Origin of the sequence: Pseudoflavonifractor sp. 524-17, assembly GCF_009935845.1 — a bacterium.
GTDB lineage: Bacteria > Bacillota > Clostridia > Oscillospirales > Oscillospiraceae > Pseudoflavonifractor_A.
Genome location: NZ_QWEK01000012.1, coordinates 56,588 through 165,209 on the forward strand (window position 1 = coordinate 56,588; position 108,622 = coordinate 165,209).

Sequence of the window (108,622 nt, forward strand, 5' to 3'; positions counted from 1 at the left end):
ACCGCCACACAGGGCGAAACCGCCGACTTTCCCTTGCTGTAAAGCCGGCGAAACTCGTGGTTTAATTTCAGTGAGACAGCAGACGTCAACGAAGGCCCCTCTCTTCCTGTCCATTATGCTATGCAGGGGCGGTGGGATGAACTCCCCCGCCCCTATCCAGACGCTGTGCAGTTTTCTCCCGGGAACGCCGCCGGTCTATCCTCAATCAGTGGGACAGACGGGCGCGGCCCTTGGCGCGGCGCCGCGCCAGCACTTTCCTGCCGTTGGCAGTGGCCATGCGCTTACGGAATCCATGCACTTTGGAGCGCTGACGCTTCTTGGGCTGATAGGTACGAACCATTTCCGGTACACCTCCTGTACACTCATTCTGGCAGGTTTTTCACCTGCCCGCCACAACGGCCCGGAGGGCCGCGGTCGTCACATTGAAAAAACGCTGCGCTGCATCCGGCAGACAGCCATGATGTAATGTGTATTATAGACCATACGGAAAAGCCCTGTCAACCTTATTTTTTGTTCTTTTTCTCCCGTCTTTTCCCCTCTTTCGCCCCATTCCTTCCCCACCGGCCGCAAAAACCCGTCCAAGAACCCGCCCAGTCTATTTTTAATTAAGGTATTCAAAGGTTTTCCGTTGCCTTGAGGAGATTTTTTTGGTATAATATACTGTCTGAACGATCATACGGAGGCTTACCGCCTCCTGTATTTTTCCACTGAGTGTAAAGGGGTGGTCCTGCAATGAATTCTCCAGCCGACGTCTGGACGATGATACTCTCCCTCATGGAGGCGGATATGACCGCCACCACCATCAATACCTGGTTTGACGACGCCAAAGCCATCTCTCTGGATGCCAGCCGCTTTGTGCTCTACACCCCCTCCAACTTCAAGCGGGACATCATTCTCTCCCGCTACGTCCCCACCATTCAAAAGGCCCTCCACGAGCTGTTCTCCGCCGACTTCGACGTCACCGTCCTGGGTGAGGGGGAGCTGGAGGAGTTCTCCGCCGCCCAGCCCGCCCCGGAGGAGCCCTCCTTCCTCCCCGGCACCGAGGAGTACACCTTTGAGCGGTTCGTGGTGGGCTCCTCCAACAAATTCGCCCACGCCGCCGCCCTGGCCGTGGCGGAAAAGCCGGGGAAGAACTACAACCCACTGTTCATCTACGGGGAATCCGGCCTGGGCAAGACCCACCTGATCTACGCCATCGCCCACAAAATCCACCAGAACCACCCCAACCTGCGCATTACCTACAGCAAAGGCGACGCCTTCACCAACGAGCTCATCCAGGGCATCCGGGAGGGGCGCAACCAGGAGTTCCGGGAAAAATACCGCTCCACCGACGTGCTGCTGGTGGACGACGTACAGTTCATCGCCGGACGGGAGTCCTCTCAGGAGGAGATGTTCCACACCTTCAACACCCTGTACGAGGACGGCAAGCAGATTGTCTTCACCGCCGACCGCTCCCCCAAGGAGATGCTCCGGCTGGATGACCGGCTGCGCACCCGGTTTGAATGGGGCCTCCCCGTGGACATCCAGCCACCCGACTATGAGACCCGGGTGGCCATCATCAAAAACAAGGCCATCCGCCGGGGCATGAACCTCCCCGAGCCTGTCTTGCAGTATATCGCCGAAAACATCACCTCCAATGTACGCCAGATCGAGGGCACCGTCAACAAAATCCTGGCTTTTCAGGAGCTGATGGGGGAGAGCGTAGACGTCAATACCGTCATCCGCGCCGTCCAGGACATGTACAAGGACAAGACCGATTTCCTCCCCTCTCCCGACGTCATCATTGAAGAGGTCTGCAAGTTCTATAACATCGAAGACTCCGCCCTCCGGGGACAGGGGCGCACCAAGGACACCGCCCTGGCCCGGCAGATCGCCATGTATCAGATCCGCCGCATGACCAACCTGTCCCTGAAGGAAATCGGCAAGGAATTCGAGGGCCGGGACCACACCACAGTCATGCACTCCATCGACCGGGTGGAAAAGCTGATGAAGTCCAACCCGGAAATCGCCGAGATCATCAAGGATCTCAACACCAACATCAACGCCAGATACGACACCTGACGTCCACATCTGCACACCCTTTTGTGTACAAGTGGAAAAGAAATGTGGAAACAATCCGCCCCTTTCCCCACCCGGCAGCCACGCGTAAAAATCGTCCACATCCCCTGTGGACGGGCGTTCCCTACAGCCCCAGGGGAAAGATCCACTTTTGCACATCTTTTTCCCCTACTACTATCACTACGATCTTTTATCCTCTCCTCTCTTTCCGATACCCCCACCTTAAATCAAAACGGAGGCAGCATCATGATCAAGTTCTCATGCGAAAAAGCCCTTCTTCAATCGGCAGTGGCCACCACCTCCAGAGCAGTGTCTCCAAAGAGCTCTATCCCCGCGCTGGAGGGGATCTTAATTGAAGCCAACGACGCCCTGTGTCTCACCGGCTATAATCTGGAAACCGGCATCCGAACCACAGTCCAGGCCGACATTCAGGCCGCCGGCACACTGGTGCTGGGCGCCCGGCTTTTTGGCGAGATCATCCGCAAGCTCCCCGACGATATCATCCACTTCTCCGCGGATCAGTACATGGTCAACATCAAGTGCGGCATGAGTGAATTCAACATCTTGGGCACCGATCCGGAGGAATTCCCCGAACTGCCCACAGTGGAATATCAAAACTCCCTGAAAATTCCCCAAAATACCCTGAAATCCATGATCGCCCAGACCCTCTTTGCCGTCAGCGACAACGAAAGCCGCCCCATCCACACCGGATCCCTCTTCGAAGCAGACAAGGGCGGGCTGACCATCGTCTCGGTGGACGGCTACCGCCTGGCGCTGCGCCACGAGGAGATCGAATCCAAGGAGGGGGCGGAGGAATTCTCCTTCGTGGTCCCCGGCGCCGCCCTGTCCGAGGTGGAAAAGATCTGCGACAATGTGGACGAGTGCGCCTGTGTCACCCAGGGGGCCCGGCATGTGATGTTCAAGGTAGGGCAAACCATGCTGGTCTCCCGCCGGCTGGAGGGAGAATTTCTGGCCTACCGCCAGGCCATCCCCAGAAACAACGCCATCCACGTCCAAGGGGACACCAAGCAGCTGCTGTCCTCCATTGACCGGGTGTCTCTCATCATCAGCGACAAGCTGAAAAGCCCCATCCGCTGTGTATTTGAAGAAAATGTGCTGAAAATCAGCACAAAAACTGCCATCGGAGACGCGGCGGATCAGTGCCCCATTCAGGGAGACGGGGGCGGACTGGAGATTGGCTTCAATAACAAATACCTCATGGACGCCCTGAAGGCCGCCCCCGCCGCCCAGGTGCGGCTGGAGCTGACCACCGGGGTCTCCCCCTGCGTGATCCTCCCGGCGGAGGGGGAGGAAAACTTTCTGTATATGGTACTGCCGGTGCGGCTGAAGGCGGGGGAATAACAGCTTGACCGCCGCGCCGGAAATAAGGAGAACAAACGATGCAGGCTCAGACCATTGAAATCACAACGGAATTTATCAAGCTGGACGCCTTTTTAAAGTTCTGCGGCGCGGTGAGTACCGGAGGAGAGGCAAAAAACCTCATCCAGGACGGCCTGGTGCAGGTAAACGGCGCTGTCTGCCAGATGCGGGGGAAAAAGCTCCGCCCCGGGGACGGGGTAGCGGTGTCCGGCCGGCGTTATCAGATCCAATGAGAGTGGCGGAGCTGGAGCTGGAGGGCTTTCGAAACTATGAGTCCTTTTACGGGGAATTTTCCCCGGGGGTCAACCTGATCTATGGGGACAACGCCCAGGGAAAGACCAATCTGCTGGAGGCGGTGGGCTACCTCTCCGGGGCCCGGTCCCACCGGGCCAGGGGAGACCGGGAGCTCATCGGCTTTCAGCGGCAGGAGGCGGCGATCCGCGCCGCGGTGGAGAGCCGGGGGCGGATGTTCCGCATTGAGGCGGATCTGTCACGGGGAAAGCGCCGCCGGCTGTTTTCTAATCAGGTGCGGCTGAAGACGGCGGGGGAGCTGTCCCAGCTGCTGCGTACGGTGCTGTTCTGTCCGGAGGATTTGTCCCTGATCCGGGCAGGCAGCGGGGAGCGCCGCCGCTTTCTGGACAGCTGCCTGTGTCAGATGCGCCCCCGGTACGCCGCCGCCCTGGCGGAGTACAACCGGATCTATGAGCACAAGACCCGCATTCTGCGGGACTGGGAGCAAAAGCCCGCCCTTCTGGACCTGCTGGAGGATTTTAACGACCGCATGGCCCGGTGCGGCGCCATTTTGATCCACTACCGTGGGAGCTTTGTGCGCCGGCTGGCCCAGTGCGCCGGGGCCATCCACGCCGATTTCTCCGGCGGGGGGGAGGAGATGGCCCTCTCCTACGCTACAGTGAAGACGGTGTCCGACCCCGCCGCGCCGGCCAAGGAGATCTATCCCCAGCTGCTGGAGCACCAGAGAAGCCACCGCCGGGCGGAGCTGGAGGCCCGGATGTGCCTGTCCGGCCCCCACAAGGACGATCTGCTGGTGGAGATCGACGGCCGCGGGGCAAAGCAGTTCGCGTCCCAGGGGCAGACCCGGACGGCGGCCCTCTCCCTCAAGCTGGCGGAGCGGGAGCTCCACCGGGACGACCTGGGGGAGTGGCCGGTCCTGCTGCTGGACGATGTGCTGTCCGAGCTGGACCGCCGGCGGCAGGAGTTTGTGCTGCGCCGGATCACCGGGGGACAGGTGTTTATCACCTGCTGCGACGCCTCCGGCCTGGAAGGGGTGGAGGGCGCCGCGTTTCACATCAAAAACGGCGCCTTTGCCGGATGAGGCGCCGGAGAAGAGGAGAGTATTCATGGCGGCTGTGATCTTCACTGTGATCCCCCTGCTGCTGGGCCTGGCGCTGGAGTACGCCGTGTGCCGCCTGACCATGTCAGAGCGGGGGAAATACTGGCGGCTGGTGCGGCTGATCCGTCTGGTGCCGCCGGCGGCCGGGGCGGGGCTCATCGCCGGAGTGGCCGCGGGCCGGTGGGAGATCTGGCGCAATACAGAGGTCTCTCCCCTGACCCAGGTGCTCTTTGTGCCGGGGGTGCCGGGTTTCTTTTTTCTCCTGGGGCTGCTGCTGGGCTGGCGGCTGTGGAAGCGCCAATGGTCCCCCCGGGTGATCCAGCCGTAGCACACGGGATACAGCTTGCGGGCAGGCGGGGTTCAGACCCGCCCGCCGGAGGGGGAGAGAACATGTATCTGCATCTGGGACAGTCCGTGGTGGTCCCCTTTGGGGATATCATCGGGATTTTTGATCTGGACAACACCACCGCCTCCCACCTGACCCGGGCCTTTCTCACCCGCGGGGAGCAGGAGGGACGGGTGGTCAATGTGTGCGAGGATCTGCCAAAGTCCTTTGTGCTCTGCCAGGAGGAGGATCCCAGGATCTACATCTCCCAGCTGGCCCCGGCTACCCTTGTGCGCCGGGCGGAGAGCAACAGCTTTGAGTAAGAGGCGAGTGTATTCACAACCGATGAACGAAAGGTTCCCCGGTTATGAATGCAGGCTGTCAACACAGCCCCCGCGCGGGGGCTGAAATTCCACTGGAGGTTTCGTTTATGTCTGAAGAACTGGAGAAGAATCCCGTGCTGGTGGATCATGCGTATACCGGCTCTGAGATTCAGGTTTTAGAGGGGCTGGAGGCCGTGCGCAAGCGGCCGGGGATGTATATCGGCTCTACCTCCTCCTCTGGCCTGCACCACCTGGTGTATGAAATCGTGGATAACGCCATTGACGAGGCGCTGGCGGGATACTGTGATGAGATCACCGTCACCATTTTAGAAGGGGACATCATCCGGGTTACCGACAACGGGCGGGGTATTCCGGTGGATATCCAGCCCCAGACGGGAAAGCCCGCTCTTGAGGTGGTGTATACCATCCTTCATGCCGGCGGCAAATTCGGCGGCGGCGGATACAAGGTGTCCGGCGGACTCCACGGCGTGGGCGCCAGCGTGGTCAATGCCCTGAGCGAATGGCTGGAGGTACAGGTCCACAAAAACGGAAAGATCTATGAGATGAAGTTCTCCCGGGGGGATGTCACCCAGGGGATGACCATAGTGGGGGAGACGGACTGTACCGGAACCACGGTTACCTTTAAGCCCGATCCGGAGATGTTTGAGGACACGTCATACGACTACGACATTCTTCACACCCGGATGCGGGAGGAGGCTTTCCTCAACGCCGGGGTGCGCATCACCACCGCGGACCAGCGCCCGGGACAGGAGAAGCGGGACGAGATGCACTACGCCGGGGGCATCCGGGAGTTTGTGTCTTACCTCAACCGGAACAAGACCGCCGTCCACGGGGACGTGGTGTACATGTCCGGGGAGAAAGACGACGCCGTGGCGGAGATCGCCTTCCAGTTCAACGACGGATACAACGAGAATATCGTCTCCTTTGCCAACAACGTCCACACCCCGGAGGGGGGGATGCACGAGACTGGCTTCAAAACTGCCCTCACCCGTGTGTTCAACAACTACGGGGTACAAAAGGGCATTCTGAAAAATGACGACAAGGTCTCCGGCGAGGACTGCCGGGAGGGGATCGCCTGCGTCATCTCGGTGAAGCTGACCAACGCCCAGTTTGAGGGGCAGACCAAGGCCAAGCTGGGCAACAGCGAGATACGCACCCTGGTGGATTCGGTTGTGTCCGACAAGCTGGCGGAGTATCTGGAGGAAAACCCGGCGGTGGGCAAGGCCATTCTGGAGAAGGCAATGACCGCCAACCGGGCCAGGGAGGCCGCCCGCCGGGCCAGGGAGAACATCCGCCGGAAAAACGCCCTGGACGGGGCCACCCTCCCCGGCAAGCTGGCCGACTGCTACGAGCGGGACGCCTCTTTGACCGAGATTTACATCGTGGAGGGCGACTCCGCCGGCGGCTCCGCCAAGCAGGGGCGGGACTCCCGGTACCAGGCCATTCTCCCCCTGTGGGGCAAGATGCTCAACGTGGAGAAGGCCCGGGCGGACAAGGTATACGGCAACGACAAGCTCACCCCCGTCATCACCGCCTTGGGCGCCGGCCTGGGGGAAGACTTTGACGCGGAGAAGCTGCGCTACCACAAAGTGATTATCATGGCCGACGCCGACGTGGACGGCGCCCACATCCGTACCCTGCTGCTCACCTTCTTTTTCCGGTTTATGCGGCCCCTCATTGACAAGGGGTACGTCTACGCCGCGGTGCCCCCGCTGTACAAGCTGGTGCGGGGCAAGATAACCCGGGTGGCTTTCTCCGACCCGGAGCGGGACCAGATCTCCGCCGAGATGCGGGGGGACAACCCCAACGCCAAGGTGGATATCAGCCGCTTCAAGGGCCTGGGCGAGATGAATCCGGAGGAGCTGTGGGAGACCACCATGAATCCGGAGACCCGCACCCTCAAGCGGATTACCATGGCGGACGCGGTGCGGGCGGACGAGATCTTCACGCTGCTCATGGGCGAGCGGGTGGAGCCCCGGCGGGAGTATATTGAGCAGAACGCCAGCCGGGCCATGAATCTGGACTATTAAGGGAGACAGAGCGCGCAAGGCGAAATTCTCCCCTTCTCTTGAACGGAGTTGAGCTTTTTGGCAAAAAACAACGACTATCAGACCAAAGATATTACCTTTCCCAACCAAAAGATCGTAGAAATCAACCTGGAGCACGAGATGCAGGACGCGTATATCGAGTACGCCATGTCGGTGATCGTGGGCCGGGCCCTCCCCGACGTGCGGGACGGGCTGAAGCCGGTCCACCGCCGGATTCTGTACTCCATGTACGAGAGCGGGCTGAGCAGCGACAAGCCCTTTAAAAAGTCGGCCACCTGCGTGGGCGACGTGCTGGGCAAATACCACCCCCACGGGGACGCGTCGGTGTACGACGCCCTGGTCCGCCTGGCCCAGGATTTCTCCATGCGCTATCCCCTGGTGGACGGCCACGGCAACTTCGGCTCCGTGGACGGGGACCCCCCGGCGGCCTACCGGTACACCGAGGCCCGGATGGCCAAGATTACAAACGAAATGCTCCGGGACATCGAAAAGGAGACCGTGGACTGGGATCCCAACTTTGACGAGTCTCTGAAAGAGCCCCGGGTGGTGCCCTCCCGGTTCCCCAATCTGCTGGTAAACGGGTCCAGCGGCATTGCCGTGGGCATGACCACCAACATCCCTCCCCACAACCTGCGGGAGGTGATTGACGCCGCGGTGTGCGTGCTGGACAATCCGGAGGCCGGGCTGGAGGACCTGATGGAGCACATCAAGGGCCCCGACTTTCCCACCCGTGGAATCATCATGGGCCGCAGCGGCATCCGGGCGGCCTACGCCACCGGCCGGGGGCACATTCGGGTGCGGGCCAGGACGGAAATGGAGGAGTTCGGCAATAACCGCACCCGGATTATCGTCACGGAGCTGCCCTATCAGGTGAACAAGGCCCGGCTCATTGAGAATATCGCCGACCAGGTCCATGACAAGCGGCTGGAGGGGATCTCCGGCCTGCGGGACGAGTCCGACGGCAAAAAGGGAATGCGCATCGTCATTGAGCTGAAAAAGGACGCCAATCCCCAGGTAGTGCTCAACCGGCTCTTTGCCCAGACCCAGATGCAGACCACCTTCGCCGTGGTGATGCTGGCCCTGGTGAACAATCAGAAGCAGCCCAAAATCCTCTCCCTGCGGCAGGTGCTGGATGAGTATATTTCCTTCCAGAAAGAGGTTATCACCCGCCGCACGGTCCACGACCGCCGCAAAGCCCAGGAGCGGGCCCACCTGCTGGAGGGACTGCTCATCGCCCAGGATAATATTGACGAGGTTATCCACATTATCCGCTCTTCCTACGACGACGCCAAGGAGCGGCTGATGACCCGGTTCGGCCTGGACGACGTCCAGGCCCAGGCCATCTGCGAGATGCGGCTCATCGCCCTCCAGGGCCTGAACCGGGAGAAGCTGGAGGCGGAGTACGCCGAGCTGGAGAAGAAGATCGCCTATTTCGACGCCCTTCTGGCCAGCGAGGAGATGCTCAAGGGGGTGCTCAAGGACGAGCTGGTGGAGATCCGCGACAAGTACGGCGACGGCCGAAAGACGGAAATCGGCTTTGCGGAGGACGACATCGACATCGAGGATTTGATCGAGGAGGAGGAGTGCGTCTTCACCCTCACCTCTGCGGGGTATATCAAGCGCCTGCCGGCCAGCACCTATCGGGCCCAGCGCCGGGGCGGCAAGGGAATCACCGCTCAGAGCCTGAAGGAAGAGGACTATGTGGAGACGGTGTTCACCGCCTCTACCCACGACTATATCCTCTTCTTTACCAACCGCGGCCGGGTCTATCGGAAAAAGGGGTATCAGATCCCCGAGGCGGGCCGCACCGCCAAGGGAACCAATATTGTGAATATCCTCCCCGTGGAGAGCGAGGAGAAGGTGACCGCCATGATCCACCTGCGGGAATTCCCGGAGGACCGGTATCTGGTGATGGTCACCCGCAGCGGCACGGTAAAGCGCTTGCGGCTGTCCAGCATCAACACCGCCCGCAAAGCGGGCATCCGCTGCATCACGCTGGAGGAGGGAGACGACCTGATCTGCGTCCGGGAGACCGACGGGGAACAGGCCATCCTCATCGTCACCCACGACGGCATGTCCATCGCCTTTTTGGAGACGGACATCCGCTGCATGGGCCGGGACGCCTGCGGCGTGCGGGGGATCAAGCTGCGCCCCGGCGACTTTGTGGTGGGCGCGGCCCGGGCCAAGTACGACCATCAGGTGCTGATGATCACCGAGAACGGCTACGGCAAGCGCACCGCCATGGATGAGTACTTCCGCGCCGACGGCCCCCAGAACCGGGGCGGCTACGGCCTGAAGGGCTACCAGGTCACCGACAAGACCGGGGCCATCGCCGGGGTGAAGGTGGTTACGGAGAACGACGACATTCTGGCCATCTCCGACGACGGCACCATCATCCGCATCCACGCCGCCGGCATCAATGTGTACTCCCGGGGCGCCCAGGGCGTGAAGGTAATGAACCTGGCCCCCGGGGTGAAGGTGATCTCCATCGCCCGCACCGACCGGGAGGAGGACGAAGAACCAGAGGCCAAAGCCGGAACCGCGACAGACGCCCCGGTTGAGGAATAGAGACTAAAGAAAAAGAAGGATGAGAACATGAAGAAGAAAGCCGCAATTTTCAGCCTGGTGTTCTGTCTGCTGCTGTCCGCCTGCGGGGGCGGGGACAAGGAACCGGCTGCCACCCCCACCCCTGCGCCCACGGCCACACCGGAGCCCACCGGTTCCCAGACGACGGACTACACCAAGTACAACACCTATATCGACCTGCTGGATACCGTGTACCAGGTGGACGATTTCCTCACCGCCTATTTTGAGCAGGTAGAGACGCAGGAGGAGTTCGCCCTGACAGAGGGCGGCGACTACAGCCTCATCGGGGACGAGCTGGGCCTGGTGTATACCAAGGACATTATGCTCTTTAACAACCTGGACGGGGTGGAGAAGCTCTCCCCCAGCTACCCCGGGGTAGACGAGGCCTATGTGGGCATGATCGACAGCATCAAGATCCTGGTGGACGTGATGGAGGACATGAGCAGCTATCTGGCCTTCGACAGCTTTGAGGAGGACGGTTATGCCAAGGCCAAGGAGTTTCACGCCTCCATTTGGGACGCGCTGGACGCCTACGACCAGTGGGCCGGCCAGTTTGCCAATGGAATGGATGAGCTGAACAAGTCCACCCGGGGGGATGACCTGGCCAATCTGGAGCAGTCCGGCGAGGTGATTATGTTCCACTCCGCCTCCATCATCTACACCGCCCAGGACATTGAGGATTTGTTCTGGGATCAGATCGGCGAGGACGGGGCGGCCACCGGCCTGGACACCACCGGCCTGGACGAGCTGGTGGCGGAGCTTAAAAACCACCTCACCGCCCTGCGGGCCGCCATGGAGGACCCGGAGGAGCGGGACAAGATCTACCTCTTCTGGAAGAGCCAGGAGGCCAACTCCCCCTTTGACTACGTAGATATTTACTCCGACGACCTCAACGGGCTGGAGACCGCCCTGGACGCCCTGGTGGAGCAGGCCGCCGCCGGGGGGGATCTGCTGGAGCCGCTGTACGACTTTAACGAGGCTGTCAGCGAGCTGATTGACTCCTATAACAACTACCTCGTCGGCTAGAGGGCAGGGCAGAGTGTGAGGAAGCAAGTCACAATTTATACCGACGGGGCCTGCTCCGGCAATCCCGGCCCCGGCGGCTGGGGGGCTATTCTCCAGTACGGCGCCCACAAGAGGGAGCTCAGCGGGGGGGAGAGCCACACTACCAACAACCGCATGGAGCTCACGGGCGTCATTTCCGCCCTCCAGGCGCTGAAGGAGCCCTGTGTGGTGGAGCTGTACTCCGACTCCAAATACGTCATTGACGCCCTGGAGAAAGGCTGGGCCAAGGGATGGCGGGCCCGGGGATGGATCAAATCGGACAAAAAGCCCGCCCTCAACCCCGACCTGTGGGAGGAGCTGCTCAAGCTGTGCGAGTACCACACGGTGAACCTCCACTGGGTGAAGGGCCACGGGGACAACCCCTATAACAACCGCTGTGACGAGCTGGCCGTGGCAGAGAGCCGGAAATTCAAGTAAAACAAAACCGTCCGCACCTCCTGAGGAGTGTGCGGACGGTTTTTAAAACCTGTATTCATAGCCGGTGGCGCGCAGCGTTATTCTGCATCCGGGGGATCCAACGCCTTGGCAGGGCGGCAGGGGTTGCCCACCGCCACCACGTTGTCGGGAATGTCGCGGACCACCACGCTCCCGGCGCCGATGACCACATTGCTGCCGATGGTCACCCCAGGGAGGACGGTGACATTCCCCCCGAACCACACGTGGCTGCCAACGGTAATGGGCTTGGCGTACTCCAGCCCGGACAGACGGGTTTGCATGTCCGTGGGGTGGGTGGCGGTGTAAAAGCCGCAGTTGGGGGCGATGAGGACGTGATCCCCAAAGGAGATGGGGGCGCAGTCCAGAATCACACAGTTGAAGTTGGCGTAAAAGTGGTCCCCGAAGGTGATGTTCTCCCCATAGTCGCACCAGAAATCCGGCTCAATGGTGAAATGGCGGCCGGGCCGGCCCAGGATCTTGTACAAAACCGCCTCCCGGGCGGAGGACTGAAGGGGCGGGATCTGGTTGGCCTGATGGCACAGCTCCCGGCAGCGGCCCCGCTTGGCTTTTAGCTCCGGGTCCTCCGGGTTATAGAGCTGGCCGGATATCATTTTACTCCACTCTGTCACGGTGATTCCTCCTTGCAGACAGGTGATCCTGTCCCAGCTATTGTATCTCAGAGAGAGGGTTGCAGTCAATACGCCTGGAACAGGAAAGAGGGTATTCAAACGCCAGAGGATATGGTATCATAACTCCACATTCAGACAGGAGGATGAGGCGCAATGGCGATCTGGTTCTATGGATGCGTCACACTGGACGGCTATCTTGCCGGAACGGATCACGGTCTGGACTGGCTCTATGACACCGGCGGCGTGGAGGAGACCGGCTACGCCGCGTTCTATGAACAGATGGACGTCACGTTGATGGGGCGGCGGACCTTTCACGCGCTGGAGCAGGCGGGGACGCAGGCGTGCCCCTATCCCACCACGGAAAACTATGTCTTTACCCACAGGGCGCTGTCCAGACCGGGCTTTCAGGCGGTCAGCGGGGACGTTGTGGAATTTGCGCAGGGGCTCGGCCGGGATAAAAATATCTGGGTGGTGGGCGGCAATACGGTTTTGGCCCCCCTTCTGGACGTCAACAGGGTGGACCGCCTGATCCTTCAGATCGCTCCCGTGCTGTTGGGGCGCGGGATCCCCCTGTTTACCCAGGGGGAGGATTTGAAGCGGTTCTCGCTGGAGGCGGTGAGAAAATACGGCCCCTTTGCGGAGCTGGAGTATTGGAAAAAGGAGGGCTGAGAAAATGGCTGCGCCGTTAGAGCTTGACTGTCTGGGCGTAGATGCAAAGGGGATGATTGGCCGCCGTCATACGGGCCGGGGGGAAGATGTATCGCCGGGCTTCCGGCTAAAAAACCTGTCCCCCCGGGGGAAAACCCTGGCGGTCACGTTGGAGGATCTCAGCCATCCGGTGAAAAACTTCACCCATTGGCTGGTATGGAATCTGCCGGCGGGTGAGGAGATTGCGGAGGGGATTCCGGCGGGCCGGCGGGCGCCCTCCCGGGGGGACGCCCGGCAGGGAATCGGCTACGGCCTGTACCGGTACGCGGGGCCCAAGCCCCCGGGAAAGGCCGTTCATCAGTACCGCTTTACTGTGTACGTCCTGGACGGCCCCCTCTCTTTGGGCTGGCCGGAGACCAAGGGCCGCCTTCTCAGGGCGGCGGAGGGACACATTCTCCAGCAGGGGAGCGTTGTGGGCTCCTTTGGCTGGAAACCATAAAAAATTGCCGGATCCCTGGGATCCGGCAATTTTTTATGATTCGCTCTTCCCCTCTCCCTTGGGCTTGCCCCGGTAGCGGCGGTAGCGGTGGCGGGGCTTTTTGTCCTCCCGGGTGTCCGGCAGGTCGTCATAATCCTTGGGGGGCTTTGGTGGTTTGGGGGGCTTGGACTGTTTAAACGGCTTGGGAGGGTGCTCCGGCTTGGCCTCGGGGACCGGGCCCGGCTTTTTGCCCTTTGGACGGCGGCTGCGGCGGCTGCGGTCGTCGCTCTCCACAGTTTGGGGCGGGCCGGACAGGGACAGGTTGGCCAGGGCGGCGGAGAGGCGGTCCTCCTCCGTCTCCACCGGGGGCGTGATTTTGCGCAGCTTTTCCAGCTCCTCCGGCGGCGGGGGGACGTAGCCCTCGGGCCGCTTGCCCTTCCCGCTGCGCACCACGCAGATCTCGCAGCTGTGATAGTTCTTGGGCGCCTCGGGCTGGTCGTCCAGGCGGACCTTTACCGTCTCACGCAGGAGGTTGACCTGGGAGATGGTGCCCACGCCGTCGGGGGTCTCCACAAAGGATTCGCTCTTGGGCATCCGCTTTACCGCGTCCTCATAGGCGTCCTGCTCGTATTTCAGGCAGCACATCAGCCGCCCGCAGGTGCCGGAGATCTTGGTGGGGTTGAGGGAGAGGCTCTGGGTCTTGGCCATTTTAATGGACACAGGCTGAAATTCCTCCAAAAAGGTGGAGCAGCAAAAGGGTTTTCCGCAGATGCCCAGCCCCCCCCAGCATTTTCGCTTCGTCCCGCACGCCGATCTGGCGCAGCTCGATCCGGGTGTGGAAGACGCTGGCCAGATCCTTCACCAGGGCGCGGAAGTCCACCCGGCCCTCAGAGGTGAAGAAGAAGAGAATTTTATTGCCGTCGAAGTTGTACTCCACGTCCACCAGCTTCATGTCCAGGCCGTGGGCCAGGATCTTCTCCTGGCAGATCTGAAAGGCCCGCTTCTCCTTCTCCCGGTTGTGGCGGACGGTCTCCAGATCCTTGTCCGTGGCCACCCGGATGAGGGGGCGCAGGGGCTGGACCACCGCCTCGTCCTCTACCATGGTGTTGGACTGGACGCATTCGCCGTACTCCACGCCCCGGGAGGTATCAATGATAACCCCCTGTCCCGCCTGGACCTGGACGCCCTGTGGGTCAAAATAGTACTGTTTTCCGCCGCTTTTAAAGCGGACGCCGATGATCTCGGTCATAGATAGTTCCTCATTTATCGTCAAATTACGGGATAGATGTGAAAGCGGGGGAGAGCTCCCCGTCTGCGGCGGATCAGCCGCCCATTGGTGCTGCGGATGCCAGTAAATGGAGCTGCGCGCACAGCCAGCCGGCCAGGTGGCCTGTCCCCACGTAGAAGCCGCAGGCGGTGCGCAGCTCTTCCAGCAGGGAGATTGCGTCCATCAGGGCGGCGGGGGGGAGGGATTGGGCCAGCAGGGCGGCGCACTCCCGCCCTTCCGGGTTGTCCCGGCAGGGCACGCCCGCGTGGGTGAGCAGGCCGTCCCGCAAAAGAAGGATGGCCTCCTCCAGCAGGGCGGAGAACTTGTCCCGGTCCCACTTTTCCAGGGAAATACACAGATCCGCCAGGGCCAGCTCGTCCCCGCCGGCCAGCCGACGGACCAGCAGCGCGGCGGTGCCTGGAATCTGGGTGTCGGCCTGACCGCCCTCCAGGGTGTGGATGGCCCGGCCCAGATTCCCCTCGCAGCCGGAGAGGGCGGCGCGGATCTCCTCCCGCGGCCGGTCAGGGTATCGGGCGCGGAGAAAAGCCTCTCCCTCCGGCTCCGCCACCGGGGAGAGGGAGAGCAGCTCGCACCGGGAGCGCACCGTAGGCAGCAGCGCGGCGGCGTTTTCCGCCAGCAGCAGAAAGGCGGCGTAGGGCGGCCCCTCCTCCAGCAGCTTGAGCATGGCGTTCTGGGCGCTGGGATTCATGGTGTGGGCCCGGGGGATGAGATAGACTTTCCGCCGGGCCTCGTTGGGGCGGATGTAGGCGCCGGCGCGCAGGGCGCGGACCTGGGCCACGGTGATATCCTTGCCCTCCTCCCCGATCTGGATGATGTCGGGGTGGATGTCGGCCGCGGCCTTTTTGCAGCCGGAGCAGCGGCCGCAGGGGAAGGTAGGGCCGTCCCCCGGGGCGGAGCAGACAAGGGCCGCAGCCAGAACGCGGGCCAGGGTGTGCTTGCCGCTTCCTGCGGGGCCGGTGAGGATGTAGGCGTGGGACAGGCCCCGCAGGGCGGTCTCCCGCTCCAGACGCCGCTTCAGGGGGGCGTTGCCCGCCAGGGTGTGGAGATCCATGTCACACCCGCTCGAAGCGTTCGATGTCCACCACAAAGATGGTGGCGCCCCCCACCACTACCTCCACCGGCATACTGGGGTAATAGCCGTAGCTCATCTCAGAGGTAGTGGGGATCATCTGCTTGCGGCTGTGTGAGTGCTCTTTGATGATGTCGATGACGGACTGCACCTTTTCCTCGTCCACGCCCACCAGAATGGTCACGTTGCCCGCCATGAGGAACCCGCCGGTGGTGGCCAGCTTGGTGGAGGAAAAGCCACGCTTGGTCAGAGAGTGGGTGACCGCGCCGGCGTCGTCATGGTTGATGATTGCAAGGATCAGTTTCATAAGTAATCCCCCTCCTTCAGAACAGGACAACGTCCATATCTTTCTCCATATTATACCCTATTTGCGTCAAATATGCGATAGTTTTTTTTGTGATCCGCTCCCCTGGGGCCAAAACGGGGACGCCGGGGGGATAAGGGGCCGCCTGTTCCCCGGCGATCTCCCCCGCCGCGCGGGCCAGGGGGATGGATTTTTTGCCGGCGAAGCGGGCCGCTCTGGGGGGGAGGACCACCTGGGGCTCCGGCGGCGGGGGGAGGGGCGGGAGCGGGCCGGAGGGTTGTCCCCGCAGCACCTGGGCCAGGGCGGCGGAGAGTCGGTAAAAGTCCTCCGGGGCGTCGGCGGCGGTGCAGATGAAGACCAGATGCCGGCGGTCGGCCATCTCGGGATAGACGCCCAGGGCCTCCAGCTTTTCCTGAGCGTCAAAGCCGTCAGAACAGCGGATGGCCAGCCGGAGGGGGTCCAGCTTCAGGCCCGGGCCGGTGAGGGCGGGAAACCGCCGGCGCAGGAAGGCGGCCTGTTCTGCGGCGGCGGAGAGCGCCTGCTGTCCCTCGTCTTCCATCCAGGCCCGGGCGGCGTCCAAAGCCGCCATCATCAGATAGGAGGGGGAGGAGCTGCCGAAGAGAGCGGCGGCTTTCTGCATCTCCCCAAAGGGAAAGGTGCTGGAGAAGAGGAGGGCGGACTGTCCCGGGGCGGGGAGGGTCTTGTGGGCGGAGACCACCGCCGCATCGGCGGCGGACAGATCCCAATCTCCCAAAAAGGGGAGGTGGGCCCCGTGGGCCCCGTCCACCAGAAGGAGGGCATGATGTGCATGAACCGCGGCGGCAATGGCGGGAACATCGGAGCAGATCCCATAATAAGTGGGGGAGGTAATACAGACGGTTTTAATTTCCGGGTGGCATGTGAGGTACTTGTCCACTGCCTGTGGAGAAATTGGGCCAAAAAGGGCCTCCTCCTCCAGCCAGGGGCGGCAGAGGTAGTGGGGGTGCAGATCCATCAGGGCCAGGGCGTTGTAGACGCAGCGGTGGCAGCCCCGGTCGATGAGCACGGCTTCTCCCGGACGGCAGGCGAGGGCGAAGGCGGCCAGCATCCCCTGGGTGGTCCCGCCGGTGAGGAAGAGGCAGTGCTCCGCGCGGAAGGCCGCGGCCCAGAGATCTTCCGCCGCCCGAATGGGCCCGCCCGTTCCGAAGAGATCCCCGGTGGGCGGGAGCTCGGTGAAGTCCAGAGGGGCGGCGGCGCTCAGCTCCGCCAGAGGGAGAAACTTGCCCTTGTGCCCCGGCATGTGCATCCGCAGGGGGTGCGCGGCGGCGAAGGTCCGCAGGGCGTCCGCCAGAGGAGTGTCTGTCATGGAGATAACCTCGTTTCTGTGGTGTGAAGACGAAAAAAGAACACTTATCCACCACATCCTGTGGAAAAGACGGGGGATAAGTGTAAAACTTCAGGGGAGAGCTACCCTTGATCCGTCAAAAAGCCTGCTTTTTGTATTTATTACGGGTGGCAATGCCGCCCCGAATATGCCGTTCCGCTTTGTTGGCATCCAAAACGTCTTTGACCTGGAGGTAGAGGGGATGGTTAAAGCCAGGTAAACGCTCGCTGAGATCTTTATGTACGGTAGACTTGCTGATGCCGAATTTTTGGGCGGCGGTGCGAACCGTGGCCTTGTTTTCTATGATGTAAAGCGCCAGCTGGCAGGCGCGCTCCTCAATGTTCCCTTTCAAACCGCAACACTCCCAACAATGGTTTCTCACTGTGGGATATATATGCCAAACAGGGAGGGGACATGACAGACAGCGCACAAGCCGGGCCCGCTTACAGCAGACCCGGCTTTGATTGTACACAGAGATGGTTAGAAATAATTGTAGGGACTGACTACGCTGCCGTTGAAGTGGACCTCAAAATGGCAGTGGGAGCCGGTAGAGCGGCCGGTGGACCCGGCCCGGGCGATGGTCTGGCCCTGGTAGACCTTGTCCCCCACGCTGACCAGCAGGCTGGAGTTGTGGGCGTAGTAGCTCTCCCGGCCGTCGCCGTGGTTGATGATGACCAGCTTGCCGTAGGTGCCCTGCCAGCCGGCAAAGGTGACGGTGCCGCCGTCCGCCGCGGATATGCTGGTGCCGTAGGGCACGGCGATGTCAATGCCCCGATGGAAGCTGTAGGAGTTGAAGATGGAGCGGTAGCCGTAGTTAGAGGTAATGTGGCCGTGGACGGGCCAGATAAAGTAGCCCTTGGGCAGCCAGGTGGGGCGCTCCTTGGTGCCCACCGCCACCACCTTCTCCGTGGGCTGGGTAAGCACGGTGGTACTGGTGATGGTACGCTCCTTCTCCTTGCCGTTGATGTAAGTAATGTTGGCGCAGACGCTCTGGCTGCCCTCGGCGCCGGCGTCTATTACCCGGCGCTCGCCTTTATACATGGAGCTGTCCTCCACCTCCCGGACGGAGGGCGCGATGGGCTCCGTATAAGTGACGCTGTCCACCGTACGTACGGACAGCATGGGGATCTCCTCTTTGATGTTGAGGACCTGGCCGATCATCAGCATATCAATGTCGATGCCGGGGTTGAGATCCTCCAGCTCAGACATGGTCATGTCGTTGGCGAAGGCCAGGGCCATGAAGGTGTCCCCCTTCTGGACCTCATAGGTAGTCTGGCCGTTGGTATTGGTGGACAGGACCGCCCGCATGGCGTCCACATCCTGCTCCACATCGGAGGAGATGTACTCCCAGGTGATGGTCACGTCGTCCACAAAGGAGGCGGAGACGGTGTCCTCCGTCTCATACGCCGCCTGGAAGGAGTGCAGCAGGTCGGTAATGGTGGCCTTATCCGTGGCGGCGCCGATGATCTGGCCGTCTACAGACAAAACATAGCTCTTCATCACCTCGCCCACCCGGTCGAAGAGGTAGGGCTCCAAGGTGGAGGCGGAAGGCACGGCGCCCCGCTGGGACAGGGCGAAGGAGTAGGTAACTTCCCCGTCCATCTTATAGGAGTAACCCAAGATATCGCTGGCTCTGGCCTCTACCCGGGCCACGGCGGCCTCAAAGTCGGCGGGGCTGTGTACCACGCCGATGGGCACGCCGTCCAAGGATACCTGATAGCTGGGGACATAGACGGTATTCACCACCGCGGCAATGCCAGCCACCGTGGCGATGGCCAGAAAGACCGTGGGGTTGAAAGAGCGGAACCAGGAGGGAATGGCGTCCAGCCGGCGCATCAGACCGGGGTGTGTCTGCATAAAGCGCTCCGCCCGGCTGGCCAGGAGGTCGCCCCAGGCGCGCAGATCTGCCCTCGGCATGGGCTTGTCTTGATTTTGAATGACACGGGGCTGATACAGACGCTCATCCATTGAGGTGGCCTCCCTACAGAAACAAACTGGAATCAAATATTACAATTCGGTTACAAACGATAGTCTACACTGTTTTCTGATGTTCGTCAACCCTTTTTTACCCACTTTTTTGAAAAGGGACACAAAACACAGGGAAGAGGGGGGAAAACTCAATTTCTCCCCGGCGGATGGAAGGCGGAAAAAGCTGTGTGCCCCAGACTGGTCCGGGGCACACAGCGTGTTTGTTATTGGGGAATGGACTCCTCTGTCTTGGTGCAGGCGATGTTCAGCTCGTCCAGCTGCTTCTGCTCCACCGCGCCGGGTGCGCCCATCATCAGGTCCTGGGCGTTTTTGTTCATGGGGAAGGGGATGATCTCCCGGATGGACTCCTCTCCGGCCAGGAGCATGACCATCCGGTCCACCCCGGGGGCGATGCCGGCGTGGGGGGGCGCGCCGTAGGTGAAGGCGTTATACATGGCGGGGAACTTGGCCTTCACGTCCTCCTCGCCCAGGCGGACCAGCTGGAAGGCCTCGATCATAATCTCCGGGTCGTGGTTGCGCACCGCGCCGGAGGAGAGTTCCACTCCGTTGCATACCAGGTCGTACTGGAAGGCGGTGATGGACAGGGGGTCCACCGCACCGGCGGCGGCTTTTTTCAAAATTTCCAGCCCGCCGTTGGGCATGGAGAAGGGGTTGTGGCAGAACTCCAGCTGCCCCGACTCCTCCCCAATTTCGTACATGGGGAAGTCCACGATCCAGCAGAATTCATACCGCCCCTTGTCAAAATGCTCCGGACAGAGGGGGGCCAGCATTTTAATCAGCACACCGGCGGTCTTCTGGGCGGTGAGCTTCTTCCCGGCGGTGAGGCCGACAAAGGTGTTGGGCTGGAGCTCCAGATCGGCAATCACCTGCTCTTTGCGCTCCTGGAGGAATTTGGAGATCCCTCCCACCAGCTCACCCTTCTCGTCCAGGCGGAACCAGTAGACCTTCTCCCCGGCCTGGACCTCCACATCGGCGCACAGCTTGTCAATCTGCTTGCGGGTGGCGGCAAAGCCGGGGACGGGGACGGCCTTGACCACAGCGCCGGCAAAGGGACCGAAGCCGCAGCTGTCCATTACCGCCGTGGCGTCTTTGAGGGTGAGGCCGATGCGCAGGTCGGGCTTGTCGGTGCCGTAGGTGTCCATGGCGTCCAGGTAGGACAGGCGGCGGAAGGGGGCGGCGGAGGCGGTGTTGTACTTGCCGTACTTGGCGAAAATGGGGGGGAGCACCTCCTCCAGCACGGCGAATACGTCCTCCTGGCCGGCGAAGGCCATCTCCATGTCCAGCTGGTAGAACTCCCCGGGGGAGCGGTCTCCCCGGGCGTCCTCGTCCCGGAAGCAGGGGGCGATCTGGAAGTATTTGTCGAAGCCGGAGGCCATCAGAAGCTGCTTGAACTGCTGGGGGGCCTGGGGCAGGGCGTAAAATTTGCCGGGGTGCTTCCGGCTGGGCACCAGGTAGTCCCGGGCCCCCTCGGGGGAGGAGGCGGTGAGGATGGGGGTGGTGATCTCCAAAAAGCCGTGCTCGATCATGGCGGCGCGGAGGGCGGCCACCACCTGGCAGCGCAGGACGATATTCTGCTTTACCTCGGGATTGCGCAGGTCCAGATAGCGGTATTTCAGGCGGTTGGACTCGTCGGCCTCCCGGCTGCGGTTGATGGGGAAGGGGAGCTCGTTGTGCCGGCAGCGGCCCAGCACCTCAATTTTGGCGGGGACCACCTCAATGTCGCCGGTGGGCAGCTTGGGGTTCTTGCTGTCCCGCTCCCGGACCACCCCCTCCACGGCAATGGTGGACTCCTTGTTCAGCCCCTTCACCGCCGCCATCATGTCCTCGGTCTCAATGACGATCTGGGTGGTGCCGTAGAAATCCCGGAGGACCAGGAAGGCTAAATTCTGTCCCACCTCCCGGATGTTCTCCAGAAAGCCCGCCAGGGTGACGGTCTGTCCCACGTGCTCCATGCGCAGCTCGCCGCAGGTGCGGGTGCGGTACGCGGTGTGTGTCTGGTTCATAAGATCAACTCCAATTTGTAATATAGCAGTTTAAAAATCTGGTCTGTGTTTTAAAGAGAGAGCGGATCGGGGGAAGAGGCCCTAAAAGCCGGCGACCAGCCGCAGCTCCGGCCGGACAATCCGGGCCAGGATGGCGGCCCCCTCCGCCCGGGTGAGGACCTCCTCCCCGGCGAAGGCGCCCCGGCTGTCCCGGCCGGCGAGAATCCCGGCCCGGTAGAAGGCCAGCACGGCGGGGGCCTCGGTGTCCGGTGGGGGCGGGATATCGTTGATGGGGGAGAGGCATTCCTCCGGCAGGACCGCGGCCAGGAGCGTTACGAACTCCAGCCGGGTGGCAGGGGCCTCCCCGTCGGGGAGAGAGATTCCCAGCTCCTCCAGGTAGTCCATATGGTGCTGATACCAGGGCAGGCCGGGGTTGGGGACGGGCGGGGGAATGGGAATGCCGGTGAGGGCTTCATTCATCGGGGCGGCTATGGCGGCGATCTCCCCCACGGTGAGGGCCTGCCAGGGGCGGAATTCTCCCTCCATGCCCCGCATCAGCCCCACTTCACAGCAGACAGCGGCGGCAGTGTGGAACCAGTCCGCCTCTGTCACGTCGGTATAGCCGGGGCATTCGTACCCGGCGGGAAAGAGGTCCGCCATGGACCTGTCCCGGGGCGGAAGTGCCTCCGCTGCCAGGGCGGGGACCGAGAGGCAGAGGGCCAGGATCAGGGCGGCGATCCCTTTCATGGCTGTCCCTCCGGCTCCCGGATGGGTGCGGCGGCGCTGTTTGCCGCCCGCTTCCCGGCGATCTCCAGGGCGGCCTCCTCCACGGTGAGGAGGGATTGGGCGCCGGAGGCCATGTCCTTGAGAGAGACCTTGCCCTGGGCGATCTCATCCTCCCCCAGCAGCAGCACGAAGGGGATGCCCAGCTTGTCGGCGTAGCTCATCTTCTGCTTGAACTTCTTGTTCTCGGTGTAGAGCTGTGTCCGTATTCCCGTCTGACGCAGGGCGGTGGCGGCGGCAATGGCAGGGGAGAGATCCTCCGTCATGGGCAGGACGAGCACCTCCGCAGGGGCGGTGAGTACGTCGCTGTTGAGATAGCCCTGCTCCTCCAGCACGTAGAACAGGCGGGTGAGGCCGATGGAGATTCCAACTCCGGGGAGTTTTTTATTAGTGTAATATTCCGCCAAGTTGTCGTACCGTCCGCCGGAGCAGATGGATCCGATCTCCGGGTGGTCCAGCATGGTAGTCTCGTAGACGGTGCCGGTGTAGTAGTCCAGTCCCCGGGCGATGGTGAGGTCGATGGCAAAGTGGTCCTCGGGGACGCCGAAAGCGGACAGGTAGCGGGTGACGGCAATCAGCTCGGTGAGACCGGCGTCGAAGCCCTCGTCTCTGCCCCGGTAGCCCTCCAGGGCGGCGAGCACCTGGGTATTGTTCCCCCGAATGGCGATAAACTTCAAAATTTCTTCCGCCTTGTCCCGGGGCACGCCGGATTCCACCAGCAGATCCCGCACCTTGTCCCCGCCGATCTTATCCAGCTTGTCCACGGTGCGCATGATCTCCGCGGCCTGCTGGGACAGGCCCAGCATGGCGTAAAAGCCGTTGAGAATTTTCCGGTTGTTCACCCGGATCTGGAACCGGCGCAGGCCCAGCGAGCAAAAGGCGTTGTAGATAATGGCGGGGATCTCCGCCTCGTTGACGATATCCAGGCTGCCGTCGCCGATGATGTCGATGTCGGCCTGATAGAACTCCCGGAACCGGCCCCGCTGGGCGCGCTCCCCCCGGTAGACCTTGCCGATCTGGAACCGGCGGAAGGGGAAGGTAAGGGCCCCGCTGTGGAGGGCCACGTACTTGGCCAGGGGAACGGTGAGGTCAAAGCGCAGGGACAGGTCGCTGTCCCCTTTGGTGAAGCGGTAGATCTGCTTCTCCGTCTCGCCGCCGCCCTTGGCCAGCAGGACCTCGCTGGCCTCAATGAGAGGGGTGTCCAAGGAGGTGAAGCCGTACCGGGCGTAGGTATCGCGCAGCAGCGCCGCCATCCGGTCGAACTGCGCCTGGCGGGGGGGGAGCAGCTCCATAAAGCCGGACAGGGTGCGGGGTTTGATCTGTGCCATAGGGGATTCTCCTTTTCGTTTCTTTGGATTCGGGGCGAAAGCCCGCCCCAAACAGGACAAAAACGCTTTCGTCCCAAGTATATGGGACGAAAGCGTCAGCTTCCGTGGTGCCACCCAAATTCAGCGGCCCAGTTCCGCGCCGCCCTCTGGCCTTCTGTTGCGGGAAGGGGACCGCGCCCATCTCTGGGCCCGCTGGTAGAGCCGTCTCCCCCAGTCCGGCCCGTGCGGCGCTTCCAGCCAAAGGCGCTGCTCTCTGTCCGGCGGTGTCTGAGGTACTTGCCCCGTCGCTGCGGTGCTGTCTCTAGATAGTAACCCAATCCGGGGGAAAAGTCAACCGGAATTGGGGGGCGGTTACGCGGTAAAGGGCTTGGTCTTGGGGTTGATGATATCTCTCCAGTCCAGGTCGCCCCGCTCCAGGCCGTGGATGAGAATTTCCGCGGTGGCCACGTTGGTGGCGAAGGGGATGTTATACTGGTCGCACAGGCGGGTGATGTAGCGCAGCTCTGTATCCAGATCGGTGGACTGGGGATCGCAGAAGAAGAGCACCATGTCGATCTCGTTATAGGCGATGCGGGCGCCGATCTGCTGGCTGCCGCCGTGGGTGTGGGACAGGAACAGGTTGACGTTCAGACCGGTGGCCTCTGAGACCAGACGGCCGGTAGTGGCTGTGGCGCACAGAGTATGCTTGGACAGAATGCCGCAGTAGGCGATGCAGAACTGGACCATCAGCTCTTTCTTGTGGTCGTGGCTCATCAGAGCGATATTCATTGGCGTAACTCCTCCCTTTCAAAATGGTTGGTCAGCGCAGGTACATCAGAGGGACGCGCTCCCCTGTGAGCCGGCGGGCGATGTTCAGATAGGCCCGTGCGGCGCCCCACCGGGCCGTCAGAATCAGGGGCTTTCCCCGGTTGGCGGCCAGCATGACCTGGGGATCCTCAGGGACCACGCCCAGCAGGGGCAGGCCGGCGGTGTCCATGGCGTCGTCGATGGTGGTGTGGAGCTGGCGCATGAGCTTAGGCTGAAGGCGGTTGATTACCAGATGGATGTTGGACACACAGCGGGACAGCTCTCCCACGGTGCGCTGGGCGTCCCGCAGGGCGGAGGCGTCGGTGGTGGAGATCACCAGGGCCCGATCCGCGCCGCACACGGACATGCGGAAGCCGCCCCCCAGTCCGGCGGGGGCATCCAGCAGAATGTACGCGAAGGATTCCCTAGCCTGGCGGAGGAGTTGCTTGAGCGACTCCTCTGTAATCAGATCCCGGGGGGCGGTGAGGGGCGCGGTGAGCAGAAACAGGCCCTGAATCACCGGGTGGGGCACCGCCGCCTTTTCCAGTGTGGTGCGTCCGGAGAGCACGTCGGTAAAGTCCATCAGGGTACGGTCGCTCATGCCCAGAGTGAGATCCAGGTTACGCAGTCCCACATCCATGTCGATGCACAGGACACGGTGGCCCAGGGCGGCCAGGCAGGAGGCGATCCCCCCTGCCAGGGAGGTCTTTCCCGTCCCGCCTTTTCCGGAAGTAATTGAGATGACAGCGGACATAACATCCTCTTCCTCTTGACACCGGGTCTGCTGCCTTGTTTGGAACAAACCCTAGTCTACTTTATCATGGAATTGAAAGAAATTCAATGGTTAGCAGGGGAATAATTTGTGCAGAATAGTTAATATTTTGTGAACAAATAGTTTTTGTACGTAAAATTGGCTCAGCGGATGGGCTGCTTTTGTATTTTCGCCCATTTTCTAGGGTATCCCTTGGGGGTGGGGGCGGTTTTCTCCACCTGGATCAGCCGGTGGGTGACGTCGCTGCCGGGGATGGTATAGTCCGCCGGAGGGAGGAGCCTTCCGCCCAGCCTGGCGATGGCGGGGCGGGCCTGTTCTGTCTCCGCCTGGGTGTCCACCGACTTCATGGCCCAGAAGAAGCCCCCGGGCCTGACGTAGGGGAGGCAGAGCTCGCTCAGGCAGTCCAGGGCGGCCACCGCCCGGGAGGTGACAATATGAAAGCTGTCCCGCCAGCCGGGGCGGTGGGACTGCTCCTCCGCCCGGGCGTGGACGGTGCTCACATGGGGGAGGGCCAGCACTTGGATCATCTCGTTGAGCCAGTCCAGCCGCTTGTTCAGGCTGTCCAGCAGCGTGACCTCCAGATCGGGGACCAGGATGGCCAGCACCAGACCGGGAAAGCCCGCCCCGGTGCCCACGTCCAGCAGCCGCCCAGCGGGGAAGGGGGCACAGCGGAGCAGGGCGGCGCAGTCCAGCATGTGCAGCCGGGCCACCTGCTCCGGCTGGGTGATGGCGGTGAGGTTCATCACCTGGTTTTTCTCCAGCAGCCGGCGGCCGTACAGCTCCAGCTGTTCCGGGGCGCCGGTGGGAACCTTGCCCTCCAGGCCCAGCTCCGCCAGCCCCTCTTTTAGAATGGCTTGAATTGACATGGCCTTACCCTCCCACCAGTGCGGCCCCCAGGGCGATGGAGCCCAGGATCAGGGAGACGATGCAGGCCAGGGCGGAGGCGATGGCCAGCGGCAGGAAGGGGAGCTTGCCTGTGGTCCGGAAGCGGAACCAGCTCACCGCGGCCAATCCTCCGCAGGCGGGGAAGAAGAGGATGCCGGGGATATTGTTCAGGGCGTGTCCCGTGGCCAGATAGTAGGTGGACAGCAGGACCAGGATGATCATGTACACCACGCCCATCCAGGCCAGCGCCCGCTTCTCCGGAGAGGCGGGGCGGTAGGGGGTGATGGTGACTTCCTCTTCCTGGGGGACGTTGGCGGTCTTTTTTGAGTCGGACATTAAGAGCGCTCCTTTAGCAGATCCCGGATTTCCGTCAGCAGTATCTCTTCCTGAGAGGGGGCGGGCGGCGGCGCCTCCTCCTTCTTCCGGTAAAAGCGGTTGATGGCCTTGACCATACAGAAGATGACAAAGGCCATGATGAGAAAGTTGATCACCGCCTGTATGAAGTTGCCTGCCAGAATATTGGCGCTGCCCACAGAGAAGCACAGGGCGGCGAAGGTGTTTTCCCCCACAAAGATGCCCACCAGGGGCATGAGGATGTCGTTGACCAAAGAGTCCACAATGGTCTTGAAGGCGCCGCCGATGATGACGCCCACCGCCATATCAATGACGCTGCCCCGGGCGATAAACTGCCGGAACTCGGCAATAAAGCCCTTTCCTTTTTCTTTCGCGGTCATGGGGAGGCGGCCTCCTTACATCAGTGATTGCCCGGCGTCAGGGAGGTATTTGAGCGCCTGGGCCAGCATGGCGGCGGCGTCCGCCCGGGTGAGGGTCTGCTCTGGGGCAAAGGCCCCGGTCTCGTCCACCCCGCTGACAATGCCGGCGTTGTACAGGGCGAGGACAGCGGGGTCGTCAGTGTCCGGCAGGGCGTCCGCGTGGCGCACCGGCTCCAGGGCGGATGGATCCAGCACCGCCGCCAGCGCCTGGGCGAAGCCCAGCCGGGTGATGGGGAAGGGGGCGCGGCTGGGGGCGGCCAGAGGCTCCAGCGCGGTCCGCAGGGACTCAGGCAGGGCGCAGTAGGTGTACATAGTGTTCCGGTACCAGCAGTCCGGCCCTGTGCCGCAGTAGATCATCTGCCGGATCAGGGGGCTGGCCTCCGCCTGCACAGATTCGTCTGGGGTGAAGTCAAACTCCCAGGCCCCCAGGGGGATGGAGAAGGAGGAGCGGCCGGGATAGGAAATCCCATTGACCGTCAGGGTGGAGGGGCCCGCCGCGGCGCGCCCCCAGTCGATGAGCGCCTGATCGGCCTGCTCCTTCCACGCCACCCGGTGGAAGAGGCGGGAGCCGTCGTAGTGGTTCAGACTGCCCCACCGCCAATCATCCCAGTTCCCGCCCCAGCCGGAGCGCTGCGTGCCGTCAGCCAGGGTGAGGGTAAAGCTGCCCCAGCTGTCCGGGGCGGCGGACAGCGCGCCGGAACCCTCCTGCTGGAGATCGTGGAAGCGCAGCAGCACCGTGAGGCACTCCAGCTCGGTAAAGATGCCCTCCGGGGTGAACGTCCCGCCGCCGGTGCCGGACATGAGTCCGGCCTCACAGCAGGCGGCGACGTGGGGGGCAAACCAGTCGCCGGGCTGGACATCGGAAAACCCTTCCTCCGCCGCCAGGGCGGGGGTGAGGAAGAGGGCGGCGGACAGCAGACAAGCGCACAGACGTCTCATAATAAAAATCTCCTTACGCCTTTGGGATGAGCCGCTCCTTGCCCCCCATATAGGGCCGGAGCACTTCGGGGACGAGGACGGAGCCGTCCGCCTGGAGGTTGTTCTCCAGCAGGGCGATGAGCATCCGGGGCGGGGCGACGCAGGTGTTGTTCAGGGTGTGGGCCAGGCAGGCCTCCCCGTTTTCGTCCCGGTAGCGGATTTTCAGCCGTCTGGCCTGGGCGTCCCCCAGGTTGGAGCAGGAGCACACCTCAAAGTATTTCTGCTGCCGGGGGGACCAGGCCTCAATGTCGCAGGACTTTACCTTCAGGTCCGCCAGATCGCCGGAGCAGCACTCCAGCTGGCGGACGGGAATGTTGAAATTGCGGAAGAGCTCCACCGAGTAGCGCCACATCTTGTCGTACCATTCCATGGACTCCTCCGGCTTGCAGACCACGATCATCTCCTGCTTTTCAAACTGGTGGATACGGTAGACCCCCCGCTCCTCGATGCCATGGGAGCCCTTCTCCTTGCGGAAGCAGGGGGAGTAGGAGGTGAGGGTCTGGGGCATTTTCTCCCCGGGGATGATCTGGTCGATGAACCGGCCGATCATGGAGTGCTCGCTGGTGCCGATGAGGTAGAGGTCCTCCCCCTCGATCTTGTACATCATGGACTCCATGTCGGCAAAGGACATAACGCCCTCCACCACGTTGCCGTGGATCATAAAGGGGGGGATGCAGTAGGTGAAGCCCTTGCCGATCATAAAGTCCCGGCCGTAGGCCAGCACCGCCTCGTGCAGGCGGGCGATGTCCCCCAGGAGGTAGTAGAAGCCGGAGCCGGACACCCGGCCGGCGGCGTCCATGTCGATGCCGTCAAAGGACTCCATGATCTCGGTGTGGTAGGGGATGGGGTAGTCAGGCACCGCCGCCTCCCCGAAGCGCTCCACCTCCACATTGGCGGAGTCGTCCGGCCCGATAGGGACGGAGGGGTCGATGATCTGGGGAATGACCAGCAGGATTTTGCGGATGGCCTCCGCCAGCTCCCCCTCCCGCTGCTCCAGGGCGGCCAGGCGGTCGGCGTCGGCCTTGACCTCAGCCTTGAGGGCCTCGGCCTGCTCCAGCTTGGAGGGGTCCTTTTTGGACTGCCCCATGAGCACCCCCACCTGCTTGGACTTGGCGTTGCGGGCGGTGCGCAGGTCCTGGGCCTGCTGGATGGTGTCCCGGTTCTCCTGATCCAGCTCCAGCAGCTGGTCCACCAGGGGGAGCTTGTCCTCCTGGAACTTCTTTTTGATGTTCTCCCTGACCAGGCCGGGGTTTTTGCGGATAAAACGGATATCTAACATGGCGGATTCACCTCATTGATTGATTTGGGATCGCGTTGCCCCTGTTCAAGGGGCGGGGGAGGGTTCCGGAGTGGGCTCCGGCAGGCCGTCGGGGTAGAGCGCGGCGACAATGGCCTGATAGGACTCCTCCGGGGAGAGAATGTCCGACCCGTCGTAGGTGTGCAGGGAGGTGCCAGGCAGGGCCTCGGGGAGGCCGGTGGCCTCAAACTCCAGGATCATGGCCCGGGCGGCCTTGTAGTACTGCTTTTCGTACAGGCCCTGGATCTCCCGCAGCCAGTCCATGGCGTACAGTGCCAGGTATAGTTCCTCCTCTTTGTCGCGGCTGGCCTGGAGGTCGTTTCGCTCCGCCGCCAGCTGGCCCCGGACAATGGACAGGTCGTCCTCCAGCTGGTCCACCTGCTCTTCCAGGTGCTGGTTTTCCTCCACTAAGCGCTGGTTTTCCGCCATAATGTTGTCCAGGGTCTGGACGGCGGACACCGATTGGCTCTCCAGCGTGCCGATGGTCTCCCGGTTGACCCGCTCCTGCATGAAGTAGGACAGCAGGAGAAGGAGGAAGGCGGCGGCGAAGAGGATCACCAGATAGGTCATCACGGCGCTGCGGTTTCTCGGCCTGGCGTGCTCCGCCTCGTGCTGGAGCTCCCCGGAGTGGGGCTGTTGGGATGAATTCACGGCTGGGCTCCTTTCTCCTGGGGGCTGACCCGCTCCAGGACCTCCAGCAGCAGATTCAGATCGTCGGTGTTGTAGTATTCCAATTCAATTTTACCCTTCTTTTTTCCGTTGATAATGTGGACCTTCCGGCCGAATCGCTCTGACAGGTCCTTTTCCGCGGAGCGCAGGTAGATGGAGAAGTCGGGTGCGGCGGGGGGGACGGCCTCCTCCAAGGCCTCCTGGCTTTGGGCCAGGCGCTTGGCCAGGGTCTCGGTCTGGCGGACGGACAGGCCGTCGGCCACCACCCGCTGGGCCAGCTTCTTTTGTAGCTCCTTGGAGGGCACGGCGAGAATGGCCCGGGCGTGCCCGGAGGAGAGCTTGCCCTCCTCCAGCAGCAGGTGGACCGCGTCCGGCAGGGAGAGCAGCCGCAGGGCGTTGGCCACGGCGGAGCGGGACTTGCCCACCCGCTGGGAGACCTCCTCCTGGGTGAGGCTGTACTCGTCTATCAGGGTCTGGTAGCCGGTGGCCTCTTCAATGGGGTTCAAATCCTCCCGCTGGAGGTTTTCGATGAGCCCCAGCTCCATGACGGTGCGGTCGTCCGCCTCAATGATGATGGCGGGGACCTCCTTCAGACCAGCCAGCTTGGCCGCCCGCCACCGCCGCTCCCCGGCGATGATCTGATAGTAGCCGGAGGACAGCCGCCGGACGGTAAGGGGCTGGATGATGCCGTGGGTGCGGATGGAATCGGCCAGATCCGCCAGAGGTTCGTCGTCAAAGCGCCGGCGGGGCTGTTTCAGCCCGGGCTGGACCTCCGCAATCGGGAGGGAGAGGGAACCGCTCTCCTGGGACTGGAGGGCGTCGTCTCCCAGCAGCGCCCCCAGGCCCTTGCCCAGGCCGCGGTCCTTTGATACTGCCATATCTTCCGTCCTTTCTGATGTAATGGGTGATAAGTAAAACGAGAGCGCAGGAGTCAGCGCTTTTGATTCTGGCCCATGACCTCCTGGGCCAGGGCGGTGTAGGCCTCCGCCCCCCGGGACAGGCTGTCGTAGGCGCAGATGGGTTTGCCGTGGCTGGGGGCCTCGGACAGCCGCACGTTTCGGGGGATGACGGTGGCGTAGACCTGACCGGGAAAGTGGCGCTTCACCTCTTCCGCCACCTGGAGGGAGAGGTTGGTGCGCCCGTCGTACATGGTGAGCAGCACCCCCTCCATGGACAGGCCGGGGTTGAGAGACCGCTTGACAATGCGCACGGTGGAGATAAGGTCGGACAGGCCCTCCAGGGCGTAGTACTCGCACTGTACCGGCACCAGAATCGTGTCCGCGGCGCACAGGGCGTTCAGGGTGAGCAGCTCCAGGGAGGGGGGGCAGTCGATAAAGATGTAGTCGTACTGCTCTCCCACCTGCTCCAGGGCCTGCTTGAGAAGATACTCCCGCTTGTCAATGGCGATCATCTCTACAATGGCGCCGGTGAGGGATTTGTTGGCCGGCAGCACATCGGCGTATTCGGTGGAGAGAATGGCTTTCTTGATGTCCGCGTGGTTGATGAGTACATCGTAAATGTTGGGGGAGGAGGTCACCTTGTCCACCCCGAAGCCGGAGGTTGTGTTGGCCTGGGGGTCGAAGTCACAGACCAGCACCCGGGCGCCCAGGGACTTCAGCGCGGAGGACAGGTTCACACAGGTGGTGGTCTTGCCCACGCCCCCCTTTTGGTTTACGATTGCGATGGTTTTTGCCATAGCACACCTGCCTTTTTCGATGTCCCAGTGTCTTTATATGGAGCACAGATAAATCTGGGATGCACTCTATTATAATGCGGCAGGGGGCGCAATTCAACTAAATTTTCAAAAATCAGGGTTTATAAAACAGTCCCGGATGTTTCACGTGAAACATCCGGGACGATTCTTCGGGTTGGGGACAGAGGGATAAAATGTTTCACGTGAAACAAAAGCAGACAAAAGACGGTCCGCGATTTTGCCCACGCCTGCGTATTACATGTGCCGGGCGCGCCCTTACCCCCGGACCTGCTTGGGGATCTTGATGGTGAGCAAAATAGAGTCCTCGGTGTCCTGGCGGTCGCAGTCAGCGTCCACGCCGGCGCTTTTCATCAGCACCAGCCCTTTGGTGACAGAGTTGAGGAAGAGGCGGACGTCCTTGAGGATAAAAACCGGCTTCTTCTTGGGTCCGGCGGGGGGCGGGTTGAGGAGCTGTTCAATGTACTGCTCGCTGCGGGCCACGGTGAGGGCGTGTTCCACGATGTACTGGGCGGCGGCGCGCTGGTCCTCGGGGCGCTCCAGCCGGAGGAGGGCCCGGGCATGGCGCTCGGTGTAGTGGCGCTCCCGCAGGAGGGCCAGCACGTCGGGGGGCAGGCGGAGCAGCCGCAGCTTGTTGGCCACCGCGGACTGGGACTTGCCGATCTTCTGGGCGGCCTCCTCCTGGGAGAGGTGGTAGGTACGGATGAGCTTGGCCAGGGCGGCGGCCTCCTCCACAAAGTCCAGATCCCGCCGCTGCAAATTTTCGATCAGGGCCAGGAGTGAGGAGGTCTCATCGTTTACATGGATCAGGATACAGGGCACCTCGTCCAGACCGGCCAGGGCGGCAGCCCGCAGGCGGCGCTCCCCGGAGACGAGCTCATAGCCGCCCTCTCCCTTGCGGACGGAGAGGGGCTGGAGCACGCCATAGAGCCGGATGCTGGCGGCCAGTTCCTCCAGGCCCTCCTGGGAGAAGGTTTTGCGGGGTTGGTTGGGATTGGACGCAATGCTGCCCAGGGGGAGAAAGAGCACCCGGGTGCTTTCAAAAAGCCCCTTTCTGCGGGACAATACCATAGGGTTCCCTCCAATCTTTTGTTTTGATACCCATATTTTACCACAAAAGAATAAAAAAACAGGGGAACCCTGTCACGCGGGAAATATTTCAGCCTGCCGGAAAATTTTCCGACAGGCTGAGGCGTTGAGAGGGGCTGGTCAAGACCGGAGAAAGCCCTTGCCAAAGATCTCGCTGGAGTTGGCGATGATGACAAAGGCGTGGGGATCCCGAGGCTTGAGGTGGCGGCGCAGGGCCACGGCCTGTCCCCGGGACAGGGCGGTGAGGATGATCCAGTGCCGCTCCTTGGTGTAGGCCCCTTCGCCCTCCCATACCGTGGCCCCCCGGTGGAGCTGCTGGGTGATATAGTCGCAGGCGATCTGGGGCTGGGAGGTGACGATGAAAAAGCTCTTGCGGCGGTTGAGGGACTCGATTACGCTGTCCACCAGCACCGACTTGAGCACCAGGCCCAGCATGGAGAACAGCCCGGTGCGCACCCCGAAGATGGGGAAGGTGGAGGCGGCGATGACCACGTCGGACAAAAGCAGGGCGGTGCCCACATCCAGGCCGGTGTACTTTTTCAGAATCAGGGCCACAATGTCGGTGCCCCCGGAGGAGGCGCCGATGTTGAAGAGGATGGCGGAGCCGAAGGAGGGGAGGATGACGGCGAAAAAGAGCTCCAGCATGGTCTCGTCCGTGAGGGGGCCGGACAGGGGGAAGCGCCACTCGAAAATTTGGATCAGAATGGAGTAGAGGATGGAACAGTACACCGTCCGCAGGCCGAACCCCCGGTTGAGGGCGGCAAAGCCCAGCAGGAGGAAGAGAATGTTGATCACATTGTTCAGCAGGGAGGCGGTCAGCCAGGGGGCTGGCATCAGCGGGGCCAGAATGACCGCCAGGCCGGATACGCCGCCCATGGAGAAGTGGTTGGGGAATTTGAAGAAATAGACCCCGAAGGAGACAATAAAAATGCCAAAGGTCATAAGGAGAAACTCTTTGATCTGCTGGATCCGGGAATCTTTCATGGCAGTGAACCTCCGGGGATCTCAGGGGCGTTCAGCCAAAACGGCGCTCCAGAGATCATAGCTGTCGTAGTTGGGGATATTGCCCAGCCGCCAGATGGACAGGCCGTTGATGCCGAAGAGCCGGGCCAGGCGGATTTTGTCCCGGGCGCTGCGTCCGTCCTCATACCAGACCTGGTAGCGCCCGCCGTCCTCCCCGGTGTAGACGGCGCAGGGATTGCGGGCGGTATCGCTGTAGGTGATGGCGGTGTCTGGCTGGGCCAGGCGCTGGGCCAGCTCGGCGATGGGGGGGCGGTAGTACTTGGCCTCCGCCACGGCGCCGCTGCCGTCGATTTTGAAGCCGGTGGTGTCCATGGACAGGGCCAGGGCGATTTTCTCCCGGTCCTCCACACCGGTGTCGGGATCGGTGATCTGGCACAGGGCGGTATAGATATGAGAGATATGGGTGACGGCGAAGGCCTCCGACGGGACGCTGCCCACCTTCAGTTCGCTCACCGGGGGCCGGTAGTCGTGGGCCATGAGAATAACCTTGTCGCACACCCGGCCCAGGGCGCGGAAGTCAAAGCCGCCGTACCAGGTGGTGGGCTGGACGCAGACGTACAGGGTTTTATTGGCGGGGAGGGCGGCCCGAAGCTCCGCCATAAAGGTGGAGAAGCCCTCCTTGAGGGGGGACTTCAGCCCCTCAAAGTCGATGGTGAGGCCGTCATAGTCCCCGGCGGCCTCCACCAGGGCGGCGACGGCCTGCCGGCGGCGGTCCGGGCTGGTGACGATCTGCCCCACGGTGGAGGCGGCGGGATCGGTGCTGTCCGCGGCGGAGCCGAAGACGCTCAGGTGATAGGGTGTGCCGTTGTTCCGGAAATAATCCAGGGCGGGCTGGGGATTCTGGGGGAGGAGCCAGTCGTTTCCGTTGGCGCTGGTGGAGTTGAGCCAGGGTCCGTCCGGCCCCAGCTCCATCTGGGCCCAACCCACGGATACCCCGTCCATGGCCTGGGTGAGGGAGATCTGGCTGTAGGAGGAGAAGGCGTAAAAGCCGTGGAGCCAGTCCACCTTGGAGATATGCCGTTCATAGACCTGGGTGAGCATTACCGCCGCCTCTGCCCGGGTGGCGGACACAGAGGGCTTGAAGAGCAGCCGCCCCCCCTCATGGACGCCGCTGATAATCCCCGTCCGGTAGGCAAAGGAGAGGTAGCCCTGGTTCCGGGTCACGTCGGCAAAGGGGGTGGGGGCGCCGTCCAGAGACTCCGCCAGAGACTGATATCCCAGCGCCCGCACCAGCATAATGGACATCTCCTCCCGGCTGATGGGGTCGTCGGGGCGGAAGGAGCGGTAGGCGCCCAGAACATTGTGGGCCCGGGCGGCCTCTATGTACCCCGCGGCCCAGTGGCCGCGGGTGTCGTTGAAGGAAGAAGCGCCGGTCTGAGGGGCCCAGCCGAACATCCGGCACAGAATGGTGACGAAGGACGCCCGGTTCAGGTAGTCGGACACGCCGAAGCGGCCGTCGTCATAGCCCACCATCAGGTGGTAGGCCTTGGCCTTCTCAATGGCCTGGCTGGCCCAGTGGCCCTTGGTGTCGTCATAAGCCTGGACCGGGGCGGACAGGGACAGAAGGAGTACTCCGGCCATCAGAATGGGGGAGAGTCTGCGTTTCATATCGGCCTCCTCTACGGGACGAAACAGGTTTTCATAGGACGAGCCTATTTTACCATTCCAGGGGAGAAAAAGCAACGAGAGGAGGGCAAACTCAGGCCCTGTATTCACAGCCGGGCGGCGGCAAAAGACCCAGCCAGACGGTGTCCAGCGGTTATGAATCCCGGTTTTTAGGGGAAAAACCGGGAAAAGGGGTGACGGCAGGGGAAATTTCTGATATGATAGAGCAACTAAAAATAGGAAAAGGGCGGGGAGAGTATGAGAGAACTGGAAGCGCGCATTCGAAAGGACGGCACCATCCGCGGCACCGAGGTATTAAAGGTGGACCGTTTTCTCAACCACCAGATGGACATCGAGCTCATCGGCGAGATTGGGAAGGAATTTTACCGGCTGTTCGGCGGCTGCGGAGTGAACAAGATCCTGACCATTGAGGCCTCTGGCATCGGCATCGCCTGCATCACGGCCCAGTCTTTCGGCGTGCCGGTGATCTTTGCCAAGAAGAACAAGACCAAGAACATCGCCGGGGACGTGTACACCGCCAAGGTGGAGTCCTTCACCCACGGCAAGGTATACGATATCATTGTGTCCAAGGAGTTTCTGGGTCCGGAGGACCGGGTGCTCCTCATCGACGACTTTTTGGCCAACGGCAGCGCCCTGGAGGGGCTCATCCACCTGGTCAGCGAGGCGGGAGCCACGCTGATCGGGGCGGGCATCTGCGTGGAAAAGGCATTCCAGCCTGGGGGCGGGCGGATTCGCTCCATGGGGGTGCGGGTGGAGTCCCTGGCCCGGGTGAAGTCCATGGACGAGGCCACAAATCAGATCGAGTTCTGCCAGTAGGACAGCCGTCCGTTCCCCCAACGGGGGACATAAAAAGGCAGAGAAAAAGGAGCGGCAGGTTTTCCACACCTGCCGCTTTTTTTGTGGATAACGGTTCTCCGGCGGGCCGGATTACCGGTCCATAGGCTCCTCGTCCTGGAAGTCACGGAGGTATTCCTCCACCGAGCGGGTCATTTCCCGGGAAAAATCGGAGTTGTACTTGCGCTGGCAGAAGGCCTGCATCCAGGATTCAAAGCGCTGTCCGCCGGTGCGTCCGGCAAAGCAGGCCCGCAGCTCCGCCCCGGAGAGGGGGCGGTAGGTATTCTCCTGCACGACGTACTCCAGAGGGACCCGCTCCGGCTTGGGGCGGCTTACCTGCTGATCCGTGGGCCGGCCCAGCACCAGCATGGCCGCGGGAAAGACCCACAGGGGCAGGTTCAGCAGGCGGCGGTGGGTCTCGCACTGCTCCATGATGTCCCCGATGTAGCAGGACCCCAGTCCCAGGCTGTGGGCGGCGGTAACGGCGTTCTGGGCGGCGATGAGGGCGTCGTCCACCGCCAGGAGGAGATCCCCCGCCCCGGGCTGGCGTGGGCCGGCCCCCGCCTCCACATAGGCGTCAAACCACCGGCGGCAGTCGGCGCAGAAGATCAGCACCACCGGAGCCTGGGCGATGAAGGGCTGGTGGTCGCAGGTGTCCGCCAGCCGGGCCTTCAGCGCCGGGTCGGTGATGTCCAGAATGGTGTACAGCTGCTGGCAGCCGGCGGTGGGGGCGTGGACCGCCGCCTCCAGAATGGTCCGCTTTTCCTCCGGCGTCACCGGCTCCTGGGTAAACACCCGGACGGATTTCCGCTGGCGGAGCTGGGTCAAGACCTCGTTCACCTAATCCCCCGCTTCCTTCACAAAAAAGGCCAGGCCGGCCGCCCCCGGGCCCACGTGGGTGCCCACCACCGCGCCGATGTCCATAGGGCACAGCTGGGTTCCGGCGGTGCAGCCCTTAAAATAGTCCATGCACTCCGCCATGGCCTGGGGGGCGTTGGAGTGGCCGAAGGACACGGGAAGGGCGGTATCAACGGCCTCCTTCTCCCGCAGCCATTTTTCAATGAGCTGAAAGCCCGCCTTCCGGCCCCGGCCCTTGCCCACAGAGACCACCAGGCCGTTTTCAATGGAGATTACGGGACAGATGCCCAGCAGCCCTCCCACCACCGCGGCGGCGCCGGTGATGCGCCCGCCCATTTTCAGGTATTTCAGCGTCTCCACCACCGCCAGCAGCCGCACCCGGCGGGAGAGTTCTTCCAGCCTGGCCGCCAGCGCCTCCAGAGACAGGCCCTGATCCCGGAGTATACAGGCGGTCTCCACCAGCAGGCCCAGGGCGAAGGTGACGGTCTGGGAGTCTACCAGGGCGATATGGGACGTTCCCACCACCTCCCGGGCGATCCGCGCGGACTGATAGGTGCCGGACATGGCGCTGGAGATAAAAATGCCCAGCACCTGATCCCCGTTCTGCGTCATCCGGCGGAAGGCGTCGATAAAGGTCTCCGGCGGGATCTGGGCGGTGGTGGGCAGAGCCTCCGCCTGGGCCAGCTTGGCGTAAAACTCCTCCTTTGTAATGTCCACCCCGTCGGCGAAGCTCTCCTCGCCAAACTGGACGGACAGGGGCAGAATCTCCACCCCCAGCTCTGCCGCCCGGGCGGGAGAGAGATCGCTGGTGCTGTCGGTCAAAATACGAATCATAGGCAGGCGCTCCTTTCTGAGAAAATCCAAAGCATGGGGCTGCACAGGCTGAGATCGCCTTATTATAACGAAATCTGGGAGGTTGTCAAGGAAAAAGATTCCAAGCCCAAAGTATGGCAGCCATTATTATTAGGTTACACAAGGCCACACGGCCATGTGTGGCCTAATTTTTTTATCGTTTGGGGGTGAGGACGTGGCCGATTATGCTTTTAGGACCCTGGAGGACCGCCAGAAAATCGAAAAACTGTGGGAGGATGGGCGGACGCCGAAAGAAATTTCCGAAACCACGGGCGTGTCTGTTCATGTGGTCTACAAGGAACTGACCAGGGGCCAGGACGGGACCCGCCTGCCGGATCGGCGTCTGCGGTACAGCGCGGACGTGGCCCAGCGCCGGGTGCAGGCGTCGCTGGAGCGGCGGGGCAAGCGGGCCGGACAGCCCACCGACAGCAGCCAGGCGGCGGAGGCCGCCGGCAGATAGGAGGACGCCATGGCAAAGCAAAAGGAAATCAAGTTCCAGGACCGGCATGGCGACCTGCGGGGCCGCCAGAATGGCATGGAGTTCTGGATCCGAAAAGGCGAACCGCAAACCAAGAGCGGAGAACAGCGGTATTTCGTGGCAATCTACCCCGTGAGCAATAACCCCCGGCAAATAAGCGCACTGTCCCGCCAGGACTTTGACCTGGCCGGTGCCAAGGAGTTTTGCAAGAAGATCGCCGCCGGGGAGATCAAGCTGGAGGACCTGCAGGCGGCCTATGACGCGGAGGACGCGGCCAAGGAACAGGCCGCCATCCGGGAAGTGACCGAGCGGGCCAAGAAGTTCCACGCCCGCCTGGACGCCATGGGGCTGAAATACCGGGACCTGCTGGAATTGGAGGTCCTGGCGCACAGCCTGGGCGACATGGGCCACAATATCCTGCTGGGGTATGAGCGCGGGGAGGGGTGGCCAAGTGGGACCTGACAGCAACAGCGGCACCGTGGTGGCCTACCTTGACGGCAAACCCGTGGAAGTCGGCCACCCCATGCCGGAAATCACGCCGGACTATTCGGCGGGCGGCGTGACTGCGGAGGAGGCGGCAGCGGCGGCGGAGAGGCTGGCGGCGATATGGAGCGATATGTCCGCGACCGTGGAGGTGGCGGCGGAGGGCCTGCGGGCGTTCTTCTACTCTATGGAGTTAGCCCTGGCCCTACACCTGGCGCGGATATTCAAGCCGGAACTGGTCCGCCGATACCGACACACAAAGAAAAAGCGGACCCGCAAGAAATACGAAAAGCGGATCCTGGCCTGGTTTGGGGAGGTGTGGGGTAAATGTTCAGACTGAAAGCCAACAAAACCAGTCTTTACAAGCTGGTGGGTGAATTTGAGGATCTGCCGCCCATGCGCCGGGTGACAATCACCAAGGCATACCGGGCGCCGGACTGGTGGCTGAAATGGACGGACGCGGACGGCCTGCTGTGCGTGGCGTTTTTCTCCACCTGCATGGGAAAGGCCCTGCTGTCAATCGACAAAAAGGAGTTTTGCGGGCCGCAGGTTTCCCGCGTGGTCCATGACCTGGACACTAAGGACCTGCTGGAGCGGGGCATGGTGGAGGAGTTCACCACGGCGGCGGAGAGGAGGGCTGCCTGTGGCGCGGTGTAAATTTTGCGGCCAGGAAATCGACTGGATCACCAGCATGGAGGGCAAGCAGGTCCCCGTGGACCCGGATCCCGTTTTCGTGATCGAGGACGGCGGACCGGAGGAGTTCCTGGACGATATGGGCGCCACCATCACCGGGCGGCAGGCCAGACCGGAGGAGGAGAGCCGGGACCTCCCCGTGGCCTTTGTACTCCACCGGCGGACCTGCCCATGGGCGGACAAGCCCACACAGCGGCGGGTGGAAAGGGGTGGCAGCTATGGCGGACTTTCTCCAGCTACCTGATCGGCGGTACAGCGTGATCTATGCGGATCCGCCGTGGGCATATCGCCAGTGTGGAGCCACGGAAAAGAGCCGGGGCAACGCGGCGAAACATTACCAGACCATGACCACCGCCGAGATCTGCGCCATGCCGGTCCCCTCCATCTGTGCGGAGGGTGCGGCCTGCTTTATGTGGGCCACGTTCCCCAACATCGGGGAGGCCATCAAGGTCATGGAGGCGTGGGGCTTTACATACAAAACCGCCGCCTTTGTGTGGGTCAAGAAAAACCGGAAAAACGGCGGGAACTTTTGGGGAATGGGGGCCTACACCCGCGCAAACGCGGAGGTGTGCCTGCTGGGTGTGTCCCCCGGATTTAAGGCCGGGGAGCGGATCCGCAGTCACAAGGTCCACCAGGTCATAGAGGCCCCTTTTGAGGGGCACAGCAAAAAACCGGACGAAACCAGGCGGCGGATCGTGGAACTGCTGGGCGACGTGCCCCGTATTGAGTTATTCGCCCGCCAGAGGGCGGACGGCTGGGACGCCTGGGGCAACGAGGCCCCGGAGGAATAGGAGGTAAACGTGGAACAGATAGCAAGAGATCCGAGGGCGGATTTTCTGGCGGTGTATAACCGCAGTATCGGGCGGAATGGCAAGGCGGCCCTGCTGTATTGGCTGGAGAATGACACGGACTTTTTCACGGCCCCGGCCTCCAGCAAGAACCACCTGGCCCAGCCGGGCGGGCTGGCGGTCCATAGCTTGAACGTGTGGCGCCGCCTGCGGGAAATCGCCGTCCGGGACATGACGGACCGGAACGAGCCGGGTGTGCGCCAGCTTTCGGAGGCGGACGAGGAAACCGTGGCGGTCCTGGGCCTGCTGCATGACGTGTGCAAGGTGGGCGTGTACCACCAGGAAACCAAGCGCCGCAGGAACCCGGAAACGAAACAGTGGGAGGACTGCCTGGGCTATACGTTCCGGGACCCGTTCCCCCTGGGCCACGGTGAGAAAAGCCTGTTGGGGACGCGGCCATGGTGGCTATGGCCTACAACAGAGGACAAGCCGGAGCGCGGGCGGCCTGGGAGGCCGGGATCACCTCCAACGAATACACGGACGCCGTTCTGGAGGCCCTGGAACGGTGGGAGTGTGCGGTGAACGCATGGGCCGGAGAATAGACCCGGCGGAACGCGCCCGCATACTGACAGACGCGGCGCAGCGGTCACGGGAAAGCCGCTGGAGCGCCCCAGGGCGGGCCAGGGTGGTCCACCCCGTCCACGGCACCGTGGTGGTCCCCCATTCCTCCAACCTGACCGCCATACAAAACGCGGCGGAGGTGTGGCGGTGTGACTGGGCGGAGATCACGGACGCCCAGGTGTGGGTGGCGGAGCCGGGGGACGTGCCGGCGAAAATGCCATACATCATATAAAGGGGGATGAAAAAATGTTGATCAATGAGGCCGGGGTGGTCCGGGCCATCAAGCGGGCCTATAAGGGCGGCGGGTACACCGTCAACAGCCAAGGCGGGGTAATGGCCATCTATACGCAGTCCTGGTATATCCAGGCCCGCCGGGAGGTCATGCCGCGCAAGGTCCTGGCCACCATCGTGGAACACGCCGGGATGATACCGGGCGACAAGGAACCCACCAACATTATGAAAGACCTAAACCCGCAGCTGGTCATACCGGAAACCGCCGCCGAGGAAATGAACAACTGGCGGATCGGTGAGCGCGGCGACGACGTGGACCTGGTGCCGGTGATCATGCAGGGGTTTCAGATTTTCCAGGCGGAGAGTTTGGCCTGCTGGGGGATCCCGCTGTCCTACCTGGGCATGGTGGAGCGGGACGCGGCGGAGCATGACGGTGCCATTGTAGTGGACAACTGCCGTCTGCTGTGGGACGACGGAACCGAGGCCATAGCGGTGGAGGCCGTGCGGAAAGCAAAATCCGGGTGGGGCAAAGCCTGGGAGCGGGCCGTGTGGGAGGCCCTGGAGGGTGTGGACCTCCACAAAGAGGAGGACGCCTAAATGGATCGTGTTGAATGTAAACACGCCCATGGTGTGGGGTGTGAGGATCCATCAAAGTGCGGGACCTGTGGCTGGAACCCGGCGGAGGCGCGGCGGAGGCTGGAGGCGCAAAAGGCCGCGCTGATCCAGGAAATGAAACCGCGCATTACATACTTTGACCAGATCACCGCCTCCAGGGAGGCCCTGGCGGAGTTCCTGGCCTCCATTCCCGCATTGGAAACCCCATGGGATGAAGTTTTCCAGCAGAAATTTTGTACCAGGTGCCGGGCGTCCGGGTGCGACAGGTGCCCACACCAGGCGGAGCGGAACAGCCCGGCGTGGTTTCTGGCCCAGGAGGTGGCGGACAGTGGAAACGATCCTTTGCGGTGACGCCCTGGAGCAACTGCGGACACTGGAGGCGGAAAGCGTCCACACCTGCGTGACCTCCCCGCCCTATTACAATCTGCGGGACTACGGGGCAGCCGGGCGGATCGGCATGGAGGAAACGCCGGAGGAGTACATAACCAAGCTGGTGGGCGTGTTCCGGGAGGTCCGGCGGGTTTTGCGCCAGGACGGGACGCTGTGGGTGAACATCGGGGACAGCTACGCCACCAGGTCCGGGCCGCAGCCACCGGCAAACACCAGGAACGCACACGGGCACACCAGGAAAGAGCCGCCGGGCGGCTACAAGTGCAAGGACCTGATGGGGATCCCGTGGCTTTTGGCCTTTGCCCTGCGGGCTGATGGGTGGTATTTGCGGCAGGATATTATATGGAGCAAAACCAACTGTATGCCGGAAAGCGTCCGGGACCGTTGCACAAAGGCCCACGAATATATTTTCCTGCTGTCAAAATCGGCCCATTACTATTTTGACGCGGCGGCAATCCGGGAGCCGTGCGGGGTCAAGGGGAACGCCAGGACATTCCGAGGCGGTGGAGCCTATACGGGCGGGCGGTCATTCCAGAACAGCGCCCGCGTGGAGCGGGAGAGCCACGGGAACAGCGCAAACAACACCGGGGGCAGGAACAAGCGGAGCGTATGGAGCATAGCAACAGGGCAATTTAAGGCCGCCCACTATGCCACATTCCCGGAGCGCCTGGTGGAACCGTGCATATTGGCCGGGTGCCCGGAGGGCGGGACGGTCCTGGACCCGTTTGCCGGGAGCGGAACCACCGGAGTGGTGGCCAAGCGTCTGCGGCGCCATTTCGTGGGTGTGGAGATCAACCCGGAATATTGGCAAATGGCCACGGACCGGATCGCGGCCACAATGCAGGAATTTCAACAGCTGGAGATCACAGAAAGGGCAACAAAATGAGCGATAAATTGAGAACCGCCCTAAAGGGAGGCGGGCGGATCATTATTTCGGTTGACAGGTGGGCAAATGGTGACTTTCGCCTGTGTGTCACCGAGGACTGGGCAAGGCTGACCAGCATAGAGCGGGCCACCGTTTCGGCGGAGGCCATAAACGCGGCGGAGGACCCGGACGGGCTGATCGGCGCGGAGATCACCAAATTGGTGGAGGAGGCCCATATCAGCTATGAGGCCAGAGAGAAAGGCGGAACAAGTGGAAATTAGCGTGAAAATGGACGCGGCGGAGTTCCAGGAGTTCATGGAGTACCGGGAGGCAAAGGGAAAGTATGAGGAGGCCCTGGAGCGCGTAAGACGTGCGCCGTCCATGATCGCCGCGTCGCTGGCCAATGCGGTGGAGCCGGCGGCGGGAAAGCCGGGGAAATGGAAGATCGTGGACCAGGAACACATGGACGACGCCATGAGCATGGCGGACGAATACCTGGAGAAAAAGAAAACCACCCGCGCCCGGTGCTGACAACACGGCGCAGGTGGTGAGGTGAACGGCGCAAACCGTCCGACTGCCTACATTATACCACACGCCGGGCGGTTTGCAAGCCGGAAAAAGGAGTGCAGCCTGTGAAAATCCACATAGCCGGAAAGATCACCGGCGATAAAAAATACAGGGCCAAGTTTCGGGAGGCGGCCAAAGCCCTGGAGGCACTGGGCCATGTAGTCCTGAACCCGGCCATTTTACCGGCGGGCCTGGGGGAACGGGACTATATGCGGATCACGCTGGCCATGCTGGAGGCGGCGGACCTGGCCGTGTTCCTGCCGGACTACCGGGAGAGCGCGGGCGCCATGATTGAATGGGCGTGGTGCAAGCGGACCGGGAAAGACTGCGCCCTGTATCTGGACATGAAAGGGGGCGGTGCGGGGTGAAACTGCTGATCGGCGGGTCCCCCTGTACCCACTGGAGCATAGCGCAAACAAAAAACCGGGAAACCGAGCCGGAGGGGCTGGGGTGGGAACTGTTCAAAAACTACCTGATCGCCCTGGAGAAATTCAAGCCGGACTTTTTCCTGTATGAGAACAACAAAAGCATGGCACCGGCCATCCGGGCGCAGATCACGCGGGAGTTAGGCGTGGAGCCGATCCTGATCAATTCCGCCCTGGTGAGTGCGCAAAACCGCCAGCGCCTATATTGGACCAATATCCCCGGCGTGGAGCAGCCGGAGGACCTGGGGATCCTGTTACGGGACATTCTGGAAAGCGGCCTGCCGCTGAAAGAAAAAGGGTACACGCTGAAAGCCAACTATGCCAACGCCGGGGCAGTCAATGGCGTGTGCGGCCAGCATTTCCCCGCGCCTATGGCGGCGGAGCCGGTGAATATGACGGCAGACGGAAAAGCCCGTTGTCTGCGGGCTACTTATTACAAGGACGGGATCCGAAACCTGGTGGGAAATACTGTGGACTGTAAAACCTGCGTGGCGGAGCCGGTGAGGATAGGGACCATAGAGAGCGACGCCAAAAATGCGGACTTTGACAGTCAGCAATACCGGGTATATTCGCCGGACGGTAAAAGCGTGACCATGTGCGGAAAGGGCGGTGGCGTGGGGGCAAAGACTGGGCTTTATGCCACGCCGGTGCGGGTGGGCGATATGCCAAACGCAGAGGGGGAAATAAAAGGCGGACAGGCCCATAGGGTATATGACGCAGACGGGAAAGCCGTGACGTTGACAGCCAGGCCAAACGGCGGCGGTGTGGACGGCCCGCTGTATGCGGTGCGGACACCTATTGAATACAACCCGCTCCAGTCCTGTGACGTAGTGGTGACAGATCAAAATATCCGGTGTACCTACAAAGACGGATCGGGAACGGCCCAGGGCTACACGGTATATTTTGACGACGTGAAAGGGCCGTCTGTAATTGCGGGACACGCCCATAAAATGAAGATCATAGAACCGGAGACCGGGAAAGAATGGCCGGTCTATGAAGTCCGGGACGGCCAGATCACAATAAAAGAAAAACAATACCCCATAAAACTGGCGGACGGGTTTTATATTATCCGAAAACTGACCGTGACAGAGTGCAAGCGTCTCCAGACGGTGCCGGAGGACTACATATTCCCCGTGTCTGATACCCAGGCTTATAAAATGCTGGGCAACGGCTGGACGGTGGACGTGATCGCCCACATTCTCCACTATGCGCCGGGGATCACAACCGAGCCGCTGGAAGTGCTGTCCATGTATGACGGTATGAGCTGCGGGCACCTGGCGCTGGATAAGCTGGGGGCGCATATCGCCCACTACTATGCCGCCGAGATCGACAAGTACGCCGTACAGACCACACAGCACAATTTCCCGGACACCATCCAGCTGGGGGACGCTTTTCAAGTGCGGGATGATGGGTGGAGCCTGCCGGGGCTGACTGTGGAGGAAAGCGTGGCCACACCGGCGGCGGAGGCCATGGAAAAACCGGGACAGGCGGAGCCGGAGGAACCGCAAGCGGCGGAGAAACGCAAGGCCGCGCCGCTGGAAATCGTCCCCATGACGCTGCGGGAGGCCAACGCCTATGTGGAACAGAACCACCGGCACCATGGCCCGGTGGCGGGCCATAAGTATTCCATAGGACTATCAGACGGGGAGAAAATCGTGGGCGTGGCCATCGTGGGCCGCCCAGTGTCCAGGCACCTGGATGATGGGTGGACCCTGGAGGTAAACCGCCTTTGTACCGACGGGACAAAAAACGCCTGTTCCATGCTTTACGCGGCGGCATGGAGAGCGGCCAGGGCTATGGGATATAAACGCCTTGTAACCTACATACTGGAGAGCGAAAACGGGGCAAGCCTGCGGGCAGCCGGGTGGAAATGTGTGGGACAAGCTGGCGGCCTGCGCTGGACTGGAGAGCGCCGCCCGGAGGTGGACCTGTACCCCGCACAAATGAAGATCCGTTTTGAGCAGGTGGTGAAAGTATGAGCAGATATACAATCGCCAGCGTTTCGTGCGGGAAGGACAGCATAGTGATCCCCTATGAGTGCATACGGCGAAACCTGCGGCTGGATGAAGTGATCATGTATGACACCGGCATGGAGTTCCAAGCCATATATAACGAATGGGCGGCATTGGTCAAATTACTGGACAAAAACGGGATCAAACACACCGTATTGCACCCGGAATATAGTTTCTGCTGGCAAATGTTTGAACGCCCCGTGAACGTGGGGAAAGAAAACGAACACCTGGGATATAGCTGGTGCGGCGGGACGTGCCGCTGGGGTACGGCTGACAAGCGGACAATTTTGGGAAAATATGCGGAGGATCGGGACGCCATAGTGTTGGTGGGGATCGCCGCAGACGAACCAGAACGGCAGGAAAAGGAGTTCAAGCCATACAAGCGTTTTCCGCTGATTGAGTGGAAAATGACAGAGGCGGATTGCCTGGCCTATTCATATCAGCAGGGGCATGAATGGCGGGAGCATGGAGCCAACACGCCAAGCGGAACGGTCCGCTTGTATGAAATATTGGATCGTGTTTCCTGCTGGTGCTGTACCAACAAAAACCTGGGAGAATTGCGGAACATATACCGTTATCTGCCGGAATACTGGGATCGCCTGAAAGAATTACAGCGGAAAACTTGCCGCCCCATGAAGGGGGACGGGAAAAGCGTCTTTGACCTGGAAACCCGTTTCAAGCTGGAGGACGCCAGGGTGGCGGCGGGATTGAGCATAAGAAACAAGGACTTTTTCAGGGAACTGTCCACTGTGTTGGGGGTGGCGCAGCTGTGAAAATTGGTCTGATCGACGTGGACGGCCACAACTACCCAAACCTGGCGCTTATGAAAATATCCGCATGGCATAAGGCCAGAGGTGACACGGTGGAATGGTGGTGGTCCGATTTATTCCACTATGACGTGGTGTATATGTCCAAGGTTTTCAGCGATACATACACGCCGGACCACCCGGAACCGCTGAACGCTGGCCAGGTGATCAAGGGCGGCACGGGGTACGCCATCACCCTGGAGGGTGACCGGGAAGTTTACCACCCGGAGCGGGACAAGCCCCTGCCACTGGAAATAGAGCATATATACCCGGACTATTCCCTGTACCCGGAATTGACAGAAAAAACGGCCTACGGCTTTTTAACACGGGGCTGTCCCCGTGGGTGCCATTTCTGTCATGTGGGCGGGAAAGAGGGCCGCGCCTCCATAAAAGTGGCCGATCTTTCAGAGTTCTGGAGAGGTCAAAGAAATATAACCATAATGGATCCCAATATTCTGGCCTGCCCGGAGCGGTGGGACCTGCTGGAGCAGTTGGCGGCCTCCAGGGCCTATGTGGATTTTAACCAGGGGCTGGACATTCGCCTGGCGGACAAAGACGTGGCGGACCTGCTGGGGAAAATGCGGATCGAGCGGCTACATTTTGCCTGGGACAACCCGGCGGAGGACCTACGGCCACAATTTGAAAGGTTTTCCCACTGGTACAGGCGGAAAGACCCGACCAAAAAGGGCGTGTATGTTCTAACCAATTTCAACAGCACACTGGAGGAGGACCTGGCCCGCGTCTATGCCCTGCGTGACCTGGGATATTCCCCCTATGTAATGATCTACAACAAGGACCGAGCGCCCCAGGAAGTCCGATACCTGCAAAGGTGGTGCAACAATCGGCTGATCTTCAAAGCGCAGCCGGATTTTAGCAAGTACGATCCAAAACGAGGATAAAAGGAGGCCAAAAGCGTGGGAATAATCAGCATAGGCGTGGGCACCTGTACCCTGGGCCGCCGGCAGGTGGACCGGGACGGAAACGTGGCCAGTGAAACCCCGGCCCGTTGGGAGGCTGACCCAGCGGGTGGCAGCGTGGCCATTGTGTCGCTGAACCCGGAAACCATGGAGCAGGACGGCCCGGTGGAGGTTTTCGGGGACTGGCAGGCGGGCCAATATCTGGCCAGGGTGGTGGAACTGATCCACCCAAACCGCCAGATCAACGTCCCGGACCTGGAGGCCATGATCCGGCGGGCGGCCATGGACGGGCTGGACCTGTGCGACTATTGCGAGGACTGCTATATGTGCCGGGATTGCATTGTAAAAGAATGGAAAGAGGACCCCGGCGGCGAATAGTGCCGCCGGGGCAGACCCTACCACGACGGAAAAGGCGGGGCGGATATGCAAAGAGTAAAAACACGGCTTTTTTCGGGGGCCGTGTGTGAGCAAATCGTTTTCAACGTCCCGGACCGTGTGCGGGACATAAGAAAGGCGGAGCCACGGCCCCGGTTTAAGACCGAGGAGGAGCGGGCACAGCACCGGATCGGAATTTCCCGCCGGAACCACGCCCGCCTGTTCAACGCTAATTTTGGCCCTACCTCCCTATATAGCACTCTAACATTTAATAATGAATATGAGGTCCACACATTCCAAGAGGCCCGCCGCCTGCGGGACAACTTCACCCGCCGCCTAATGTACCATTTCCCAAACGCCAAGATCCTGATCTATATGGGACGCGGCAAGGGAACCCACCGGATCCATTTCCACATGGTTTCCGAGGGCATACCGGAGGACATGATCACAAAGTTGTGGGGCATGGGTGAGATCGTGCGGATCGAAAACCTGAAAGCCAACAATTATTATAATGGTATAGACCACGGCCAGGACTACACCGGCCTGGCGAATTATCTTTTTGACCACTGGACACCGGAACAGGGCGGGCACCGCTGGAAAAAGGCCGGAAAGCTGGACAAGCCGGATCGGGAGCCGTCCACCGAGGTCAAGCGCAACTATACAGAGAACAAACCGCCCCGCCCGCCAAAGGGCTACATATTGGTGGAGAGCAAAGCCACAAAATACGGATACCTATATTATAAGTATGTACGGCAGCCGGAGCCGCCCAAAAAGGCACGGCGGAAAAAGGCGGGATCGGGCTGAATGTAAGTTCAGCTTTTTATGGCCTTGTAAATGTGTAAAGTTTGGGGACGAACCAGACGCCCCCGGAAAACAGAAAGGAGATCGCACAATGAACAAGACGAAAATAGACTGGGCCACCATGTCATGGAACCCGCTGACCGGGTGCCGCCATGGGTGCCCCTACTGCTACGCCAGGCGGACCGCCCACCGTTTCGACAAGGGGCTGGAGGATCCCGCCCCGCTGCCTGGTGGCCTCCATGTTCTGGAGAAGAAGATCAAAGCCACCCCCTACCCCTACGGTTTCGAGCCTACCCTGCACCGCTACCGCCTGAACCAGCCGGAGCGCGTGGAGGAGCCGCAGACCGTTTTTGTGTGTTCCATGGCGGACCTTTTCGGGAAGTGGGTGCCAACGTCCTGGATCGCCCAAGTGATCGACGCCTGCCTGCGGGCGCCGCAGCACCGTTACCTGTTCCTGACAAAGAACCCGGCCCGCTACCTGGAACTGGACCACCTGGCCCTCCTCCCCCATGGGGAAAATTTCTGGTACGGGTCCACGGTGGCCAACAGGGACGCGGCGGCCATGTACCCCATGCCCTGGGCGAACATCAACACGTTTTGGAGCATGGAGCCGCTGCTGGAGCCGGTGGCCATGGGGGAGGCGGAGGGCCTGCCCCAGTGGGTGATCCTGGGGGCTGAAACAGGCAGCCGCCGGGACAAGGTGATCCCCCGCCGGGAGTGGGTGGACCAGATCGCGGCATTTTGCGCGGAGAATGAGATCCCCGTGTTCTACAAGGGCAACCTGCGGGAGTATTTCCCGGACCTCCCCGCCTCCATGTTCCCGTGGGAGGTGTGAGCCGTGCGGGCGGTGCTTATGAGCATGAAACCGGAGTGGTGGGAGAAAATCTTGTCCGGGGAAAAGACGCTGGAGATCCGCAAGTCCGCCCCGCAAAGCAAGGACGGGCGGGCGTTCCGCTGGCCGTTGACCGTCCTGGTGTATGTGAGCGGGACCGGAGCGGTGCAAGGGAAATTTACCTGCTGGGGGTGGGTCAGAACCAACCTGCTGGAAATGCTGGTGGAGCGGTCCGGCGTTTCCATGGAGGCCCTGCGGGCCTACGCAAAAGGCGGGAGCCTTTACGGGTGGGTGATCCAGTCCCCGGAGAAATTCAACACCCCCAGCCCGCTGGCGGAGTTTGGGCTGAACCACCCGCCCATGTCGTGGCAGTATGTGGAGATCCCGAACGCGGCGGAGGTGTAGCTGGTGGCCATTGACGTGAAAGACCTGCCGCCAAAATATCAGGCCCAGGCGCTCCAGAAATACATGGCCCAGCAAAAGCGGCGGGGGCCTCCTCCATCCCCTGCCGCCGACGGGCCGCCAAAGGCCAGCAAATACCACAACAGCCCAACCGAGCGGATCACGCCGTCCGGGGCCGTCCTCCATTTCGACAGCCAAAAGGAAGCCCGGCGCTATGACCACCTGGCCGCGCTGGAGCGGGCGGGGCAGATCCGGGACCTGCGCCTGCAAGTGGATTTTACGCTGCAAGAGGCATACACAGACACCGAGGGCCGCCGGGTACGGGCCATCCGATACAGGGCGGATTTTACATACCAGGCCCCAGCAGCGTACTGGACGGGAAAGGGGCCAATGTGGGATCTGGTGGTGGAGGACGTGAAAAGCCGTCCCACGCGGACCAAGGAATATTTGCTAAAGCGAAAGCTGCTAAAGGACAAGCTGGGAATTGACATAACCGAGGTGTAACCATGGGCAGAAAGACAACGGGGGCCAAACTGGAGCGGGAGGCGGTGAAATGCTACCTGCAGCAATATCACGCGGCCAAACAGAAAAAGCGGATTTTGGAGGAGCGCCGCCGCACACTATCCGCAGAACTGCGGGGGCCATCCACCGCCCCGGCGTTCCGGGCCACACCATCCGCCAAGCTGGTACACCCGGACGGGGCGGGCGCCCTTGTCTTTCAGATCGCGGACGTGGAGGAACGGATCGAGGCCCAGCAGGCGGAAATAGCCAGGGCCGTCCAGAATGTTATGGACTTAATCGACCTGCTGCCCATGGGGTCCATGGAGCGGACTGTGGTGGAAATGCGGCATATAGACAGCCGGAAGTGGGAGCGGATCGCCAGTGAGGTACACATGAGCCGGTCCCGCGTGATTGATTACTACAACGCCGCCCTGGACGACCTGGCCGCCAATGAGAAAAGCGGGGAGGTCATAGGCGTGGCTGGAGCGCAGGGAAAGCCAACCGCAAAAAAGAATGGCAAGGAGTAAAAGTTCGGACGTTATCGGACGTTTTGGTGTGCTATATTGATAGCATGAAAAGCCGCAAGGAATACAGGGGCCGCCAGGGGACAGAAACCTGGTGGCCCCGCCGCTTTTCACTCCATGGGTGCGGAGGGTGTGCGGCGGGGGCTTTATCCTTTCACCCCGCCGCCCTCCAGGGACGCGCCGGGAGGCCGGGACGCAGGCCAACGGGCCCGCGAGATCGACGGCCACCCCCCGGCGCGGGTCCTCCCTGGGCCTAAAACCAATGCGGGGCAAGGAGAGCCCGGTATTTTTGCCCATGAAACAAAAAATTTTTGGGCCTGTTACGTTACGCAAAGCAAAAACACCCGGAAAATTTATCCCCCCCTTTAGGGGGGATAACCGAGCGGGCCGGAGCGGGTCAAAATGCGAAACGGACGCAGACGGGAAAAACGAAACCGGCGGACCTCCACCGCCGGAGCGGGAAAGGGGGCCGCCTGACGTGGCGGAGCAAAAGAAAACAGCCGCGAAAAAGACGGCACCCAAAAAGCCGAAAGCGGAAAAGCCGGAGGTCCTGACCGGGACCGTGCCAGAATGGGCAAGCACAACGGTGATCGCCCAACTGCTGGGCTTTAAGGGCGCCCGCAGGGTCCAACAGCTGACCCAGGACGGGGTGCTGGAAACGGAGATACCACCAGGCGGCGGGGTGCGGAAATATCGGACTTGCGCCACCGTTCAGCGGTATATTGCCCACATTGAGCAAAAGGCCCAGGAAACCGGAGAGAAAAGCCGCACAGCAGAACTGGCCCTGAAAAAGCTGGAGGCAGAGGTGAAACTGAAAGAGAGCCAGGGCCAGCTTGCCAGCATAAAGGCGGACATAGCCGAGGGGCGATACATCGAAACGGCGGCGGCCACCGAGCAGCTGGCGGAGTTTATGGACACGTTCAAAAATTTTGCCATGAACATACCCAGCAGGGTGGCGGGCACCGTGGCCAGCTATACGGACGCCGCCACCGCCCGCGCTATCGAGCGGGCCACCCGTAAGGAATTGGAGGATATGCTGGCCTTATTCGTGGACGCTGCCGTGGTAGAGCCGGAGGAGGCAAAACGGTGAAAAAATTCCGTGTAAAACGCTATGAGGTGCCAGGCTGGATCATAACAGCCGTTGAAATCCTGCGCCCACGGAAACGCCTGTCAGTTTCCAAGTGGGCAGAAAAGCACCGCATACTGCCGGACGGGAACGCCATACCGGGGCCGTGGCGAAACAGCGTGACCCCGTACCTGGTGGAGATCATGGACACATTCGACGACGACGTGGTGGAAAAAATCGTTTTCGTGAAGCCCACCCAGGTGGGCGGAACGTCCGCCATGGAGAATATGCTGGGCAGCCTGATTGACCAGGCACCGGGGCCAACCATGATTGTGTACCCGTCGGACGACCTGGCGGAGCGGACTGTGGACGCCAAACTGGATCCCATGATCAAGGCTTGCAAGGTGCTGGCGGAGAAATACCGGGAGCATATCAGCAAAAAATTACAGCTGAAATTTAGCACCATGACCGTCTACCTGAACGGCGCCAACAGCCCGGCGGACCTTGCAAGTACAAATATACGCTATTTGTTCCTGGATGAAGTGGACAAATACCCAGGGGCAAGCAAGAAAGAGGCGGATCCCGTTTCCCTGGCCATAGAGCGGACAAAGACCTACACCACAAACCGGAAAATTTTTATAACCTCCACACCGACGCTGAAAACGGGCCATATTTGGAAAGCAAAGGAGGAGGCAGACGCGGAAAAGCACTATTTCGTCCCATGCCCCCATTGTGGCCAGTATATCGAATTGAAATTTGCACAAATCAAGTGGCCCAGCAAGGACGACGTGCCGGACAACGCGGAGCGGGCGGAAATGGCCAGCTATGTGTGCCAGGCGTGTGGGTGCGTGATCACCGACCAGGACAAGGGCAAAATGCTGGAGGCTGGCCGGTGGGAGTATGTGCGAAAGAGCGCGGCGCAGCCCAAAAGCGTGGCCTTTTGGATCTCCACCCTGTACTCCCCTTTTACCAGATTTTCAAATATTGCCAAGGAGTTCATGCGGAGCAAAGACGACCCGGAACTGCTGCAAAACTTCACTAATTCGTGGCTGGCGGAACCGTGGGAGGACACCAAACTGAAAACCAACGCGGATCTGGTCATGGAGCGCCAGACCGACGTGCCCGCCTGGGAACTGCCAGAGTGGACCAAACTGCTGACCGCTGGGATCGACGTGCAGGAAAATTGTCTGTACTGGACGATCCGGGCCTGGGGCGATTTTATGACCAGCCAAAACGTGGCCCACGGCCAGGCCCTTTCTATGGTGGAGGTGGAGCGGGTTATGAATACCGCTTTTTCCCTGCCGTCTGGCGAAAAAATGATGGTGGAATTGGCCTTGATGGACAGCGGCGACCAGACCGACGCGGTTTATGAGTTCTGCCTGATCAATGCGGAATGGGTGCGGCCCTGCAAGGGCGTCCCCACTATGCAGGGACATTACAGAATTTCCACCGTGGACAAGGCGGGGAGCCGCGCCAACGGTATGCAGCTGGTTCTGGTGGACGGCGGAAAATACAAGGACATGATCGCCGCCAGAATGAGGCGGCCAAACGGGTGCGGATCCTGGATGGTACATAAAGACTGCGACCTGGAATATGCAGAACAGGTCACGGCGGAGCATAAGATCACGGAACGGTCCAAGGGCAAGGTGGTCCAGCGGTGGGAACTGAAAACGTCCCACGCGGCCAACCATTACCTGGACTGTGAAGTGTACGCGGCGGCAGCGGCGGACGTGCTGGAGGTCCGATCCCTGTTTCTCCAGAACCAGGAGGGTGCGGAGAAACCGCAGGAAAAGGTGGACCAGCCGCCCCGGCAGGAACCCGCGCCGGAGGAAAACTGGATCCGCAAACATGAAGAATGGATTTAACCGGAGGCAACCATGGACGAAACGAAAATGACGGCGGCGGAAATGCTGGCCCAAGTCAATACCGCCATCACCACCGTGCTATGTGGCGGCCAGTCCTACAAGATCGGCAGCCGGTCCCTGACCCGTGCGGACCTGGCCATGTTGAAGTCCATGCGGGACGACCTGGAGGCACAGCTGGCCAATGAGGAAAGCGGCAGCCTACTGGGCCGGACTTATGTGGCATTTTTTGACGGGAGGTGATCGGCATGGGCTGGCTTGATAATGTGATCGCCACCGTGTCCCCGCGCCGGGCCTACGAGCGGGAAATGTGGCGGCAAGGGCTGGATGAACTGCGAGGCTATGACGCCGCAGGGCATGGCCGGATAAATTCCGGGTGGCGGGCCGTGAATGAAAGTGCAGAAATTACGGACCGTTACAGCCGGGACGTGGTGCGGGCACGGGCGCGGGACCTGGAGCGAAACAGCGATATAGCCCAGTCTGTTATTTACGCCTACAAGCGCAACGTGGTGGGCAAGGGCTACACCCTGCGGGCCATGACTGGCAGCGACGAACTGGACAAGCGGATCGAAAAGGCGTGGAAACGCTGGTGCAAAACCCGCAACTGCGACGTGACCGGGGAACAGTCTTTCAATGAAATTCTGCGAATGATGGTGGAGCGGAAAAAGGTGGACGGCGGCATGATCGTCCTGTACCGCTACACACCCGGCGGTGTGGTCCCGTTCAAACTTCAATGCCTGGAAGTGGACGAACTGGACAAGACCCAGGCAACGCCACGCCACAAGGGCAACAGGGTGGTGGGCGGTATTGAGTATAACCAATACCGCCGCCCGGTGGGCTACTGGATCCGCCAATATGACATAGAGGGCTGGCAGTTGGCGGAGCCTGCATACATCGAGGCCAAAGACGTGTTTTTCTACAAGAGTAAACACCGGCCCAGCCAACTGCGGGAAATGTCCGATATGTCCCCCACCATAACCAGAGTGCGGGACACAAACGAATTTATCAACGCTGTAAGCGTAAGGGAGCGGATCGCGGCCTGTCTGGCGGTGCTGATCAAAAAGACGTTGCCAACCGGCGGGACCGGGCGGAGCAGCTGGAGCAACAAGGGCGGCCAAGTGGACTATGCGGGAAAGCGCCTTTCCCCCGGCATGATGATGGAAATGGGGCCGGGCGACGACGCACAGATCATTGACCCCAAAGGGGCGGCAACCGACGCCACCGCGTTCCTGAAAACACAGCAGGGATTGATCGGCGCAGGCCAGGGCCTTTCTTATGAGGCGGTAAGCCGCGACATGAGCGGGGCCACCTATTCGTCCGCCAGGCAAAACGCGCTGGAGGATGAAAACACATACACGGAGGAGATCGAACTTTTAACCACGTTCATGTCCGAGGTGTATGAAAACTTTGTTATTTCCGGGGTTTTGTCCGGCCTGTTTCAAATGCCGGGTTTTTGGGACCGTAAAGAGGAGTTCCTGGATCATACATGGGTCAAGACGCCGAAAAAGTGGATCGACCCGGCAAAAGAGGCAAACGCGGACAAAATCGCCCTGCAAAGTGGTCAAAAGACTTTCCAGGACCTCCAGGCGGAAAAGGGCAAAGACTGGAAAGACGCCGTGGACGAACTGGCGGAGGTCCTGGAGTACGGCAGGAAAAAAGGGATCGATATGGGAGGTGTGATTTTTGGAACTGGAGCGACAGCGGCCCGGCAGGGCGGACCCGGAGCGGGACAAAAACCGGGGGACCCGGAGCATGGGGGAGATCCTGGCCAGGGAGGCAAACAGCCCGCCGGAGGCGGAGAACAGCCGCAGACGGACAATTAGCTTTTCCAGCGAGGAGCCATACCGGCGCTATTTTGGCATGGAGATTCTGGACCATGCCGGGGGCGCGGTGGACCTGTCCCGCCTGAACACGGTGGGCGTGGTCCTGTTCAACCACGACCCGGACAAAGTGGTGGGCAAGGTGATCCGGGCATGGGTGGAGAACAACCGGGGCATGGCAGAAATCGAGTTCGACAGCGACGACGACGCGGAAAAGATTTTCGGCAAGGTCAAGACCGGGACCCTGAAAACCACGTCCGTGCGCTACGCTGTGGACGCCTGGGAGGAGGTCAAGGCCGGGGCCGTGTCTGCGGACGGGCGTTTCACTGGCCCCTGCATGATCGCCCGGAAATGGACGCCGCTGGAGGTTTCTGTGGCGTCTGTGCCGGCGGACGCCACCGTGGGCGTGGGGCGGTCCAATGCTGACCCGCCGGACCTGTCCATGTATGAACGGCAAATTCAGATCAACAAGAACAAAATGGAGGTAAGAGCATGAAAAACAAAGCAAAGTGGATCAAGCGGCAGCAGGAGATCGTGGACGCCGCCCGCGCCGCCGGGCAGGGCCTGACGGCGGAGGAGCAGGCGGAGTTTGACGCGCTCCAGCGCCAGATCGACGCGGAGCCGGACGACAACGGCGGCGGCGGTGAGCCTGCCGGCGGCCAGCGCAGCGTGGGCGGACAGGACCCCGTGAACACCCCCACCCCTCCCCCTGCCGGGACGCCCAGCGCCACCGGAGAGGAGAACGCCCAGCGGGCCGTGGCGGAGGAGCGCCAGCGGATCGGTGACATTCTGGCCCTGTGCCGCCAGACCGGAATGGACCCGGCGGAGTATATCCGCAGCGGGGCCACCATGGACGCCGTGCGGGCCGCCGCTGTGGACCACATGATCCAGCATGGCGCCCCGGTGGTAGTGGGTGCCAGGGACAGCGGAATGGACAATTTCCGGGACGCGGCCAGAGACGCCATGCTGATCCAGGCGGGCGTGGAACTGGACAAGCCCGCCCAGGGCGCGGAGGATATGCGGGGTATGTCCATGCGGGATATGCTGATCGAGTGCATGGCCCGCAGCGGTGAGGGAACCGTAACGGAACTTTTGCGCCGGTCCCGTGCTGACCTGTGGGACACGGCGGTAAAGCAGTTCTTTAGTTCCACGGCGGACTTCCCCGCCATCATGGACAACGCCATCAAAAAGGCCATTGTCCAGCAGTATGACCTTGTGCCGGCCACCTTTGAGGAATGGACCAGCAAGGGGACCCTGCCGGACTTCAAGGCCAGCAAGGATCATGAGTATGTCATGGGCGGCGGCGACTTCCAGAAAGTGACCGAGGGCGGGGAGATCAAGGCCAGCACCCTGGAAACGGACCTGCTGCCCACCCGCAAGCTGGACACCTACGCCACCCAGTTCAGTATGACCCGCGAGGCGTTCATCAATGACGACATTGGTTTCCTGGCCAATATGCCGAAACAGTACACCCGTAAGGCCAAGCAGAAGATCAACCGCCAGGTATATGAGCGGATCTATAAGAACCCCGCAATTTTCGACGGCGCCCCACTGTTCGACGAGGCCCACAAGAACCTGATCGCCACGGGCAGCGCCCCCAGTATTGCGGTGCTGATGAAAATGATTGAAATGATGGGACTGCAGACGGACCAGTTTGGCGAAAGCATTATGGTGGAGCCTGCCACCATCATTGTGCCTGTGGGCTACGGCATGAAAGTGGAGCAGATCCTGGGCACGGCGCAGATCGACGTGGAGGGGATCGGCAGCCACACCGTAAACGTGCTGAATACCAAGTACAGGAACAAGATTAAAGTGGTACAGGAGGCCGTCCTGAATATCCTGTCCGCTGGTGCCGCCTGCCCCTGGTTTATGGCGGCAGATCCCAGGCTGGTGAAGTCCGTACAGGTGGACTATCTGAACGGAACCACCGCCCCCAGTTTCCGGCGGTCCGAAAAGGCCGGCTATTTGGGCTATCTGTGGGACATTTGGCTGGACTGGGGGATCAATGACGCGGATTTCCGGGGGATCCTGCGTAACAACGGTGTGCCCATGGGGCAGTAAGGAGGAACAGAACATGAAAGCGACCTATTACCAGAGAGGCGAAACCCTGGACTATTTCCCCACCGAGAACGTGGAAAACGGCGCGGTGGTGAGCCTGGGCACCAGGATCGGGGTAGCCGCCGCGCCTATCAGCGCCGGAGAACAGGGAGCCGTCCATGTTGTGGGCGTGTTCGCCATGGCCAAGGACAACACCGAGGAGATCAAGCAGGGGGCCGCCGTCTACTATGACGCGGCGGCGGAGGCCATCACCACCACGGCGGACGGGAACACCCCCGCCGGCTATGCGGCGGCGGACGCCGTCACCACCGCCACCAGTGTGCTGGTCAAGCTGCTGGGCTGATCGGAGGGCTGGAGCATGAAAAAACTGATTGCCCAGCGCCCGATCCAGTACATGGGCCGGACCTATGAACGCGGGGAGGCCATCCCCGCCCAGGATCCCAAAATGGTGGCGGCCTGGCTGAAAGCCAACAGCGCGGCGTGGACGGGCACGGACGTGGAGGACGCGGCCCGCGCCGCCATCCGGGAGGCCGCCCGGCGCTCCAGGGTGAACGACCAGGCGGCGGAGGCCATCCGGGCCATGGGCGTGACCATCGAGGACACCGCCGGGGAGTTTGTGGGCGCCTCCAGCATGGAGGAACAGATCCGCGCCCTGTTCGCCCCTGGGGGCCTCCAGAACGGCGGCGGCACCGGGGAGGGGCAGGACCACGGCGACGGTGGAAACGCCGCCCAGGGTGGCCAGAACGCGCCGGGAGAGGGTGAAAACGGCCAGGGCGGCGGAGCGCCCGCCATGCTGACCGGCCACCTGGACGCGGCAAAGCTGGAGCGCATGAAAAAGGAGGACCTGCTGGACCTGGCGGCAAAGCTGGGCGTGGACGTTTCGGCGGCCAAGAACCAGCGAGAGCGGGCGCAGCTGATCGCGGCGGCGGAGGTACAGGCCCACGCCACTGACCCCGAAAACGGCGGGGGTGCCCTGTAATGGGCGCCCCCAGCTTTAAGGAGTGTATCGCGGCGGACGTGCCCAATGTCTTTTTGAACCGTTTGGAGTTTGCGGACACCCACACCGTCAACGGCAAAAAAATGGCGGTGCTGGTGGATGAAAACGAACTGCTGGAGCGGGACAAAGGGAAATTGGGCGTACAACAGACCGGCCTTTATAAATCCCGCCGCTTGATCTATGTGGCCCGGTCCGACTTTGGGCCGCGCCCGGCTATTGGGGCAGTTCTGACACTGGACCGCCAGCAATACAGGATCGTGGACTGCAAAGAGGAGGCCGGGATTTTTTCCATTGAATTGGGGGTGCCAAAATCGTGAGCGAACATCAAAATATTTTGCAGATCGACACAGACGCAGAACTGCAAAAAATTATTCGCCAGCTGGACAGCATACCAGATCAATTAAAAGCCCCCAGTGTGTTGGCGTCCGCACTGAACGCAACGGCCAATGAAATGAAGCGGACAATGGAAAAGAAAGCCCGGAAACGATACGCCATCACAGACGACAGGATCCTGAAAGAAAAAAAGCGGGGCGGTATGTTCCTGGAGCGGGCCACGGGGGGCACACTGGAGGCCGGCCTGTTATCCAAAGGGACTATGGTGGACGTTATGGCCTATATGACGCGCAGGAACACGAAAACAACGGCGGCCATGCTGAAAGTCCTGAACGAAAGCCAGTTGACGGCGCTGGAGGTTGATGGGCGAAAAGCGTTTGAAACCACGTTCAAAAGCGGACACACCGCTATTGTGCAACGTCGAGGCAAGGAACGCCTACCGGTAAAAAAACTGCTGGCCCCGGCGGTCCCGTTCCTCTATGGGAAAAGCTATGAGGAGGCGGAAATGGACTATTACGCCATCCTGCAAAAGCATATTCAGAGACAAGTGGAGCGGACACTGGAACGCAGGGCGGCATAAAAAAGCGGCCCCGGAGGGCCGCAAGTGCGGTTTAATTAGTCGCTGTAATTTTGCCGTCCTGCATAGCTGTAATTTGAATGTCAGCTATCCGGCTATCGCCAAGACTATTCACAAGGGCCTCCAAGGTTTCAATATCGGCAGCATTGTCTGTCAGCAAAGAAACAGAATAGCCGGGGCCATCCTCCATAAAGTCAACCGTACAGGAATAAAAACCGCCATATTGATTATCCAGTAGATTTTCAACACCGTCCTGAATTTCATACAGTTCTTCAAAAGAAACGTACTTATAGCCAATAGGAGTATCGTCTGCCCAGGTTTCCGGCATAACGGCACCAACTTTGTCCGAAAAAGTGGCGGTTTTAATGTCAATCATACCGTAATCAATTTGGACGAACCAAGCGCCGGGCGTGACGTGGAGACCGGAGCCATCATCAAGGACAATCCCAACCCAATTTAAGCCGCTACCGTCGCATTTGTTTTGACAAAATTCTGTAAGCTGTTCGCCGGTCACGGTGGCCATGTCGGTTTTTGAAATCTCGATATAGCCCCATTCCCCGATTTTTTCAGTGCCAAAACCATTCATTACATCGGCAATATGTAGTTCCGTCTCCATGAGCGGGTTTACAGCGGTAGGCGCGGGGGTATCAGGCGGCGTGGAGTTGTCCGGGGTGGAGGTATTCGGCGGTTGATCACTATTTCCCTTTTGATCTACGCTATTTCCGCCTAAATAGGAAATAGCGCCAAGGATAAGGACAACCGCCAGAATGATGGGCCACTTTTTCCGTTTGGGTTTTCCATTTTCGCTCTTTTTCATTTTCGTTTTCCTTTCTTCGCTGGATATACCAGCGATATGCTGATTATTTCCACAAAATGATTATAAGCGGCAAAAAGTCACAAGTCAAGAGGCCGCAGAAAGGATTGGGGATTTTATGACTGAATACAGCAATATTTACCGCAGCGAAGACGGAACTGAGGTGGAGATCAAGATGAAAACCGGGTGCAAGACCGCTAACGATATGCGGAAATCTTTAGGGTTTATGGCCCAATGTTCCCACCAATTCTATCTGGAGGCGGCGGAAAAGTTCAGGGAGGAAACCGGGACGTGACACAAGAATTTTTGCAGGACGCCGTGGTGGCGGACCTGGAACAGCTTTTCCAGGGGGAAACCCTGAAAAATTCCGCAGGTGAGGATCGGCGGATCCGGGTATACCCCCAGGACCTGCCGATCCGAGCGGGGGCGGACATTGAACCGGACCCGGAACCCGTGGAGGAGGACCCGGAGGAGGAACAGCTGGAGGACCAGCCCACGGCGGAAACCGAGCCGGAGGACGTGCCGGAGCCTTATGTGATCGTCCGGGTGCCTGGCGGGGAACTGCCGGCCCAGGACACCCGCCAGCAGGTGGAGGTCATTCTGGTGGTGTGCGTCTATGACCCGGATCCGGGACGCCAGGGTTTCCGGGACGCGCTCCACATCGTCAACACCATTATGACCCACTACGGCAAAAACGGCATAGTGGGCCGGCGGTATGAGGTGCAATACCCCATAAAGTGGGTGACACAAGAGGAGGACACCCACCCCTATTATTTCGCCGGTGTGGCGCTGAACCTGGCCGCGCCGGCCATCTTCAAGGAGGTGCCAGAAACATGAGCAAAGACCCCAAAAAGACCGCCCAGGCCGCTGGCCCGGTGGTCTACTGCGGCCCCACCATCCCCGGCGTGGCCGTACAGTTCACGACCTACACCAACGGGGTGCCCACCGCGCTGGAGGAGGCCACAAAGGAAAACCCGGTCCTGGGCGGCCTGGTGGTCCCCCTGGAGCAGCTGCCGGAGGTCCGGCGCCAGTTCCACACCGGGGCCGGGCGCTATTACACCCTGTACCGCAAGGCCCAGGGGAACGGCTAAAGGAGGGAGAACAAAATGGCGTATTTTCACGGCGTATACAACAGCGAGATCGACACCAGCCTGACCGCCCCCATTCAGGGCAGCGCGGGCCTGCAGGTGATTTTCGGCACCGCCCCCATTCACCTGTCCAGAGATCCGGCGGCGGCGGTAAACAAGCCCATGCTGTGCTACTCTTTCGCGGAGTGCCAGCAGAATGTGGGGTATTCCGACAACTTCAAGGACTTTACCCTGTGCCAGAGCATTGACGCCTGTTTCCGCGTGTTCAATGTGGCGCCCATTATCCTGGTGAACGTGCTGGATCCCGGCAAGGCCAGCCACACCACCGTGAACGCGGCGGAGGACTGCCCCGTGGCGGACGGCCAGGTGGTTTATAAAAAGCCCTATGTCTTGCTGGACACCCTGGAGGTCAAGAACGGGGACGCCGCCCTGGTGGCGGAGAGTGACTATATTGCCGCCCACGACAATGACGGCAACGTGTTGATCACCATTCTGGCCCAGGCGGCAAAGGAGGCGGCCACGCTGTCCGTGGCGTCCAAGAGCCTGAACCCCGCCGGCGTGACCCGTGCGGACGTGGTGGGCGGAGTGGACGCCATGACGGGCCAGGAAACGGGCATGGAACTGATCCGCCACATCTACCCCAAACTGGGCATGGTGCCGGGCCTGCTGCTGGCCCCCGGCTGGAGCGGGGACGCGGTGGTGGCGGCGGCGCTCCAGGCGAAAACCGAGGCCATCAACGGCGTTTTCGTCTGCAACTGTCTGCTGGATATTCCCACGGACGGGGAGAACGGGGCCGCCGTCTACACGGACGCCAAGGTGGCAAAGGAGAAAATGGGGGCCAGTTCCAACCACGCCATGGCCCTGTGGCCCATGGTGGCGGTGGGGGATAAGATTTACCACTATTCCGCCATGTTCGGCGCCCTGACCGCCTACACGGACGCCACCAATGCCGACGTGCCCTATGAAAGCCCGTCCAATAAGGACCTGCGGATCACCGCCACGGTGCTGGCGGACGGCACCGAGGTGGTCCTGGACCAGCAGCAGGCCAACGATATGCTGAACGCCAACGGGATCACCACCGCCATCAATATGAACGGTTTCAAATCCTGGGGGAACAAGACGGCGGCCTATCCCTCCACCACGGATCCCAAGGATATGTGGTTTTCTGTCCGGCGTTTTTTCGACTGGGACGGAAACAACTTTATCCGCACATATTTCCAGAAAGTGGACAAGCCGGGCAACAAGCGGCTGATCCGGTCCATCGTGGACAGCCAGAACATTGTGGGCAACGGATATGTGGCCCGCGACTACTGCGCCGGCTACCGGCTGGAGTTCCTGGAGAGCGAGAACCCGGCCACAAACCTGATCAACGGCCACCTGACCGTCCACACCCACATGGCCCCCTATATTCCGACGGAGTATTTGGAGAATATCCGGGAGTTCGACGTGGCGGCGCTGACGGCAGCCCTGACCGCGTAAACGGGAGGTAAACATGAAAACTATTCCGACCAAGATCAATAAATACAACGTATACAACCAGGGAAACCGCCTGCTGGGCACGGGGGATGAAGTCACCCTGCCCAGTTTCGAGGCGTCCAGCGAAACGGTGAGCGGCGCGGGCGTCCTGGGCGAGTTCGACGATCCCACCGTGGGCTATTTCTCCAACATGGAACTGGAGATCCCGTTCCGGGTGCTGGACCAGGAGGCCGTGGACATGCTGGACCAGACCAAGGCGGTCCAGCTGGAACTGCGGGGCGCCCAGCAGACCACGGACGAAAACGGGGACATTGAGTTCCGGCCCATGCGCGTGGTGGTCCGTGGCCGTATGGCGGGGTTTGACCCAGGCAAGGTCAAGGCAGGCAACGGCATGGAAACCAGCGTAAAGTTGACGATCATTTATATCCTGATCGAACTGGAGGACCAGCCCATGGTGGAACTGGGAAAGACAACCGAGACTTTCAAGATCCGGGGCGTGGACGTTCTGGCAAAGGTCAAGGAAATGTGCTAAACCGCCAGCGGCGGAAATAGAAAGGAGTTTTTCACAATGGAAAAGGACAAGATCGGGGCCGCCGAGCGGGCGGACATGGAGGCCATGGAGGCGCAGGCAAGGGCCGAGGGCGGAGAGGACACCGAGCCGGAGGACCTGGTGCTGCGGTTTGGCAAGCCCTATAAATTCGGCGGCCAGGAATACACCGAGGTGGACCTGTCCGGCCTGGAGGACGTGACGGCGGGTGTGCTGGAGAACGTGGGCAAGATCGCGGCCAAGAAAAACCCCGGCATGAACCCGGCCCTGCAGGAAATGTCCCTGACGTTCTGCACCTACCTAGCCCAGCGGGTGGCCAAGCTGCCCCTGGAGTTCTTCACCGGCCTGCCGGCCAAGGAGGCAATCAAGCTGAAAACCCTGGTTACAAATTTTCTGTACGGCGGGGATGGGGAGGACTAACACCAGAGGCGATCCGCAAGGGCTGTGTGGCCCTGTCCCTACAGTTACATAGCAGCCAGGAGTTTTTCCTATCCCTGCAGGTGGACGACCTGAACGAATATGCGGAAACGGTCAAAGCCATTTGGGAGGAGGCGAAACGCCGCAATGGCAAAAAGTAAAGTTTATGAACTGGCCATAAAGATCAACGGCAAATTGGACAGTTCCCTGAAAAAAGCCTGTGCGGCGGCAGCGCAAAACCTGGAAACGGTGGGAAATGCGGCAAAAACCGCCGGCAAAGTGGTGGCAGGCGCGTCCGCCGCTATCGTGGGAGCAACTGCCACCATGGGAGCCGCCGCCGTAAATGCGGCGGCGGAATACCAGACCCAACTTGCCAATATCTCAACCCTGCTGACCGGAACAGAGGCAGAGGTGGCCGCCCGCACAGCGGAGATCGGGGATCAAATTCTGAAAGTTTCCGACAAAACAGGAGTGGCCAGCGACAACCTGACGGACGGAATGTATCAGGTCATTTCCGCATTTGGGGACAGCGCAGACGCGGCCAGTATTCTGGAAACCGCCGCAAAATCGGCGGCAGCTGGAAACGCCACCACGGCGGACAGTATTAACCTGCTGTCCGCCGTGACAAAGGGCTATGGTGACACATCGGCGGCAGCTGTCCAAAAGGCGGCTGATCTATCTTTCGCCACTGTGCGGCTGGGGCAAACCTCTTTCCCGGAACTGGCCGCCTCCATGGGAAAAGTGATACCGCTGGCCGGAACCCTGGGGCTGGAACAGGAACAGCTTTTCGGCGCCATGGCCACCCTGACCGGCGTAACGGGATCCACGGCGGAGGTGGTCACCCAGTTAAAGGCCACCATGCAAGGGTTTTTGTCACCGTCCAAAAATATGCAGGCCGCCCTTGCCTCTATGGGCTATGAGAGCGGCCAGGCGTTGCTTGAAAGCAAAGGCTTACAGGGGGCGCTTGACGCATTAAAGGACAGCGTACATGGGGACGAACTGGCATTTGCGGGACTGTTTTCGTCCGTGGAGGCACAAACCGCCGTGCTGGCCATGGCGGGCACACAGTCCGAAAATTTGGCCAGCAAGACAGCGGAAATGTATGAGGCCGCAGGGGCGGCAGACACGGCTTTTCAGCGGCAGACCAACACCCTGAAATATACGGTCCAAACTGTCAAAAACCTGGGTAAAAATTTCCTGACACAGATAGGGACCAATATACTGCCGTATGTCAATGATCTGGCGGAGGCCGCCCTGCCAAAAGTGCAAAACGCACTGGAGAACGCAGGGGACTATGTAGAAAAATCCATCATACCAACGGCGGAAAAGGCCGTGAAATGGATCGGAGAAAACAAAACGGCGATCCTTACCGTTGCAAGCGCCGCTGTAACCGCCGTGGGAGCCTTTAAGGGCCTGCAGGTGGCAACTGCCGCCGTGGGTGCGGTGAAAAATCTGTCCACCATTTTCAAGGCGGCGTCCGGCGGAGGGAAAATACTAAATGCGGTATTGAGTATGGGCGGTGTAAAGCTGGCCATAATTGCCGGAATAATCGCAGCGGTGGCGGCGGGTTTCGTCCTGCTGTGGAACAAAAGCGAGAAATTCCGGGAAACCGTCATGGTCCTGTGGGGCCAGCTGCAAGCCCTGGGCGGTGCCCTGGCCGATATGGCGGGCGCTATATGGGCAAAGGCCGCCCCTCTGCTGGAAATGCTGGGAAATGCCCTGCTGAACGGCCTGGAGCGGGCGGTGGACCTGCTGGCCCCCGTGGCCGGGAATATCCTGGGCATATTTACCGGAATAGCCGATTTTATCACCGGCGTGTTTACGGGCGACTGGGACAAAGCCCTGCAGGGCCTCCAAAATATTTTTGGAAATGCGCTGTCCGGGCTGGGCAACCTGGCCGTGGCCGGATTTACCGCCATTCTGGAGATCGGCACCTCCATCTGGCCCGCCATTGATAACGCAGTACAGGCGGGGATCGCCGCCATTTCCAGCCGTTTCCCGGTGCTGGGCGCTGTTCTGGGGTCCCTGTGGGCCACTGTTCAAAAAGTGTGGTCCAATATCCAGGTGATCCTCCAGAACGCGATCCAGTTTGTCCAAAATGTTTTTGCGGGCAACTGGTCCGGCGCCTGGCAGAACATAGTCAACATTTTCGGCGCGATTTTCGGCACCGTGACCACCATAGCCATGGCACCGCTGAATATGCTGGCCAACGGGGTGCAGGCCGCCATCAATTCCGTGGCCGCATTCCTGTCTGAAAAGTTCCCATTCCTGGGCGCCCTCTTTTCCGGCTGGGCCGCCAGTATTTCCGCCGCCATTGAGAACATAAAGGCCATTTTCAGCGGAATTATTGATTTTGTCCAGAATGTATTTTCTGGCAACTGGTCCGCAGCGTGGCAGAACATCGTGGATATTTTCGGAAACCTGTTCGGCATGATCGTCAATCTGGCAAAAGCCCCCATTAACGGGGTTATTTCCGCCATCAACTTTGTGCTGGAGAAGATCAACGGCATTTCTGTCACGATACCGGACTGGGTGCCGGGTGTGGGCGGGACCACCATGGGCTTTAACATTCCCACCATTCCGCAGCTGGCCACCGGCGGCATTGTCACCGCCCCCACCATCCTGGAGGCGGGCGAGGGCGGCGAGGCGGAGGCGATCCTGCCCCTGTCCAAGCTGGCCGCCATGCTCCAGAGCGTGGCCAACGCGCCGGAGATCCCGGACATGGGGAACCGGGAGGACGGCCAGGAGGAGGCGCCCCTGGCCCAGCTGGCCAAAATGCTGGACGACTGGACCAAGAACAAAAAACCGGATCCGCATGGGCCGGGCCAGGGCGGCGGTGGCCGGGATCTCCCGGACCCGCCGCGCCCAGGAGGAAACGACGCCCCGCCCCCGGCGGGCGGACAGAACCCGCCGGGCGGCGTGGACACGATCACCTTTGCCCCCGTGTTCAACTTCTACGGGGGAGTTACCAAAGAGGAGGCCGTGGAGGCCGGGAAAGTGAGTTTTGCGGAGTTCAAGCGCCTGTATAACCAGATGAAAGCGGAGGAGCGCCGCAAGAGTTTGAGCGCGTCCACGCGGTAAGGAAAAGCGCCGCCCCTTTTACGGGGCGGCGCCGGGAGGAAATTTAGGTGGCAGCTTGATAAAGGGCAGTCAATCCATCGGTGAGCACTTTAGAAAAATTGATGTGCCGCGCCTCCGCAAAGGTATTCAGCCATGCGGGGATCGTGCAGTTTTTACGCACAGCGGTATTACCGTATTTTTCGGCATAGGCGTCCATATCCAGGGAAACGAGGCTGACAAGCCCGCCGGCGTCCGCGCGAATATCTTCCATGGCGCTGGCCGCTGGCGCGGGCCTCCCCTCCTCCAGTTCATCAAGGACCCAACCACTGGCGGCGTCCTGGGCCATTAAAACGGCGTCGGCAAGGGTGGCGCCCTCTGTGACACAGCCGGGAAGATCGGGAACCTCTACGGTGTAGCCGTCGCCATCTTCCCACGGGGAAAAGATAGCAGGATATACAAGTTTCACAGAAATACCTCCATTCGGTCTATATTGCCCCGGAGGGCGGGGCTTATTTCAGCCCCGCCTGTTTCCGGATTGTTTCAATCGTTTTCGGGTGAATATCACCTTTGTGCTGTGGAATTGTGACTTTTCCGGGTTTTGTCGGATGTTTGAAATGTTTGTGCGAACCTTTTGTGTTGTGGTAATACCAGCCGTCTGCCTTGACTTCTTTTTCTATTTCCTGTGCAGTCATAGTGTTTCCTCCCTATGCCATCATTATACGCATAATGCGCACATAAGTCAAGACAAAGTTATAAAAAGTAATAAAAAGTTTTTAAGGAGGAGCGGACCATGGCAGGCACATATACCACCCGGCAGGGGGACGCCTGGGACGCTATCGCCCACCGGGTTTATGGCAGCGTGAAATATACCGGCTGGCTGATGGAGAACAACCACCCCCACCTGGACACGTTCCGGTTTCGGGCCGGGGTGGTCCTCCAGACGCCGGACCCGCCGGCGGACAGTCTGGCGGATAATATGCCGATATGGAGGACCGAGGCATGAGGACACGGCGGGCGTATGTGGATCTGATCTGGAACGGCGCGGCTGTGTCCGGGAAAATGAGCGGCTACCAAAAGGACGTGACCTATACAGACCCGGCCAGCGGAGAGGCGGACAGCATAGACGTTTCGATCCATGACCGGGGCGGGACGTGGATCGGCCCCTGGTTTCCTGAAACCGGGGACACCCTGGCGGCCACCATCAAGGCCATGGACTGGGCCGGACCGGGTGACACCCGGATCCTGCCCTGCGGGTCCTTTGTGCTGGACAACTTCAATTTTTCCGGCTGGCCCATAGCGGGCACCATTTCCGGCGTGTCCGTCCCGGCGGACAGTTCTTTCCGGGAAACCGAGCGGAGCAAAACCTGGGAAAATGTCACCGTGGAGGAGATCGGAAAGGAGATCGCGGGCCGGGCGGGCGTGTCCCTGTCCTATGACGTGGAGGGCGGCCCCATTCAGATCAAGACCATAGAGCAATCCGAGCGGACAGACTGCGATTTTTACATGGAACTGTGCAGCACCTACGGTCTGGCCATGAAAGTCTATTCTAAAAAAATCGTGGTATTTGACCGGGAGGCATACAAGGCCAAAGGGCCGTCGGCCACCATCACCCCGGACATGATCCAGTCCTGGAACTGGGACCGGAAACTGGCCGGCACCTACACCGGCGGGGAGTACACATACACGGACCCCGGCACCGAGGAGGAAATAAAGGTCAACGTGGGAGAGGGTCCCCGGATCCTGAAAGTTTCCGGCAAGGCGGACAACAAAGCCGACGCGGAGCGCAAGATCAAGGCGGCGGTGGCCAACGCCAACCATGGCGCCAGCAAAATGTCCGTGACCATCATGGGCACTGCCTCCCTGGTGGCCTCCCAATGCGTGGCCATGGTGGGCCTGGGGAAACTGTCCGGGAAATATTACATTGACCAGATCACCCACCACATCGGCGGCAGCGGCTACACCATGGACCTGGACCTGTCCCTGGTGGAATGAGGAGAGGAGGCGCACATGGGAAACGAGATCCGGCTGGGCAAGGTTTCAGCCGTGGACCACCCCGCCGGCATGGTGCGGGTGGTGTACCACGAAAAAGACGACGACGTGACCCGCATGATCCCCATTCTGTCCACGGTTTTTTCCGGGGTTTACAGTATGCCGGAGGTGGGGGATCAGGTTTTGGTCCTCCATCTGTCCAATGGCACCGAGGCCGGGGTGGTCCTGGGCCGCCCCTGGAGCGAAAAGACCAAGCCCCCGGAGGGGGCGGAAAAGCTGTACCGCCTGGACATGGACCGCGCCCCCGGCGTGGCCATGGTCCGCTATGACGGCAAGGCCAAGGACCTGACGATCCACTGTGACGGGACCCTGAACATTACGGCGGGCGGCGCCATCACCATCAACGGGAAAACCATTGACCTGAACTAACGGGGTCCCCACGCAAGCCCAGCGCCAGCGGGTTGCGTGGGGAGAGGAGGCGCAAGGGAGCGGTGCGAGGAATGGCCGCAGGCCGTTCCGAGTATAGCGGACTTTGCAACGACGAAAGGAGGCGGAGGCCATGCCGGCAGCAACACGCAAAGGGGACCAATGCACCGGACACGACGCCTGCCCACCTGTTCCCCTGGTGGAGCATAGCCCGGACGTGAACATAAACGGGCGGGGCGCTGGCCGAGTGGGGGACCACTACGCCACCCACGGCTGTGTCGCACACCACGGACACCAGGACGTGATCGCCGCCGGGAGTTCCACGGTATTCATTAACAAAAAGCCCGCCGCCAGGATCGGGGACGCCGTTTCCATCGGCGGGACAGTCAAGGACGGCAGCGGAAATGTGAGGATAGGGGGGTAAGCTGTGGCCATTGGATCGCTGGGCGGGATCGTCTTTCAGGTGAGCGACAGCGCCGTTTTGACCTTTAAGGGAATGACCCGCGAGGTTTCCAGCCGGTGGGTGGAGCATGAGGTCATGGGCGTAAAGCCGAAACCGGAATTTTTAGGGGCAGGCAATCAAAAGATCACCCTGCCCATTACCCTGTCCGCCGGCCTGGGCGTCAAACCCCGCAAAATGCTGGAACTGGTGGAGCGCATGGTGGAGAGCGGCGACGCGGAATATTTGATCATAAAGGGCAGGCCGGTGGGCCGCCACCCGTTCCGCCTGACCGCCTCCAGTGAAACATGGGGGGATATGTACGGCCACGGCGAACTGGCCAAGGCAAACCTGACCATTACCCTGGAGGAATACACATGACACACGGGACCAACTTGCAGCTGTACGACTTCAAACTGGAATACACGTTCCAGGACAACGCCCTGGCGGAACTGGACCGGCAGCTGGCCCTGCTGCTGTCCACCCAGGTGGGCACCATGCCGCTGGATCGGGAGTTTGGGATCCAACTGAACTATGTGGACAAGCCCCCGGAGGTGGTAAAAAGCCTATACACGGCGGAGGTAACAAAAAAGGTCCCGCAGTTCATTCCGTGGGTGCGGGTCTATGAAGTTACATGGAATTATGGAGAACAAGGGCACATCAAGCCAAAGGTGGTGATCACCCGTGCCTGAAATTTCGGTAGTGAAGAACCTGCCGGACGTTAGTTTCATTGACGGGGCAACGGTGGAGGATATACGCGGGGAAATGGTGGCGGACTATGAGGCATTTATGTCCCAGGCCACCGGGCGCCCGCTGACCCTGGACCGGGCAAGCCCCCACCGTATGGAGTTATACGCGGCGGCGGCGCAAATCTACCACGCCATGCAGTACATTGACCGAGCGGGCAAGCAGAACCTTTTGAAATACAGCTATTCCGATTTTCTGGACCACCTGGCGGCCTTTAAGGGCCTAACCCGCGAACCGGCGGCAGCGGCAACCACCACCCTGCGCTTTACTCTTTCGGCGGCGCGGGGAGCGGTCACGGGGATCCCGGTGGGCACCAGGGCAGCGGTGCCGGACTGGTCCGTGTACTTCGCAACCACCCAATACATGGAGATCCCGGCGGGGGCCATGTCGGTGGACGTGCCCGCGTCCTGTACTGTGACCGGCCCCGTGGGGGACAGCCTGGCCGTGGGAAAATTGTCCATACTGGTGGACCCGATCCCCTACATGGCCAGCGTGTCCAATATCACCGTGACCGCAGGCGGCGCGGAAATAGAGAGCGACGACCACCTGGCGGAGCGGGTTTACCTGTTCCCCGGATCCTACTCCACCGCAGGACCGGAGGCGAATTATAAATACCACGCGAAAAAGTACAGCGTGAACGTGGGGGACGTGGTGGTGGTCAGCGAACAGGCGGCGGGCACCGTGGACATTTATTTCCTTATGGCAGACGGGACAACGCCGCCGGAGGAGATGATCACCGGCCTGGAGAACTACCTGCGGGACAACAATATTAGACCAATGACGGACTTGGTGCGGGTGGCCGCACCGGCGGAGGTGGAATACTCCATTGACCTGACCTATTACATCAACCGGAGCGACAGCAACCGGGCCGTGGACATTCAGACCGCCGTGGCCGCCGCCGTGGGCAAATATGCCGCATGGCAGCGGGCCATAGGGCGGGACATTAACCCCTCCAAGCTGGGGGAAATGGTCATGGCGGCGGGGGCCAAGCGGGTGGAAATGACCGCCCCCGCCCACCAGATCGTGGGTGCCAAGTCCGTGGCGGTCCTGACCGGCCAGGCCGTCCAATATGGAGGGCTGGAGGATGATTGACCTACGGGGCAGCCGTTTCACCGACATTATGCCGGAGAACCTGGCCAGTCAACTGGAAACCCAGGCTTTTGCCTATGCCCTGGGGCGGCAGATCGAAAAGCTGTGCGCCTACGCGGACGGGGTGCATATTTACGCCGCCGTGGCCTCCATGCCGGAGAAGATCCTGGACGTGCTGGCGGTGGAATTGCAGACACCAGCCTATAATCAGAAATTTTCCATTGAGGTCAAGCGGGCGCTGGTGGAGGGAACCCTGGCATTTTACGCACACATGGGAACCCCGGCGGCGTGTAACCGGATCATAGAAATCATTTTCGGGGCCGGTTACATAGAGGAGTGGTACGACTACGACGGGGATCCGCACCATTTTCGCGCCTGTGTAGGGCAGAACGGCGGGCAGATCAACCCGGAGGACCTGGAGGAGTTCCGGCGGGTCCTGGGGAGCGTCAAGCGCCTTTCCAGCTGGCTGGACGGCGTGATCACCCTTTCCGCCTTTGAGGCGGAGATCCTGAACTTTATCAGCAGAATGGGGCGCGGGTATATGTCCACGCCACTGCCGGAGGTGAAAAAGGAATATCCGCTGACAGCAGAAATTCAAATAGGCGGCGCTTTTGATACATTTACCGCCACCACTTTGCCGGAGGCGGCGACAGAATACGGAATGAACGCCAACGCATACGCCGCCGGTATTTTCGGGACAATCACCGCCACCGCTATGCCGGAGGCAGGGTAAAAGGAGGAAAAAACCATGTTTTACGGCTTTGTAATCACAGAGGCCGGAAACCGTCTGCTGGCCAAAATGGTGGCGGGGCAAACGCTGGAATTGTCCGGCGTGATCATGGAAAAGGGAACGGCGGACAGCGCGGACGCGGCCAGAAAGCTGACTGCCCCCATTGATCCAGGTCCTGCCGGAACCAGCACCGTGCCCACGGTAAAGGACAGCACGGCCACCATGACGGTGGAATACCGCAGCGACTTAAACGGTGGCCTTGCCGTGGGTTTCTGGATCGGCGGCTTTGCCATCTATGCCAGGGACCCGGACACGCGGGAAAATGTCATGGTCTACTATGGCTCCCTGGGCGACGCAAAGCAGTATGTGAGCGCCTACACCCAGGGCATGGCCCCGGACGTGCGCCGCTATCAGGTGTCCATAACTGTGACCGCAGGCGTGGAGGTTTCGTTGGGCTATCCGGCAGAGGCGTGGATGACTGCCCAGGACGTGGCGGAATATTGTACCGCTGCCGTCATGCCGCAAATTTACGGACAAATTGCTGGGGAAATCCTGACCGGGCGGGTTTATTCGCCGCTGGCAGACAGGGCCGGGGAGGAGATCGTAACCAGGGACGGCGCCGGAATATCCGTATATAGGAAGGAACCCGAAAACCGCCAGAAATGCAGCTGCGGAGCAGAAACCGCCCTGCTGTTCCAACTGGCCAACGATATTCGGGCGGACTACACCCGCCGCCTCCAGGCGCTTACCAATGCCATCATGTCCGGCAGTCTGGCCACACCGCTGGCGGGGAGAAATGGGGCGGTCATTACAACCAGGGACAGCGCGGAAATTTCCGCTGTCAAAATACTTTAACGGGAGGAAAAGACAATGAGTTTGAAAACAAACGAATTGCAGAAAATCACTGGTCTGCAGGGGACGGACACGATCCTGGTGGACACAGACGCAAAGGGGACGGGGCGGGCGCCGTTTGACGCGGCAACCGAGTTTTTCAAGGAAACCTTTCTGGCCGGCGGGGTCCCCTATGGCAAGGAACTGACCGACAGCTGGGCAAACCTGCGGGCGCGTATTCTGGCCGGTGACATGGCCGGGATCCATATCGGTGACTATAAGACCATCACCCTGACTACCGGCGAGGTGGTGATCATGGAGGTGGCCGGAATTGACCACTATTACAAGTGCGGCTATCCCACCATGATCGGCCATCATGTTGACTTTATTTCCCGTGACTGTCTGGCGGGTACGAAGGTGTTCAACGACACCGCCACCAACAACGGAACCGCAGCCGAACCCAATCCGTGGCGGGCCTCCAAGCTGTTCCATACCTTGAACGATGAAACGGTAGGCGTATACGCGGCCCTGCCTGCTGACCTGAAACCCTGCATTGTGGAAAAAATCGCCCTGTTGGAGCATCGTTTTTCTGCGGCTGGGGCGTTGGAAAGCGATACCGGCTGGGACTGGAACACCATGGGCAAACTGTGGGTGCCCACCGAGGTGGAGGTATTCGGTAACACGTTCTGGTCTGACGGTGACGCGGGATGGACCGGCGGCGGTGGCTGCAACCTTCAGTACCCTATTTTCTACGGCGGGGCAAAGCACATCATCAAGGGCGCGGGCAACGGTGGTGGCCGCTGCGCCTGGTGGGAGGCGTCCGCGCGGCGTCAGTCCGCCACTCGCGTGTGCGTTGTCGGCTACGGCGGCGACGCCGGCCACACCGTGGCCACGGACGGCGGCGTTTACGCGCCCCTGTGCTTCCGTATCGGTTAATCAGGGCCATCCCGCCCCCATGTGGGGCGGGATGGAGAGAACGGAAAGAAGGGCAGGTAAATGAGCGTACTAAAAAATAAACGCAGCGAGAGCCAACTGGAATTTTACCACACGGCCACGCTGATCCGGGCGGAATTGACCCGGTTTGTAATGAATGAAAAAATCGTGCCAAAGCGGTGGCGGCCTGTGTTCACGTTTCCCATGGTGGAGAAGATTATAAAATTGATCGACTACATTACGGCGGCAAATACCATATATCCGCAAAATTTACGGGAGGCGGAAAGACGGCGCGACTATCAGACACAGGCCATTATAACCGTGGAGCAAATTCTCCAGCTTTTGCAGTACATACTCACAACCCTGCCAGTCAACCCCGATAAATTCCAGCCGGTAACGGAACTGCTGATCAAAGAGGGATCCCTGCTGCGAGGCTGGAGGAAATCAGACAATAAATTCATAGCAAAATTCAAGGATCAAACACCTTGATTTTTGTATTGGTTATGCGCTGATAAACCGTCGTCGTGGTGGCCGCTGCAACTGGTGGGAGGCGTCCGCGCAACGTCAGTCCGCCACTAACGTGTGCATTGTCAACAACAACGGCAACGCCAACAACAACGTGGCCACGAACGGCGGCATTTACGCGCCCCTGTGATTCCAATACAGCCCGTTTCCTGCGGGCTGGGCCAGACCGAGTAAACGCCAGAAATGGCGGTGAAAGCCGTGCCTGATTTTCAAAAATCAATTTTTATTTGGAAGGAGCGCATAACCATCCCGCAAGGGTAAATTTGGGCCTTGATATGATCGGGCGGACGCTTTTGTGCATGGCTGGCGTGTCTGTGTGTATCACGCCAGTTTCATGCCCGGTATCATTACGCGGCTATTTCGGAAAGACACACCCACCGCGCCGGGAGTGGCGAACCGGCGGGGCGGGACTGCCGTACAAGGTCCACAAACCAAAAGGAGACATTTGCATGACTTCACTGGAGAGGCGCCGGGAGGCCAGATACCAGAGGCGGAAAGCTGCCAGAGAGGAAAAGAAGTGGAAACGATACGCCGAAAATGACCGGATGGAAAACATATCCCGGTATAAGTCGCTATACCGGGGCAACCAGAAATCTATGCGGAATGTCAGCTGGAAAACCAGCGTCCAGAGGTATCAAATGAACCTGCTGCGGAACATGGAGGAAACGAACCAGAAGCTGGAGGCTGGGGAGAACATCACAAAGGGCTTTGTGGAGTTCGACACCATAGAGCGCGGGAAACTGCGGCATATTCGCAGCGTCCACTATTCGGAAAGGGTGGTACAACGGAGCACCTGCGACAATGCCCTGGTGCCCATGCTGGGCCGTGGCCTGATTTATGATAATGGTGCCTGCCTGGAGGGCAAGGGCGTGGACCGGAGCATGGACCGCCTGACCGCGCACCTGCAGCAGTTTTACAGGGCTAACGGTTTCAGTAATGACGGCTGGGCAGTGGTATTCGATTTTTCGGGATATTTTGACAATATCCTGCACCGGGAATGTTTCAACGTCTATTCAAAAGCATTTCGGGACCACCGGATCCTGCGGCTTTTGAAAGATTTTGTAATTCCCTTTGGCTATCCGACAGCAACAACGAACTGGCAAAGGGTAAAACGGCAGGACGCGGAACAGTACACCGGGAAAAGCCTGGGGCTAGGCAGTCAAATTTCACAGATCACGGCGGTGAGTTATCCCAATAGCCTGGATCATTTCATTAAGCAGGTTTTGCGTGTGCGCTGGTATGCCAGATATATGGACGACGGCTATATGTTATTTTGGACAAAGAAAGAGGCAAAGGAGGCGGTGGGGCTTGTAATTTCATTTTGCGAACCCCTGGGCATTTCAGTCAATCAGAGGAAAACCAGGATCGTCCCGATCCGGCATGGTTTCAAATTTCTGAAAGCAAAGCACCGGCTGACAGAAACGGGAAAGGTTGAGCGGAGAATGTGCCGGGAGAGTATCACAAGACAACGGCGGCGGTTAAAAAAGTTTGCCGCAAAAGTGGCAGCTGGAGAAATGACCGCAGAGGGCGCGGCGGCAGCATACGGGTCATGGAAGGGCTACGCCCTGCACCGGGGTGGCAGAAAAGCCGTCCAGAGCATGGACAAGCTATTCCGTGAACTGTTTGGGGCGGCGGCGCCAAGGTGCAAACTACAATAATTTTTGGAGGCAGCGAAAATGGAAAATCAGAACATGAGGATCAACCGTGAGCAGATGATCGCCAAGGTGATCAATACCAGGTACAGCGTGGACGACCAGATCGCGATCCTGCGCCAGAGGGACGCCAAGCCGGAGGAATACCAGGCGTTTTTCGACTTTGCAGAGCAGGTCAAAAAGGACGTGTCGGCGGAATATGCCGCTATGGATGGCGGTGACGGTGAATAATGCCAAGCTGATCATGGATCTGTGCGCCATTATTGACCAGCAGAATGTGATCATACAGGCCCAGGCCATGGAATTGGCACAACATGACGCGCTGACTCGTGCGGAGGAGATCGCCACCCTGCAGCATAAATACGCGGAGGCTATCGACGGCCCCGCTGAAAATTGGAGGTGTGAGGTGTGAACGCGGAGGAAATGGCGGTCAAGCTGGTGGAGGTAGACGCCCGGAGTAAATCCAACACCCACCGGCTGGATGAAATGGACGAAAAGGTGGACACCCTGAACCGGCTGGCCACCGCCGTGGAGGTCATGGCCACGGAGCAGCGGCACCAGACCGAAACCATGGCGGAGATCAAAACCGACGTGACCGCCCTGGGGACAAAGGTGGACGCCATCGAAAAGAAACCGGGCAAGCGGTGGGACGGCATGGTGGAAAAGCTGTTTTACGGCGTGCTGGGGGTGCTGGCCGCCGCCCTGGGCGCTGGGCTGATCCACCTGCTGACGGCAGCGGCATGACCAAAACTGTGGTGGTGGCCGCACTGGCCATGGCCGCAGGGACCGCCATGGGTTTCCTGCTGTGTCATGTCATAGCGCCGCGCCTGTATCGTGCCCGCCGCCTCCAGAGGGACGACGGCGGGCGCCGGGAAAAGGTGGGCGTCATGGACAAGGTGCTGATCCTGGAGGCTGTGACCCTGGTAGCCTATACCGTGGCGGACCTGGCCGTGTTCTGGCACACCGGCGCGGAGCCGTCCGCGCTGACCGCCTGCGTGTTCGGCGTCTGCGGCCTGGAAAACGGCGTCATGGGCTGGATAAAGACCAACAAAGACAAGGCGGCGGAGGCCGCCAAAACGGGCCGGAGCGGGTGCCAGGGCGCCCCGGCGGAACCGCCCACCGAGCGGGAGGAACCCCCGGACGTGGGCCTGTAAAGGGAGGCAAACACAAATGACAGAAAACCAACTGCGCCAGAAAGTGGTGGACATTATCAACGCATGGATCGGAGCCACCAAAGGCAGCGCCAAACACCTGGATCTTTTGGAGGTCTACAACAATTACAGGCCCCTGGCACGGGGCTATAAGGTCCAGGTGAAAGACGCCTATTGCGCCGCTACGGTCAGCGCGGCATATATCCGGGCCGGGATCGCGGAGTACACCGGGACCGAGTGCGGCGTGGAAAAATACACGCTGGTGGCCAAAAAGCTGGGCATATGGGTGGAGAACGACGCCCACACGCCCAAGATCGGGGACGCCTGCGTGTATGACTGGCAGGACAACGGCGTGGGCGATTGCACCGGAGCCGGGGACCATATCGGGATCGTGTCCAAGGTTTCCGCCGGGTCCTTTGTGGTGACAGAGGGTAACATGAGCGGCGGCAAGGTGGGCACCCGGACCATGGCCATAAATGGCCGCTACATACGCGGGTTTATTTGCCCGGATTTTGCGGCGATTGCCAAAAAGCTGGGCGGGACCACCACCGGCACCACGACGCCCACCACGGGGGCCTCCAGCGTGGTCCAGGGCACCGCCCACACCGTTGCGGCGGGTGACACACTGGGCAAGATCGCGGCCAAATATGGCACCACTGTGGACGCCCTGGCAGCCATCAACGGGATCCAAAACAAGAACCTGATCCGGGTGGGCCAGGTGGTCTATTTGACAGAGGCGGCGGCAGCTGTGGGCAAGCTGGCCCGGCTGGGTGTGATCAATTCCCCGGACTACTGGAACACCGCCGCCGCGTCCGGCAAGGTCAAATATCTGGACCGCCTGCTGATCCAGGCGGCGGAGAAGATCACAAAGGCCGGGACCCGGACCACCACCCCGGAGGCCGGCGTGGCCGCCCTGGTGGCCGCTGGCGTGATTAACACGCCGGACTATTGGCTGGCCAACTATCGCACATTCCCCAGCCTGGACGCGCTGCTGTGCGCCCTGGGCGGGGCTGTGAAATAAAATCTTTTGGAGGACATGAACATGGAAACCATTCTGCAGAACATTCCCGGCGTCCTTTCGGCCATCCTGCTGGCGGTGCTGATCCTTATGGTGATCACCAACATCATTGTGGAGGTGGTCAAGAAACTGACCTGGGACAAGGTGCCCACCAACCTGCTGGCCTTTATCGTGGCCATGGCCGTGACCCTGCTGGCGTTTTTCGCCGTGTGCCGGATCATGGCCGTCCCCGTTGTCTGGTACATGGTGGCCGCCGCCATCGGCCTGGGCTTTTTCGTGGCCTTTGCGGCCATGTTTGGGTGGGATAAATTCCGGCAAATGCTGGAGCAGATCACCCGCCTGGAGAACCGGGGGAAATAGATATGGAGGGTAGCAAGGAAGAAAGAATAAGACCCATTACAAATATCAGCGTTAAACGGGCAGTATATGAAACCACTATGCGGGAGTTTTACCGCAGGATAGAGACGGAGCGGAAAGACCGGATCGAAAGGACCGGGGATCCATCTTATACGGAATTTGAGGCCCTGCTGCCCTGGCTGGTAAGTTTTCTGTTGCCAGAAAAAAAGTGCCGGGCCGTAATGGAGTACGACCCGGCGGCAGATAGGATTAAGTTCTTCCAAGAGGAAAGGGGCGGAAAAGATGAAAGAAAATAATTTTGCCAAAGAAATGCGGGAAGAATGTGAACGGAAAAAGACCGCAGCCCGGCGGATATTGGAAATATCCGCCGAACTGCGGTTGACGTGGGCAGACTTCGAGGAGGTCCTGGGGATTGTCAGGAGATCCGCCTATCTGTCGAACACGTCAGCCGGGACTATCTCCTGAAAATATTCCCAGGCCGTTTCAAAAGCGCCATAAACTTTTTCGCCGTGTTCTGCGATACTGTGTAGCTGCTGATCGTCAAAACGGCGGAGACATTCCTGGGAGTATGCAAGAGACAAGTCATAAATCAAACGTTCCCGATCCAATTTTATCACCCCCTTTCCCGCCAAAATTCTACCACATGGCGGCAGCGGGGGCAACAGCGAGGCCCCCGGCAATTGCCGGGGGCCTTTTGCGTCATGCTGTGCGGCTGGCCCGGAACGTGGGGGCCATGCTGTACCGGTCCGGCTGGATCCATTCGCCATCCTGGTCAACGTGGACCATGGAGCGGCGGGACCGGCCCAGGTAGTTATAAGAAACGGTTTTCGCTGTGCGCCCGGTGACCTGAATGGTAAAAATGCAATCATAATCACCAATGCTGCGGGTTTTGTATTCCTTGCCAACTTCAAACTGTGCCATTTTCGTTTGCCCCCTTGTTTTTTTCGCCTTACTTTGTTATTATGGGGGCGGGCCGGTGTAAGGCTACCGGCCTGCCCTTGTGGCGGATAGCGGCTTACCTTTGACCGGGGGAGCCGCTATCCTTTTTTATTCGCCCATGATCCGCTTAACGCTTTCGCGGAGTTCTTCGAGCGTTTCGCATTTAGCGATAAGTTCCAGAACCGCACGGAGCAGGGCCATTGTGGTGTTCATTTCGTCCATGTCCTCACTTCCTTTCGTAAAGGGCTGTACCCTTGCCTTACAATAAGAATTATACTACATGATTGCATGAATATCTATTGACAGAATCCACAAACATGATTGCATGAACTTTGTGTAAAATGTTCATGGTTTCATGTATGGAAATGTGGTATAGTAATGGCGAGGTGATAAACATGGCAACAAAAGCGCATTTAGAGGGGAACAAGCGGTATCTTGAAAAACTGGACCATTACACCATCCGCTTTCCAGGGGGGGCAAAAGAAAAAATAATGCAACACGCAAAGGAGAGCGGAAAGAGCCTAAACGCCTATATAATCGGGCTGATCGAGGCGGACATGGGCAAACTGTCCGAGGAGTAAAGAAAAGGGGCCGGGACACTTTCGGCCCAGCCTTCAGAGCCGAAACAACAAAATTTTTGATTGCTGGATATTCCAACGGGCCGGAAAACGGAACCGTGGTAATATTAAGAAAAATTTTGATTATTTCGGCGGCTGGAGGCGACTATGAGGGCATACACATTTCACGGGAAAAGGAATATTTGCGGTGATCGCATAAGACTGGCCCGCCTGGCGAAACGCTTTTCACAGTCTGATTTATGCAGACAATTACAACTGATCGGGATCCCGATGGAGCGGGACAGCATAAGCAGGATCGAGAGCGGCAGCAGGTATGTGGCAGATTATGAAGTGACCACCATAGCGGATATTTTGGAGGTTTCCGTGTTGTGGCTGCTGGGGAGAGAGTGAAACCGGCGTGGTATTGCACCGCGCCGGTTTTGTCATACCACAAGGAGGCTGCTATGAATTACAAAGGATATAAACATATCAGGTGGGAGCAACGGCTGAAAATAGAGGGCGCCCTGCGGACCGGGGCAAAACCGGCGGCGATTGCGCAGGAATTAGGGGTATGCAAGAAAACGATCTATAATGAGATTGCGCGGGGAATGTGCGTTCAGCAAACCAGCGAATACGAATTTGTGGAAAGATACTGCGCGGACGTGGCGGAGCGGAAATACCAGGAAAATTTGAGGGCCAAGGGGCCGGACGTTAAGCTGGGGAAAGATTTTGCTTTTGTGGAGTACATTGAGGACCAGATCATAAATAAAAAGCGGTCCCCCGGTGCGGCCTTGGCACAGATCCAGATCGACGGGAAAAAATTTGATACAGAAATCTGTGAAACCACCCTTTACAACTGGATTTATCGGGGGGACATTTTCCTGAACTTGACCGAGGCGGATCTGCTGTATAAAGGGGAGCGGCGGAACGAGGGGCGGAAAGCGGGCGACAATAACCGGGCCAGACCGGCCAAGGGGGACACCATTGAACAGCGCCCGGAGGAGATCAACAGCCGGGAAACTTTCGGAAACTGGGAAATGGACAGTGTTATGGGGTGCAAGGGTAGCAAGGCGGCCCTGGTGGTGCTGACCGAGCGGCTGACCCGTTACCCCGTGATCGTCCGGGTGCCTGATCATACCATGGAAAGCGTGGTCCGGGCGCTGGACCGCATGGAGCGCCGCATGGGGGCAAAGTTCCGGGAGGTTTTCCGCTCCATCACCGTGGATAATGGGTGCGAGTTCCAGGACTGCGAGGGGATGGAGCGATCCAAGCGGGCCAGGAAACCGCGCACAAAGATTTTTTATTGCCACCCATATTCTGCCTATGAGCGGGGCAGCAACGAAAACATGAACCGGATCATAAGGCGGTTTTTTCCAAAGGGGACCAACTTCGACAATGTGAGCGCGGCGGAGGTGGCGGAGGTGGAGGAGTGGCTGGCAAACTATCCGCGCCGGATCCTGGGGTGGAAAACGCCGCAAATGCTTTATGACGAATACATGACCGTGGCGGCCTGACCAGCTGAACACGGAAAAACGACCAGGCCGGAAACGCCCAGGGGCGCCGGCCAATTCTTTGCGCCATTTTTGCACCGACAGCGCCGTGGAGGCGCGAAAAACGGGGATCCCACCTGGAGCGGGACCCCCGTTTTTAGGGCTATTAAAAACTTTTTATAATTTTTTGTAATTTAGTCTTGACATTTTGCCCAAGCCCAAAGTATAAATTCCCCTCATATCCCCCCGGCCCCGCGCATATGGTATCCCAGAGGCTGAAAACACGGAAGAGAAAGAGGGCGAATCTAAGATGAGACAACCACCCATTCAATGGGGGCGGGTTCTGCGGCGGACCGCCGCCTGCTTCATGGCCGCCACGGCGGCGGGGACGCTGCTGCTGGGGGCGGAAAACGGGCTGTCCGCCGGGGCGCTCCAGGCGCTTTGCAGCCCCGGCTTTGCCGCCGCGGCCCTGGGGGCGGAGCTGGGCCCCCTGGGGGGCGGGGTGATGGATGAGCTGGACTTCTGGCAGCGGCTGGTGGTGGAGCAGTCCCCCCTGCTGCGGTACGGGTCTGTTCCGGAACAGGTCCAGGAGAGCGCCTCCCCCGCTCCCCCGGCGTCCGCACCGCCCCAGACCGCCGCCCCCGCCCCCACGCCGGACCCGGAGGACGGGGAGCTGCCGGCCCTCACCGCCCCGCCGGAGGACATTGTGGAGCGCACGCTGGTGCCCGCCACCACCCAGGGCTACGCCTATGACAACGGACTGTATCTCTACAACCGCACCAGCCTGCCAGTGGATCTGGCCGCGGCCCAGGCCGCCGGGGTGTCCTTCACCCTGCCGGCGGCGGAGGAGGGCCCTCAAATTCTGATCATCCACACCCACACCACCGAGGCGTACACGCCCGCCGGGACGGATACTTACACCCCCAGCGACAACAACTCCCGCACCCTGGACGAACACCAGAATATGCTGCGCATCGGCGACGAGATGGAGCAGGTTTTTGGCGAGATGGGCCTGTCGGTGGTCCACGACCGGGCGCTGTACGACTACCCCAGCTATAACGGGGCCTACCGCCGCTCCGGCCAGGCCATTCAGGCGTATCTGGAAAAATACCCCTCCCTGCGCATTGTGCTGGACGTCCACCGGGACGCCCTGATAGGAGGGGACGGCACCGTCTATAAGACCGTCACCCAGGTGGACGGGGGCAAGGCGGCGCAGGTCATGCTGGTGCTGGGCAGCGGCGACGGCCACCCGGACTGGGCGGAAAACCTGGCCCTGGCGGTGCGGATCCAAAAGAGTCTGGACACCCTCTACCCCACCCTGGCCCGGCCCATGACGCTGCGGGGCTCTGTGTACAACCAGAACCTGAGCCCGGGGGCCTTGCTGGTGGAGGTGGGCAGCCACGGCAACACGCTTCAGGAGGCGCTGGCGGGGGCCCGCTGCTTTGCCCGGGCGGCGGGGCAGGTATTTTTAAGTCTGAAGTAAAGGATATCTGCGGCAAAGACAACACGGCGCGGCAGTTTGCCGCGCCGTGTTGTAAAAATTTTCTTGAAACTTGTAGAAGACTGTGGTATAGTAGGGATACGAGACAAATAGAAAGGCAGGGCGAGAGGCGTGACAACCACCTCTCGTCCCTATGCGGGAGAAACACCCTCCCACACAACAGCATTGCTGCGCCAGCCCTATTATATCTGAAATGAAGCCCCTTTACAAGGGGGCGATTGAGATTTTGGGGTTTGTGTCTGAATAAATGCGGTGTGGGTTGGACTGAGGTACATCCCTGCACCGCCTTTGTTTGTCTCGGCGGGAAACCCTGGGGGTGGGTGATTCAGATCTCAACACCTGTGAAATTTTCTTCACCTCCTTTAACGATCCACCACCCCCAGGCAGAACCGCTGAGAAAACAGCAGAAGAGGGGGACGAACAGGAACGTCCCAATCCTCACAGCCGTCTGAGGACGGCACGGCAGCCCCGGCGTACCATCCAAGCCAGAATTGGCATCCAACGGATGGCGCGCCGGGGCTGTTCCGCGCAAAGCGGAGCCGTTCCGCCGGCGTGAAAAAACCAACAAGGAGGTAGGAGTGTCCCTCTCCGCCGAGCGCAACTATAACCGGCTGCTGGAAAAGATTCTCCTCCTCCCACGCGGTTTTACAACAATGGATCATGCTGTATCATAAGGGCCATAGAGATGGGGGGCGCCCCTGCCTCAGGAGGATTACATCATGCAGGCGGTCAAAGCGGCGGCGGACATGGTGGAGGGCTCCAAAGCGCTCTCCGAGGAGCTGATGGCCCGGTTTGGCCGCACCGTGCCGGCGTCCATGTGGGAGAGGCGGTTGTGGGGAACATCGGCTCCCCCCAGCGTATGGACTACACCGCCATCGGCGACACGGTGGACACCTCCGCCCGCCTGGAGGCCAACGCCCCCGGCGGCACCATCTACATCTCCCGGGCGGTAGCGGACACCCTGGAGGGCCGCATCCGCGCCACCTCCCTGGGGGATACCGTCAAGCTCAAGGGCAAGAAGGAGGGCTTTGAGATCCTCACCATGGATGAGATTCTGCACTGCCCGGCGGTTGGGCTGCCCCTTCCGGCAATGCGAGGGGGACACTTTCTTCTGAAAGTGTCCCCCTACTAAAATATTGCTTTTTTACGCAGCGCTCAGCACTTCTCAAAGATGGTGGCGGTGCCCATGCCGCCGCCGATGCACAGGGTAGCCAGGCCCTTCTTGGCGTCGGGGCGCTTGGCCATCTCGTGGAGGAGGGTGACGATGATCCGGGCGCCGGAGGCTCCCACAGGGTGGCCCAGGGCAATGGCGCCGCCGTTGACGTTGACCTTGCCCATGTCAAAGCCCAGGTCATGGGCCACGGCCAGGGACTGAGCGGCAAAGGCCTCGTTGGCCTCCACCAAATCAATGTCCTCGATCTTCAGGCCGGCTTTCTCCATGGCCTGACGGGAGGCGGGCACAGGGCCCACGCCCATGATCTTGGGATCCACGCCGCCCTGGCCCCAGGAGACCAGCTTGGCCATGGGCTTCAGGCCGTATTTCTCCACCGCCTCGCCGGAGGCCAGCACAATGGCGGCGGCGCCGTCGTTGATGCCGGAGGCGTTGCCGGCAGTGACCAGGCCGCCGTCGGGCTTAAAGGCGGGGCGCAGCTTGGCCAGGGCCTCGGGAGAGGTGGCGCGCAGGTGCTCATCCTTCTTAAAGTCCACGATCTCTTTCTTCACTTTCACGGGGACGGGGACGATCTCGTCGTCAAAGCGGCCGGCCTGCTGGGCGGCTGCTGCCTTCTGCTGGGAGGCCAGGGCGAAAGCGTCCAGCTGCTCCCGGGTGAGGCCCCACTGCTCGCACACGTTTTCGGCGGTGATGCCCATGTGGTAGTCGTTGTACACGTCCCACAGGCCGTCCTTGACCATGGTGTCCACCATGACGGTGTTGTTCATCCGGGCGCCGTAGCGGCCGGTGGGGAGGGCGTAGGGAGCGGCGGACATATTCTCGGTGCCGCCGGCCACGATGATGTCGGCGTCGCCGGCCAGGATGGAGCGGGCGCCCTCAATCACGGACTTCATGCCGGAGCCGCACACCATGCCGACGGTGTAGGCGGGAACCTCCACAGGAATGCCGGCGCCCAGAGACACCTGGCGGGCCACGTTCTGGCCCTGGGCGGCGGTCAGAATGCAGCCGAACATAACCTCATCCACCTGCTCAGGCTTCACGCCGGCCCGCTTGAGGGCTTCAGCCACAGCGATGGAGCCCAGCTTGGCAGCGGGAACGTCCTTCAGGGACCCGCCAAAGGTGCCAATGGCAGTACGGCAGCAGTTGACAACATAGATGTCCTTCATAAGTGATGACCCTCCAAAAAATGAATTGTTCGTTAAAAATTTGACACTGTAGGTTCCGCAAGCAACTCGCCTTTCGCGATGACCTTATTATAAACGATGGAAAGAGAAAATGCAACGGCTTTTGTGAATAATTTAACAATATCGTTTGATCGCAAAAAATCAGGCAGCCGCACGCTATCAGTTCAGAACTGCCTGATTTTTTGCTTGAAAGTAAAAATTTCCAAAATGCTGCCGTTTAATTTTGTCAGGGGCGGGCCCCGCTTCCCCGCCGTGCCGCGTCAATCGGGCCATCTGTGTGCGGGGCGCGCCGTCGGCTTTTCCGGCGGCGCACCAGCTTGGTCAGCTCGCAGACAGCCACCGGCGCCGCCGCCAGCGCCAGCACGGCAAACCACTCCGTCAGACCCAGGGGGACGGTCTTGAACACCCGCTGGAGGGGCGGGATGCACAGCACGGCCATCTGCATAGCGGCCCCGGCGAGAAACGCTTTGTTCATGGCGGGATTGGACAGCACGCCGATCCGGAACAGGGACTGGTCCTCGCTGCGCACGTCGAAGGCGTGGAAGAGCTGGCAGAAGGTGAGGGTGGCGAAGGCCATGGTATTGGCGGTGGCGCTGGCGCTGGCCGGGTCGGAGAGAACATACTCCCCCAGAAAATAGGCCGCCAGGGTGAGCAGGCCCACCATCATCCCCTGCCAGATCAGCCGCAGGGAGAAGCTGCGATCAAAGAACGAGGCCTGCACATCCCGGGGGCCCCGCTCCATTATCCCCGCCTCCACCGGCTCCACCCCCAGGGCCAGGGCGGGGAGGGAGTCTGTCACCAGATTCAGCCACAGCAGCTGCACCGGCACCAGGGGCATCTGGTGAAAGCGAAAGAGGGTGGCGGAGAAAATGGTCAGAATTTCCCCGATGTTGCAGGAGAGCAGATAGTGAATGGCCTTTTTGATGTTGGCATAGATCCCCCGCCCCTCCTCCACGGCGGAGACAATGGTGGCGAAGTTGTCGTCGGTGAGGATCATATCCGCCGCCCCCTTGGCCACGTCGGTGCCGGTGATCCCCATGGCGCAGCCGATGTCCGCGGCCTTGAGGGCGGGGGCGTCGTTGACCCCGTCCCCGGTCATGGCTACCACCTTCCCCCGCCTCTGCCACGCCTTGACAATGCGCATCTTGTGCTCCGGGGACACCCGGGCGTATACGGAGAAGTGCTCCACGTCGCTGTCCAGCAGCTCCTGGGGCATGAAGTCCAGATCCTCTCCGGTGATGGCCAGGTCCCCGGGGCGGAAGATGTCCAGCTCCCTGGCAATGGCCACGGCGGTGAGCTTGTGGTCCCCGGTGATCATCACCGGGCGGATCCCCGCGGCGTGGCAGCGGGCGACGGCCTCTTTGGCCTCGGTCCGGGGGGGATCGATCATGCCCATCAGGCCGGCGAAGCGGAGATTCTGCTCAATCACCCCGCTGGTGAGCTCCTTGGGGAGAAACTCCAGATCCCGCCAGGCCACCCCCAGCACCCGCAGCGCCCGCTGGGCCATGGCCTCGTTCTGGGCCAGGGCGGCCCGGCGCTCCGCGGCATCCATACGGCACCGGCTGAGCAGTACATCGGGGGCGCCCTTGACCATCACCCGGAATCCCCCCTCCGGCCGGGGGTGAATGGTGCTCATCAGCTTGCGCTCTGAGTCGAAGGGCAGCTCCCCCCGGCGGGGGTACTCCCCCTCCAGCTTGTTTTTGTCCACGCCCTCCCGGGCGGCCAGCTCCACCAGCGCCGCCTCCGTGGGATCCCCCTGGCACAGGGGCGCTCCCCCCGGCTCCCGGCTCAGCCGGGCGTCATTACACAAAGCGCCGATGGTCAGGGCCAGACCCCGGTCCTCCGCCCTGGGGGTCCACACCTCCACCACCGTCATCCTGTTCTGGGTGAGGGTTCCCGTCTTGTCGGAGCACACCACCCCGGCGCATCCCAGGGTCTCCACCGCCGGCAGACGCTTCACAATGGCGCTGCGTCTGGCCATTCGGGCCACCCCCAGGGCCAGTACAATGGTGACGATAGCGGGCAGCCCCTCGGGAATCGCCGCCACCGCCAGAGAGACCGCCGTCATAAACATGTCTAAAATGGGCTGGTGAAAGAGCATCCCAACCCCGAACATAATCCCGCACACGCAAAGGCAGAGGAAGGACAGGGTTTTGGACACCTCGTCCATTTTTTTCTGGAGGGGGGTCTCTCCCCCGTCCTCCCCCAGCAGCATCCCGGCGATGCGCCCCATCTCGGTGTCCATGCCAGTGGCGGTGACGGCGCAGGTACACCGCCCCGCGGTGATCACCGTGGAGGCCATCACCATATTCACCCGGTCCGCCAGGGGGGTGTCCTCCGGCAGCACCGCCTCCGCCTCCTTGGCCACGGGGACCGGCTCGCCGGTCATGGCGCTCTCGTCCGCCCGCGCCCCGGCGCACTCCAGAATGCGTCCGTCGGCGGGGATCAAGTCCCCCGCCTCCAGCTGGATGATGTCCCCCGGCACCAAAGACGCGGCCTCAATCCGGCTGGGCTTGCCGTCCCGGATCACCTTGGCCATGGGGGCGGACAGGCTGCGCAGGGCCTCTAAGGCCTTCTCTGCGCTGTCCTCCTGGGAGATGGAGATGCAGGCGTTGACCACCACGATCAGCAGGATAATGGCCGCGTCCAGCCAGTCCTCCCCCCCGCTGGCCGCCAGGGAGAGCACCGCCGCCGCCAGCAGTACCAGGATCATGGGGTCCCGCAGCTGCTCCATCACCCGCCGGACCATCCCCTTCTTCTCCCCCTGCCGGAGCCGGTTGGGCCCGTACTGGGCCAGCCGCTCCTCCGCCCGGCCGGTGGACAGGCCCCGGCGGCCGTCGCTGTCCAGCTTCCCTAAAACCTCCCCCGGGGTCTTGCTGTGCCATCCGCTCATGTCAGTTCCGCTCCTTTTGTGTTCCGTGATTTTCCGATTTCTGGAATACAGTATACCCCCTCCCCCCCTCCGATTTTACGGGAATCCTGACAGGAGAAAAAGGAGATGCCGGAGCAAAAACAGATTTTGTGTATAAATTTTAAAACAATAAAATATATACTTGAAAAAACAAAAAATGTTATATAATAGGAGATGAATAAAGATGCAGTGTGCTTTATCACTTTATTGCGAAAGGAGGTGAATTTCCATGAAGAACGGACGGCGTTTTGCCGGCGGCGCCCTGTTGGTGCTGACCATGCTGGCCGCGGCGGCGGTTCCCTCTTTCGCGGCTGGCGAAGACCCTGCGGCTCCCATTGCGTGGAGCGGCACAAAGCCGGACCAAGGTGGAGGCAAAGAAACCCGTGTCAACAAGCATGTCTATACCAGTAAAAGCATCTATAACGGCAAGGCTTCCAATCAGTTTGAGTTTGATCTGACGGATACCTATCGGGTGGCAAAGGTCTATGTGACCAATGAAGGTAGTTCACGTATGAACTTCAGCTTCCACCAGGGTTACACTTCAAATCCGGCTATCTCTGGTCAGTGGTCTTTGGAGCCAGGGGAGGCGGAGGTATTCTGGCTGTGGAGCAACGGCGTGTATGATACCTACTGGTGTCAGGTATCCTCCTCCGACGGTTCCCCTGTAAGAGGAAAGATTACCGTGCGTGTGGGAACGACGCAAGCAGAGATGGAGTAAGCACACAGCGAAACCAGGGCTTTTTGGACAGATTCCCAAACCCGTGACAGACAAAAGGGCGGCGGGCTGTGTTTGATCCGCCGCCCAAACCTTAAAAGGAGGAATTTCCGTGAAACGATGCATTTACCTCGCCGGCGGCGCCCTGCTGGCGCTGACCATGCTGACAGCGGCGGCGGTCCCGTCTTTCGCGGCCGGCACCCCCCCGGTAGACCCGCCTGAAGTCACTGACCCCGATTACGGGATTATGCCGCTGTCTGACCTGTACAGCTCGACTTGCAAGGATACAAGCGGCCAATGGAATTCCAGCGAGTTCGCGGCAATACCCGCATACGGGAGCTACATCCGTTACTGGCACCAGAACGACACCAATGAAAAGGTCAAGGTGTATCTGTATCGGACCGACGTAAGCAATACAAAGTACGTTTCGATGATGTATGTCGAGCCGCACAGTCAGAATTCCTCGGTCTATTTCTCCCTTACCTCAAATTCCGGCACCTACAAAATTGTGGTGGAGGCATTTGCTTCCGGCGGCGACGTGAACGGCTCTGTAGCGGCGGCACAGTATAAGACCCATCCTAATATCCAAGGCTAAATACACAGCGAAACCGAGCTTCTAAGGCACATTCTGGGCAAAAAGGCGGCGGACCGGAAATGGTCCGCCGCCTTGTCTCAGTCCCCAAACTGGGCTTTGATCTGTTCGTTGCGTTTGACGTCCATAATGGGGACTTCTGTCATATCTTCTTCCTTAATGTCAATCTCGGCAATATCGGTCTTATCTCCATATTGCGGGAAGTTGACAAGCCAATAGCCGTCTACACAATCAGGGTGGCAGATCCACCCCTGCATCCCCTTGTGGACGCCCTCTTTGGCGTATTTGGGCTTCTCAACAATGACCTCTACGCAGTCCAGCTCTTTCATAATGTGTCCCTCCGCCCAAAATGGGACAGACATCTTAATCCTCAAACTGGGCTTTGATCTGTTCGTTGATCCTGGTGTCCATTCCGTCCCTCAGCAGCATCAGATCGCATTCCGCGATGGAGAGAGTGGCAATATCGCTTTTTTCCCCATACTGCGGGAAGTTGACAAGCCATGTCCCGCCCAGGCTGCGGGGATCGCAGATCCACCCCTGCATCCCCTTGTGGACGCCCTCTTTGGCGTATTTGGGCTTCTCAACGATGACCTCTACGCAATCCAACTCTTTCATAATGTTCCTCCGCCCAAAATGATGCAGACGCCTTAGTCCCCAAACTGGGCTTTGATCTGTTCGTTGCGTTTGACATCCATTTGCGGAACCAGCCTCAAATCTTCTTCTTTCACTACGATTTCTGCAATATCGTCCTTCTCACCATACTGCGGGAAGTTGACAAGCCATGTCCCGCCCAGGCTGCGGGGATCGCAGATCCACCCCTGCATTCCCTTATGGACGCCCTCTCTGGCGTATGTTTTCTTCTCGACGATGACCTCTACACAATCTAACTCTTTCACCTTACCGCCCTCCATATGGTGTATTTAATTTGAGCTTCCCACCGGGACATACCGTCCATCCTGTAATGAATGAAATATCCCCAGCTCTATCTTGCCTTGGTATTTCAATTCGAATATTGATTCGTTGCCCATATTTATTGAGAACTCCGAGTTCATACTCTCCTAAACTATATTTTTTTGCTGCCTGTTTCTCAAATTCTTTCTGCAACCAACTGGCATCCTCGACTGTATAGCCCCATTGCTTAAATAGTTTGTCTTTTCCGTGAGGATGCCGATTCTGTGTGTTAAACAAATAGGGATCAAATTTGCTGTAATCGCTGTATGTAGAGGCGTTCTTCTGTACTACAGCGTAGTCCACGGGCTCCAAAATACAGTGACAATTTGGATGGTGCGGCCATGGAGGGGCCTTACTCCTCAGAAAGAAACACCCGTCCAGCATGAGACATTCATCGCAGTGTGTGTACCCTTCTGATTGGTGTACCCATCTGACCCATTCTGGTGAATCTGACTTTTGGACAAAGAGCACCGTCTGCCATTGCTTGAAATACATCTGTCTTCTCCTTTATAAATAGTAAGAACGGGATGTTCTTCTACCTGTAGGAAAAAACAGGCCAAAAGTTGTATCCATGTGTACAACAAAAAAGAAAATTTTTTAAAAAAGTCGAAAAAGGGGCAAGTCTTATAACGGCTTACCCCTTAATCTGCGCTGAAACGCGGTTATAGTTCCTTTAAATCCAGCTCTACGGGGCAGTGGTCGCTGCCCATGACGTGGGAGAGGATCTTGCTGTCGGCCACCCGGCCCTCCAGCCGCTGGGAGATGATGAAGTAGTCCAGTCTCCACCCCACGTTGTTCTCCCGGGCGCGGTGCATATAGGACCACCAGGAGTAGGCCCCCTCCGCCTCCGGGTAGAGCAGGCGGAAGGTATCGGTAAACCCGGCGTCCAGCAGCCGGGTCATCTTCTCCCGCTCCTGGTCGGAGAAGCCGGCGCTGCCCCGGTTGGCCTTGGGGTGTTTTAAGTCGATCTCCTGGTGGGCCACGTTGAGATCCCCGCACAGCACCACCGGCTTTTTCCCGTCCAGGCCCTTGAGATAGCTGCGCATCTCGTCCTCCCACTCCATGCGGTAGGGCAGCCGGGCCAGCCCCCGCTGGGCGTTGGGGGTATAGCAGCACACCAGGAAAAAGCCGTCAAATTCAGCGGTAATCACCCGGCCCTCGCCGTTGTACTCCGCCAGGCCGATGCCATAGGTCACCGCCAGCGGGGGGATTCTGGTAAAAATGGCGGTGCCGGAGTAGCCCTTCTTCTTGGCGGAGTTCCAGAACAGCTGATAGCCCGGCAGATCCAGCTCTGCCTGGTCCGGCTGCATCTTGGTCTCCTGCAGGCAGACCACATCGGCGTCTGTCTCGTGGAAAAAATCCAAAAACCCCTTGCCCAGGCAGGCGCGCAGGCCGTTTACATTCCAGGAAATCAGCTTCAATCTCCGTCCTCCTTGATGGGGGAGCCCAGCAGGGGCCGGCCCTCCCCGTCCAGCAGGGGGGTGACGCCGCCGCCCGAGGTCATCACCAGGTACTGCACATTGGTCTGCCGGTCCTGCACAATCTGGCAGGGCATGGCGGTAAACAGGCTCTGCTCATACACCACCACAAACCGGCCGGACTTTTTCTTCGCCATGCTACTCCTCCCCGGCGGCTTCCTGGCAGGCCTCGCCTACATAGTCAAAAAACTCCAGCACCAGAATGGGGAAAGCAGCCGCCAAAGTCAGCGCCGCCAGAACGCCGGCCAGCCCCCTATGCTTTTTGGACACACCAAGTCCCAGCAGCACCCCCGCGGACGCCGCCGACAGCTTCAGACAGGCGGCGTCCACCATGTCCATCCGGGCCACCAGCTTCTCGCAGCCCCGCCACAATACACGCAGTTTACACATTTTATAAACCTCCATTCCCGGCTCAGTACCGGCGGATCACCGCCACCACCTTGCCGATGATCTGGGCAAAGGTGCCGTCAATGGGCTCGTACTCCGGGTTTTCCGGCATGAGCCAGGTCTTCCCGTCCCTGCGGCGGAGGGTTTTTACCGTGGCCTCGTCCTCAAACAGGGCCACCACGATCTCCCCATTATAGCACTCCAGCTGCCGGTGGACCACCACCAGATCCCCCGGCAGAATCCCCGCGTTGAGCATGGACTCCCCCCGGACGTTCAGGGCAAAGTACTCCCCCGGCCTGCCGTTGGTGTCAAAGGGGAGGTATTCCTCAATATACTCCTCTGCCAGAATGGGCGCTCCGGCGGCCACGTTGCCCACCAGAGGGATCCGGTCCGCCCCGCCGTAAAGCTCCTCCAGCACCGGGCGGGCGGGGCCTCCCACAATGGTGATGGCGCGGGTTTTGCCCTCCTCCTTGGCGATCATCCCCGCCGCCTCCAGCCCCTTGAGGTGGAAGTGGACTGTGGAGGGGGATTTCAGCCCCACATGGGCCCCGATCTCCCGCACGGAGGGCGGATAGCCGTGCCTGGCCTGAAACGAGACAATATAGTCGTAAATCAGCTGCTGCTTGGGGGAAATCGCCTTCATGCCGGTCCCTCCTCTTGTGTCCGGGCACAATTTGATACCCCTATTATAACACACGTTTTCTCCTGGCGCAAACAGTTGTTCCTTTTTTCTATGCCCTGCTAAATTCCGTGCAGTTCAATATATTTTTTGACATACCGGCCCAAAAGGTCCAGATAGGGCTGGTTGTCCCCCTCAATGGCCTCCAAAAAGGGGTGGGCCCGCCGCCGGATCCGCTCCGCGTCCTTCAAAACAGCCGCCTCCAGCTCCTGGCCGCCGGGCATATTGCCAGTTTTCAAACAGACGCTAGCTACAATATGAGCGCATATGCAAGCATTTTCAATGGTTTCACACTATTAAAATTTTGTGCATCGCAGTATGTGTTAATTGGGTTATAAATTACGAACAAATCATTCCTTCTCTACAGCCTTTATTAGCGCCTCGATATCCGTGTGTAGGCAAATATTCGCCGTGGTACTATAGTCCGCGTGCCCCCAAATTTAGCGACGCTTTCCTGATCTCCCGTGAGATATCCGCCAAAGCGGCGCCGGCCTCCATATCGCAGGCCCGGCTGCGGGCCAGGTCCCCCAGGGAGAGGATGCCCACTACCTTCTGATTCTCCACCACGGGAAGCCGCCGCACCTGGGCAGAGGCCATGATATGGGCCGCTTGGGTGACGTCGGCGTTTGGGGTGACGAAGGCGCAGGACCGGGTCATTACGTCTCCCACCGGCAGGCGTTCCGGGTTTTCCCCCGGGGCCAGGCAGCGCAGTACCAGATCCCGATCGGTGACGATGCCCCGGAGACGGCCGTCGTTCTGGCATACCGGCAGGGCCCCCAGATCGTACCGGGAGAGGAGGCGGGCGGCCAGGGCGGCGCTCTCCCCGGGGGTGATGGTGACCACCTGTGGATTCATCAGCTCACGAACCAGCATAAAAACCTCCCCGCACACCTGAGCAGGCGCGCTTTTCCGTCTTTGATACCAGAAATTATTCCCAAAAAGGCGGAGGGCTATTCGGTTTTTTGCCCGGCCTGGAGGGCAAAATTCCGCCGCAGTACCGCCGGGCCCCGCCAGGCGAAGGCCCGCTGGCCGTACTGCTGCTGAAACTGCCGGTTGGTGAGGGATTCCAGGTCCCCGGGGGTGAGGCGGTCTATCAGCCCCTGGAAAAAGGCGGGGATGCCGGTGCGGGCGGGGCGGGCGTTATAGGGGCAGACCGTCTGACACAGGTCGCACCCCCAGATATAGGGGTGGCGGGCCACAGCGGCGGCCTGCTCCGGGGGCAGCTCCCCCTTCTTCTGGGTGAGGTGAGACAGGCAGCGCTCCGCCGCAAAGCCCTCCTCTGTCAGCGCCCCTGCGGGGCAGGCGGCGATACACCGGCCGCACCCCATACACGGTCCGCTGGGCGCCTGCCGGGGCAGGTCCAGGGGCTGATCCGTGAGGATGGTGCCCAGAAAGATCCAAGACCCGTAAGGGGGGAGAATGATCAGCCCGTTTCGGCCCATAAGCCCCAGGCCGGCCTGCCGGGCGGCCTCCCGCTCCGGCAGGGGAGAGCTGTCCGTCCCGGCGTGAAACATCCGGCCGGGGTACGCCCGGGCCAGATCGGCGCATAACAGATCCAGCCGCCAGGGGAGCTCCAGGTGGTAGTCCAGCCCCCGGGCGTAGAGGGGGAGATTGCCTGGCCGCAGGCCGGCGAAGTAGGGGAACGCCGCCACCAGCACTCCGGCGGCGCCGGGACACAGGGCCTGCGCCTTCTGCCGGGCGGCAGAGTCCATCGCCTGCTCCAGGGCGGCGTAAGGCACGTACCCCCAGCCCGCCGCGCCCAGACCGGCAAAGCGCCCGGCCAGCTCAGCGGCCGTCATAGCGCTCCAGGGCCTTTTGGGCCAGAATGCCGTCGGGGACGCAGGGCTCCGGGCCGTTTTTCCGCTTTTGAACCAGCTCACAGCCCTTTCCCGCCAGGACGACCACCGCCGGCGGGGTGCAGTCCAGCACAGCCCGGGCCACCGCCTCCTCCCGGCGGGGGATGATTTCTCCCGTTTTGCCGAAGGGGAGCAGATACCGCTGGATATCGGCGCAGATGGCCGCCACCGCCTCCGGCCCGGGATCGTCCTCCGTGAGGATGATCCGGTCGGCCAGCGCTCCGGCGGCGGCGGCCATGCCCTCCCGCCGGTCAATGCCCTTGCCCCCGGTGCAGCCAAAGAGGACGGTAATCTGCCGGCCGGGGTATTCCGCCCGGGCGGAGCGGAGCAGGGCCTCCAGACTCATGCCGTTGTGGGCGTAGTCCACAATAACGGACACCGGTTCCCGGCTGCTGGTATAGTGCTCCATCCGGCCGGGGACGGCGGCACGGGCCAGGCCGGCGGCCACGGCCGGAGCCGGAATCTGATAGACCTCCGCCGCGGCTACGGCGGCCAGGGCGTTTTCCACATTGAACAGCCCCGGCATGGCCAGGGTGAGTTCCCCCTGCCAGCGGGGGGTGCGCGCCTGGAACCGGATGAGATCCCCCTCCTTGCGGATGTCCCAGGCGTACACATCGGCGGCGGGGTCGGTGTGGGAGTAGGTCACCACCTGAGGGCAGACCTGGGCGGCGGCGCAGATCTCCCCGGCGTGGTCGCAGTCCAGGTTGACGCAGGCCGCTCTGGCCTGCCGGAAGATAAGCAGCTTGGAGGCGAAGTAGTCCTCCCAGTCCGGGTGCTCAATGGGGGAGATGTGGTCCTCCCCAATGTTCAAAAAGACGGCGCAGGCCAGATCCACCCCGATAACCCGGCCATACTTCAGCGCCTGGCTGGAAAACTCCATGGTCACGTACTCCGCCCCGGCGGCGGCGGCGTTGAGCAGGTGCCGCTGGAGATCCAGGGGCTCCGGGGTGGTGAGCTTGGCGGGCCGGCGCTCCAGGCCGTCGTCGGTGACGATGGTGGACAAAATGGCGCTCTCCCGCCGGTTCTCCTCCTCCCGCCAGGCGTCCACAATGGATTTCAGGTAATAGGCGGTGGTGGTCTTGCCCTTGGTGCCGGTGATGCCGGTGACCTGGAGCCGGCCGGAGGGGTGCCCGTAGGCCAGATCTGCCATCAGGCCCATGGCCCGGCGGATATCCGTCACCGGAATACAGGGGGCGCCGGCCTGCTCATAGGGGCGCTCGCTGACATAGGCGAAAGCCCCCTTGCGCACCGCGTCGATAAGATACTCCGGCCGGAAGGCCGCCCCCTTGCACACAAAGAGGGTACCGGGGACCACCCGCTTGGAGTCGCAGGACACCAGCTCCACCGTGCGGGTCAAATCCGCCGGCACAGGCCGCCGGCCAGCCAGCAGCCCCTGCCAGAGCAGAAGCTGGTAATAATCTCCCAAGGGAAGGCGGGGTCGTTCCATAAAAACCTCCACCGGCACCGCGCCGGGGCGGGCCGCTTTTATCAATCAGAATGGATTTTCTCCCATAAAGTTTATCACAGGTTGGGAAAAAAAGAAAGACAGGTCCGTGGGGCACGTTTGGAGCCCGCCCTGCAGATCGTTGTAAAATGGATTCCAATATGATAAAATAGCCATTGTACAGCCATTTTATCATTCCAGCTGCGCCTCCATGGTATAATAGCCGCAGCCCCAGCCCCAAAGCCAGGGATGTCTGTCCGAACTGCGGGAGTGTGATGTGTGTGAACGAGGTATTAGAAAATTTACTGGTTGTGGTGGGCCAGGTGGGCGTGCTCTTCCTGCTGATGAGCGTAGGCTTTGTCATGGCCAAGCTGGGCAGGCTCACCCCCCAGACGCTGCCCCAGCTGTCCTTTCTGCTGATGTATATCGTTACGCCCTGCGTGATCATCCACTCGCTGCAGGTGGAATTTGACTCCGGGCTGCTTCACGACCTGCTCACCGGCACCGGGCTGGTGGCGGTGACTTACGTGGTGATCTGGCTGGGGGTGCTCCCCTTCTTTCGAAAGCAGGGCCAGGACAGCCGGGAGACCCTGCGCTTCGCGGCCATCTTCGGCAACACCGGGTTTATGGGCTTTCCCCTGATCACCGCCATTTTCGGGGCGGAGCGGCTTATTTTCGCCATGCCGGTCTTTGTGGTCTTTCAGGTGTTCACCTGGTCCCTGGGCGTATACATGATGGGCGGCAAAAAAGAGCTCTCGCTTAAAAACATTCTGGTCAGCCCCGCGGTGGTGGGCATCGCGGTGGGCCTGCCCCTCTTTCTCACCGGGGCCGCCCTGCCGGCGCCTCTGGGGGACACCGTGTCCTTTCTGGCGGATCTGAACACCCCCCTGGCCATGCTGCTCATCGGCGCCCAGATGGCGGCGGCGGACCTGCCCGCCACCTTCCGCAGCCGCAGTCTGTACGGCTGCGCCGCCTATAAGCTGCTGGCCGCGCCGGCGGCGACAGCCCTTCTGCTGCTGCCCTTTGGGCTCAGCCCCATGCTCTTCGCCTGCTGTGTGATTCTGGCGGGGACCCCCACCGCCGGCGTCACCGCCATGTTCGCAGAGCGCTTCAATCGTGGCAAGGAGACCGCCGCCCAGGCCATCACCCTGGCCACCCTGCTGTCCATCCTCACCCTGCCCTTGACAGCGGTGGCGGCCCAGCGGATCGCGGGGCTGTAGCTGCGCCGCCGGAGCTGCACTGCGGAAGAGAAAAACCTGCGGCGCCTTCATTTCCAAGGCGCCGCAGGTTTTTCAGCGGGGCAACGCACGTTTCTTTCCTTGAACCGGGTCTGCGGTACCACTGCTTCGGGGACCTGTCTGTTAGGGTTGAACCGCTTCTGTATCTGCAACGCATCTTCAAGATAACGCTGCACATACTTGGCGTTCATGGAATAGAACCCGCCGCTTCTGCCTTGTGCCGCGGCATAGGCCTCTAAACACTCAATGGCGTCCGGGCGTGCAGCCAATTCAATCAATTCCGGAAAAATACGCCGAAACCGACCGCATACCGGCCTCAAGGGTATCGTAGGCATAACAATCCGGCAGCATGGGGCAGGTCAGAACCGTCTCTACCAGGGCTGGGGTTGTCATCTTCTGAAGGAGCGCGTCGTCGACGTGGCAGGCGGCAAGCCGTTCCGCCCTGGATTGGTACGTTTTCCACTCCGGGGAGGCGGGTGTAATCGGGTACTCGTAGGGCGTATCGATCTCATAGCTCTGCTCCTGGACCATCTCTTCCTCTGTTGCCTGATCAGCAGCCCAAGCAGTTGTTGACACACAGGATACCATTGGTTGACAAGGGCCGACACGGTTTTTCGGGGCGCAAGCGGCCGCTGGCGGCGTCCCCAGAATCAGAAAAAAGAATCCACTTTTCCGCCCCAGCATAGCAATTTTCCCAAACAGGAGAGGGCGCCGCCCTCTTGCCCAGATTAAGGAGGCTGATCCCATGGATCCAGAGGTTTTGGCGTTTCTCGGCGCACACCCGGGGCGGATTGCCCTGTTTGAACGGGTGGAGGCCGTAATTGGGGCCCTGGGCCCCTCGGAATACCGGGTGTCCAAGAGCCAGATCGCCTGGAAAAACCCCTTAAATTTCGCTTTCTTGTCCCGCAATCCCCGCGTTCTCTCCCGCCAGCCGGAGGAGGCTTTGGTCCTCACCCTGGGGCTGGGCCGGCGGGGGACGGAGCCCTGTGTCAAATACGCCGGCGAGCCCTACCCCGGCCGGTGGACCAACCGCATCATCCTCACCCGGCCGGAGGATGTGGACGAAACGGTGCAGGCGCTCCTGGGGGAGGCTTATTGCTTTTCCCGGGAAAAAGGCCGGCGGAAAAAAAGGGAACTTTTAAGCCCCGCCGCCGTCCAAAGGATCCACAGCCATTATTGAAAAAGGAGCAGACTATGAGACGAACGCTATCTGCGGCCCTTGCCGCCCTGGGCCTGACTGGGGCCCTTCACGCCCCCGCCCTGGCAGCGGGCATGGACGCCTTTCAGCCCCAGACCACCTACCCCAACTTCTCCGATGTGCCCTCCGGCGCCTGGTACGCCGCCGATGTCCGGCGCACGGCGGAGCTGGGCCTGATGCAGGGGAAGGGAGACGGCCGCTTTGACCCCCAGGGGCAGCTCACCCTGGCAGAGGCCGTCACCATGGCGGTACAGGTGTCCGCACGCTACCGGGGGGACACCTTTGTCCCCGGCGGATCCCCCTGGTATCAGAACGCGGTGGACTACGCGGTGGAGCACGGTATGCTGGCCCGGCGGGAGTACGCCGGCTACACCGCCCCCGCCACCCGGGCGGACATGGCGGGCCTGTTCGCCTATGCCCTGCCTCCCACAGAGCTGGCCCGGATCAACCGGGTGCGGATCATCCCCGATGTGGACGCCGAAACCCCCTATTTTAACGAGATCTACGCCCTGTACGGCGCGGGCGTGCTGGCGGGGACGGACTCCGGGGCCTTCCAGCCCGGGGCCCCCATTGACCGGGCCTCCGCCGCGGCCATTCTCAACCGGCTGGCCCTCCCGCGGCAGCGGGTGACCTGGAAAGGCACCGCGGAGCCCGCCGGTACGGCGGTAACGCACCCCCAAAAGGTGTACAGCCTCACCCTCCCGGCGGAGTGGACCTACCGCTGGACGGGGGATATTCTGACCTGCCAGTCCGGCTCGCTGTCCATCACCATCTCCGGCCCCCAGCCGGGGTCGGGCGGTGTGGACGCCTATACCGCCTCCGCCCTCCAGGCGGACCGGGGCGCCCAGGGGGTGGAGCTCATCGACCAGCCCGCCTTTGTGTGGTTCCGGGGCATCCCTGCGGGGTACTACCGCACCGCCCAGGCGGGAACCCAGACCGGGGTATACTGCCTGCCCTACCACAGCGCTTTCCTCCAGGCCCGCCTCTCCTTCCCCGCGGCGGAGCAGGAGACCGCCCTGCCCGCCCTGTGGGACGTGCTGGAGACCTTCGACCTGGCTCTGTAATCTGCAGAATGATTCAGAAAACGGCGCCTTGGCCCGTGGGGGCCAAGGCGCCGTCGAGCATATCGAAAAACAGGAGCTGTGAAGGCTTCGCAGGCAGGGGTCGTGTGAAAGGGATTCGTCTGTGCGGTATTGTTGAAAGAGGGCACGGTATGTGATAAAATTGGCGGGACAACTGGCAGTTCGGGGGCGATTGGTTGATGAACAGACAGCGAGCTTCAAAAACCGGCGCGCTGCGGCGGTGGCGGTTTTTTGCCGTGCTCTGGCCGCTGCTCTGCCTCTGCTTTGCGGTGATTGTCGTGTGTCAGCCCGGCCGCAGCCTGGACCAGCGGATCGGCGGCACGGCCCTTGCCCTCTTCCCGCTGATTTTTTTCGCCGCCGGCATGTCCCTCTGCCGCCGCCTGCTGGCGGAGCGGGGAACGGCCACGGTCCGGACCACCGCCGTGGTGATCGCCCGGGGCAGGCGGACCCATATGGGCCGCAGCGCCTACTTTCCTGAATTTGAGTTTCGGGTGGGGGAGATCGCCTGCCGGGTCACCTCTTCCAGCGGCTCCAGCTGCTGTCTCGTGAAGGAGGGAGGCCAGGTAGACCTGTACTACGACCCGGAACATCCAAAGCGGTTCTATGTCCCTGTCCTGTGGCGGTATAACCGCCGCTTCGTCCGGCTTTTATGCGGCACCGGCATTGTACTCCCCCTGCTGGGCCTCTTCGCCCCGCAGCTGCGGGCCCTTGCGGCCGCGCTGCCGTAAGCGTCGGTTTCCCATATCCATACAAAGGAGGAGCGCAGTATGTTGAGACCGAAGGAAGTCGTCTGTCAGTGGGTGGACGCCTTTAATGCCCATGATACCGCGGCAATCTGCGCGCTGTATCACGACAGCGCCGTCAACCACCAGGTGGCAAACGACCCTGTGGAGGGGATTGACGCCATCCGGGCGATGTTCGCCGCCGAATTTGCCGCGGCGGATATGACGGCGATTGTGGAGCATATTTTTGAGGACGGCCAGTGGGCGATTCTGGAGTGGCGGGACCCATTGGGGCTGCGCGGCTGCGGATTTTTTCACGTGGTCAGCGGGAAAATTCTGTTTCAGCGGGGCTACTGGGACAAGCTCTCCTTTATGAAGCAGCATCATCTCCCCATCGAGCAGTCGTAAAGCGTAACACCGGCCGCCGCAAATTTTGAAGAACGTGCTGCGAGGAGGGGACGTATCGTCAAAGGATGTTGTTCATGGAGAGCCATGATTTCTGACCGGAAAAAAGTGCCGTCTGGAGTTATCAGACGGCACTTTTTTGACCGATCAGGCCACATTGCGGGCGCGGAAGCCTACTTCCTTCCAGGCCGGCGGCCCAGCCGCCGGGACAGGCGGCGCCAGAACGTGTCCGGCTCGTACCCCTTGGAGGCCCGGAACGCGGCCTCCGCCTTCGCCGCCCGCTTCAGGCAGTCCCGTTCCTCCCGGCCCATATAGGACGCAGTCCCTTTTGCGGCCAACTCGATCTCCCGCTCGATCATCTTGGCAGGCTTCAGCGGAAACATAGAGCTCCTCCTTTCATGGACGAGGTGGTTCAAATTGCACACTTCCAGAAACATTTGTAGTTGTCTGTTCGCTATTTATTCCACCAGCTCCAGCAAAATAGATCAAATCAGCCTGAGCGTTGACACTACAAGAGAGCGTATAATCATTAACTTTGGTTAGCTTTATATTTTCATAATTTAGCGAGACTAATCGTCCTCTTTCACAGGGAGACATCGCCAAGCCGGGATTGATCTCAAAAGAATCATACCGTACACTACTAATTTTTCCAGTGTTTAAATCATAATAAACGGTATATTTTACAGAGATCGGACAGGTCCAGCTACTCACAGTATATCCAAACTTACTGCTAGTATATGCAGGAACCTTGACGTTTACCGTTACAGCACCACTATTGCTCCGGATGCTCTATACTCCAGTTCAGTCGCATATGCTGGTACCATTTGACTCGCCAACATCAACACACAGATAACAACACTGCATAGCCGCTTCATCAAAATAACCTCCTAACTCCTCGAAAAGCTGAACACTCGTCTAATTGGGGTATACATACCGATTACCAGTACCATCATCAGGTCTATAGCCAACCGCACGACCACCATTTATATCTCCGATGATGGAAATTGTATAACTACCACAGAATTCTTTGCTTTGGGATGGAGCATAGGTCATGAATATATCAAATGTGGCAGTAAATGTAACTGTCTGTCCATTACTTGCGATAGAACGAGAACGTTTTACATTGGAGATACTATATGTTGTTAGGTCTGGTTGGACAGAAAATTGTGTAATAGTTACACTGGGGCTACTTGTAGACGCTTTTGTAATTATCCCACTAGTCCTATCCACTTCATACGAACCACTCAGTTTGACATTAACTTCTCTATATGTGCCACCCTCATAAGTTAAACAAACAAATTCTTCGTAGGTGGTTTTAGAGTCCCCTGCATAGAAAGAAATGTCTTCATCCTCATTATCGTCTACAAATGCACACCCTAATGCCATCGTCATAGAGCTAACATACACCAGCGACATAACCAGTGCCATAACTTTCCTAATAGTCTTCTTCATAGAGTTTTTTCCTCCTTCTTTGAGATCTATATAGGTGGTTAATGATATAATACCATTTGAATTTCACTGATCCACTGGGATCACCCTTTCTTAATTTCTGTTTATATGTTATTATAAATTTTTTATCCTGTCAATAGCGTCTTGTTTTATTTAATTATTTTTATCAGAAAAAATAATTTGGTGGGCTGCGCGCCCCCCCGGTGGGAAACTAACCGTTGCAAATTCTGAAGAACGTGCTATGATGAAGGGACACAGAAACTGGGACATCCCGCCCCAAGGGGCCGGCGGGAGGGGAGCGGAGACATGGAAATCATCATCGTAGGCTGCGGCAAAGTGGGGACAACCCTGGCGGAGCGTCTGAGCGCGGAGGGGCACAATTTGGTGCTCATCGACCTGTCCGCCAAGAAGCTGGAGGCGGTCACCGACCGGCTGGACGTCATGGGGGTGGCGGGCAACGGGGCCAGCGTCAATGTGCTCATGGACGCTGGGATCGACAAGACCGACCTGCTCATCGCGGTGACAGCGTCAGACGAGCTCAATCTGCTGTGCTGTCTCATCGCCAAGAAGGCGTCTGGAGGGTGCCAGACCATCGCCCGGGTGCGCAACCCCCTGTACAACAAGGAGATCGGCTTTATCAAGGAGCAGCTGGGCATCTCCATGGTCATCAACCCGGAGCTTACCGCCGCCATGGAGATCGCCCGCCTGCTGCGTTTTCCCTCCGCCATCAAGATTGACACCTTTGCCAAGGGCCGGGCGGAGCTGCTCAAGCTGAAGCTGAAGCCGGAATTCCACCTGGACGGCCGCACCGTGGTGCGCCTGGTCAGCGAGCTTAGGAGCTCTGTGCTGGTGTGCGCCGTGGAGCGGGGGGACGAGGTCTTCATCCCCAACGGCGACTTTATCCTCAGGGACGGGGACAGCATCTCCATTATGGCCACCCCGGTGGAGGCGGCCTCCTTCTTCAAAAAGATCGGCATGTCCGCCCACCGGGTGTCCAACACCCTCATCGTGGGGGGCGGCACCATCGCAGTCTACCTGGCCCACCAGCTGCTGGACATGGGGATCGACGTGCATATTGTGGAGATCAAGCCGGAGCGGTGCGAATTCCTCTCCCAGACGCTGCCCAAGGCCACCATCCTCAACGGGGACGGCACGGACCAGCAGTTCCTGCTGGACGAGGGGCTGGCCCATGCGGAGTCCTTTGTCACCATCACCAATCTGGACGAGGAAAATCTCCTGCTGGCCCTCTTCGCCAAGCAGCACTCCAAGGCCAAGCTGGTGGCCAAGGTGAACCGCATCGCCTTTGACGATGTGATTGACAGCCTGGACCTGGGCAGCGTAATCTACCCCAAGTATCTCACTGCCGACTATATCATCCAGTATATCCGGGCCACTCAAAACTCCATCGGCAGCAATGTGGAGACTTTGTACAAAATCCTGGACGACCGGGCGGAGGCCCTGGAGTTCTCTGTGCGCACCGAGTCCGAGGTGACGGCCTCCACCATCAGCGAGCTCAATCTGAAGAAAAACCTGCTCATCTGCTGCATTTACCGCAAGGGACAGGTCATCTTCCCCCGGGGACACAACCGGATCCAGGTGGGGGACTCGGTTATCGTGGTCACCACCAACAAGGGGTTCCACGACATACGGGATATTTTGCGGTAACAGTGAGAGGGAGACAGTATGAATCATTCCGCAATCACCTATATTTTGGGGTGGATTTTGAATTTTGAGGCCGGCTTTCTCCTCCTGCCCTGTATGGCGGCGGTGATCTACAAAGAGAGCGCCGGCTGGTCCTTTGCCCCTGCCATCGCCCTGTGCCTGCTGGCGGGGATCCCTTTGGCGCTTCGGGGGATGAAGCGCAAGGCCTTCCACGCCAAGGAGGGGTTGGTGGCTGTAGCCCTGAGCTGGATCGTGCTCAGCGCCGTGGGGGCCGTCCCCTTTGTGCTCAGCGGCGCCATCCCCAGCCCGGTGGACGCCTTTTTTGAGACGGTCTCCGGCTTTACCACCACCGGGGCCTCCATTCTCCCCACGGTGGAGGGGCTGCCCCGGTGCATCCTCTTCTGGCGCAGCTTCACCCACTGGATTGGCGGCATGGGGGTGCTGGTCTTTATCCTGTCCTTCTTACCCCTCACCGGGGGCTATCACATGAATTTGATGAAGGCGGAAAGCCCCGGCCCGGTGGTGGGCAAGCTGGTGCCAAAGGTGCGCACCACCGCCAAGATTTTATACGGCATCTATGTGGCCCTTACCGTGGTGGAGATTTTCCTCCTTCTGCTGGGGGGCATGTCCGTCTTTGACGCCCTGACCACCGCCTTCGGCACCGCGGGCACCGGCGGCTTCGGCATCAAAAACGACAGCATCGCAGGATACTCCCCCTATCTGCAATATATCGTCACGCTCTTTATGATCCTGTTTGGGGTTAACTTCAACTTCTACTTTCTTATTCTCATCCGGCGGGCCGGGCAGCTGCTCCGCTCCGAGGAGCTGTGGACCTATCTGGGCGTCATTGCCGTGAGCATCGGGGCCATTATGATCAACCTCCGGGGGATGTACGCCACGGCGGAGGAGACCTTCCGCCACGCCGCGTTCCAGGTGGGGTCCATCATCACCACCACCGGCTTTGCCACCACCGACTTCAACCAGTGGCCCTGCTTCTCCCAGGCCATTCTGGTGCTGCTGATGTTCATCGGCGCCTGTGCCGGCAGCACCGGCGGCGGCATCAAGGTCTCCCGCATTCTGCTGCTGCTCAAGTCCATCCAGCAGGAGTTCCACTACTACCTCCACCCCCGGCAGGTGCGCTGCCTGCGTATGGAGGGGCACCCCGTAGACAGCGGCACTATGCGGGCGGTACACGTGTATCTGGTGCTCTACGTGCTGCTCTTCTCCTCCTCTGTGCTGCTGGTCAGCCTGGACGGACAGGATCTGGTCACCACCTTCACCGCCGTGGCCGCCGCCCTGAACAACATCGGCCCCGGCCTGGCGGAGGTGGGCCCCACGGGGAATTTCAGTCTCTTCTCTGACCCGGCCAAGCTGCTCCTCTCCTTCGATATGCTGGCCGGCCGGCTGGAGCTCTTCCCCATGCTCCTGCTGTTCTTCCCCAGAACGTGGAAGCGCTTCGGCTGAGCCGCCCGCTTCCTTTGGGGACAAACAAGCCCCCGCCTCTCCTGTTGCTCGGGAGTGGCGGGGGCTTGCTGATGGGGTTAGGATTGGGCCTTCTGGGCCCGGCACAGGGCGGCGTAGGCGCCGTTTTGCTCCATCAGCTGGGCGTGGGTGCCCTCCTCCTTGATGCCGCAGCCGTCGATGACGATGATGCGGGAGGCGGAACGGATGGTAGACAGCCGGTGGGCGATGATCAAGGTGGTGCGGCCCTTGGCCAGCTCGTCAAAGGCGGACTGGATCCGGGTCTCGGTGACGCTGTCCAGGGCGGAGGTGGCCTCGTCCAGGATGAGGATGGGCGGGTTTTTCAGAAAGATCCGGGCGATAGAGATGCGCTGCTTCTGTCCGCCGGAGAGCATGACCCCCCGCTCCCCCACATAGGTCTGGAAGCCGTGGGGCATCTCCATAATATCGTCGTAGATCTCTGCCCGGCGGGCGGCCTGGAAAATCTCCTCCTCGTTGGCGCCGGGCCGGCCATACCGGATGTTGTCATAGATGGTGCCGGCGAAGAGGAACACATCCTGCTGGACAATGCCGATGTTGGACCGCAGGGAGTGCTGGGTGAGCGAACGCACATCCTGGCCGTCCAGGAGGATGCGCCCGCCGGTGACATCGTAGAACCGGGGGATGAGCTGGCACAGGGTGGACTTGCCTCCGCCGGAGGGCCCCACCACCGCCACCGTCTCCCCGGGACGGATGTGGAGAGAGACGTGCTCCAGCACAGGGGGAGACTGGGGCTCGTACCGGAAGGTGATGTCCTCTGCGGCGATCTCCCCCCGGACGGGGCCGTCCGCCCCCAGATCCTGGGCATCGGGGGCGTCCTCAATGTCGGGGGACACCCGCATCAGCTCCACAAACCGCTGAAACCCCGCCATGCCCTGCATGAACAGCTCGATAAAGTTGGACAGCCTCCGGATGGGGCTGACAAAGGTGGTCACATAGAGGGTAAAGGTGGTCAGGGCGATAAAGTCCATCTTTCCCGCCATGATGAGAAAGCCGCCGTAGGCGATGACCAGCACCGGCATGATGCCCAGGGCGAACTCCAGGCCGGAGAAGTAGACGGCCATAGATTTGTAATACTCCCGCTTGGCGCTGCGGAAGTGGCTGTTGGACCGGTCGAACTTGTCCTTCTCCGCCGCCTCGTTGGCAAACGCCTTGGCGGTGCGCATTCCGGAGATGGAGGACTCCAGCTCCCCGTTGATGCCGGCCAGCTTCTGCTTGACCTGGGCGGAGGCGCTCATCATCCGGCGGCGCTGCACCATGGAGAACGCCGCCAGCACCGGCACCACCGCGAAGACCGCCAGGGCCAGCTCCCACCGGATGGTGAGCATCACCCCAAAGGCCCCCAGCAGCGTCACCACAGACAAAAACAGATCCTCCGGCCCGTGGTGGGCCAGCTCGGTGATCTCAAACAGGTCGCCGGTGACCCGGCTCATCAGATGGCCCGTGCGGTTCTTGTCATAAAAAGAAAAGGACAGCGTCTGCATATGGCTGAACAGGTCCTGGCGGATGTCGCTCTCAATGCGCACCCCCAGCAGGTGGCCCCAGTAGGTAACGACAAAGCTCAGCCCCGCTTTCCCCACGTAGGCCAGGATTAAAATGAGCATTACCGCGAAAAAGCTCTGAAACAGCCGCTCAGGCAGCAGCGCCTGCATGGCCCAGCGGGAGACCAGAGGAAAGGCCAGGTCCACCAAAGAGATCCCCAGGGCGCACGCCATGTCCAGCGCGAAGAGCTTCCAGTGGGGCCGGTAGTAGGAGACAAAAATCCCCATATACCCCTTCTTTTTAAAATCCAGAGACGACAATCGGTCCCCTCCTCTCTGAGAAAATGTTTTACCAGTATACGACAAAAGGAGGGCCTTGTCAAACCTGGCTGCCGGAGCGGGGCGGGCTGACAGCCCGCCCCGCTCTGGTGCGTCAAATGAGCCGCCCTACCAGTCCCGCAGGCCGATGGCGTCCTCTGCCTCCATGTCAAGGCCGAACCACTGGAGGATATACCCCACCGTCTCGCCGATGCTGTCCCGGGCCACAGTCTCCAGTTCGCTGCCGTTGTCCTCAAACTCCCCCTGGAGGCCGTTGATGGCCAGGGTCATCCCGTCGAATTTCTTCTGGACGGCGGAGGGATCCCGCTCCCCCGCCTCCAGAAATTCCACTACGTCCCACACTAGGGCCCTTACCTTGTCCACCAGAAAATCGGGGAAATACCCGTCCTGGTACATCGCCTGGAGCATCTGATAATCCGCGTCAAATTTTTTCATCCCCGCTCTCCCGCCTTTCCGTCCCTCTTGTGAACGCGCAGCAGGCGCTCAGGATACCAAAACTCCATTTTTGGCCACGACTTTCCCCTCTTTGAGGACGAAGAGGCGGGCGGACTGACTGATAATCGCCTCTTTGGCGGTGGGGGCGTCCAGCACCGCCAGGTCGGCGGCACAGCCCTCTCTGAGCCCGTGGTCCGTCAGAAGCGTGTTTTTCGCCGGGTTGCAGGTCACCATCTCCATCACCCACTCCAGCTGCTCCCCTGTGCCGTACTGGAGGACCTGGGCAGCGAAGAGGGCCTCCTCCAGCAGGTCGCCGTTTCCG

General features: G+C 60.5%; 137 protein-coding genes and 3 pseudogenes (2 of these 140 cut by a window edge). 87 read left to right on the plus strand and 53 right to left on the minus strand.

Features of this window, described 5'->3' with window-relative positions; genetic code table 11:
* Together rnpA and rpmH are read right to left on the minus strand one after the other, a co-directional pair.
* On the minus strand, positions 1 to 89 hold the beginning of the coding sequence (gene rnpA, locus D1159_RS04275) for a ribonuclease P protein component (RefSeq protein WP_161844463.1). 256 nt of this gene lie to the left of the window's left edge; the window shows 89 of its 345 coding nt (coding positions 1-89); its start codon is at positions 87 to 89; its stop codon lies off the left edge, out of view.
* Positions 90 to 205: 116 nt separating this feature from the next.
* Positions 206 to 340: a 50S ribosomal protein L34 gene (gene rpmH, locus D1159_RS04280; protein ID WP_087261554.1), complete on the minus strand. Its 135-nt coding sequence runs from the start codon at positions 338 to 340 to the stop codon at positions 206 to 208.
* A gap of 392 nt (positions 341 to 732) precedes the next feature.
* Between rpmH and dnaA the strand changes: the two genes are divergently transcribed.
* The 10 genes from dnaA (at position 733) to rnhA (ending at position 11,574) form a co-directional block, all read left to right on the plus strand.
* Positions 733 to 2,061, plus strand: a complete 1,329-nt coding sequence (gene dnaA / locus D1159_RS04285) for a chromosomal replication initiator protein DnaA (protein ID WP_161844464.1) — start codon at positions 733 to 735, stop codon at positions 2,059 to 2,061.
* Between the two features lie 246 nt (positions 2,062 to 2,307).
* Positions 2,308 to 3,420, plus strand: coding sequence for a DNA polymerase III subunit beta (dnaN, locus tag D1159_RS04290; protein WP_161844576.1), 1,113 nt, complete (start codon positions 2,308 to 2,310; stop codon positions 3,418 to 3,420).
* Positions 3,421 to 3,458: 38 nt separating this feature from the next.
* Positions 3,459 to 3,671, plus strand: a complete 213-nt coding sequence (locus D1159_RS04295; protein WP_161844465.1) for an RNA-binding S4 domain-containing protein — start codon at positions 3,459 to 3,461, stop codon at positions 3,669 to 3,671.
* A complete protein-coding gene (recF, locus tag D1159_RS04300; protein WP_161844466.1) occupies positions 3,668 to 4,771 on the plus strand; it encodes a DNA replication/repair protein RecF in 1,104 nt (367 codons plus the stop codon). The genes D1159_RS04295 and recF overlap by 4 nt, the downstream gene beginning before the upstream one ends.
* A 25-nt stretch (positions 4,772 to 4,796) precedes the next feature.
* On the plus strand, positions 4,797 to 5,117 hold the full coding sequence (locus D1159_RS04305; protein ID WP_161844467.1) for a Tat pathway signal protein: 321 nt from the start codon (positions 4,797 to 4,799) through the stop codon (positions 5,115 to 5,117).
* Between the two features lie 62 nt (positions 5,118 to 5,179).
* Positions 5,180 to 5,437 carry an extracellular matrix/biofilm biosynthesis regulator RemA family protein gene (locus D1159_RS04310; RefSeq protein WP_161844468.1) on the plus strand — a complete coding sequence of 86 codons (258 nt, stop codon included), beginning with the start codon at positions 5,180 to 5,182 and terminating at the stop codon, positions 5,435 to 5,437.
* Between the two features lie 107 nt (positions 5,438 to 5,544).
* Positions 5,545 to 7,488: a DNA topoisomerase (ATP-hydrolyzing) subunit B gene (gene gyrB / locus D1159_RS04315; RefSeq protein WP_161844469.1), complete on the plus strand. Its 1,944-nt coding sequence runs from the start codon at positions 5,545 to 5,547 to the stop codon at positions 7,486 to 7,488.
* Between the two features lie 57 nt (positions 7,489 to 7,545).
* On the plus strand, positions 7,546 to 10,074 hold the full coding sequence (gyrA, locus tag D1159_RS04320) for a DNA gyrase subunit A (RefSeq protein WP_279279998.1): 2,529 nt from the start codon (positions 7,546 to 7,548) through the stop codon (positions 10,072 to 10,074).
* A 27-nt stretch (positions 10,075 to 10,101) separates the two neighbouring features.
* Complete coding sequence (locus D1159_RS04325) at positions 10,102 to 11,118, plus strand: DUF3829 domain-containing protein (RefSeq protein WP_161844470.1); 1,017 nt, start codon at positions 10,102 to 10,104, stop codon at positions 11,116 to 11,118.
* Positions 11,119 to 11,133: 15 nt separating this feature from the next.
* Positions 11,134 to 11,574, plus strand: coding sequence for a ribonuclease HI (rnhA, locus tag D1159_RS04330; RefSeq protein WP_161844471.1), 441 nt, complete (start codon positions 11,134 to 11,136; stop codon positions 11,572 to 11,574).
* 77 nt (positions 11,575 to 11,651) lie between these two features.
* On the opposite strand, the gene D1159_RS04335 is transcribed toward rnhA, so the two are convergent.
* On the minus strand, positions 11,652 to 12,221 hold the full coding sequence (locus D1159_RS04335; RefSeq protein ID WP_347563629.1) for a sugar O-acetyltransferase: 570 nt from the start codon (positions 12,219 to 12,221) through the stop codon (positions 11,652 to 11,654).
* Positions 12,222 to 12,374: 153 nt separating this feature from the next.
* On the opposite strand from D1159_RS04335, the gene D1159_RS04340 reads away from it, so the two are divergent.
* Together D1159_RS04340 and D1159_RS04345 are read left to right on the plus strand one after the other, a co-directional pair.
* Entirely contained in the window at positions 12,375 to 12,890 is a 516-nt protein-coding gene (locus D1159_RS04340) for a dihydrofolate reductase family protein (protein ID WP_161844472.1), read from the plus strand.
* Positions 12,891 to 12,894: 4 nt separating this feature from the next.
* Positions 12,895 to 13,368, plus strand: coding sequence for a YbhB/YbcL family Raf kinase inhibitor-like protein (locus tag D1159_RS04345; RefSeq protein WP_161844473.1), 474 nt, complete (start codon positions 12,895 to 12,897; stop codon positions 13,366 to 13,368).
* A gap of 477 nt (positions 13,369 to 13,845) precedes the next feature.
* Here D1159_RS04345 and D1159_RS19495 read toward each other — a convergent pair.
* The 22 genes and pseudogenes from D1159_RS19495 to D1159_RS04455 all read right to left on the minus strand — a co-directional run.
* A pseudogene (locus tag D1159_RS19495) lies at positions 13,846 to 14,596 on the minus strand (stage 0 sporulation family protein); the annotation flags it as partial.
* A 73-nt stretch (positions 14,597 to 14,669) separates the two neighbouring features.
* On the minus strand, positions 14,670 to 15,686 hold the full coding sequence (locus D1159_RS04355) for a DNA polymerase III subunit delta (protein WP_161844474.1): 1,017 nt from the start codon (positions 15,684 to 15,686) through the stop codon (positions 14,670 to 14,672).
* 1 nt (position 15,687) lies between these two features.
* A complete protein-coding gene (locus D1159_RS04360) occupies positions 15,688 to 16,011 on the minus strand; it encodes a cyclic-di-AMP receptor (protein WP_161844475.1) in 324 nt (107 codons plus the stop codon).
* A gap of 16 nt (positions 16,012 to 16,027) precedes the next feature.
* Positions 16,028 to 17,353, minus strand: coding sequence for an aminotransferase class V-fold PLP-dependent enzyme (locus D1159_RS04365; RefSeq protein WP_161844476.1), 1,326 nt, complete (start codon positions 17,351 to 17,353; stop codon positions 16,028 to 16,030).
* Positions 17,354 to 17,468: 115 nt separating this feature from the next.
* Complete coding sequence (spoIIID, locus tag D1159_RS04370) at positions 17,469 to 17,723, minus strand: sporulation transcriptional regulator SpoIIID (RefSeq protein WP_161844477.1); 255 nt, start codon at positions 17,721 to 17,723, stop codon at positions 17,469 to 17,471.
* A 128-nt stretch (positions 17,724 to 17,851) separates the two neighbouring features.
* Entirely contained in the window at positions 17,852 to 19,339 is a 1,488-nt protein-coding gene (locus tag D1159_RS04375; RefSeq protein ID WP_161844478.1) for a M23 family metallopeptidase, read from the minus strand.
* Positions 19,340 to 19,563: 224 nt separating this feature from the next.
* Positions 19,564 to 21,363 (minus strand): aspartate--tRNA ligase, encoded by a 1,800-nt coding sequence (gene aspS / locus D1159_RS04380; protein WP_161844479.1) that lies wholly within the window; start codon positions 21,361 to 21,363, stop codon positions 19,564 to 19,566.
* Positions 21,364 to 21,444: 81 nt separating this feature from the next.
* Positions 21,445 to 22,089, minus strand: coding sequence for an S-layer homology domain-containing protein (locus D1159_RS04385; protein WP_161844480.1), 645 nt, complete (start codon positions 22,087 to 22,089; stop codon positions 21,445 to 21,447).
* Complete coding sequence (gene hisS / locus D1159_RS04390; RefSeq protein ID WP_161844481.1) at positions 22,086 to 23,453, minus strand: histidine--tRNA ligase; 1,368 nt, start codon at positions 23,451 to 23,453, stop codon at positions 22,086 to 22,088. The genes D1159_RS04385 and hisS overlap by 4 nt, the downstream gene beginning before the upstream one ends.
* Before the next feature lie 351 nt (positions 23,454 to 23,804).
* Positions 23,805 to 24,221 (minus strand): methylglyoxal synthase, encoded by a 417-nt coding sequence (locus tag D1159_RS04395; RefSeq protein WP_161844482.1) that lies wholly within the window; start codon positions 24,219 to 24,221, stop codon positions 23,805 to 23,807.
* Positions 24,222 to 24,252: 31 nt separating this feature from the next.
* On the minus strand, positions 24,253 to 24,993 hold the full coding sequence (gene minD, locus D1159_RS04400; RefSeq protein ID WP_161844483.1) for a septum site-determining protein MinD: 741 nt from the start codon (positions 24,991 to 24,993) through the stop codon (positions 24,253 to 24,255).
* 161 nt (positions 24,994 to 25,154) lie between these two features.
* Positions 25,155 to 25,877, minus strand: coding sequence for a 16S rRNA (guanine(527)-N(7))-methyltransferase RsmG (gene rsmG / locus D1159_RS04405; RefSeq protein WP_202620924.1), 723 nt, complete (start codon positions 25,875 to 25,877; stop codon positions 25,155 to 25,157).
* A gap of 4 nt (positions 25,878 to 25,881) precedes the next feature.
* On the minus strand, positions 25,882 to 26,232 hold the full coding sequence (locus D1159_RS04410) for a hypothetical protein (protein WP_161844484.1): 351 nt from the start codon (positions 26,230 to 26,232) through the stop codon (positions 25,882 to 25,884).
* Positions 26,232 to 26,630: a large-conductance mechanosensitive channel protein MscL gene (gene mscL / locus D1159_RS04415; RefSeq protein ID WP_161844485.1), complete on the minus strand. Its 399-nt coding sequence runs from the start codon at positions 26,628 to 26,630 to the stop codon at positions 26,232 to 26,234. Before mscL ends, D1159_RS04410 begins: the two co-directional genes overlap by 1 nt.
* 15 nt (positions 26,631 to 26,645) lie before the next feature.
* The gene (locus tag D1159_RS04420; RefSeq protein ID WP_161844486.1) at positions 26,646 to 27,608 is read right to left on the minus strand and encodes an S-layer homology domain-containing protein; all 963 of its coding nucleotides are present in this window, start codon (positions 27,606 to 27,608) and stop codon (positions 26,646 to 26,648) included.
* Between the two features lie 13 nt (positions 27,609 to 27,621).
* The gene (gene serS, locus D1159_RS04425) at positions 27,622 to 28,926 is read right to left on the minus strand and encodes a serine--tRNA ligase (RefSeq protein ID WP_161844487.1); all 1,305 of its coding nucleotides are present in this window, start codon (positions 28,924 to 28,926) and stop codon (positions 27,622 to 27,624) included.
* Positions 28,927 to 28,971: 45 nt separating this feature from the next.
* A complete protein-coding gene (locus tag D1159_RS04430; RefSeq protein ID WP_161844488.1) occupies positions 28,972 to 29,595 on the minus strand; it encodes a hypothetical protein in 624 nt (207 codons plus the stop codon).
* The gene (locus D1159_RS04435; protein WP_161844489.1) at positions 29,592 to 30,491 is read right to left on the minus strand and encodes a ParB/RepB/Spo0J family partition protein; all 900 of its coding nucleotides are present in this window, start codon (positions 30,489 to 30,491) and stop codon (positions 29,592 to 29,594) included. The genes D1159_RS04430 and D1159_RS04435 overlap by 4 nt, the downstream gene beginning before the upstream one ends.
* Before the next feature lie 53 nt (positions 30,492 to 30,544).
* Complete coding sequence (locus D1159_RS04440; RefSeq protein WP_161844490.1) at positions 30,545 to 31,309, minus strand: ParA family protein; 765 nt, start codon at positions 31,307 to 31,309, stop codon at positions 30,545 to 30,547.
* A gap of 273 nt (positions 31,310 to 31,582) precedes the next feature.
* Positions 31,583 to 32,395, minus strand: coding sequence for a ParB/RepB/Spo0J family partition protein (locus tag D1159_RS04445; RefSeq protein ID WP_161844491.1), 813 nt, complete (start codon positions 32,393 to 32,395; stop codon positions 31,583 to 31,585).
* Between the two features lie 138 nt (positions 32,396 to 32,533).
* Positions 32,534 to 33,397, minus strand: coding sequence for a YitT family protein (locus D1159_RS04450; protein WP_161844492.1), 864 nt, complete (start codon positions 33,395 to 33,397; stop codon positions 32,534 to 32,536).
* 21 nt (positions 33,398 to 33,418) lie between these two features.
* Positions 33,419 to 35,044 carry an S-layer homology domain-containing protein gene (locus D1159_RS04455; RefSeq protein WP_161844493.1) on the minus strand — a complete coding sequence of 542 codons (1,626 nt, stop codon included), beginning with the start codon at positions 35,042 to 35,044 and terminating at the stop codon, positions 33,419 to 33,421.
* Between the two features lie 255 nt (positions 35,045 to 35,299).
* Between D1159_RS04455 and D1159_RS04460 the strand changes: the two genes are divergently transcribed.
* Complete coding sequence (locus tag D1159_RS04460; protein ID WP_161844494.1) at positions 35,300 to 35,878, plus strand: xanthine phosphoribosyltransferase; 579 nt, start codon at positions 35,300 to 35,302, stop codon at positions 35,876 to 35,878.
* Between the two features lie 111 nt (positions 35,879 to 35,989).
* Here D1159_RS04460 and D1159_RS04465 read toward each other — a convergent pair whose 3' ends face one another.
* Both D1159_RS04465 and D1159_RS04470 read right to left on the minus strand, forming a co-directional pair.
* Complete coding sequence (locus D1159_RS04465) at positions 35,990 to 36,736, minus strand: nitroreductase family protein (RefSeq protein ID WP_161844495.1); 747 nt, start codon at positions 36,734 to 36,736, stop codon at positions 35,990 to 35,992.
* Positions 36,737 to 37,588, minus strand: a complete 852-nt coding sequence (locus tag D1159_RS04470) for a DegV family protein (RefSeq protein ID WP_161844496.1) — start codon at positions 37,586 to 37,588, stop codon at positions 36,737 to 36,739.
* 193 nt (positions 37,589 to 37,781) lie between these two features.
* On the opposite strand from D1159_RS04470, the gene D1159_RS04475 reads away from it, so the two are divergent.
* From D1159_RS04475 to D1159_RS04635, 34 genes and pseudogenes are all read left to right on the plus strand, one after another.
* A complete protein-coding gene (locus D1159_RS04475) occupies positions 37,782 to 38,066 on the plus strand; it encodes a helix-turn-helix domain-containing protein (protein ID WP_161844497.1) in 285 nt (94 codons plus the stop codon).
* A 9-nt stretch (positions 38,067 to 38,075) separates the two neighbouring features.
* Positions 38,076 to 38,546 carry a hypothetical protein gene (locus D1159_RS04480; protein WP_160583975.1) on the plus strand — a complete coding sequence of 157 codons (471 nt, stop codon included), beginning with the start codon at positions 38,076 to 38,078 and terminating at the stop codon, positions 38,544 to 38,546.
* Positions 38,536 to 38,907, plus strand: a complete 372-nt coding sequence (locus tag D1159_RS04485) for a hypothetical protein (RefSeq protein ID WP_161844498.1) — start codon at positions 38,536 to 38,538, stop codon at positions 38,905 to 38,907. The genes D1159_RS04480 and D1159_RS04485 overlap by 11 nt, the downstream gene beginning before the upstream one ends.
* The gene (locus tag D1159_RS04490) at positions 38,895 to 39,224 is read left to right on the plus strand and encodes a hypothetical protein (protein ID WP_160583970.1); all 330 of its coding nucleotides are present in this window, start codon (positions 38,895 to 38,897) and stop codon (positions 39,222 to 39,224) included. Before D1159_RS04485 ends, D1159_RS04490 begins: the two co-directional genes overlap by 13 nt.
* Complete coding sequence (locus D1159_RS04495) at positions 39,211 to 39,504, plus strand: hypothetical protein (protein WP_160583968.1); 294 nt, start codon at positions 39,211 to 39,213, stop codon at positions 39,502 to 39,504. The genes D1159_RS04490 and D1159_RS04495 overlap by 14 nt, the downstream gene beginning before the upstream one ends.
* Positions 39,479 to 40,051 (plus strand): MT-A70 family methyltransferase, encoded by a 573-nt coding sequence (locus D1159_RS04500; protein WP_160583966.1) that lies wholly within the window; start codon positions 39,479 to 39,481, stop codon positions 40,049 to 40,051. The genes D1159_RS04495 and D1159_RS04500 overlap by 26 nt, the downstream gene beginning before the upstream one ends.
* Positions 40,052 to 40,060: 9 nt before the next feature.
* Complete coding sequence (locus D1159_RS19500; protein ID WP_161844499.1) at positions 40,061 to 40,630, plus strand: HD domain-containing protein; 570 nt, start codon at positions 40,061 to 40,063, stop codon at positions 40,628 to 40,630.
* Positions 40,631 to 40,634: 4 nt separating this feature from the next.
* Complete coding sequence (locus tag D1159_RS04510; protein ID WP_161844500.1) at positions 40,635 to 40,901, plus strand: hypothetical protein; 267 nt, start codon at positions 40,635 to 40,637, stop codon at positions 40,899 to 40,901.
* A 14-nt stretch (positions 40,902 to 40,915) separates the two neighbouring features.
* Positions 40,916 to 41,497, plus strand: a complete 582-nt coding sequence (locus D1159_RS04515) for a hypothetical protein (RefSeq protein ID WP_161844501.1) — start codon at positions 40,916 to 40,918, stop codon at positions 41,495 to 41,497.
* Positions 41,498 to 41,866 carry a hypothetical protein gene (locus tag D1159_RS19505; RefSeq protein WP_243152106.1) on the plus strand — a complete coding sequence of 123 codons (369 nt, stop codon included), beginning with the start codon at positions 41,498 to 41,500 and terminating at the stop codon, positions 41,864 to 41,866.
* The gene (locus D1159_RS04520) at positions 41,844 to 42,791 is read left to right on the plus strand and encodes a site-specific DNA-methyltransferase (protein WP_347563630.1); all 948 of its coding nucleotides are present in this window, start codon (positions 41,844 to 41,846) and stop codon (positions 42,789 to 42,791) included. Before D1159_RS19505 ends, D1159_RS04520 begins: the two co-directional genes overlap by 23 nt.
* Entirely contained in the window at positions 42,788 to 43,051 is a 264-nt protein-coding gene (locus tag D1159_RS04525) for a hypothetical protein (RefSeq protein ID WP_160583954.1), read from the plus strand. Before D1159_RS04520 ends, D1159_RS04525 begins: the two co-directional genes overlap by 4 nt.
* Positions 43,014 to 43,301 (plus strand): hypothetical protein, encoded by a 288-nt coding sequence (locus D1159_RS04530; RefSeq protein WP_161844503.1) that lies wholly within the window; start codon positions 43,014 to 43,016, stop codon positions 43,299 to 43,301. The genes D1159_RS04525 and D1159_RS04530 overlap by 38 nt, the downstream gene beginning before the upstream one ends.
* 101 nt (positions 43,302 to 43,402) lie before the next feature.
* Entirely contained in the window at positions 43,403 to 43,705 is a 303-nt protein-coding gene (locus tag D1159_RS04535; RefSeq protein ID WP_161844504.1) for a DUF4406 domain-containing protein, read from the plus strand.
* Positions 43,633 to 44,952, plus strand: a pseudogene (locus D1159_RS19510) (DNA cytosine methyltransferase); the annotation flags it as partial. The gene D1159_RS04535 and the pseudogene D1159_RS19510, both read left to right, overlap by 73 nt.
* 360 nt (positions 44,953 to 45,312) lie before the next feature.
* On the plus strand, positions 45,313 to 45,741 hold the full coding sequence (locus D1159_RS04545; protein ID WP_161844580.1) for an XF1762 family protein: 429 nt from the start codon (positions 45,313 to 45,315) through the stop codon (positions 45,739 to 45,741).
* Positions 45,738 to 46,547, plus strand: a complete 810-nt coding sequence (locus D1159_RS04550; RefSeq protein WP_202620925.1) for a phosphoadenosine phosphosulfate reductase — start codon at positions 45,738 to 45,740, stop codon at positions 46,545 to 46,547. Before D1159_RS04545 ends, D1159_RS04550 begins: the two co-directional genes overlap by 4 nt.
* The gene (locus tag D1159_RS04555) at positions 46,544 to 47,479 is read left to right on the plus strand and encodes a radical SAM protein (RefSeq protein WP_161844505.1); all 936 of its coding nucleotides are present in this window, start codon (positions 46,544 to 46,546) and stop codon (positions 47,477 to 47,479) included. The genes D1159_RS04550 and D1159_RS04555 overlap by 4 nt, the downstream gene beginning before the upstream one ends.
* 15 nt (positions 47,480 to 47,494) lie before the next feature.
* Positions 47,495 to 47,875, plus strand: a complete 381-nt coding sequence (locus D1159_RS04560; RefSeq protein ID WP_161844506.1) for a hypothetical protein — start codon at positions 47,495 to 47,497, stop codon at positions 47,873 to 47,875.
* A 45-nt stretch (positions 47,876 to 47,920) separates the two neighbouring features.
* Positions 47,921 to 48,676, plus strand: a complete 756-nt coding sequence (locus tag D1159_RS04565) for a hypothetical protein (RefSeq protein ID WP_161844507.1) — start codon at positions 47,921 to 47,923, stop codon at positions 48,674 to 48,676.
* A gap of 88 nt (positions 48,677 to 48,764) precedes the next feature.
* A complete protein-coding gene (locus D1159_RS04570; protein WP_161844508.1) occupies positions 48,765 to 49,508 on the plus strand; it encodes a DUF5131 family protein in 744 nt (247 codons plus the stop codon).
* Positions 49,509 to 49,526: 18 nt separating this feature from the next.
* Positions 49,527 to 49,910 carry a hypothetical protein gene (locus D1159_RS04575; protein ID WP_160583944.1) on the plus strand — a complete coding sequence of 128 codons (384 nt, stop codon included), beginning with the start codon at positions 49,527 to 49,529 and terminating at the stop codon, positions 49,908 to 49,910.
* A gap of 3 nt (positions 49,911 to 49,913) precedes the next feature.
* Positions 49,914 to 50,411 (plus strand): DUF1064 domain-containing protein, encoded by a 498-nt coding sequence (locus tag D1159_RS04580; protein WP_347563631.1) that lies wholly within the window; start codon positions 49,914 to 49,916, stop codon positions 50,409 to 50,411.
* Between the two features lie 2 nt (positions 50,412 to 50,413).
* Positions 50,414 to 50,935 (plus strand): hypothetical protein, encoded by a 522-nt coding sequence (locus D1159_RS04585; protein ID WP_161844509.1) that lies wholly within the window; start codon positions 50,414 to 50,416, stop codon positions 50,933 to 50,935.
* 475 nt (positions 50,936 to 51,410) lie between these two features.
* The gene (locus D1159_RS04590; protein ID WP_161844510.1) at positions 51,411 to 52,022 is read left to right on the plus strand and encodes a hypothetical protein; all 612 of its coding nucleotides are present in this window, start codon (positions 51,411 to 51,413) and stop codon (positions 52,020 to 52,022) included.
* Positions 52,019 to 53,863 carry a phage terminase large subunit family protein gene (locus D1159_RS04595; RefSeq protein WP_161844511.1) on the plus strand — a complete coding sequence of 615 codons (1,845 nt, stop codon included), beginning with the start codon at positions 52,019 to 52,021 and terminating at the stop codon, positions 53,861 to 53,863. Before D1159_RS04590 ends, D1159_RS04595 begins: the two co-directional genes overlap by 4 nt.
* A 12-nt stretch (positions 53,864 to 53,875) precedes the next feature.
* Entirely contained in the window at positions 53,876 to 54,103 is a 228-nt protein-coding gene (locus D1159_RS04600) for a peptidylprolyl isomerase (RefSeq protein ID WP_160583938.1), read from the plus strand.
* Positions 54,104 to 54,108: 5 nt separating this feature from the next.
* A complete protein-coding gene (locus D1159_RS04605; RefSeq protein WP_161844512.1) occupies positions 54,109 to 55,683 on the plus strand; it encodes a phage portal protein in 1,575 nt (524 codons plus the stop codon).
* Positions 55,613 to 56,176 (plus strand): HK97 family phage prohead protease, encoded by a 564-nt coding sequence (locus D1159_RS04610; protein WP_160583934.1) that lies wholly within the window; start codon positions 55,613 to 55,615, stop codon positions 56,174 to 56,176. The genes D1159_RS04605 and D1159_RS04610 overlap by 71 nt, the downstream gene beginning before the upstream one ends.
* Entirely contained in the window at positions 56,173 to 57,741 is a 1,569-nt protein-coding gene (locus D1159_RS04615) for a hypothetical protein (protein ID WP_160583932.1), read from the plus strand. The genes D1159_RS04610 and D1159_RS04615 overlap by 4 nt, the downstream gene beginning before the upstream one ends.
* Before the next feature lie 13 nt (positions 57,742 to 57,754).
* The gene (locus tag D1159_RS04620) at positions 57,755 to 58,081 is read left to right on the plus strand and encodes a DUF2190 family protein (protein WP_160583930.1); all 327 of its coding nucleotides are present in this window, start codon (positions 57,755 to 57,757) and stop codon (positions 58,079 to 58,081) included.
* Between the two features lie 15 nt (positions 58,082 to 58,096).
* Entirely contained in the window at positions 58,097 to 58,717 is a 621-nt protein-coding gene (locus D1159_RS04625; protein ID WP_161844513.1) for a hypothetical protein, read from the plus strand.
* Entirely contained in the window at positions 58,717 to 59,052 is a 336-nt protein-coding gene (locus tag D1159_RS04630; RefSeq protein WP_160583927.1) for a hypothetical protein, read from the plus strand. The genes D1159_RS04625 and D1159_RS04630 overlap by 1 nt, the downstream gene beginning before the upstream one ends.
* A complete protein-coding gene (locus tag D1159_RS04635; protein ID WP_161844514.1) occupies positions 59,049 to 59,648 on the plus strand; it encodes a hypothetical protein in 600 nt (199 codons plus the stop codon). The genes D1159_RS04630 and D1159_RS04635 overlap by 4 nt, the downstream gene beginning before the upstream one ends.
* Positions 59,649 to 59,679: 31 nt before the next feature.
* On the opposite strand, the gene D1159_RS04640 is transcribed toward D1159_RS04635, so the two are convergent.
* A complete protein-coding gene (locus D1159_RS04640) occupies positions 59,680 to 60,462 on the minus strand; it encodes a hypothetical protein (protein ID WP_161844515.1) in 783 nt (260 codons plus the stop codon).
* 115 nt (positions 60,463 to 60,577) lie between these two features.
* Between D1159_RS04640 and D1159_RS04645 the strand changes: the two genes are divergently transcribed.
* The 7 genes from D1159_RS04645 (at position 60,578) to D1159_RS04675 (ending at position 67,068) form a co-directional block, all read left to right on the plus strand.
* The gene (locus tag D1159_RS04645; RefSeq protein WP_160583921.1) at positions 60,578 to 60,754 is read left to right on the plus strand and encodes a hypothetical protein; all 177 of its coding nucleotides are present in this window, start codon (positions 60,578 to 60,580) and stop codon (positions 60,752 to 60,754) included.
* Positions 60,751 to 61,296, plus strand: a complete 546-nt coding sequence (locus D1159_RS04650; protein WP_160583919.1) for a hypothetical protein — start codon at positions 60,751 to 60,753, stop codon at positions 61,294 to 61,296. The genes D1159_RS04645 and D1159_RS04650 overlap by 4 nt, the downstream gene beginning before the upstream one ends.
* Complete coding sequence (locus D1159_RS04655) at positions 61,293 to 61,550, plus strand: hypothetical protein (protein WP_160583917.1); 258 nt, start codon at positions 61,293 to 61,295, stop codon at positions 61,548 to 61,550. The genes D1159_RS04650 and D1159_RS04655 overlap by 4 nt, the downstream gene beginning before the upstream one ends.
* 15 nt (positions 61,551 to 61,565) lie before the next feature.
* Positions 61,566 to 63,026 (plus strand): phage tail sheath family protein, encoded by a 1,461-nt coding sequence (locus tag D1159_RS04660; protein ID WP_161844516.1) that lies wholly within the window; start codon positions 61,566 to 61,568, stop codon positions 63,024 to 63,026.
* Positions 63,027 to 63,039: 13 nt separating this feature from the next.
* Positions 63,040 to 63,555: a phage major tail tube protein gene (locus D1159_RS04665; protein WP_161844517.1), complete on the plus strand. Its 516-nt coding sequence runs from the start codon at positions 63,040 to 63,042 to the stop codon at positions 63,553 to 63,555.
* Positions 63,556 to 63,591: 36 nt separating this feature from the next.
* Positions 63,592 to 63,990, plus strand: a complete 399-nt coding sequence (locus D1159_RS04670; protein WP_161844518.1) for a phage tail assembly protein — start codon at positions 63,592 to 63,594, stop codon at positions 63,988 to 63,990.
* Positions 63,991 to 64,134: 144 nt separating this feature from the next.
* Positions 64,135 to 67,068, plus strand: coding sequence for a phage tail tape measure protein (locus D1159_RS04675; protein ID WP_161844519.1), 2,934 nt, complete (start codon positions 64,135 to 64,137; stop codon positions 67,066 to 67,068).
* Positions 67,069 to 67,111: 43 nt separating this feature from the next.
* Here D1159_RS04675 and D1159_RS04680 read toward each other — a convergent pair whose 3' ends face one another.
* Entirely contained in the window at positions 67,112 to 67,513 is a 402-nt protein-coding gene (locus tag D1159_RS04680) for a type II toxin-antitoxin system HicB family antitoxin (protein ID WP_161844520.1), read from the minus strand.
* A 43-nt stretch (positions 67,514 to 67,556) separates the two neighbouring features.
* Positions 67,557 to 67,739, minus strand: a complete 183-nt coding sequence (locus D1159_RS04685) for a type II toxin-antitoxin system HicA family toxin (RefSeq protein WP_161844521.1) — start codon at positions 67,737 to 67,739, stop codon at positions 67,557 to 67,559.
* A 98-nt stretch (positions 67,740 to 67,837) separates the two neighbouring features.
* Between D1159_RS04685 and D1159_RS04690 the strand changes: the two genes are divergently transcribed.
* The 19 genes from D1159_RS04690 (at position 67,838) to D1159_RS04780 (ending at position 79,230) form a co-directional block, all read left to right on the plus strand.
* Positions 67,838 to 68,050 (plus strand): tail protein X, encoded by a 213-nt coding sequence (locus tag D1159_RS04690; protein ID WP_160583908.1) that lies wholly within the window; start codon positions 67,838 to 67,840, stop codon positions 68,048 to 68,050.
* A complete protein-coding gene (locus D1159_RS04695; RefSeq protein ID WP_161844522.1) occupies positions 68,047 to 69,039 on the plus strand; it encodes a hypothetical protein in 993 nt (330 codons plus the stop codon). The genes D1159_RS04690 and D1159_RS04695 overlap by 4 nt, the downstream gene beginning before the upstream one ends.
* Positions 69,040 to 69,054: 15 nt before the next feature.
* Complete coding sequence (locus D1159_RS04700; RefSeq protein WP_160583904.1) at positions 69,055 to 69,465, plus strand: phage baseplate assembly protein V; 411 nt, start codon at positions 69,055 to 69,057, stop codon at positions 69,463 to 69,465.
* 130 nt (positions 69,466 to 69,595) lie between these two features.
* Entirely contained in the window at positions 69,596 to 69,886 is a 291-nt protein-coding gene (locus D1159_RS04705) for a PAAR domain-containing protein (RefSeq protein WP_161844523.1), read from the plus strand.
* A gap of 3 nt (positions 69,887 to 69,889) precedes the next feature.
* Positions 69,890 to 70,282, plus strand: a complete 393-nt coding sequence (locus tag D1159_RS04710) for a phage tail protein (protein ID WP_243413931.1) — start codon at positions 69,890 to 69,892, stop codon at positions 70,280 to 70,282.
* Positions 70,279 to 70,593 carry a hypothetical protein gene (locus D1159_RS04715; protein WP_161844524.1) on the plus strand — a complete coding sequence of 105 codons (315 nt, stop codon included), beginning with the start codon at positions 70,279 to 70,281 and terminating at the stop codon, positions 70,591 to 70,593. Before D1159_RS04710 ends, D1159_RS04715 begins: the two co-directional genes overlap by 4 nt.
* Positions 70,586 to 71,740, plus strand: a complete 1,155-nt coding sequence (locus tag D1159_RS04720; RefSeq protein ID WP_347563632.1) for a baseplate J/gp47 family protein — start codon at positions 70,586 to 70,588, stop codon at positions 71,738 to 71,740. Before D1159_RS04715 ends, D1159_RS04720 begins: the two co-directional genes overlap by 8 nt.
* Complete coding sequence (locus tag D1159_RS04725) at positions 71,733 to 72,470, plus strand: phage tail protein I (protein WP_161844525.1); 738 nt, start codon at positions 71,733 to 71,735, stop codon at positions 72,468 to 72,470. Before D1159_RS04720 ends, D1159_RS04725 begins: the two co-directional genes overlap by 8 nt.
* A gap of 15 nt (positions 72,471 to 72,485) precedes the next feature.
* The gene (locus tag D1159_RS04730) at positions 72,486 to 73,322 is read left to right on the plus strand and encodes a hypothetical protein (protein WP_161844526.1); all 837 of its coding nucleotides are present in this window, start codon (positions 72,486 to 72,488) and stop codon (positions 73,320 to 73,322) included.
* A gap of 15 nt (positions 73,323 to 73,337) precedes the next feature.
* Positions 73,338 to 74,234 (plus strand): hypothetical protein, encoded by an 897-nt coding sequence (locus D1159_RS04735; RefSeq protein WP_161844527.1) that lies wholly within the window; start codon positions 73,338 to 73,340, stop codon positions 74,232 to 74,234.
* A 60-nt stretch (positions 74,235 to 74,294) separates the two neighbouring features.
* Positions 74,295 to 74,720 (plus strand): hypothetical protein, encoded by a 426-nt coding sequence (locus tag D1159_RS04740; protein WP_161844528.1) that lies wholly within the window; start codon positions 74,295 to 74,297, stop codon positions 74,718 to 74,720.
* Positions 74,721 to 75,205: 485 nt separating this feature from the next.
* Positions 75,206 to 76,414: a reverse transcriptase domain-containing protein gene (locus D1159_RS04745; protein ID WP_161844529.1), complete on the plus strand. Its 1,209-nt coding sequence runs from the start codon at positions 75,206 to 75,208 to the stop codon at positions 76,412 to 76,414.
* Between the two features lie 18 nt (positions 76,415 to 76,432).
* On the plus strand, positions 76,433 to 76,639 hold the full coding sequence (locus D1159_RS04750; RefSeq protein WP_161844530.1) for a hypothetical protein: 207 nt from the start codon (positions 76,433 to 76,435) through the stop codon (positions 76,637 to 76,639).
* The gene (locus D1159_RS04755; protein ID WP_161844531.1) at positions 76,608 to 76,820 is read left to right on the plus strand and encodes a hypothetical protein; all 213 of its coding nucleotides are present in this window, start codon (positions 76,608 to 76,610) and stop codon (positions 76,818 to 76,820) included. Before D1159_RS04750 ends, D1159_RS04755 begins: the two co-directional genes overlap by 32 nt.
* On the plus strand, positions 76,817 to 77,152 hold the full coding sequence (locus D1159_RS04760) for a hypothetical protein (RefSeq protein ID WP_161844532.1): 336 nt from the start codon (positions 76,817 to 76,819) through the stop codon (positions 77,150 to 77,152). Before D1159_RS04755 ends, D1159_RS04760 begins: the two co-directional genes overlap by 4 nt.
* Complete coding sequence (locus D1159_RS04765; protein WP_161844533.1) at positions 77,149 to 77,562, plus strand: hypothetical protein; 414 nt, start codon at positions 77,149 to 77,151, stop codon at positions 77,560 to 77,562. Before D1159_RS04760 ends, D1159_RS04765 begins: the two co-directional genes overlap by 4 nt.
* A gap of 16 nt (positions 77,563 to 77,578) precedes the next feature.
* Positions 77,579 to 78,580, plus strand: a complete 1,002-nt coding sequence (locus D1159_RS04770; protein WP_161844534.1) for a LysM peptidoglycan-binding domain-containing protein — start codon at positions 77,579 to 77,581, stop codon at positions 78,578 to 78,580.
* A gap of 21 nt (positions 78,581 to 78,601) precedes the next feature.
* On the plus strand, positions 78,602 to 78,937 hold the full coding sequence (locus D1159_RS04775; protein WP_161844535.1) for a hypothetical protein: 336 nt from the start codon (positions 78,602 to 78,604) through the stop codon (positions 78,935 to 78,937).
* Positions 78,938 to 78,939: 2 nt separating this feature from the next.
* Positions 78,940 to 79,230 carry a hypothetical protein gene (locus D1159_RS04780; RefSeq protein ID WP_161844536.1) on the plus strand — a complete coding sequence of 97 codons (291 nt, stop codon included), beginning with the start codon at positions 78,940 to 78,942 and terminating at the stop codon, positions 79,228 to 79,230.
* Positions 79,231 to 79,362: 132 nt separating this feature from the next.
* Here D1159_RS04780 and D1159_RS04785 read toward each other — a convergent pair whose 3' ends face one another.
* Complete coding sequence (locus D1159_RS04785; RefSeq protein WP_161844537.1) at positions 79,363 to 79,542, minus strand: hypothetical protein; 180 nt, start codon at positions 79,540 to 79,542, stop codon at positions 79,363 to 79,365.
* Between the two features lie 91 nt (positions 79,543 to 79,633).
* Positions 79,634 to 79,855: a hypothetical protein gene (locus D1159_RS19120; RefSeq protein ID WP_202620926.1), complete on the minus strand. Its 222-nt coding sequence runs from the start codon at positions 79,853 to 79,855 to the stop codon at positions 79,634 to 79,636.
* Positions 79,856 to 80,268: 413 nt separating this feature from the next.
* Between D1159_RS19120 and D1159_RS04790 the strand changes: the two genes are divergently transcribed.
* The 5 genes and pseudogenes from D1159_RS04790 to D1159_RS04805 form a co-directional block, all read left to right on the plus strand.
* Positions 80,269 to 80,454, plus strand: a complete 186-nt coding sequence (locus D1159_RS04790) for an Arc family DNA-binding protein (RefSeq protein ID WP_160583868.1) — start codon at positions 80,269 to 80,271, stop codon at positions 80,452 to 80,454.
* A gap of 144 nt (positions 80,455 to 80,598) precedes the next feature.
* Entirely contained in the window at positions 80,599 to 80,841 is a 243-nt protein-coding gene (locus D1159_RS19515; protein WP_160583866.1) for a helix-turn-helix transcriptional regulator, read from the plus strand.
* 53 nt (positions 80,842 to 80,894) lie between these two features.
* Positions 80,895 to 81,944, plus strand: coding sequence for an IS30 family transposase (locus D1159_RS04795; RefSeq protein WP_160583864.1), 1,050 nt, complete (start codon positions 80,895 to 80,897; stop codon positions 81,942 to 81,944).
* Between the two features lie 286 nt (positions 81,945 to 82,230).
* Positions 82,231 to 83,403 carry a stage II sporulation protein P gene (locus tag D1159_RS04800; protein ID WP_161844538.1) on the plus strand — a complete coding sequence of 391 codons (1,173 nt, stop codon included), beginning with the start codon at positions 82,231 to 82,233 and terminating at the stop codon, positions 83,401 to 83,403.
* Between the two features lie 832 nt (positions 83,404 to 84,235).
* Positions 84,236 to 84,553, plus strand: a pseudogene (locus D1159_RS04805) (adenylate/guanylate cyclase domain-containing protein); the annotation flags it as partial.
* A gap of 23 nt (positions 84,554 to 84,576) precedes the next feature.
* On the opposite strand, the gene D1159_RS04810 reads toward D1159_RS04805, so the two are convergent.
* Positions 84,577 to 85,758 (minus strand): acetyl-CoA C-acetyltransferase, encoded by a 1,182-nt coding sequence (locus D1159_RS04810; RefSeq protein ID WP_161844540.1) that lies wholly within the window; start codon positions 85,756 to 85,758, stop codon positions 84,577 to 84,579.
* 244 nt (positions 85,759 to 86,002) lie between these two features.
* Positions 86,003 to 88,669: a calcium-translocating P-type ATPase, PMCA-type gene (locus D1159_RS04815; RefSeq protein WP_161844541.1), complete on the minus strand. Its 2,667-nt coding sequence runs from the start codon at positions 88,667 to 88,669 to the stop codon at positions 86,003 to 86,005.
* A 247-nt stretch (positions 88,670 to 88,916) separates the two neighbouring features.
* On the opposite strand from D1159_RS04815, the gene D1159_RS04820 reads away from it, so the two are divergent.
* Complete coding sequence (locus D1159_RS04820) at positions 88,917 to 89,405, plus strand: hypothetical protein (protein WP_161844542.1); 489 nt, start codon at positions 88,917 to 88,919, stop codon at positions 89,403 to 89,405.
* 109 nt (positions 89,406 to 89,514) lie between these two features.
* Positions 89,515 to 89,997 (plus strand): hypothetical protein, encoded by a 483-nt coding sequence (locus tag D1159_RS04825; protein ID WP_161844543.1) that lies wholly within the window; start codon positions 89,515 to 89,517, stop codon positions 89,995 to 89,997.
* A 77-nt stretch (positions 89,998 to 90,074) separates the two neighbouring features.
* On the opposite strand, the gene D1159_RS04830 is transcribed toward D1159_RS04825, so the two are convergent.
* The 12 genes from D1159_RS04830 to murE form a co-directional block, all read right to left on the minus strand.
* Positions 90,075 to 90,323 (minus strand): hypothetical protein, encoded by a 249-nt coding sequence (locus tag D1159_RS04830; protein ID WP_161844544.1) that lies wholly within the window; start codon positions 90,321 to 90,323, stop codon positions 90,075 to 90,077.
* A 34-nt stretch (positions 90,324 to 90,357) separates the two neighbouring features.
* Positions 90,358 to 90,609, minus strand: a complete 252-nt coding sequence (locus D1159_RS04835; protein ID WP_161844545.1) for a hypothetical protein — start codon at positions 90,607 to 90,609, stop codon at positions 90,358 to 90,360.
* A 32-nt stretch (positions 90,610 to 90,641) separates the two neighbouring features.
* Positions 90,642 to 90,890, minus strand: a complete 249-nt coding sequence (locus tag D1159_RS04840) for a hypothetical protein (protein ID WP_161844546.1) — start codon at positions 90,888 to 90,890, stop codon at positions 90,642 to 90,644.
* A gap of 1 nt (position 90,891) precedes the next feature.
* Positions 90,892 to 91,248 carry a DUF6883 domain-containing protein gene (locus D1159_RS04845; RefSeq protein ID WP_347563633.1) on the minus strand — a complete coding sequence of 119 codons (357 nt, stop codon included), beginning with the start codon at positions 91,246 to 91,248 and terminating at the stop codon, positions 90,892 to 90,894.
* A gap of 359 nt (positions 91,249 to 91,607) precedes the next feature.
* Positions 91,608 to 92,366: an exodeoxyribonuclease III gene (locus D1159_RS04850; RefSeq protein WP_161844548.1), complete on the minus strand. Its 759-nt coding sequence runs from the start codon at positions 92,364 to 92,366 to the stop codon at positions 91,608 to 91,610.
* Complete coding sequence (locus tag D1159_RS19125; protein WP_202620934.1) at positions 92,363 to 92,560, minus strand: DUF6440 family protein; 198 nt, start codon at positions 92,558 to 92,560, stop codon at positions 92,363 to 92,365. The genes D1159_RS04850 and D1159_RS19125 overlap by 4 nt, the downstream gene beginning before the upstream one ends.
* A gap of 1 nt (position 92,561) precedes the next feature.
* Positions 92,562 to 92,813 (minus strand): hypothetical protein, encoded by a 252-nt coding sequence (locus D1159_RS04855; protein ID WP_161844549.1) that lies wholly within the window; start codon positions 92,811 to 92,813, stop codon positions 92,562 to 92,564.
* A gap of 22 nt (positions 92,814 to 92,835) precedes the next feature.
* Entirely contained in the window at positions 92,836 to 93,453 is a 618-nt protein-coding gene (lexA, locus tag D1159_RS04860; RefSeq protein WP_161844550.1) for a transcriptional repressor LexA, read from the minus strand.
* A gap of 98 nt (positions 93,454 to 93,551) precedes the next feature.
* Entirely contained in the window at positions 93,552 to 93,728 is a 177-nt protein-coding gene (locus D1159_RS04865; RefSeq protein WP_161844551.1) for a hypothetical protein, read from the minus strand.
* A gap of 178 nt (positions 93,729 to 93,906) precedes the next feature.
* Entirely contained in the window at positions 93,907 to 94,362 is a 456-nt protein-coding gene (locus D1159_RS04870) for a CBS domain-containing protein (RefSeq protein WP_161844552.1), read from the minus strand.
* A 77-nt stretch (positions 94,363 to 94,439) separates the two neighbouring features.
* Positions 94,440 to 95,288: a 4Fe-4S double cluster binding domain-containing protein gene (locus D1159_RS04875; protein ID WP_161844553.1), complete on the minus strand. Its 849-nt coding sequence runs from the start codon at positions 95,286 to 95,288 to the stop codon at positions 94,440 to 94,442.
* Entirely contained in the window at positions 95,275 to 96,792 is a 1,518-nt protein-coding gene (gene murE, locus D1159_RS04880) for a UDP-N-acetylmuramyl-tripeptide synthetase (protein ID WP_161844554.1), read from the minus strand. The genes D1159_RS04875 and murE overlap by 14 nt, the downstream gene beginning before the upstream one ends.
* A gap of 278 nt (positions 96,793 to 97,070) precedes the next feature.
* Between murE and D1159_RS04885 the strand changes: the two genes are divergently transcribed.
* A complete protein-coding gene (locus D1159_RS04885; RefSeq protein ID WP_161844555.1) occupies positions 97,071 to 98,009 on the plus strand; it encodes an AEC family transporter in 939 nt (312 codons plus the stop codon).
* 47 nt (positions 98,010 to 98,056) lie between these two features.
* On the opposite strand, the gene D1159_RS04890 is transcribed toward D1159_RS04885, so the two are convergent.
* Positions 98,057 to 98,305 (minus strand): hypothetical protein, encoded by a 249-nt coding sequence (locus tag D1159_RS04890; RefSeq protein ID WP_161844556.1) that lies wholly within the window; start codon positions 98,303 to 98,305, stop codon positions 98,057 to 98,059.
* Complete coding sequence (locus tag D1159_RS04895) at positions 98,298 to 98,558, minus strand: hypothetical protein (protein ID WP_161844557.1); 261 nt, start codon at positions 98,556 to 98,558, stop codon at positions 98,298 to 98,300. Before D1159_RS04895 ends, D1159_RS04890 begins: the two co-directional genes overlap by 8 nt.
* A 214-nt stretch (positions 98,559 to 98,772) precedes the next feature.
* Here D1159_RS04895 and D1159_RS04900 point away from each other — a divergent pair, with 214 nt between their 5' ends.
* The 4 genes from D1159_RS04900 (at position 98,773) to D1159_RS04915 (ending at position 101,437) form a co-directional block, all read left to right on the plus strand.
* Positions 98,773 to 99,207, plus strand: coding sequence for a DUF5655 domain-containing protein (locus tag D1159_RS04900; protein WP_161844558.1), 435 nt, complete (start codon positions 98,773 to 98,775; stop codon positions 99,205 to 99,207).
* A gap of 14 nt (positions 99,208 to 99,221) precedes the next feature.
* Complete coding sequence (locus D1159_RS04905) at positions 99,222 to 100,289, plus strand: S-layer homology domain-containing protein (protein ID WP_161844559.1); 1,068 nt, start codon at positions 99,222 to 99,224, stop codon at positions 100,287 to 100,289.
* A 197-nt stretch (positions 100,290 to 100,486) separates the two neighbouring features.
* Positions 100,487 to 101,035, plus strand: a complete 549-nt coding sequence (locus D1159_RS04910) for a DUF3592 domain-containing protein (protein WP_161844560.1) — start codon at positions 100,487 to 100,489, stop codon at positions 101,033 to 101,035.
* Between the two features lie 42 nt (positions 101,036 to 101,077).
* Positions 101,078 to 101,437: a nuclear transport factor 2 family protein gene (locus D1159_RS04915; protein WP_202620933.1), complete on the plus strand. Its 360-nt coding sequence runs from the start codon at positions 101,078 to 101,080 to the stop codon at positions 101,435 to 101,437.
* A 170-nt stretch (positions 101,438 to 101,607) separates the two neighbouring features.
* Here D1159_RS04915 and D1159_RS04920 read toward each other — a convergent pair whose 3' ends face one another.
* Positions 101,608 to 101,817, minus strand: coding sequence for a hypothetical protein (locus D1159_RS04920; RefSeq protein WP_161844562.1), 210 nt, complete (start codon positions 101,815 to 101,817; stop codon positions 101,608 to 101,610).
* Between the two features lie 532 nt (positions 101,818 to 102,349).
* A complete protein-coding gene (locus tag D1159_RS04925) occupies positions 102,350 to 102,886 on the minus strand; it encodes a hypothetical protein (RefSeq protein WP_161844563.1) in 537 nt (178 codons plus the stop codon).
* Positions 102,887 to 103,189: 303 nt separating this feature from the next.
* Between D1159_RS04925 and trkA the strand changes: the two genes are divergently transcribed.
* The gene (trkA, locus tag D1159_RS04930) at positions 103,190 to 104,548 is read left to right on the plus strand and encodes a Trk system potassium transporter TrkA (protein WP_161844564.1); all 1,359 of its coding nucleotides are present in this window, start codon (positions 103,190 to 103,192) and stop codon (positions 104,546 to 104,548) included.
* Between the two features lie 18 nt (positions 104,549 to 104,566).
* A complete protein-coding gene (locus D1159_RS04935; protein WP_161844565.1) occupies positions 104,567 to 106,009 on the plus strand; it encodes a TrkH family potassium uptake protein in 1,443 nt (480 codons plus the stop codon).
* A gap of 77 nt (positions 106,010 to 106,086) precedes the next feature.
* On the opposite strand, the gene D1159_RS04940 is transcribed toward D1159_RS04935, so the two are convergent.
* The 3 genes from D1159_RS04940 to D1159_RS04950 form a co-directional block, all read right to left on the minus strand.
* Positions 106,087 to 107,847, minus strand: a complete 1,761-nt coding sequence (locus D1159_RS04940) for an ABC transporter ATP-binding protein (RefSeq protein ID WP_347563634.1) — start codon at positions 107,845 to 107,847, stop codon at positions 106,087 to 106,089.
* A 126-nt stretch (positions 107,848 to 107,973) separates the two neighbouring features.
* A complete protein-coding gene (locus D1159_RS04945) occupies positions 107,974 to 108,300 on the minus strand; it encodes a DUF5713 family protein (RefSeq protein ID WP_161844566.1) in 327 nt (108 codons plus the stop codon).
* A gap of 48 nt (positions 108,301 to 108,348) precedes the next feature.
* Positions 108,349 to 108,622, minus strand: the 3' portion of a protein-coding gene (locus D1159_RS04950) for an amidohydrolase family protein (protein WP_161844567.1). 941 nt of this gene lie beyond the right edge of the window; 274 of the gene's 1,215 nt are visible here — the last part of the coding sequence; its start codon lies off the right edge, out of view; its stop codon occupies positions 108,349 to 108,351.

What these genes read in the sequence shown, in the direction of transcription:
- D1159_RS04295 (WP_161844465.1), top strand. Translation starts at nt 3,459, where the DNA reads ATGCAGGCTCAGACCATTGAAATCACAACGGAATTTATCAAGCTGGAC.
- D1159_RS04375 (WP_161844478.1), bottom strand. Translation starts at nt 19,339, where the DNA reads ATGGATGAGCGTCTGTATCAGCCCCGTGTCATTCAAAATCAAGACAAG.
- D1159_RS04815 (WP_161844541.1), bottom strand. Translation starts at nt 88,669, where the DNA reads ATGAGCGGATGGCACAGCAAGACCCCGGGGGAGGTTTTAGGGAAGCTG.
- gyrB (WP_161844469.1), top strand. Translation starts at nt 5,545, where the DNA reads ATGTCTGAAGAACTGGAGAAGAATCCCGTGCTGGTGGATCATGCGTAT.
- D1159_RS04445 (WP_161844491.1), bottom strand. Translation starts at nt 32,395, where the DNA reads ATGGTATTGTCCCGCAGAAAGGGGCTTTTTGAAAGCACCCGGGTGCTC.
- D1159_RS04935 (WP_161844565.1), top strand. Translation starts at nt 104,567, where the DNA reads ATGAATCATTCCGCAATCACCTATATTTTGGGGTGGATTTTGAATTTT.
- D1159_RS04630 (WP_160583927.1), top strand. Translation starts at nt 58,717, where the DNA reads ATGGGCGCCCCCAGCTTTAAGGAGTGTATCGCGGCGGACGTGCCCAAT.
- D1159_RS04550 (WP_202620925.1), top strand. Translation starts at nt 45,738, where the DNA reads ATGAGCAGATATACAATCGCCAGCGTTTCGTGCGGGAAGGACAGCATA.
- D1159_RS04340 (WP_161844472.1), top strand. Translation starts at nt 12,375, where the DNA reads ATGGCGATCTGGTTCTATGGATGCGTCACACTGGACGGCTATCTTGCC.
- D1159_RS04765 (WP_161844533.1), top strand. Translation starts at nt 77,149, where the DNA reads ATGACCAAAACTGTGGTGGTGGCCGCACTGGCCATGGCCGCAGGGACC.
- D1159_RS04530 (WP_161844503.1), top strand. Translation starts at nt 43,014, where the DNA reads ATGAGGCCAGAGAGAAAGGCGGAACAAGTGGAAATTAGCGTGAAAATG.
- D1159_RS19120 (WP_202620926.1), bottom strand. Translation starts at nt 79,855, where the DNA reads ATGGCACAGTTTGAAGTTGGCAAGGAATACAAAACCCGCAGCATTGGT.
- D1159_RS04870 (WP_161844552.1), bottom strand. Translation starts at nt 94,362, where the DNA reads ATGCTGGTTCGTGAGCTGATGAATCCACAGGTGGTCACCATCACCCCC.
- murE (WP_161844554.1), bottom strand. Translation starts at nt 96,792, where the DNA reads ATGGAACGACCCCGCCTTCCCTTGGGAGATTATTACCAGCTTCTGCTC.
- trkA (WP_161844564.1), top strand. Translation starts at nt 103,190, where the DNA reads ATGGAAATCATCATCGTAGGCTGCGGCAAAGTGGGGACAACCCTGGCG.
- D1159_RS04640 (WP_161844515.1), bottom strand. Translation starts at nt 60,462, where the DNA reads ATGAAAAAGAGCGAAAATGGAAAACCCAAACGGAAAAAGTGGCCCATC.
- mscL (WP_161844485.1), bottom strand. Translation starts at nt 26,630, where the DNA reads ATGACCGCGAAAGAAAAAGGAAAGGGCTTTATTGCCGAGTTCCGGCAG.
- lexA (WP_161844550.1), bottom strand. Translation starts at nt 93,453, where the DNA reads ATGAAGGCGATTTCCCCCAAGCAGCAGCTGATTTACGACTATATTGTC.
- D1159_RS04795 (WP_160583864.1), top strand. Translation starts at nt 80,895, where the DNA reads ATGAATTACAAAGGATATAAACATATCAGGTGGGAGCAACGGCTGAAA.
- D1159_RS04685 (WP_161844521.1), bottom strand. Translation starts at nt 67,739, where the DNA reads ATGACTGCACAGGAAATAGAAAAAGAAGTCAAGGCAGACGGCTGGTAT.
- D1159_RS04455 (WP_161844493.1), bottom strand. Translation starts at nt 35,044, where the DNA reads ATGAAACGCAGACTCTCCCCCATTCTGATGGCCGGAGTACTCCTTCTG.
- D1159_RS04900 (WP_161844558.1), top strand. Translation starts at nt 98,773, where the DNA reads ATGGATCCAGAGGTTTTGGCGTTTCTCGGCGCACACCCGGGGCGGATT.
- D1159_RS04945 (WP_161844566.1), bottom strand. Translation starts at nt 108,300, where the DNA reads ATGAAAAAATTTGACGCGGATTATCAGATGCTCCAGGCGATGTACCAG.
- D1159_RS04480 (WP_160583975.1), top strand. Translation starts at nt 38,076, where the DNA reads ATGGCAAAGCAAAAGGAAATCAAGTTCCAGGACCGGCATGGCGACCTG.
- D1159_RS04925 (WP_161844563.1), bottom strand. Translation starts at nt 102,886, where the DNA reads ATGAAGAAGACTATTAGGAAAGTTATGGCACTGGTTATGTCGCTGGTG.
- D1159_RS04700 (WP_160583904.1), top strand. Translation starts at nt 69,055, where the DNA reads ATGGGAAACGAGATCCGGCTGGGCAAGGTTTCAGCCGTGGACCACCCC.
- D1159_RS04770 (WP_161844534.1), top strand. Translation starts at nt 77,579, where the DNA reads ATGACAGAAAACCAACTGCGCCAGAAAGTGGTGGACATTATCAACGCA.
- D1159_RS04420 (WP_161844486.1), bottom strand. Translation starts at nt 27,608, where the DNA reads ATGAGACGTCTGTGCGCTTGTCTGCTGTCCGCCGCCCTCTTCCTCACC.
- recF (WP_161844466.1), top strand. Translation starts at nt 3,668, where the DNA reads ATGAGAGTGGCGGAGCTGGAGCTGGAGGGCTTTCGAAACTATGAGTCC.
- D1159_RS04325 (WP_161844470.1), top strand. Translation starts at nt 10,102, where the DNA reads ATGAAGAAGAAAGCCGCAATTTTCAGCCTGGTGTTCTGTCTGCTGCTG.
- rsmG (WP_202620924.1), bottom strand. Translation starts at nt 25,877, where the DNA reads ATGTCAATTCAAGCCATTCTAAAAGAGGGGCTGGCGGAGCTGGGCCTG.
- D1159_RS04735 (WP_161844527.1), top strand. Translation starts at nt 73,338, where the DNA reads ATGAGTTTGAAAACAAACGAATTGCAGAAAATCACTGGTCTGCAGGGG.
- D1159_RS04675 (WP_161844519.1), top strand. Translation starts at nt 64,135, where the DNA reads ATGGCAAAAAGTAAAGTTTATGAACTGGCCATAAAGATCAACGGCAAA.
- D1159_RS04585 (WP_161844509.1), top strand. Translation starts at nt 50,414, where the DNA reads ATGGGCAGAAAGACAACGGGGGCCAAACTGGAGCGGGAGGCGGTGAAA.
- D1159_RS04440 (WP_161844490.1), bottom strand. Translation starts at nt 31,309, where the DNA reads ATGGCAAAAACCATCGCAATCGTAAACCAAAAGGGGGGCGTGGGCAAG.
- D1159_RS04655 (WP_160583917.1), top strand. Translation starts at nt 61,293, where the DNA reads ATGAGCAAAGACCCCAAAAAGACCGCCCAGGCCGCTGGCCCGGTGGTC.
- D1159_RS04920 (WP_161844562.1), bottom strand. Translation starts at nt 101,817, where the DNA reads ATGTTTCCGCTGAAGCCTGCCAAGATGATCGAGCGGGAGATCGAGTTG.
- D1159_RS04725 (WP_161844525.1), top strand. Translation starts at nt 71,733, where the DNA reads ATGATTGACCTACGGGGCAGCCGTTTCACCGACATTATGCCGGAGAAC.
- dnaA (WP_161844464.1), top strand. Translation starts at nt 733, where the DNA reads ATGAATTCTCCAGCCGACGTCTGGACGATGATACTCTCCCTCATGGAG.
- D1159_RS04790 (WP_160583868.1), top strand. Translation starts at nt 80,269, where the DNA reads ATGGCAACAAAAGCGCATTTAGAGGGGAACAAGCGGTATCTTGAAAAA.
- D1159_RS04385 (WP_161844480.1), bottom strand. Translation starts at nt 22,089, where the DNA reads ATGAAAGGGATCGCCGCCCTGATCCTGGCCCTCTGCCTCTCGGTCCCC.
- D1159_RS04515 (WP_161844501.1), top strand. Translation starts at nt 40,916, where the DNA reads ATGTTGATCAATGAGGCCGGGGTGGTCCGGGCCATCAAGCGGGCCTAT.
- serS (WP_161844487.1), bottom strand. Translation starts at nt 28,926, where the DNA reads ATGTTAGATATCCGTTTTATCCGCAAAAACCCCGGCCTGGTCAGGGAG.
- D1159_RS04410 (WP_161844484.1), bottom strand. Translation starts at nt 26,232, where the DNA reads ATGTCCGACTCAAAAAAGACCGCCAACGTCCCCCAGGAAGAGGAAGTC.
- D1159_RS04470 (WP_161844496.1), bottom strand. Translation starts at nt 37,588, where the DNA reads ATGATTCGTATTTTGACCGACAGCACCAGCGATCTCTCTCCCGCCCGG.
- D1159_RS04750 (WP_161844530.1), top strand. Translation starts at nt 76,433, where the DNA reads ATGGAAAATCAGAACATGAGGATCAACCGTGAGCAGATGATCGCCAAG.
- D1159_RS04910 (WP_161844560.1), top strand. Translation starts at nt 100,487, where the DNA reads ATGAACAGACAGCGAGCTTCAAAAACCGGCGCGCTGCGGCGGTGGCGG.
- D1159_RS04570 (WP_161844508.1), top strand. Translation starts at nt 48,765, where the DNA reads ATGAACAAGACGAAAATAGACTGGGCCACCATGTCATGGAACCCGCTG.
- D1159_RS04895 (WP_161844557.1), bottom strand. Translation starts at nt 98,558, where the DNA reads ATGGTCCAGGAGCAGAGCTATGAGATCGATACGCCCTACGAGTACCCG.
- D1159_RS04855 (WP_161844549.1), bottom strand. Translation starts at nt 92,813, where the DNA reads ATGTGTAAACTGCGTGTATTGTGGCGGGGCTGCGAGAAGCTGGTGGCC.
- D1159_RS04810 (WP_161844540.1), bottom strand. Translation starts at nt 85,758, where the DNA reads ATGAAGGACATCTATGTTGTCAACTGCTGCCGTACTGCCATTGGCACC.
- D1159_RS04715 (WP_161844524.1), top strand. Translation starts at nt 70,279, where the DNA reads ATGACACACGGGACCAACTTGCAGCTGTACGACTTCAAACTGGAATAC.
- D1159_RS04780 (WP_161844536.1), top strand. Translation starts at nt 78,940, where the DNA reads ATGGAGGGTAGCAAGGAAGAAAGAATAAGACCCATTACAAATATCAGC.
- D1159_RS04565 (WP_161844507.1), top strand. Translation starts at nt 47,921, where the DNA reads ATGCAAAGAGTAAAAACACGGCTTTTTTCGGGGGCCGTGTGTGAGCAA.
- D1159_RS04665 (WP_161844517.1), top strand. Translation starts at nt 63,040, where the DNA reads ATGAAAACTATTCCGACCAAGATCAATAAATACAACGTATACAACCAG.
- D1159_RS04305 (WP_161844467.1), top strand. Translation starts at nt 4,797, where the DNA reads ATGGCGGCTGTGATCTTCACTGTGATCCCCCTGCTGCTGGGCCTGGCG.
- D1159_RS19125 (WP_202620934.1), bottom strand. Translation starts at nt 92,560, where the DNA reads ATGGCGAAGAAAAAGTCCGGCCGGTTTGTGGTGGTGTATGAGCAGAGC.
- D1159_RS04395 (WP_161844482.1), bottom strand. Translation starts at nt 24,221, where the DNA reads ATGAATATCGCTCTGATGAGCCACGACCACAAGAAAGAGCTGATGGTC.
- D1159_RS04875 (WP_161844553.1), bottom strand. Translation starts at nt 95,288, where the DNA reads ATGACGGCCGCTGAGCTGGCCGGGCGCTTTGCCGGTCTGGGCGCGGCG.
- D1159_RS04575 (WP_160583944.1), top strand. Translation starts at nt 49,527, where the DNA reads ATGAGCATGAAACCGGAGTGGTGGGAGAAAATCTTGTCCGGGGAAAAG.
- D1159_RS04435 (WP_161844489.1), bottom strand. Translation starts at nt 30,491, where the DNA reads ATGGCAGTATCAAAGGACCGCGGCCTGGGCAAGGGCCTGGGGGCGCTG.
- D1159_RS04345 (WP_161844473.1), top strand. Translation starts at nt 12,895, where the DNA reads ATGGCTGCGCCGTTAGAGCTTGACTGTCTGGGCGTAGATGCAAAGGGG.
- minD (WP_161844483.1), bottom strand. Translation starts at nt 24,993, where the DNA reads ATGTCCGCTGTCATCTCAATTACTTCCGGAAAAGGCGGGACGGGAAAG.
- rpmH (WP_087261554.1), bottom strand. Translation starts at nt 340, where the DNA reads ATGGTTCGTACCTATCAGCCCAAGAAGCGTCAGCGCTCCAAAGTGCAT.
- D1159_RS04745 (WP_161844529.1), top strand. Translation starts at nt 75,206, where the DNA reads ATGACTTCACTGGAGAGGCGCCGGGAGGCCAGATACCAGAGGCGGAAA.
- D1159_RS04620 (WP_160583930.1), top strand. Translation starts at nt 57,755, where the DNA reads ATGAAAGCGACCTATTACCAGAGAGGCGAAACCCTGGACTATTTCCCC.
- hisS (WP_161844481.1), bottom strand. Translation starts at nt 23,453, where the DNA reads ATGGCACAGATCAAACCCCGCACCCTGTCCGGCTTTATGGAGCTGCTC.
- D1159_RS04600 (WP_160583938.1), top strand. Translation starts at nt 53,876, where the DNA reads ATGGACGAAACGAAAATGACGGCGGCGGAAATGCTGGCCCAAGTCAAT.
- D1159_RS04755 (WP_161844531.1), top strand. Translation starts at nt 76,608, where the DNA reads ATGCCGCTATGGATGGCGGTGACGGTGAATAATGCCAAGCTGATCATG.
- D1159_RS19505 (WP_243152106.1), top strand. Translation starts at nt 41,498, where the DNA reads ATGGATCGTGTTGAATGTAAACACGCCCATGGTGTGGGGTGTGAGGAT.
- D1159_RS04660 (WP_161844516.1), top strand. Translation starts at nt 61,566, where the DNA reads ATGGCGTATTTTCACGGCGTATACAACAGCGAGATCGACACCAGCCTG.
- D1159_RS04500 (WP_160583966.1), top strand. Translation starts at nt 39,479, where the DNA reads ATGGCGGACTTTCTCCAGCTACCTGATCGGCGGTACAGCGTGATCTAT.
- D1159_RS04460 (WP_161844494.1), top strand. Translation starts at nt 35,300, where the DNA reads ATGAGAGAACTGGAAGCGCGCATTCGAAAGGACGGCACCATCCGCGGC.
- D1159_RS04490 (WP_160583970.1), top strand. Translation starts at nt 38,895, where the DNA reads ATGTTCAGACTGAAAGCCAACAAAACCAGTCTTTACAAGCTGGTGGGT.
- D1159_RS19515 (WP_160583866.1), top strand. Translation starts at nt 80,599, where the DNA reads ATGAGGGCATACACATTTCACGGGAAAAGGAATATTTGCGGTGATCGC.
- D1159_RS04800 (WP_161844538.1), top strand. Translation starts at nt 82,231, where the DNA reads ATGAGACAACCACCCATTCAATGGGGGCGGGTTCTGCGGCGGACCGCC.
- D1159_RS04740 (WP_161844528.1), top strand. Translation starts at nt 74,295, where the DNA reads ATGAGCGTACTAAAAAATAAACGCAGCGAGAGCCAACTGGAATTTTAC.
- D1159_RS04830 (WP_161844544.1), bottom strand. Translation starts at nt 90,323, where the DNA reads ATGAAAGAGCTGGACTGCGTAGAGGTCATTGTTGAGAAGCCCAAATAC.
- D1159_RS04690 (WP_160583908.1), top strand. Translation starts at nt 67,838, where the DNA reads ATGGCAGGCACATATACCACCCGGCAGGGGGACGCCTGGGACGCTATC.
- D1159_RS04510 (WP_161844500.1), top strand. Translation starts at nt 40,635, where the DNA reads ATGGGCCGGAGAATAGACCCGGCGGAACGCGCCCGCATACTGACAGAC.
- aspS (WP_161844479.1), bottom strand. Translation starts at nt 21,363, where the DNA reads ATGAACCAGACACACACCGCGTACCGCACCCGCACCTGCGGCGAGCTG.
- D1159_RS04730 (WP_161844526.1), top strand. Translation starts at nt 72,486, where the DNA reads ATGTTTTACGGCTTTGTAATCACAGAGGCCGGAAACCGTCTGCTGGCC.
- D1159_RS04905 (WP_161844559.1), top strand. Translation starts at nt 99,222, where the DNA reads ATGAGACGAACGCTATCTGCGGCCCTTGCCGCCCTGGGCCTGACTGGG.
- D1159_RS04355 (WP_161844474.1), bottom strand. Translation starts at nt 15,686, where the DNA reads ATGGATCTCCACACCCTGGCGGGCAACGCCCCCCTGAAGCGGCGTCTG.
- D1159_RS04645 (WP_160583921.1), top strand. Translation starts at nt 60,578, where the DNA reads ATGACTGAATACAGCAATATTTACCGCAGCGAAGACGGAACTGAGGTG.
- D1159_RS04775 (WP_161844535.1), top strand. Translation starts at nt 78,602, where the DNA reads ATGGAAACCATTCTGCAGAACATTCCCGGCGTCCTTTCGGCCATCCTG.
- D1159_RS04360 (WP_161844475.1), bottom strand. Translation starts at nt 16,011, where the DNA reads ATGAAACTGATCCTTGCAATCATCAACCATGACGACGCCGGCGCGGTC.
- D1159_RS04310 (WP_161844468.1), top strand. Translation starts at nt 5,180, where the DNA reads ATGTATCTGCATCTGGGACAGTCCGTGGTGGTCCCCTTTGGGGATATC.
- D1159_RS04615 (WP_160583932.1), top strand. Translation starts at nt 56,173, where the DNA reads ATGAAAAACAAAGCAAAGTGGATCAAGCGGCAGCAGGAGATCGTGGAC.
- D1159_RS04835 (WP_161844545.1), bottom strand. Translation starts at nt 90,609, where the DNA reads ATGAAAGAGTTGGATTGCGTAGAGGTCATCGTTGAGAAGCCCAAATAC.
- D1159_RS04820 (WP_161844542.1), top strand. Translation starts at nt 88,917, where the DNA reads ATGAAGAACGGACGGCGTTTTGCCGGCGGCGCCCTGTTGGTGCTGACC.
- D1159_RS04525 (WP_160583954.1), top strand. Translation starts at nt 42,788, where the DNA reads ATGAGCGATAAATTGAGAACCGCCCTAAAGGGAGGCGGGCGGATCATT.
- D1159_RS04545 (WP_161844580.1), top strand. Translation starts at nt 45,313, where the DNA reads ATGACGCTGCGGGAGGCCAACGCCTATGTGGAACAGAACCACCGGCAC.
- D1159_RS04610 (WP_160583934.1), top strand. Translation starts at nt 55,613, where the DNA reads ATGGGGGAGATCCTGGCCAGGGAGGCAAACAGCCCGCCGGAGGCGGAG.
- D1159_RS04625 (WP_161844513.1), top strand. Translation starts at nt 58,097, where the DNA reads ATGAAAAAACTGATTGCCCAGCGCCCGATCCAGTACATGGGCCGGACC.
- D1159_RS04605 (WP_161844512.1), top strand. Translation starts at nt 54,109, where the DNA reads ATGGGCTGGCTTGATAATGTGATCGCCACCGTGTCCCCGCGCCGGGCC.
- D1159_RS04670 (WP_161844518.1), top strand. Translation starts at nt 63,592, where the DNA reads ATGGAAAAGGACAAGATCGGGGCCGCCGAGCGGGCGGACATGGAGGCC.
- D1159_RS04450 (WP_161844492.1), bottom strand. Translation starts at nt 33,397, where the DNA reads ATGAAAGATTCCCGGATCCAGCAGATCAAAGAGTTTCTCCTTATGACC.
- D1159_RS04695 (WP_161844522.1), top strand. Translation starts at nt 68,047, where the DNA reads ATGAGGACACGGCGGGCGTATGTGGATCTGATCTGGAACGGCGCGGCT.
- D1159_RS04365 (WP_161844476.1), bottom strand. Translation starts at nt 17,353, where the DNA reads ATGACAGACACTCCTCTGGCGGACGCCCTGCGGACCTTCGCCGCCGCG.
- D1159_RS04705 (WP_161844523.1), top strand. Translation starts at nt 69,596, where the DNA reads ATGCCGGCAGCAACACGCAAAGGGGACCAATGCACCGGACACGACGCC.